The sequence below is a fragment of the Streptomyces sp. NPDC015127 genome, from assembly GCF_043080095.1.
Lineage (GTDB): Bacteria > Actinomycetota > Actinomycetes > Streptomycetales > Streptomycetaceae > Streptomyces.
Window position 1 is genome coordinate 173015 of the sequence record NZ_JBIBVE010000010.1, and the last position, 115343, is coordinate 288357.

General features: G+C 71.2%; 87 protein-coding genes and 1 pseudogene (1 of these 88 cut by a window edge). 53 read left to right on the forward strand and 35 right to left on the reverse strand.

What is annotated here, in order from left to right; genetic code table 11:
• The 6 genes from ACF08N_RS21000 to ACF08N_RS21025 form a co-directional block, all read right to left on the reverse strand.
• A protein-coding gene (locus ACF08N_RS21000) for an SRPBCC family protein (protein WP_392326144.1) crosses the window boundary here: on the reverse strand, positions 1 to 276 show its 5' portion. The gene continues 204 nt to the left of window position 1, outside the view; 276 of the gene's 480 nt are visible here — the first part of the coding sequence; its start codon is at positions 274 to 276; the stop codon falls past the left edge of the window.
• Between the two features lies 1 nt (position 277).
• The gene (locus tag ACF08N_RS21005; protein WP_392326145.1) at positions 278 to 535 is read right to left on the reverse strand and encodes an acyl carrier protein; all 258 of its coding nucleotides are present in this window, start codon (positions 533 to 535) and stop codon (positions 278 to 280) included.
• Positions 536 to 546: 11 nt separating this feature from the next.
• Positions 547 to 1794 (reverse strand): beta-ketoacyl synthase N-terminal-like domain-containing protein, encoded by a 1248-nt coding sequence (locus tag ACF08N_RS21010; RefSeq protein WP_392326146.1) that lies wholly within the window; start codon positions 1792 to 1794, stop codon positions 547 to 549.
• Complete coding sequence (locus ACF08N_RS21015) at positions 1791 to 3059, reverse strand: beta-ketoacyl-[acyl-carrier-protein] synthase family protein (RefSeq protein WP_392326147.1); 1269 nt, start codon at positions 3057 to 3059, stop codon at positions 1791 to 1793. The genes ACF08N_RS21010 and ACF08N_RS21015 overlap by 4 nt, the downstream gene beginning before the upstream one ends.
• Positions 3056 to 3496: a cupin domain-containing protein gene (locus tag ACF08N_RS21020; RefSeq protein WP_392326148.1), complete on the reverse strand. Its 441-nt coding sequence runs from the start codon at positions 3494 to 3496 to the stop codon at positions 3056 to 3058. Before ACF08N_RS21020 ends, ACF08N_RS21015 begins: the two co-directional genes overlap by 4 nt.
• A 77-nt stretch (positions 3497 to 3573) precedes the next feature.
• A complete protein-coding gene (locus ACF08N_RS21025) occupies positions 3574 to 4695 on the reverse strand; it encodes a SchA/CurD-like domain-containing protein (protein WP_392326149.1) in 1122 nt (373 codons plus the stop codon).
• A gap of 257 nt (positions 4696 to 4952) precedes the next feature.
• Here ACF08N_RS21025 and ACF08N_RS21030 point away from each other — a divergent pair, with 257 nt between their 5' ends.
• Together ACF08N_RS21030 and gdhA are read left to right on the forward strand one after the other, a co-directional pair.
• Positions 4953 to 6626, forward strand: coding sequence for an FAD-dependent oxidoreductase (locus ACF08N_RS21030; protein ID WP_392326150.1), 1674 nt, complete (start codon positions 4953 to 4955; stop codon positions 6624 to 6626).
• 387 nt (positions 6627 to 7013) lie between these two features.
• The gene (gdhA, locus tag ACF08N_RS21035; protein WP_392326151.1) at positions 7014 to 8369 is read left to right on the forward strand and encodes an NADP-specific glutamate dehydrogenase; all 1356 of its coding nucleotides are present in this window, start codon (positions 7014 to 7016) and stop codon (positions 8367 to 8369) included.
• Positions 8370 to 8454: 85 nt separating this feature from the next.
• Here the strand turns inward: gdhA and ACF08N_RS21040 are convergent, their stop codons facing one another.
• From ACF08N_RS21040 to ACF08N_RS21050, 3 genes are all read right to left on the reverse strand, one after another.
• Positions 8455 to 9282, reverse strand: coding sequence for an endo alpha-1,4 polygalactosaminidase (locus ACF08N_RS21040; RefSeq protein WP_392326152.1), 828 nt, complete (start codon positions 9280 to 9282; stop codon positions 8455 to 8457).
• Positions 9282 to 9962 (reverse strand): TetR/AcrR family transcriptional regulator, encoded by a 681-nt coding sequence (locus ACF08N_RS21045; RefSeq protein ID WP_392326153.1) that lies wholly within the window; start codon positions 9960 to 9962, stop codon positions 9282 to 9284. The genes ACF08N_RS21040 and ACF08N_RS21045 overlap by 1 nt, the downstream gene beginning before the upstream one ends.
• 430 nt (positions 9963 to 10392) lie before the next feature.
• Positions 10393 to 11427, reverse strand: coding sequence for a LacI family DNA-binding transcriptional regulator (locus tag ACF08N_RS21050; RefSeq protein ID WP_392326154.1), 1035 nt, complete (start codon positions 11425 to 11427; stop codon positions 10393 to 10395).
• Positions 11428 to 11780: 353 nt separating this feature from the next.
• Between ACF08N_RS21050 and ACF08N_RS21055 the strand changes: the two genes are divergently transcribed.
• The 20 genes and pseudogenes from ACF08N_RS21055 to ACF08N_RS21150 all read left to right on the forward strand — a co-directional run bounded on the left by ACF08N_RS21055 (position 11781) and on the right by ACF08N_RS21150 (position 39313).
• Positions 11781 to 13052, forward strand: coding sequence for an extracellular solute-binding protein (locus ACF08N_RS21055; protein ID WP_392326155.1), 1272 nt, complete (start codon positions 11781 to 11783; stop codon positions 13050 to 13052).
• 107 nt (positions 13053 to 13159) lie between these two features.
• Positions 13160 to 14158, forward strand: a complete 999-nt coding sequence (locus ACF08N_RS21060; protein WP_392326156.1) for a carbohydrate ABC transporter permease — start codon at positions 13160 to 13162, stop codon at positions 14156 to 14158.
• Between the two features lie 22 nt (positions 14159 to 14180).
• Complete coding sequence (locus tag ACF08N_RS21065) at positions 14181 to 15092, forward strand: sugar ABC transporter permease (protein WP_392326157.1); 912 nt, start codon at positions 14181 to 14183, stop codon at positions 15090 to 15092.
• 47 nt (positions 15093 to 15139) lie between these two features.
• Complete coding sequence (locus ACF08N_RS21070) at positions 15140 to 16789, forward strand: glycoside hydrolase family 13 protein (protein WP_392326158.1); 1650 nt, start codon at positions 15140 to 15142, stop codon at positions 16787 to 16789.
• Complete coding sequence (locus tag ACF08N_RS21075; RefSeq protein WP_392326159.1) at positions 16777 to 17847, forward strand: LacI family DNA-binding transcriptional regulator; 1071 nt, start codon at positions 16777 to 16779, stop codon at positions 17845 to 17847. The genes ACF08N_RS21070 and ACF08N_RS21075 overlap by 13 nt, the downstream gene beginning before the upstream one ends.
• Positions 17848 to 18259: 412 nt before the next feature.
• Positions 18260 to 19639: pseudogene (locus ACF08N_RS21080) on the forward strand (alpha-amylase family protein); the annotation flags it as partial.
• Positions 19640 to 19731: 92 nt separating this feature from the next.
• Positions 19732 to 25116, forward strand: coding sequence for a pullulanase-type alpha-1,6-glucosidase (pulA, locus tag ACF08N_RS21085; RefSeq protein WP_392326160.1), 5385 nt, complete (start codon positions 19732 to 19734; stop codon positions 25114 to 25116).
• Positions 25117 to 25190: 74 nt separating this feature from the next.
• Complete coding sequence (locus tag ACF08N_RS21090) at positions 25191 to 25589, forward strand: cell division protein SepF (RefSeq protein ID WP_392326161.1); 399 nt, start codon at positions 25191 to 25193, stop codon at positions 25587 to 25589.
• 57 nt (positions 25590 to 25646) lie between these two features.
• Entirely contained in the window at positions 25647 to 26816 is a 1170-nt protein-coding gene (locus ACF08N_RS21095) for an AAA family ATPase (protein WP_392326162.1), read from the forward strand.
• Positions 26813 to 27145 carry a nucleotide pyrophosphohydrolase gene (locus ACF08N_RS21100; RefSeq protein ID WP_392326163.1) on the forward strand — a complete coding sequence of 111 codons (333 nt, stop codon included), beginning with the start codon at positions 26813 to 26815 and terminating at the stop codon, positions 27143 to 27145. Before ACF08N_RS21095 ends, ACF08N_RS21100 begins: the two co-directional genes overlap by 4 nt.
• A gap of 283 nt (positions 27146 to 27428) precedes the next feature.
• Positions 27429 to 27950 (forward strand): DUF6099 family protein, encoded by a 522-nt coding sequence (locus ACF08N_RS21105; RefSeq protein WP_392326164.1) that lies wholly within the window; start codon positions 27429 to 27431, stop codon positions 27948 to 27950.
• A 171-nt stretch (positions 27951 to 28121) separates the two neighbouring features.
• Positions 28122 to 29045: an LLM class F420-dependent oxidoreductase gene (locus tag ACF08N_RS21110; RefSeq protein WP_392326165.1), complete on the forward strand. Its 924-nt coding sequence runs from the start codon at positions 28122 to 28124 to the stop codon at positions 29043 to 29045.
• Positions 29046 to 29059: 14 nt separating this feature from the next.
• The gene (gene mmuM / locus ACF08N_RS21115) at positions 29060 to 29965 is read left to right on the forward strand and encodes a homocysteine S-methyltransferase (protein WP_392326166.1); all 906 of its coding nucleotides are present in this window, start codon (positions 29060 to 29062) and stop codon (positions 29963 to 29965) included.
• Between the two features lie 87 nt (positions 29966 to 30052).
• A complete protein-coding gene (locus ACF08N_RS21120; protein WP_392326167.1) occupies positions 30053 to 31570 on the forward strand; it encodes a 3' terminal RNA ribose 2'-O-methyltransferase Hen1 in 1518 nt (505 codons plus the stop codon).
• Entirely contained in the window at positions 31567 to 34140 is a 2574-nt protein-coding gene (locus tag ACF08N_RS21125) for a polynucleotide kinase-phosphatase (RefSeq protein WP_392326168.1), read from the forward strand. The genes ACF08N_RS21120 and ACF08N_RS21125 overlap by 4 nt, the downstream gene beginning before the upstream one ends.
• A gap of 58 nt (positions 34141 to 34198) precedes the next feature.
• The gene (locus tag ACF08N_RS21130; RefSeq protein ID WP_392326169.1) at positions 34199 to 34741 is read left to right on the forward strand and encodes a hypothetical protein; all 543 of its coding nucleotides are present in this window, start codon (positions 34199 to 34201) and stop codon (positions 34739 to 34741) included.
• A 111-nt stretch (positions 34742 to 34852) separates the two neighbouring features.
• Complete coding sequence (locus tag ACF08N_RS21135; RefSeq protein ID WP_392326170.1) at positions 34853 to 35026, forward strand: hypothetical protein; 174 nt, start codon at positions 34853 to 34855, stop codon at positions 35024 to 35026.
• A 313-nt stretch (positions 35027 to 35339) separates the two neighbouring features.
• Complete coding sequence (locus ACF08N_RS21140; protein ID WP_392326171.1) at positions 35340 to 36572, forward strand: arginine deiminase; 1233 nt, start codon at positions 35340 to 35342, stop codon at positions 36570 to 36572.
• A gap of 61 nt (positions 36573 to 36633) precedes the next feature.
• Entirely contained in the window at positions 36634 to 37659 is a 1026-nt protein-coding gene (gene argF / locus ACF08N_RS21145) for an ornithine carbamoyltransferase (RefSeq protein WP_392326172.1), read from the forward strand.
• 202 nt (positions 37660 to 37861) lie between these two features.
• Positions 37862 to 39313 (forward strand): amino acid permease, encoded by a 1452-nt coding sequence (locus tag ACF08N_RS21150; RefSeq protein WP_392326173.1) that lies wholly within the window; start codon positions 37862 to 37864, stop codon positions 39311 to 39313.
• Between the two features lie 4 nt (positions 39314 to 39317).
• Here the strand turns inward: ACF08N_RS21150 and ACF08N_RS21155 are convergent, their stop codons facing one another.
• Positions 39318 to 39704, reverse strand: coding sequence for an ATP-binding protein (locus tag ACF08N_RS21155; RefSeq protein WP_392326270.1), 387 nt, complete (start codon positions 39702 to 39704; stop codon positions 39318 to 39320).
• 304 nt (positions 39705 to 40008) lie between these two features.
• On the opposite strand from ACF08N_RS21155, the gene ACF08N_RS21160 reads away from it, so the two are divergent.
• Both ACF08N_RS21160 and ACF08N_RS21165 read left to right on the forward strand, forming a co-directional pair.
• Positions 40009 to 40836: an enoyl-CoA hydratase family protein gene (locus tag ACF08N_RS21160; RefSeq protein WP_392326174.1), complete on the forward strand. Its 828-nt coding sequence runs from the start codon at positions 40009 to 40011 to the stop codon at positions 40834 to 40836.
• Positions 40837 to 41047: 211 nt separating this feature from the next.
• Positions 41048 to 43363: a bifunctional salicylyl-CoA 5-hydroxylase/oxidoreductase gene (locus ACF08N_RS21165; protein WP_392326175.1), complete on the forward strand. Its 2316-nt coding sequence runs from the start codon at positions 41048 to 41050 to the stop codon at positions 43361 to 43363.
• Here ACF08N_RS21165 and ACF08N_RS21170 read toward each other — a convergent pair whose 3' ends face one another.
• Positions 43364 to 44179 carry a PaaX family transcriptional regulator C-terminal domain-containing protein gene (locus ACF08N_RS21170; RefSeq protein ID WP_392326176.1) on the reverse strand — a complete coding sequence of 272 codons (816 nt, stop codon included), beginning with the start codon at positions 44177 to 44179 and terminating at the stop codon, positions 43364 to 43366.
• A 4-nt stretch (positions 44180 to 44183) separates the two neighbouring features.
• On the reverse strand, positions 44184 to 45800 hold the full coding sequence (locus ACF08N_RS21175; protein WP_392326177.1) for an AMP-binding protein: 1617 nt from the start codon (positions 45798 to 45800) through the stop codon (positions 44184 to 44186).
• Positions 45801 to 45933: 133 nt separating this feature from the next.
• On the opposite strand from ACF08N_RS21175, the gene ACF08N_RS21180 reads away from it, so the two are divergent.
• From ACF08N_RS21180 to ACF08N_RS21195, 4 genes are all read left to right on the forward strand, one after another.
• Complete coding sequence (locus tag ACF08N_RS21180; RefSeq protein ID WP_392326178.1) at positions 45934 to 47058, forward strand: acyl-CoA dehydrogenase family protein; 1125 nt, start codon at positions 45934 to 45936, stop codon at positions 47056 to 47058.
• Positions 47055 to 47453, forward strand: a complete 399-nt coding sequence (locus ACF08N_RS21185) for a RidA family protein (RefSeq protein ID WP_392326179.1) — start codon at positions 47055 to 47057, stop codon at positions 47451 to 47453. The genes ACF08N_RS21180 and ACF08N_RS21185 overlap by 4 nt, the downstream gene beginning before the upstream one ends.
• A gap of 88 nt (positions 47454 to 47541) precedes the next feature.
• Positions 47542 to 48387 (forward strand): alpha/beta fold hydrolase, encoded by an 846-nt coding sequence (locus ACF08N_RS21190; protein WP_392326180.1) that lies wholly within the window; start codon positions 47542 to 47544, stop codon positions 48385 to 48387.
• Between the two features lie 187 nt (positions 48388 to 48574).
• The gene (locus ACF08N_RS21195) at positions 48575 to 50053 is read left to right on the forward strand and encodes an MFS transporter (RefSeq protein ID WP_392326271.1); all 1479 of its coding nucleotides are present in this window, start codon (positions 48575 to 48577) and stop codon (positions 50051 to 50053) included.
• Between the two features lie 136 nt (positions 50054 to 50189).
• Here the strand turns inward: ACF08N_RS21195 and ACF08N_RS21200 are convergent, their stop codons facing one another.
• Positions 50190 to 50645 carry an SPW repeat protein gene (locus ACF08N_RS21200; protein ID WP_392326181.1) on the reverse strand — a complete coding sequence of 152 codons (456 nt, stop codon included), beginning with the start codon at positions 50643 to 50645 and terminating at the stop codon, positions 50190 to 50192.
• Between the two features lie 407 nt (positions 50646 to 51052).
• Here ACF08N_RS21200 and ACF08N_RS21205 point away from each other — a divergent pair, with 407 nt between their 5' ends.
• The 4 genes from ACF08N_RS21205 to ACF08N_RS21220 are packed head-to-tail and all read left to right on the forward strand — an operon-like array spanning position 51053 to position 55879.
• The gene (locus tag ACF08N_RS21205) at positions 51053 to 52042 is read left to right on the forward strand and encodes an ABC transporter permease (RefSeq protein ID WP_392326182.1); all 990 of its coding nucleotides are present in this window, start codon (positions 51053 to 51055) and stop codon (positions 52040 to 52042) included.
• On the forward strand, positions 52039 to 52968 hold the full coding sequence (locus ACF08N_RS21210; RefSeq protein ID WP_392326183.1) for a carbohydrate ABC transporter permease: 930 nt from the start codon (positions 52039 to 52041) through the stop codon (positions 52966 to 52968). Before ACF08N_RS21205 ends, ACF08N_RS21210 begins: the two co-directional genes overlap by 4 nt.
• 31 nt (positions 52969 to 52999) lie before the next feature.
• Positions 53000 to 54652, forward strand: coding sequence for a hypothetical protein (locus ACF08N_RS21215; RefSeq protein WP_392326184.1), 1653 nt, complete (start codon positions 53000 to 53002; stop codon positions 54650 to 54652).
• 33 nt (positions 54653 to 54685) lie between these two features.
• Entirely contained in the window at positions 54686 to 55879 is a 1194-nt protein-coding gene (locus ACF08N_RS21220) for a Gfo/Idh/MocA family protein (protein WP_392326185.1), read from the forward strand.
• A gap of 48 nt (positions 55880 to 55927) precedes the next feature.
• Here ACF08N_RS21220 and ACF08N_RS21225 read toward each other — a convergent pair whose 3' ends face one another.
• On the reverse strand, positions 55928 to 59920 hold the full coding sequence (locus tag ACF08N_RS21225; RefSeq protein ID WP_392326186.1) for a glycoside hydrolase family 2 TIM barrel-domain containing protein: 3993 nt from the start codon (positions 59918 to 59920) through the stop codon (positions 55928 to 55930).
• Between the two features lie 553 nt (positions 59921 to 60473).
• Here ACF08N_RS21225 and ACF08N_RS21230 point away from each other — a divergent pair.
• Entirely contained in the window at positions 60474 to 62711 is a 2238-nt protein-coding gene (locus tag ACF08N_RS21230) for an immunoglobulin-like domain-containing protein (protein ID WP_392326187.1), read from the forward strand.
• A 109-nt stretch (positions 62712 to 62820) separates the two neighbouring features.
• Here ACF08N_RS21230 and ACF08N_RS21235 read toward each other — a convergent pair whose 3' ends face one another.
• Positions 62821 to 64350: a helix-turn-helix domain-containing protein gene (locus ACF08N_RS21235; RefSeq protein WP_392326188.1), complete on the reverse strand. Its 1530-nt coding sequence runs from the start codon at positions 64348 to 64350 to the stop codon at positions 62821 to 62823.
• A gap of 649 nt (positions 64351 to 64999) precedes the next feature.
• On the opposite strand from ACF08N_RS21235, the gene acnA reads away from it, so the two are divergent.
• Complete coding sequence (gene acnA / locus ACF08N_RS21240) at positions 65000 to 67717, forward strand: aconitate hydratase AcnA (RefSeq protein ID WP_392326189.1); 2718 nt, start codon at positions 65000 to 65002, stop codon at positions 67715 to 67717.
• Positions 67718 to 67799: 82 nt separating this feature from the next.
• On the opposite strand, the gene ACF08N_RS21245 is transcribed toward acnA, so the two are convergent.
• Together ACF08N_RS21245 and ACF08N_RS21250 are read right to left on the reverse strand one after the other, a co-directional pair.
• Positions 67800 to 68738: an FG-GAP repeat domain-containing protein gene (locus ACF08N_RS21245; RefSeq protein WP_392326190.1), complete on the reverse strand. Its 939-nt coding sequence runs from the start codon at positions 68736 to 68738 to the stop codon at positions 67800 to 67802.
• A 142-nt stretch (positions 68739 to 68880) separates the two neighbouring features.
• Entirely contained in the window at positions 68881 to 72720 is a 3840-nt protein-coding gene (locus ACF08N_RS21250) for a GH92 family glycosyl hydrolase (protein ID WP_392326191.1), read from the reverse strand.
• A gap of 500 nt (positions 72721 to 73220) precedes the next feature.
• On the opposite strand from ACF08N_RS21250, the gene ngcE reads away from it, so the two are divergent.
• The 9 genes from ngcE (at position 73221) to ACF08N_RS21295 (ending at position 85485) form a co-directional block, all read left to right on the forward strand.
• Positions 73221 to 74660 carry an N-acetylglucosamine/diacetylchitobiose ABC transporter substrate-binding protein gene (gene ngcE, locus ACF08N_RS21255; protein ID WP_392326192.1) on the forward strand — a complete coding sequence of 480 codons (1440 nt, stop codon included), beginning with the start codon at positions 73221 to 73223 and terminating at the stop codon, positions 74658 to 74660.
• Positions 74661 to 74690: 30 nt separating this feature from the next.
• Positions 74691 to 75623 (forward strand): carbohydrate ABC transporter permease, encoded by a 933-nt coding sequence (locus ACF08N_RS21260; RefSeq protein WP_392326193.1) that lies wholly within the window; start codon positions 74691 to 74693, stop codon positions 75621 to 75623.
• A gap of 14 nt (positions 75624 to 75637) precedes the next feature.
• The gene (locus ACF08N_RS21265; protein ID WP_392326194.1) at positions 75638 to 76582 is read left to right on the forward strand and encodes a carbohydrate ABC transporter permease; all 945 of its coding nucleotides are present in this window, start codon (positions 75638 to 75640) and stop codon (positions 76580 to 76582) included.
• Between the two features lie 249 nt (positions 76583 to 76831).
• Positions 76832 to 78031 (forward strand): ROK family protein, encoded by a 1200-nt coding sequence (locus ACF08N_RS21270; protein WP_392326195.1) that lies wholly within the window; start codon positions 76832 to 76834, stop codon positions 78029 to 78031.
• A 121-nt stretch (positions 78032 to 78152) separates the two neighbouring features.
• Positions 78153 to 79265, forward strand: coding sequence for a substrate-binding domain-containing protein (locus ACF08N_RS21275; RefSeq protein ID WP_392326196.1), 1113 nt, complete (start codon positions 78153 to 78155; stop codon positions 79263 to 79265).
• A gap of 258 nt (positions 79266 to 79523) precedes the next feature.
• Positions 79524 to 80312 carry an ATP-binding cassette domain-containing protein gene (locus ACF08N_RS21280; RefSeq protein ID WP_392326197.1) on the forward strand — a complete coding sequence of 263 codons (789 nt, stop codon included), beginning with the start codon at positions 79524 to 79526 and terminating at the stop codon, positions 80310 to 80312.
• Positions 80309 to 81598, forward strand: coding sequence for a sugar ABC transporter permease (locus ACF08N_RS21285; protein ID WP_392326198.1), 1290 nt, complete (start codon positions 80309 to 80311; stop codon positions 81596 to 81598). The genes ACF08N_RS21280 and ACF08N_RS21285 overlap by 4 nt, the downstream gene beginning before the upstream one ends.
• 227 nt (positions 81599 to 81825) lie before the next feature.
• Positions 81826 to 83733 (forward strand): 1-deoxy-D-xylulose-5-phosphate synthase, encoded by a 1908-nt coding sequence (gene dxs / locus ACF08N_RS21290; RefSeq protein ID WP_392326272.1) that lies wholly within the window; start codon positions 81826 to 81828, stop codon positions 83731 to 83733.
• Between the two features lie 237 nt (positions 83734 to 83970).
• Positions 83971 to 85485, forward strand: coding sequence for an amino acid permease (locus ACF08N_RS21295; RefSeq protein WP_392326199.1), 1515 nt, complete (start codon positions 83971 to 83973; stop codon positions 85483 to 85485).
• A gap of 76 nt (positions 85486 to 85561) precedes the next feature.
• Here the strand turns inward: ACF08N_RS21295 and ACF08N_RS21300 are convergent, their stop codons facing one another.
• On the reverse strand, positions 85562 to 85936 hold the full coding sequence (locus ACF08N_RS21300) for an NTP pyrophosphohydrolase (RefSeq protein ID WP_392326200.1): 375 nt from the start codon (positions 85934 to 85936) through the stop codon (positions 85562 to 85564).
• A gap of 234 nt (positions 85937 to 86170) precedes the next feature.
• Here ACF08N_RS21300 and ACF08N_RS21305 point away from each other — a divergent pair, with 234 nt between their 5' ends.
• Positions 86171 to 87913, forward strand: a complete 1743-nt coding sequence (locus tag ACF08N_RS21305) for a hypothetical protein (protein ID WP_392326201.1) — start codon at positions 86171 to 86173, stop codon at positions 87911 to 87913.
• Positions 87914 to 88013: 100 nt separating this feature from the next.
• Here ACF08N_RS21305 and ACF08N_RS21310 read toward each other — a convergent pair whose 3' ends face one another.
• The 5 genes from ACF08N_RS21310 to ACF08N_RS21330 form a co-directional block, all read right to left on the reverse strand.
• Positions 88014 to 90143 carry a 3-hydroxyacyl-CoA dehydrogenase NAD-binding domain-containing protein gene (locus ACF08N_RS21310; RefSeq protein WP_392326202.1) on the reverse strand — a complete coding sequence of 710 codons (2130 nt, stop codon included), beginning with the start codon at positions 90141 to 90143 and terminating at the stop codon, positions 88014 to 88016.
• The gene (locus ACF08N_RS21315) at positions 90140 to 91366 is read right to left on the reverse strand and encodes a thiolase family protein (protein ID WP_392326203.1); all 1227 of its coding nucleotides are present in this window, start codon (positions 91364 to 91366) and stop codon (positions 90140 to 90142) included. Before ACF08N_RS21315 ends, ACF08N_RS21310 begins: the two co-directional genes overlap by 4 nt.
• Before the next feature lie 505 nt (positions 91367 to 91871).
• Positions 91872 to 93158 (reverse strand): HRDC domain-containing protein, encoded by a 1287-nt coding sequence (locus tag ACF08N_RS21320; RefSeq protein ID WP_392326204.1) that lies wholly within the window; start codon positions 93156 to 93158, stop codon positions 91872 to 91874.
• A gap of 79 nt (positions 93159 to 93237) precedes the next feature.
• Complete coding sequence (locus ACF08N_RS21325) at positions 93238 to 93900, reverse strand: response regulator transcription factor (protein WP_177151815.1); 663 nt, start codon at positions 93898 to 93900, stop codon at positions 93238 to 93240.
• A 265-nt stretch (positions 93901 to 94165) separates the two neighbouring features.
• A complete protein-coding gene (locus ACF08N_RS21330; RefSeq protein ID WP_392326205.1) occupies positions 94166 to 94837 on the reverse strand; it encodes a DUF3000 domain-containing protein in 672 nt (223 codons plus the stop codon).
• 188 nt (positions 94838 to 95025) lie between these two features.
• Between ACF08N_RS21330 and hemE the strand changes: the two genes are divergently transcribed.
• The gene (hemE, locus tag ACF08N_RS21335) at positions 95026 to 96033 is read left to right on the forward strand and encodes a uroporphyrinogen decarboxylase (protein WP_392326273.1); all 1008 of its coding nucleotides are present in this window, start codon (positions 95026 to 95028) and stop codon (positions 96031 to 96033) included.
• Positions 96034 to 96094: 61 nt separating this feature from the next.
• On the opposite strand, the gene ACF08N_RS21340 is transcribed toward hemE, so the two are convergent.
• The 3 genes from ACF08N_RS21340 to ACF08N_RS21350 all read right to left on the reverse strand — a co-directional run bounded on the left by ACF08N_RS21340 (position 96095) and on the right by ACF08N_RS21350 (position 99031).
• The gene (locus ACF08N_RS21340) at positions 96095 to 96526 is read right to left on the reverse strand and encodes a hypothetical protein (protein WP_392326206.1); all 432 of its coding nucleotides are present in this window, start codon (positions 96524 to 96526) and stop codon (positions 96095 to 96097) included.
• 101 nt (positions 96527 to 96627) lie between these two features.
• Positions 96628 to 98004: an FAD-dependent oxidoreductase gene (locus tag ACF08N_RS21345; RefSeq protein ID WP_392326207.1), complete on the reverse strand. Its 1377-nt coding sequence runs from the start codon at positions 98002 to 98004 to the stop codon at positions 96628 to 96630.
• Positions 98005 to 98014: 10 nt separating this feature from the next.
• Positions 98015 to 99031: a DUF4349 domain-containing protein gene (locus tag ACF08N_RS21350; protein WP_392326208.1), complete on the reverse strand. Its 1017-nt coding sequence runs from the start codon at positions 99029 to 99031 to the stop codon at positions 98015 to 98017.
• Positions 99032 to 99171: 140 nt separating this feature from the next.
• Here ACF08N_RS21350 and hemG point away from each other — a divergent pair, with 140 nt between their 5' ends.
• Together hemG and hemQ are read left to right on the forward strand one after the other, a co-directional pair.
• A complete protein-coding gene (hemG, locus tag ACF08N_RS21355; protein WP_392326209.1) occupies positions 99172 to 100599 on the forward strand; it encodes a protoporphyrinogen oxidase in 1428 nt (475 codons plus the stop codon).
• A 4-nt stretch (positions 100600 to 100603) separates the two neighbouring features.
• Positions 100604 to 101317 (forward strand): hydrogen peroxide-dependent heme synthase, encoded by a 714-nt coding sequence (gene hemQ, locus ACF08N_RS21360; RefSeq protein ID WP_392326210.1) that lies wholly within the window; start codon positions 100604 to 100606, stop codon positions 101315 to 101317.
• 215 nt (positions 101318 to 101532) lie between these two features.
• Here the strand turns inward: hemQ and ACF08N_RS21365 are convergent, their stop codons facing one another.
• The 6 genes from ACF08N_RS21365 to ACF08N_RS21390 all read right to left on the reverse strand — a co-directional run bounded on the left by ACF08N_RS21365 (position 101533) and on the right by ACF08N_RS21390 (position 108429).
• On the reverse strand, positions 101533 to 103149 hold the full coding sequence (locus ACF08N_RS21365; RefSeq protein ID WP_392326211.1) for an alpha/beta hydrolase: 1617 nt from the start codon (positions 103147 to 103149) through the stop codon (positions 101533 to 101535).
• A 113-nt stretch (positions 103150 to 103262) separates the two neighbouring features.
• Positions 103263 to 104081, reverse strand: coding sequence for a TIGR04222 domain-containing membrane protein (locus tag ACF08N_RS21370; protein WP_392326212.1), 819 nt, complete (start codon positions 104079 to 104081; stop codon positions 103263 to 103265).
• A gap of 73 nt (positions 104082 to 104154) precedes the next feature.
• Positions 104155 to 105129 (reverse strand): TIGR04222 domain-containing membrane protein, encoded by a 975-nt coding sequence (locus tag ACF08N_RS21375; RefSeq protein ID WP_392326213.1) that lies wholly within the window; start codon positions 105127 to 105129, stop codon positions 104155 to 104157.
• A 5-nt stretch (positions 105130 to 105134) separates the two neighbouring features.
• On the reverse strand, positions 105135 to 106619 hold the full coding sequence (locus ACF08N_RS21380; protein WP_392326214.1) for a DUF692 domain-containing protein: 1485 nt from the start codon (positions 106617 to 106619) through the stop codon (positions 105135 to 105137).
• Between the two features lie 117 nt (positions 106620 to 106736).
• Positions 106737 to 107510 carry a DUF4142 domain-containing protein gene (locus tag ACF08N_RS21385; RefSeq protein ID WP_392326215.1) on the reverse strand — a complete coding sequence of 258 codons (774 nt, stop codon included), beginning with the start codon at positions 107508 to 107510 and terminating at the stop codon, positions 106737 to 106739.
• Positions 107511 to 107661: 151 nt separating this feature from the next.
• Positions 107662 to 108429 carry a peptidyl-tRNA hydrolase gene (locus ACF08N_RS21390; protein ID WP_392326216.1) on the reverse strand — a complete coding sequence of 256 codons (768 nt, stop codon included), beginning with the start codon at positions 108427 to 108429 and terminating at the stop codon, positions 107662 to 107664.
• 46 nt (positions 108430 to 108475) lie between these two features.
• Between ACF08N_RS21390 and ACF08N_RS21395 the strand changes: the two genes are divergently transcribed.
• From ACF08N_RS21395 to ACF08N_RS21405, 3 genes are all read left to right on the forward strand, one after another.
• Positions 108476 to 109153 carry an AIM24 family protein gene (locus tag ACF08N_RS21395; RefSeq protein WP_392326217.1) on the forward strand — a complete coding sequence of 226 codons (678 nt, stop codon included), beginning with the start codon at positions 108476 to 108478 and terminating at the stop codon, positions 109151 to 109153.
• 122 nt (positions 109154 to 109275) lie between these two features.
• Positions 109276 to 109728 (forward strand): hypothetical protein, encoded by a 453-nt coding sequence (locus ACF08N_RS21400; RefSeq protein ID WP_392326218.1) that lies wholly within the window; start codon positions 109276 to 109278, stop codon positions 109726 to 109728.
• A gap of 217 nt (positions 109729 to 109945) precedes the next feature.
• Positions 109946 to 110149 carry a hypothetical protein gene (locus ACF08N_RS21405; protein WP_392326219.1) on the forward strand — a complete coding sequence of 68 codons (204 nt, stop codon included), beginning with the start codon at positions 109946 to 109948 and terminating at the stop codon, positions 110147 to 110149.
• Positions 110150 to 110164: 15 nt separating this feature from the next.
• Here ACF08N_RS21405 and ACF08N_RS21410 read toward each other — a convergent pair whose 3' ends face one another.
• Positions 110165 to 111088, reverse strand: coding sequence for a polysaccharide deacetylase family protein (locus tag ACF08N_RS21410; protein ID WP_392326274.1), 924 nt, complete (start codon positions 111086 to 111088; stop codon positions 110165 to 110167).
• Between the two features lie 142 nt (positions 111089 to 111230).
• On the opposite strand from ACF08N_RS21410, the gene ACF08N_RS21415 reads away from it, so the two are divergent.
• Together ACF08N_RS21415 and ACF08N_RS21420 are read left to right on the forward strand one after the other, a co-directional pair.
• Positions 111231 to 111746 carry a cupin domain-containing protein gene (locus ACF08N_RS21415; protein WP_392326220.1) on the forward strand — a complete coding sequence of 172 codons (516 nt, stop codon included), beginning with the start codon at positions 111231 to 111233 and terminating at the stop codon, positions 111744 to 111746.
• A 194-nt stretch (positions 111747 to 111940) separates the two neighbouring features.
• Positions 111941 to 113161, forward strand: a complete 1221-nt coding sequence (locus ACF08N_RS21420; RefSeq protein WP_392326221.1) for a S1 family peptidase — start codon at positions 111941 to 111943, stop codon at positions 113159 to 113161.
• A gap of 85 nt (positions 113162 to 113246) precedes the next feature.
• Here ACF08N_RS21420 and ACF08N_RS21425 read toward each other — a convergent pair whose 3' ends face one another.
• Positions 113247 to 113777: a MarR family winged helix-turn-helix transcriptional regulator gene (locus tag ACF08N_RS21425; protein WP_392326222.1), complete on the reverse strand. Its 531-nt coding sequence runs from the start codon at positions 113775 to 113777 to the stop codon at positions 113247 to 113249.
• A gap of 125 nt (positions 113778 to 113902) precedes the next feature.
• On the opposite strand from ACF08N_RS21425, the gene ACF08N_RS21430 reads away from it, so the two are divergent.
• The gene (locus ACF08N_RS21430; protein WP_392326223.1) at positions 113903 to 114316 is read left to right on the forward strand and encodes an organic hydroperoxide resistance protein; all 414 of its coding nucleotides are present in this window, start codon (positions 113903 to 113905) and stop codon (positions 114314 to 114316) included.
• Positions 114317 to 114338: 22 nt separating this feature from the next.
• On the opposite strand, the gene ACF08N_RS21435 is transcribed toward ACF08N_RS21430, so the two are convergent.
• Positions 114339 to 115247, reverse strand: a complete 909-nt coding sequence (locus ACF08N_RS21435) for a PPK2 family polyphosphate kinase (RefSeq protein WP_392326224.1) — start codon at positions 115245 to 115247, stop codon at positions 114339 to 114341.
• Positions 115248 to 115343: the final 96 nt, after the last annotated feature.

Sequence of the window (115343 nt, forward strand, 5' to 3'; positions counted from 1 at the left end):
CTTCATGTACTCGAACGGGCCGGTCTCCACGCGCTTGGCGCGCACCGTGAGAGCCGCCCGGTCCGCCTCCCGCTCCGAGACCCAGCTCCAGACCTTGCCGTTCTCGTCGGGGTACATGGTCAGCCGGAACACGGTCCGGTTGCCGTCCCGTTCGAGCACCTCCACGGAGGCGTACTCGGTGAACAGCTGTGGCCAGTGGTCCACGTCGTTGGTCACGTCCCAGACCAGGTCCAGGGGCGCGTCGATGATGATCTCGTTCTCGGTGTGCCCGGCCATTTCAGGCTCCTGCCATCAGAGAGTTGTTGACGAGGTCGAGGAATTCGCGCGGTGTCTTGCAGCGGTCCGCGTCGGCCGGGAGCGCCCGGCCGTACCGGTTCTCCAGCTCACCGACGATGCCCAGCAGGCCCAGCGAGTCGAGGCCGTACGCCTCGAACGGGACGTCCGGGCTGCCGGCCATCTCGCCCGGGTCCACGGATATGCCGGCGCCCTTCTTCATCAGTGCGGACAGCTCCTCGACGGTCAGTTGTGCGGTCATGCGGTCCTCCTTCACGAGAGGTTGTCGGCACCGCGCCGGAGCACGAGCGCCGCGTTGGAACCCATCAGCCCCCGGCTCAGCACCAGTGCCGTGCGCAGCTCGGCGGGCCGGGCCGCGCCCGTCACGAGCGCGATGTCGTGACAGACGTCGAACACGTGGGGGGTGGGCGGGACGAGGCCGTGCTCCAGCGAGAGCACCGCGGCGGCGACGTCGAGCACCGGCGCTCCGCAGTACGCCCGGCCGGTGCCCGTCTTGGGTGCCGTCACCGGCACCCGGGTGCCGTGCGGGCCGAGGGCGTCGGCGAGGGCCAGCGCCTCGGCACGGTCCGCCTCCGGCAGCCCCAGCGCGTCCGCGAAGACCACGTCGATCTCCTCGGGCGCGCAGCCGGCCTCGTCGAGCGCCCCGCGGATCGCCCGGGCGAGCCCCTCGCGGGACTCCTCCCACCGCGAGGCACCGGTGAACGTCGCCGCATGCCCGGCCACCACGGCCCGCACGGCGGCGCCGCGCGTGAGCGCGACCGACTCGTCCTCGACGACGAGCATGGCGCCGCCCTCGGCGGGCACGAACCCGCACGCGTGCGCCGTGAACGGGCGGTAGGCCCGCTCCGGGTCCTCCTCGGCGCTGAGCTCCCGGTAGCCGAGCTGGCAGACGACCGAGTACGGCGCGAGCGGCGCCTCGGCCGCGCCGACGACCACGGTGTCGGTACCGCGCCGTACGGCTCCGGCGGCGTGCGCCAGGGCGTCGAGCCCGCCGGCCTCGTCACTCGCGACGACACCGCACGGCCCCTTGAAACCGCCGCGGATGGAGATCTGGCCGGTGCTCGCCGCGTAGAACCAGGCGATGGACTGGTACGGGCCCACATACGTCGGGCCCTGGCCCCACAGCCGCTGCAGCTCGCGCTGGCCGAACTCGCCGCCGCCCGACCCGGCCGCCGTGACGACCCCGACAGAGAACGGCTCGTCGTGGTTCCCGGTGTTCAGCCGGGCGTCGGCCAGCGCCATGTCGGCGGCCGCCATCGCGAAGTGGGAGAACCGGTCCGTCTGGACCAGGAACCGCTCCTCGACCAGCGCCTGCGGGTCAAATCCCCGGACCTCGCCCGCGACGCGCAGCGGCAGATGGCCGCAGCCCTCGCGGGTGACCCGGTCGAGGGAGCTGATCCCCTCGCGCGTGGCCTTCCAGAAGGCGTCGGTGCCCACACCGCCCGGCGCGACCACACCGATGCCGCTGATGACGGCGCGACGGCTCTGACGAGGGCTCATGGTGTCCTCCCACCTGGCCGGGTGAGCACCACCGCGGACTGGAAGCCGCCGAACCCGCTGCCGACCGACAGCACGGTGCGCAGCTTCACCTCGCGTGCGGTGCGCGGCACGTAATCCAGGTCGCACTCGGGGTCGGGCGTCTCGTAGTTCGCCGTGGGCGGCACCGTCTGGTGGACGAGTGCGAGGACGCAGGCGACGACCTCGATCGCGCCGATCGCGCCCAGCGAGTGGCCCACCATGGATTTGATGGAGCTCATCGGCACCTTGTACGCGTGCTGCCCGAGCGACTTCTTGACCGCGGCGGTCTCGTGCCGGTCGTTCTGCTGCGTACCGGAACCGTGGGCGTTGACGTAGTCGACGTCCGACCCGTTCAGACGGGCGTGGTCCAGGGCGTGGTCGATCGCGCGCGCCATCTCCAGGCCCTCGCGGGTGAGACCGGTCATGTGATGGGCGTTGCCGAACGTGGCGTAGCCGCCGATCTCGCAGTAGACCCGGGCACCGCGGGCGCGGGCGTGCTCGAGCTCCTCCAGGACGAGCACCGCACCGCCCTCGCCCATCACGAATCCGTCCCGGTTGGCGTCGAAGGGGCGCGAGGCGTGCTCGGCGTCGTCGTTGTTCGGCGACGTCGCCTTGATCGCGTCGAAGCACGCCACGGTGATCGGGGAGATCGGCGAGTCCGACGCGCCGGCGACACAGATGTCGACCCGGCCGTCCTCGATGGCGTGGAACGCGTAACCCACCGCGTCCAGACCCGAGGTGCAGCCCGTGGACACCGTCTGCACCGGCCCGTGCGCGCCCGTCAGTTCGGCTATCTCCGAGGCGAGGGCGCTGGGCGAGAACGCCCGGTGCAGATGCGGCCCCGCCTCGCTGTGGTCGACGTCCCAGCGGCGGCCCGAGCTGCTGACCGACACATAGTCGTGCTCCAGTCGCGTCGTGCCGCCGACCGCGGTGCCCATGGACACCCCGATCCGCCAGGGATCCTCCCGTGCCATGTCCAGACCCGCGTCGGCGAGCGCCTCGCGGGCCGCGACCATGGCGAACTGCACGTACCGGTCGGCCCGTTGCACCTGCTGGGCGTCGAGGCCGTGCACCGCCGGGTCGAAGTCGACCTCGGCAGCGATACGGGACCTGAAGCCCGTCGGGTCGAACAGGGTGATGCCCCGCGTCGCGGTCCGGCCGTCCGCGAGCAGGCCCCAGAATGCCGGGGCGCCCACGCCTCCGGGTGCGACGATGCCGACGCCGGTCACCGCCACACGTCGGTTCACGAAACCGCTCCCGTGGGCTCGGAGGGCCGGTGCGCTCCGACGCCCTCCGCGGCAGGGGTCTCCTCGGTGTCGACGTGCCCGAGCTCCGGGCGCGGGGCGAGCGGCCCCAGGTGGAACACCATGCGGGCCTCGCCGCGGCCCACATTGCGGAACCGGTGGCGTACGTACGGGGGGATCATCAGGCCTTGGTCGGTCCGGATCGGGTGGGTCTCGCCGTCCAGATCGACCTCGAGATCGCCGGCCACCACGTACACGAACTCCTCCGAGTACGGGTGGTAGTGCTCACCGATGCGGTCTCCTGGCTCGACGATCGCGAGGCCCATGAAGCCGCTCGTCGCGCCCACCGCGGTGGGCGTGAGCATGGCGCGCAGGTCACCGCCGCGCCTGCGGTTGGGCTGGGTCTCGCCGAGGTCGACGATGCGGTGCTTTGTGCTCATGACTGTTTCCTCCACAGGGCCGGAAGGCGGGAGCCGCGGTGTGCGGCGCCCGGCTCCGCTCGGACGGTCGGCGCGGTTCAGGAAGCGCGGCGGTCGGTGATCAGACGCATGTCGGCGCTCTCCAGGAGGCGCGCCGCCACCTTTTCCTCGGTGGGCGGCCCGTCCACACCGAGAGCTTCGAGGTCGAGCAGGCGCGCCAGTACGGCGGCCTTGCGGGGTCCGTGCGCGCCGAGGGCGAGCAGCGGGTCGGTGTCGAGCGGAGCGCGCGCGTCCACGAGCCGTACGACGATGTCGTCGCGCTGGAAGACGGTGCTGCTGTCGATGACCCCCGCCGGCACGTCGGCGGCGGCCTCGTCCCGCTGTGCCAGGAGCTTGGCCAGCGCCATGCCGCATCCCTTCTTGGCCGGGAAGTACAGGCCGTGGCGCACGACGTCCTGGGGCCTGCCGCCGGTGGTGGCCAGGTGGTGGACGGCCGGGAGGGCCGCGCGGGTGAAGAACACGCGGGCCGACTTCGGGTCGTCGAGGTCGCGGTCCTGCTCCAGGTACGGGTTGATGGCCTCCTCGACCGCCCGTACCTCGGGCTGGCGGGCCACGTGGCGCAGCGCCGCCAGCAGGTCGCCCTGCACCTCCACGGTCCGCACGACGCGGTTGCCGTGCATGAACAGGGAGGTGCGGCGCAGCCGGGTCGTGTCGTCGACCTGGGCCTGGGGCGAGGTGTAGCCCGCGAGGATCTCGGCGACCTTGTGCTCGCTGCCCGGCCTGACCGTGAAGGTCAGGGCGTGCCGTACGACACCGTCACCGACGCGTGGCGCCGGCTGGACGCCCGCGCGGCGCTTGCCGGAGGCCGGCGTGCGCGCCCCGTCCGTCTCGCGCAGCACGCTGTAGCGGAAGGACCGTGTGTCGCGCACGCAGTCGTGGAGCGGCTGGACGGTGTCCAGGTGCTCCTCGCTGTTCACCCAGGCGAGGAAGGGCGGGGCGCTCTCCCACTCGCTGGTGATCAGCCACTGGGACGGGTTCTCTATGGACTGGCACAGCTGGTCGGAGATGTGGCCGGGGACGGACGCCACCTGGTGCCGCATGTGCTCGTAGGCGGCGAGGAACTGCTGCTGTGCGCCGTCGTAGAGATCGAGCATCAGTACCACGCGCAGCCGGGAGCCGTCGAAGGCCGACTGGGATATACGTTCGGACAGCGTCGTCATGGTCACGCCTCTCCTTGGACAGTGAGCCCGCCACACCGGCGTACGCCACCGGTCCTCGGAGATCCCGAGCGTGAGATCCGATGCGTACGGTCCGTCGATCGCCGTCAACGGCTGTGGCGGTCCGGTCTCGATCCTCGCCACGTACCACCGGTGGCGCGAGATGTGTGAACCAGGTGGGTGAAGCGGCGACCCGAAGCACCTTCCCGGGGGCATGGAAACGTCGTCCACTGTCCGGCGGCCGCAGCAGGAGCTGTTCGATGCAACAACACGCTGAAGTACGCGTCCCTGTCCTCGTCGTGGGCGGCTCCCTTGTGGGCCTGTCCATGTCACTCTTCCTCGGCCGGCTCGGCATCGAGCACATGCTCGTCGAGCGGCACGCGGGCACGTCGATGCACCCGCGCGGCCGTGGCAACAACGTGCGCACCATGGAGCTGTTCCGCACGGCCGGCGTCGAGGACCCCATCCGGGAGGCCGGCCGGATCCTCGCCGACAACCACGGCATCCTCCAGACGCCCTCCCTCACCGGGGGCGGCGGCGAATGGCTGATCAAGGAGGTGCAGCACAGCAGCGGCGCGGCCCGCTTCAGCCCGGCCCCCTGGTGCGTGTGCAGCCAGAACGACCTGGAACCGGTGCTGCTCGAACACGCCGTCAAGCACGGCGGCGACCTGCGGTACTCCACCGAGATGCGCTCCTTCGAACAGGACGACGCGGGAGTGACGGCGGTCGTCGAGGACCGGACGACGGGCCGGCTCGCCACCGTGCGCGCGGACTACCTCGTCGCCGCCGACGGGCCGCGCAGCCCGGTGCGGGAACGGCTCGGCATCGGCCGGTCCGGGCCGGGCGACCTGTTCCACAACGTGAGCATCACGTTCCGTTCGCGCGGTCTCGCGGCCGTCGTCGGCGACCGCCGCTTCATCGTCTGCTACCTCACCGACCCGGCGGCCGACGGTGCCCTGCTGCCCGTCGACAACGCCGAGAACTGGGTGTTCCACGCACCGTGGCAGCCCCAGGACGGCGAGACGCTCGACGACTTCACCGACGAGCGCTGCATCGCGCACATCCGCAGGGCCACCGGCGCCCTCGACCTGGACGTCGAGATCACCGGCAAGGCGCCCTGGCACGCCGCCGAACGGGTCGCCGAACGGTACGCCGACCGCCGCGTCTTCCTCGCCGGGGACTCGGCCCACGAGATGTCCCCGACAGGTGCGTTCGGCTCCAACACGGGTATCCAGGACGCCCACAACCTCGCCTGGAAGCTCGCCGCCGTCCTGAACGGCACCGCGGGCCCCGGCCTGCTGGAGACCTACGACGCCGAGCGCCGACCGGTCGCGGTGGCCACCAGCAAGCGGGCCTCCGCCCGCTCCGAGGAGCACAGCCACCCCGGCTACGCCCCCGAACCCGGCCCCGGCGGCGCTCCCGGCGGCGGCAAGCAGAGCGGGATGCTCACGGTCGCGCTCGGCTACCGCTACCGCAGCGGCGCCGTCCTGGGCGCCGACCCCGAACTGCCCGTCGTCGGCCGCCAACTGGCCCTCTCGGGCGAACCCGGCAGCCGCGCCCCGCACCTGTGGGTGCACCGCACCGGCGAGAGCCGCATGATCTCCACCCTCGACCTCTACGAGCGCTCCTTCGTGCTGCTGAGCGACGCCGGCCCCGGTGGCGGCGCCTGGCACGCGGCCGGCCTGCGCGTCGGCGCCCGGCTGCGCGTCCCCCTCGACGTGTACCGGATCGGCGAGGGCCCCGACGCCGACCTGGTGCCCGAGACCGGCGTCGACTGGCGGGCCGCGCACGGCACGACCGGCGAAGGGGCCCTCCTCGTACGGCCGGACGGCTTCGTCGCCTGGCGCTCGGCGGGCTCCGTTCCCGACCCCGAGGCCGTGCTGGCCGACGCGCTGGAGGCGTTGCTCCACCGTTCACCGGCGGGTCGCGGCTGAGCCCCGACGGCCTGATAGCGTCCGAGGGGAGGCTTGGGGGGCTGTCCGGCGGATCTTGGCCGGGGCCACGACGCCTGGCACGGCGCCTCGCTGCGTTGCCGGAGTGCCCTCATAGCGGAGCTATGAGGGCACTCCGGCGCCTGGCGATGCACCGCACCAGACGCCGCGTCCTGTCCGGCCCTGATCCGCCGGACAGCCCCCTCGCCGCCTCCCCTTTCCCGTGCCGGAGCCCGGCCGGAGGGGCCCCGGTGAGGAGCCGGGGGCGTCGTGCGGGGCCGCCCGTATGAACCCCCAGGGCCGAACGGCCGTACTCCTCGCCGGCAACGACACCGGACCACCGTCCCGGCCGGGCACCGACGGCGCCCGCCGGGCAGGAAGGGACACGCTGTGACAGCTTCACCCGCGAAGGACCGGCAGACCGCTCTCCGCACCGAACTGGAGCGCCGCAACCCGGGCGAGCCCGAGTTCCACCAGGCGGCCCGCGAGGTCCTGGAGAGCCTGGAAGCCGTGTTCGCCGCGCGTCCGGAGTACGCGGAGCCGGGTCTCGTCGAGCGGCTCTGCGAGCCCGAGCGGCAGATCATGTTCCGGGTGCCCTGGCAGGACGATCGCGGCGCGGTCCACGTGAACCGGGGATTCCGGGTGGAGTTCAACAGCGCGCTCGGCCCCTACAAGGGCGGCCTGCGCTTCCACCCCTCGGTGAACCTCGGTGTCGTGAAGTTCCTCGGCTTCGAGCAGATCTTCAAGAACGCGCTCACCGGACTCGGCATCGGCGGCGGCAAGGGCGGCAGCGACTTCGACCCCCGAGGCCGCTCGGACGCCGAAGTCATGCGCTTCTGCCAGTCGTTCATGACCGAGCTCCACCGCCACATCGGCGAACACACCGATGTGCCGGCCGGAGACATCGGTGTGGGCACCCGCGAGATCGGCTATCTCTTCGGCCAGTACCGGCGCCTGACCAACCGCTGGGAGGCGGGGGTGCTCACCGGCAAGGGACTGGGATGGGGCGGCTCCGCCTTCCGCACCCAGGCGACCGGCTACGGCAGCGTGCTGTTCGCCGCCGAGATGCTGAACCGGCGCGGCGAGGAGCTCGCGGGACTGACGGCCGTGGTCTCCGGCTCCGGAAATGTCGCCGTCCACACCATCGAGAAGCTGACGGACAGCGGTGCCCACCCCGTCACCTGCTCCGACTCCCAGGGCTGCCTGGTCGACGAGAAGGGCATCGACGTCGAACTCCTCAAGCAGGTCAAGGAAGTCGAGCGCGGACGCGTCAGCGACTACGCGGACCGCCGCGGGTCCTCCGCCCGCTATGTGCCGGGCGGCAGCGTGTGGGACGTGCCCGCCGACCTCGCGTTCCCCTCGGCCACGCAGAACGAACTGGAGGCGCGGCACGCCCTCACCCTCGTACGCAACGGAGTGCGGGCGGTCTCCGAGGGCGCCAACATGCCCTGCACGCCCGAGGCGGTGCGCATCCTCCAGGACGCGGGCGTCGCCTTCGGCCCCGGCAAGGCGGCCAACGCCGGCGGTGTCGCCGTCAGCGCGCTGGAGATGCGCCAGAACGCCTCCCGCGAGGCGTGGGAGCCCGCGCGCGTGGAGAAGGAACTCGGCCTGATCATGGGCGACATCCACCGTGTCTGCTACGAGACGTCCGAGCGCTACGGCGTGCCCGGCGACTACGTGGCCGGCGCCAACATCGCGGGCTTCGAGCGGGTCGCGGACGCGATGCTGGCCCAGGGTCTCGTCTGACCATCGCGGTTGCTCCGCCCACCGGCCGCCGATTCGTCGACGGCGCGCACGGGGGCGGAGCACCCGGCCGGGGCGGAGGCGGCGTTCAGCAGGTCCTGCGGACGTGGCCCGGCTCCCCGGCCGGGCGCACGTCGCGGTCGCGCAGGACGACGGACAGCCGCCCGCCCCTCGTGCGGCACGCGGTCGCGAAGTCCCCCTGCTCGTACTCCACGTCGAAGACGCGGCCGTCGTGGGCGCGGGCGAAGTCGGGGCACTCCTCGTAGCGCGCGCACTCCTCCACGACCGCGAAGTCGAAGCCGATGTCCTCGCGCGCGCCGAGCAGTCCGGCGGTGTTCTTCTGGGCGATCGCGAGCCCGCGCGCGTGCGCCCGGTCCGCCAGCAGCCGGGCGAAGTCACGGGCGTCGGCCTCGGTGAGCAGGCCGTCCGAGCGGGTGTACGAGTCGAGGTTGTCGGGCTCGACCGCGTCGAATCCGCGCCGCGCGCAGCCGTCGATCCACGGCCCGACGACACCGAGCAGCGAGCGGCGCTTGGCGGCCGACGAGATGTCGAGCAGCGGCTCGTCCCAGTCCTCGTCGACGACGGGCTCCCCGTCGCGCCCGCGCAGCAGAAGGTCCGGGTGGTTCTTCCGCCACCAGGCGACGGCGTCGCCGGGCTGTGTCTGGAAGGCGTTGACGTAGCAGATGTTGTACAGGCCGGGTACGGGCTCGGCGGCGCGGTCCCGGGAGACGGCCTCGACGTCGCCGGCCGGCGGATAGGCGCCGCCCAGCTGGTAGTCGAACACCGCGCCGGGCGGCGGGAGGCGCACGCTGTCGCCGCCTGGGCCGGGTGCGGGGTCCGTGGTCGTGGAGCACGCGCCGAGCAGCGTCAGCAGGACGGTGGCGGCGGCGACGCGCACCCGGGGGAGTGCGCGCATCAGCCCTCTGCTCCGGCGTCCCCGGCACGCTCGGCACCGGCCGGGACTGCCGGCTCGGCCACGAGCGCGAGCACCTCGGCCTCCGCGCGGGCGGCGGCCACTCCCGCCGCGACGAGTGTCGTGATCGCGGTCGCCCGCCCGTTGTCCTTCCAAGCACAGGCGTTGACGCTCTCAAGGAGCGACAGCGTCAGGGACTCCAGGGCCGCGCTGAGGGCGGGCGCCGGGACGTGGGAGTGGAACGAACCGGCCGCCTGGCCGCGCTCCAGGATCGCGTTCACCGTGGTGCGCGCGGGGGAGAGGACCTCGGTGACGCGCTCGACGCCGAGATCGCGCCGGGCAAGGGCGATCAGCATCCGGTAGCGGTCGCCGACCGGCCAGATGGTGAGCACGAAACGGGCGAGCGCGCGCTCGGCCGGCTCGTCCGGCGCGCCCGCTGCCGTGAACGCGCCGACAGCGGCCCGCAGGGCCTCCGCGGCCTCGTCGGCGAGCGCCTCCAGCAGGGCCGTTCGCCCAGGGAAGTGGCCGTAGACGGTGCGGCGCACGACACCGGCGGCCCGCGCGATCTCCTCCAGCGTGGTGTCGGGGCTGAAGGCCAGTTCGCTCCGTGCGACGGTGAGGATCCGGGCGCGGTTGGACCGCGCGTTGCGCCTCTGCGGCTCGCGGGCGGCGGGCTTCGTCACAGCAGTACCTCGTGGCCGGGGTCCCGCGGCGGCTCCCGCGGACGGATCTTCATGGTGGCACGGGGCGGCCGGCCACCCCAACGGCGCCGTACCGGACGCCGCGGCCGCCGGGCCGGCTGACGGAGAGCCGTGACGATCCTTCGGCAGCCGGAAGCGGCCGGGGGACGGACGGCGAGACGGGCCCCGCGCGCGGTGCCGGAGTCGACGCGGGCGACCGGCTCGTCGCCGTCGCGGCGACCGCCCGGGGCGGCATCACGCCCACCGCCGCCTGACGGTCGGCATGCCCGTCGCGGCCGGCCGTGCCGGGCAGCGGAGCGGTACTCGATGACGCGGGCCGCCGTCGGCCGGGCAGCGGAGCCGTGCCCGACGGCGCGGGCCGCCCCCTGGTCCGGCTCGGCCTCCGTGCCTGGCCGCACTCGGCCCGGCCCCGTCACTGGTCGGAGTTGGACCTCTTCGTTCCCGACGCGGTCGAGCCGCGGACCACCAGCTCCGGCATGAACACGAACTCGCTGTGGGGGGCCGGCGTGCCGCCCACCTCCTCCAGCAGCGCGCGCACCGCGGCCTGGCCCATGGCCTGCACGGGCTGGCGGATCGTGGTCAGCGGCGGGTCGGTGAACGCTATGAGCGGCGAGTCGTCGAAGCCGACCACCGAGATGTCCTTCGGCACGTGCAGCCCCTGCTGCCGCGCCGCGCGGATGGCGCCGAGCGCCATCATGTCGCTGGCGCAGACGATCGCCGTGCAGCCGCGGGCGATGAGCCCGGACGCGGCCGCCTGGCCGCCCTCCAGCGTGTAGAGCGAGTGCTGGATCAGCTCCTGCGACTCCTCGGGGGTCAGGCCCAGCCGTTCCTGCATCGCGGCCTGGAAGCCCTCTATCTTGCGCAGCACCGGCACGAACCGCCGGGGCCCGAGCGCGAGGCCGATCCGGGTGTGGCCGAGCGAGACCAGGTGGGTCACCGCCAGATGCATGGCGGCCCGGTCGTCGGGCGAGACGAAGGGGGCCTGCACCTTGGAGGAGAAGCCGTTGACCAGCACGTACGGCACGCCCTGGGCCCGGAGCCGGTCGTAGCGCTCCATGTCGGCGGTGGTGTCGGCGTGCAGGCCGGAGACGAAGATGATGCCGGAGACGCCCCGGTCGACCAGCATCTCGGTGAGCTCGTCCTCGGTGGAGCCGCCGGGCGTCTGGGTAGCGAGGACGGGGGTGTACCCCTGGCGGGTCAGCGCCTGGCCGATCACCTGCGCCAGCGCCGGGAAGATGGGGTTGTCCAGCTCGGGGGTTATCAGGCCGACCAGGCCGGCGCTGCGCTGGCGCAGCCGCACCGGCCGTTCGTAGCCGAGCACGTCGAGTGCGGCAAGGACGGACTCACGGGTGGCCGCGGCCACACCGGGCTTGCCGTTGAGCACGCGGCTGACTGTGGCTTCACTGACCCCCGCCTGGGCTGCGATGTCGGCGAGCCGCGCGGTCATGTCAGTGGACTGTACCGGGCGTACGGGGGATTGCCCACCACGCACGGGATTCGGTCGGTTCCGGTGCGATGACGGAAGCGTCCGGACAGGGCTCTGCAAAGCCTTGCGGGGTGCTTGCGGGCACCTTGCAGCACGGGGCACCCTGTGTCGGGGGACCTGTGTCAAGCGATCCGATGGCAACTCTCCGGACACACGAATGTAACGATCACCAGTCCTTGCAGAAATTTGCCGCAAGGTCTTTCCGATGCTTTTCAGCCCTGTTACGTTCCTGGACAACCCGGCGCCGCGAGGGAGCGGTCGGCGGGAGGCACGTCTTCGCCTCCGCCCTTCCGGGCACAGTTGAAGGAGTTCACATGCGGCGTGGCATAGCGGCCACCGCGCTGGTAGCGGCACTGGCCCTCTCGGCGACGGCGTGCGGTGGGGGCAGCGGCGAGAGCAAGGCAGACGGCCCGGTCACCATCACGTGGTGGGACACCTCGAACGCGACCAACGAGGCGCCCAACTACAAGGCCCTCATCAAGGAGTTCGAGGCGGCCAACAAGGACATCACGGTCAAGTACGTGAACGTCCCCTTCGACCAGGCCCAGAACAAGTTCCAGACCGCGGCCGGCAGCAAGGGCGCCCCCGACATCATCCGTGCCGACGTCGGCTGGACCGGTGCCTGGGCCAAGTCCCAGTTCCTCGCCCCGCTCGACGGCACCGAGGCCCTGAAGAACTCCGAGGACATCACGCCCGCCCTGCTGAAGCAGGCGCAGTACGAGGGCAAGACCTACGGCGCGCCGATCGTCACCGACACCCTCGCGCTCATGTGGAACAAGGACCTCCTGAAGAAGGCGGGCTTCGAGGCGGCGCCCACCACCTGGGACGAGCTGAAGAAGGTCTCCAAGGCGGTCGCCGACAAGACGGACGCCGACGGCTTCTGGCTGAACAAGGCCGGCTACTACCAGATGCCGTTCCTCTACGGCGAGGGCGTCGACCTGATCGACTCCGAGGGCAAGAAGATCACCGTCAACTCGGACAAGGCCGCCAAGGCCATCGAGACGAGCAAGAGCCTGCTCGCCTCCGATGGTGTCGCCAAGCTCGACGTCTCCGCCGACGCCTACGCCCACATGCAGGACGCCTTCACGACCGGCAAGGTCGCGATGATCGTCCAGGGCCCGTGGGAGCTCACCAACATCTACAAGGGTGCCGCGTTCAAGGACGCGAAGAACCTGGGCATCTCCACGGTCCCGGCCGGCTCGACCGGCACCGCGGGCGCCCCGATCGGCGGCCACAACCTGTCGCTCTACGCCGGTTCCGACGCCGCCCACCAGAAGGCCGCGCAGAAGTTCATCGGCTTCATGACCTCCGGTGAGACCCAGGCGAAGATCGCGCTGAAGAACAGCACCCTGCCGACCCGCACCTCCGCCTACACCGCCGAGGTCAAGGCGCTGCCCGGCTTCGCCGACATGCAGACCGTGCTCGCCGAGAGCGGCAAGGCCCGCGGCTCGGACCCGAGCTACAGCTCCCTGTACACCGACTTCGAGACCAACGTCACCAAGATCCTCCAGGACAAGGTGAGCGTGCAGAAGGGCCTGGACGACACCGCCGCGGCCTACAAGAAGCTGCTCCAGGACTACTCCTGAGCGAAGCGGCCGGCCCGCCCTCCTGACGGGGCGGGCCGGCCGCACAGCCGCGTCCCGACCGACTCCCGCAGTCAACTGCCGAGAAGAACGCCGAGAAGGTGCCGAAGATGACCGTCGCCGCTGAGGGCGCAACCGCCGCCGAGCGCGGGCGCGCCCCGCGCCCCGGGCGCTTTGCCCGCATGAAGCTGTCGTACGAGAAGAACTGGTACGCCTGGGCCATGGTGGCCCCGGTCGTCCTCGTGCTCGGCGTGCTGGTGCTGTATCCGCTCGTCCGCGGCATCTACCTGTCGATGACCGACGCCGACAGCACGAACATCGGCCGCACCATCGGCGTCAACAAGATCCCGGACTCCTTCTCCTGGGTCGGCCTGGACAACTACACGCAGATCCTTTCCGGCGCCGACGGCCAGTTCTGGCCGCACTTCGCCTGGACGATCGTGTGGACCGTCGTCTGCGTCGCCTTCCACTACGGCATCGGGCTCGGCCTCGCGCTGCTGCTCAACCGCAAGCTGCGCGGCCGCACCTTCTACCGGCTCGTCCTGATCCTGCCGTGGGCCGTGCCCACCTTCGTCACCGTCTTCTCCTGGCGGCTGATCCTCGCCGACGAGGGCGGCATCCTGAACACCGCACTCGGCTGGCTGCAGTTGCCGCAGCCCGGCTGGCTCAGCGACGTCGTCTGGCAGCGCGCGTCCGCCGTCATGGTCAACGTCTGGGTCGGCGTGCCCTTCATGATGGTCTCGCTCCTCGGCGGCCTCCAGTCCATCAACGGCGACCTCTACGAGGCGGCCGAGATGGACGGCGCGAGCGCCTGGCAGCGGTTCCGGCACGTCACACTGCCCGGTCTGCGCTCGGTCAGCTCCACCGTGATCCTGCTCGGCGTCATCTGGACCTTCAACCAGTTCGTCGTGATCTTCCTGCTCTTCGGCGCGACCGGTGCCCCCGAGGCACAGATCCTCGTCACCTGGGCGTACCGCCTCGGCTTCGGTCAGGACCCGCGCGACTACGCCGGCTCGGCCGCGTACGGCGTGATCATCCTGTCGATGCTCATCGTCTTCGCCTCCTTCTACCGGCGCTGGCTCGCGCGCAACGAGCAGTCCGCCGCCTGACGCCGACAAGGACACCACCGACATGAGCACCCTCACCGAACGTCCCGCCGCAGCCCCGTCGAAGCGCCCCGCCCGCCCTGCCGACCGGACGGACGGCCGCCGCCGCGGCGAGCGCAGCCGCGGCGCCTCGATCGCCATCCACGCCACCCTGATCGTGGCGAGCTTCATCGCCTTCTTCCCGGTCGGCTGGATCGCCTGGATCTCGCTCGGCCCGGACAAGACCGACTTCCTCCACCCCGACGAGATCGCCGGGAAGATCAGCTTCGAGAACTACTCGGCCGTGCTCGCCGACACCCAGTTCCTCACCTGGTTCGGCAACTCGATGATCGTGGCCCTCGGCACGTGCGTGCTCGGCGTGTTCATCGCCGCCAGCTCCGGATACGCCGTCTCCCGGATGCGCTTCCCCGGCTACCGCCAGCTGATGTGGACCTTCCTGGTCACCCAGATGTTCCCGGTCGCCATCCTGATGGTGCCGCTCTACAAGATCGTCGCCGACCTGGGCCTGCTGGACACCTACGGGGCCCTCATCCTCGTCTACTGCACCACGGCCGTTCCGTACTGCGCCTGGCTGCTCAAGGGATACTTCGACACCATCCCGCACGAGATCGACGAGGCGGGCCGCGTCGACGGACTCACCCCGTTCGGCACCTTCTACCGGCTGATCCTGCCGCTCGCCCGGCCCGGCCTCGCGGTGGCCGCCTTCTACACCTTCCTCACCGCATGGGGCGAGGTCGCCTACGCCTCCGTCTTCATGCTCAGCGAGGGCAAGTACACCCTGTCGATCGGCCTGACCACCTTCGTCAGCCAGTACGACACCCAGTGGGACCTGATGGCCGCCACCGCGGTCCTCATCGCCCTGCCCGCGTCGCTCGTCTTCTACCTCGTCCAGCGCCACCTGGTCACCGGCCTCACCGCCGGCGCGGCGAAGTCCTGACGCGCCCCCGACCTTTTCCCGTCCGCCATCTCTTACTCAGGGAAGACATGACCCAGCACCTCGCTGCCCCCGCGCACACCCTCGACAGCACCCGGCCGGGCTGGTGGCGCGACGCGGTGATCTACCAGGTCTATCCGCGCAGCTTCGCCGACGGGAACGGCGACGGCATGGGCGACCTCGACGGAGTGCGCAGCCGGCTGCCGTACCTGAAGGACCTCGGCGTCGACGCCGTCTGGCTCAGCCCCTTCTACGCCTCCCCGCAGGCCGACGCGGGCTACGACGTGGCCGACTACCGTGCCATCGACCCCATGTTCGGCTCGCTCCTCGACGCCGACGCGCTCATCCGCGACGCCCACGCGCTGGGCCTGCGCATCATCGTGGACCTCGTGCCCAACCACTCCTCCGACCAGCACGAGTGGTTCAAGCGCGCACTGCGCGAGGGCCCCGGGTCGCCGCTGCGGGCCCGGTACCACTTCCGCCCCGGCAAGGGGAAGAACGGCGAACTCCCGCCCAACGACTGGGAGTCCATCTTCGGCGGCCCCGCCTGGACGCGCACCGCGGACGGCGAGTGGTACCTCCACCTGTTCGCACCCGAGCAGCCCGACTTCAACTGGGAACACCCCGCCGTCGCCGACGAGTTCCGCTCCATCCTGCGCTTCTGGCTCGACATGGGCGTCGACGGATTCCGCGTCGACGTCGCCCACGGCCTGGTCAAGGCCGACGGCCTGCCGGACCTGGGCAGCCACGACCAGCTGAAGCTGCTCGGCAACGACGTCATGCCGTTCTTCGACCAGGACGGCGTGCACGCGATCTACCGCAGCTGGCGCAAGATCCTCGACGAGTACCCCGGCGAGCGGATCGCCGTCGCCGAGGCGTGGACGCCGACCGTGGAGCGCACCGCGAACTACGTGCGGCCCGACGAGCTGCACCAGGCGTTCAACTTCCAGTACCTCGGCACCCCGTGGGACGCGGACGAGCTGCGCGCCGTGATCGACCAGTCGCTCGCGGCCATGCGGCCCGTGGGCGCCCCCGCCACCTGGGTGCTGTCCAACCACGACGTCACCCGGCACGCCACCCGCTTCGCCAACCCGGCGGGTCTCGGCACCCAGATCCGCACGGCCGGCGACCGCGCACTGGGGCTGCGCAGGGCCCGCGCGGCCACGCTGCTCATGCTGGCGCTGCCCGGCTCCGCGTACATCTACCAGGGCGAGGAACTCGGCCTGCCCGACGTCACCGACCTGCCCGACGAAGTCCGCCAGGACCCGTCGTTCTTCCGCGCCGCCGGCCAGGACGGCTTCCGCGACGGCTGCCGCGTGCCGATCCCGTGGACCGCCGAGGGCTCCTCGTACGGCTTCGGCAGCGGCGGCAGCTGGCTCCCGCAGCCCGACAGCTGGGCCGCTCTCAGCGTCGAGACGCAGACCGGCGATCCCGACTCCACGCTGGAGCTGTACCGCAGCGCCCTCGCGGTGCGCCGCGCGCGGCCGGAGCTGGGCGCGGGCGACGCGGTGGAGTGGCTTGAGGCCCCCGACGGCGTGCTCGTCCTGCGCCGTGGCGGCTTCGTCTGCGTGGCCAACACCACCTCCGATCCCGTCACCCTGCCCGCCTACGGGCAGTTGCTGCTGGCCAGTTCGACGGTGAAGGCCACCGGCAGGACGGCCGAGATCCCCGCCGACACCACCGCCTGGTGGGCGGTGTGACGGTCCCTCCGCCTCGGGGCGACGCCACGCACGCCGTCCCGAGGCTCGCCGACCTCGCCCTCCAGGCCGGGGTCAGCGAAGCCACCGTCAGCCGGGTGCTCAACGGCAAGGCGGGTGTCGCGGCGACCACCAGGCACCGGGTCCTCGCCGCGCTCGACGTGCTCGGCTACGAGCGGCCCGTACGGCTCAAGCGGCGCAGCGCCGGTCTGGTCGGGCTCGTCATCCCCGAGCTGACCAACCCGATCTTCCCGGCGTTCGCCCAGGTCATCGAGCAGGTGCTGGCCGGGCACGGGTACACGCCCGTGCTGTGCACGCAGATGCCGGGCGGCGCCACCGAGGACGAGCTGGTGGAGCAGCTGGAGGAGCGCGGCGTCACGGGCATCGTGTTCCTGTCCGGGCTGCACGCCGACACCTCGGCCGATCCGTCGCGCTATGTGCGACTCGCCTCCCGGGGCGTGCCGTTCGTCCTCATCAACGGCTTCAACGAGCGGGTCGACGCGCACTTCGTCTCGCCCGACGACCGCTCGGCGGCGCGCATGGCCGTGCGCCATCTCGTGGAGCTGGGGCACGAACGCATCGGCCTCGCCGTCGGCCCCACCCGCTATGTGCCCTCCCGCCGCAAGGCCGAGGGGTTCACCGCGGCCCTCCACTCGCTGCTCGGCGTCCCCCACGAGGAGGCCCAGCACCTCATCCGGCGCACGCTGTTCTCGGTGGAGGGCGGCCAAGTGGCCGCCGGCGCGCTGCTCGACGCGGGCTGCACCGGCATCGTGTGCGGCAGCGACCTGATGGCGCTCGGCGCGATCCGCGCCGTACGCGGCCGCGGTCTGGACGTGCCGCACGACGTCTCGGTCGTCGGCTTCGACGACTCGCCGCTCATCGCGTTCACGGACCCGCCGCTCACGACGGTGCGTCAGCCCGTGCAGGCCATGGCGACGGCCGCGGTGGACGCGCTGATCGAGGAGATCGACGGAAATCCGGTGCAGCGCACGGAGTTCGTCTTCCAGCCCGAGCTTGTGGTCCGCGGTTCCACCGGGGCTCCTTCCGGCCGCGGCGCCTGACGGGACCGGTCCGGCCGGCCGGGCGCGTAAGGGCCCGGCACGGACCGGGACCCCCGGCCGGCGCGGACCCCGTGGAAGCCACCCACTCGGGGTGACCACCAACGGCCCCTGCCCCGGATCAACCACGGCCCCGTCAAGGGCCGGACCGGAGTCTGGTTGAACGTAACACCGCTGCAATGACTTGCGAAAGAGTTTGCGGACACGGAAAGGCCACGTTTTCCGGTTGTCATCAAGCCCGTCATGAACTCCTGTCCAGAGGGTTGACCGGGTCGTCGGGCGGGTCGTACGGTCTCGACCGCAACGAGTTTCAGACTTCTTGCACAAGAATTCTCAAAGGCCTTGCGGGCACGGCGCGTTGACCGTACGAGGCTGCACCCTCGAATCCGCACCTCCCTGAAGAGCAGGAGGAATCATGGCCCGCAGAACCGTGGCCGCTGCACTCGCCGTCCTGGCGGGAGCCGCTGCGGCCGTCACGGCCCCCGCCCCGGCCCAGGCCGCGCCGCCCGGCGACAAGGACGTCACCGCCGTGATGTTCGAGTGGACGTTCTCCTCGGTCGCCAAGGCCTGTACGGACCAGCTCGGTCCGGCAGGCTACGGCTTCGTCCAGGTCTCGCCGCCCCAGGAGCACATCCAGGGCCCGCAGTGGTGGACGTCGTACCAGCCCGTCAGCTACAGGATCGCCGGCCGCCTCGGCGACCGGACCGCCTTCAAGAACATGATCGACACCTGCCACGCCGCCGGCGTCAAGGTCGTCGCCGACACCGTCATCAACCACATGGCCGCGGGCTCCGGGACGGGCACCGGCGGCTCCGCGTACGGGAAGTACGACTACCCGGGTCTGTACTCCTGGTACGACCTGAACAACTGCACCTCGCAGATCAGCAACTACCAGGACCGCTGGAACGTGCAGGAGTGCGAGCTCGTCGGGCTCGCCGACCTGGACACCGGCGAGGAGTACGTCCGCACGAAGATCGCCGGCTACATGAACGACCTGCTGTCGCTCGGTGTCGACGGCTTCCGCATCGACGCCGCCAAGCACATGGCCGCCGGCGATCTCGCGGCCGTCAAGGCCAAGCTGACGAACCCGTCCGTGTACTGGAAGCAGGAGGCCATCCACGGCGCGGGCGAGGCCGTCTCGCCGAGCGAGTACCTCGGCAACGGCGACGTGCAGGAGTTCCGCTACGCACGCGACCTCAAGCGCGTCTTCCAGAACGAGAACCTCGCCTACCTGAAGAACTACGGCGAGGGCTGGGGCTACATGGAGTCCGCCAAGTCCGGTGTCTTCGTCGACAACCACGACACCGAGCGCGGCGGCGACACGCTCAACTACAAGAACGGCGCCGACTACACCCTGGCGAACGTCTTCATGCTGGCCTGGCCCTACGGGTCGCCCGACGTGCACTCCGGCTACGAGTGGTCGGACAAGGACGCCGGACCCCCCAACGGCGGGCACGTCAACGCCTGCTGGAGCGACGGCTGGAAGTGCCAGCACGCCTGGCGCGAGATCTCCTCCATGGTCGCCTTCCGCAACGTCTCCCGCGGGCAGTCCGTCACCAACTGGTGGGACAACGGCGGCGACCAGATCGCCTTCGGCCGCGGCTCCAAGGCGTACGTGGCCATCAACCACGAGACGTGGTCGCTCACCCGGACCTTCCAGACCTCGCTCCCGTCGGGCACCTACTGCGACGTCCAGAACAACCGGCCCGTCACGGTGAACGGCTCCGGCCAGTTCACCGCGACCCTCGGCCCCAACACCGCCGTCGCGCTGCACACCGGCGCACGCTCCTGCGGCTGAATCCCACCGCTCTCCCGCCGCCTCGCTCCTCCTCCCCGGAGCGGGGCGGCACTCCGCACCCGTTCACACCCTCATCCAGGAGATCCGCTGTGATACGCCCCCGTATCCGCCTGCGCCCGGGCGCGGCCGCCGTCGCCGCCGCGGCGACGGTCGCGGCGCTCGTCCCCGCCCTGCCGGCGGTGGCCGCGCCGAAGCCGCCCCCGCCGCCCTCGGACAGAGCCCTGGCCGCGCAGCCGGCCCGCCACGACCTGACCCGCGAGCAGTTCTACTTCGTCCTGCCGGACCGTTTCGCCAACGGCGACCCGGGCAACGACCGCGGCGGTCTGACCGGTTCGCGTCTCGCCACCGGCTACGACCCCACGGACAAGGGCTTCTACCAGGGCGGCGACCTCAAGGGGCTGACCGAGCGGCTCGACTACATCAAGGGGCTCGGCACCACGGCCATCTGGATGGCGCCGATCTTCAAGAACCAGCCGGTGCAGGGCGAGGGCAAGGACGCAAGCGCCGCCTACCACGGCTACTGGATCACCGACTTCACCCAGGTCGACCCCCATTTCGGCACCAACGCCGACCTGGAGCGGCTGATCGACAAGGCCCATGACAAGGGCATGAAGGTCTTCTTCGACGTCATCACCAACCACACCGCCGACGTCGTCGACTACCAGGAGAAGTCGTACGGCTATCTCTCCAAGGGAGCCTTCCCGTACCTGACGAAGGACGGCGAGCCGTTCGACGACAGCGACTATGCGGACGGGACACGCCGTTTCCCCGAGACCGACGAGGACTCCTTCCCCCGCACCCCCGTCGTGCCCGCCGCCAAGAAGGACCTCAAGGTCCCGGCCTGGCTCAACGACCCGGAGATGTACCACAACCGGGGCGACTCGACCTTCGCCGGCGAGTCCGCCGAGCACGGCGACTTCTCCGGTCTCGACGACCTGTGGACCGAGCGGCCCGAGGTCGTCGAGGGGATGGAGAAGATCTACCAGCGCTGGGTGCGCGACTTCGACATCGACGGCTTCCGCATCGACACCGTGAAGCACGTCAACATGGAGTTCTGGACCCAGTGGGCGACGGCGCTCGACGCGTACGCCGCCAAGCGGGGCCGGGACGACTTCTTCATGTTCGGCGAGGTCTACTCGGGCGACCCGGCGATCACCTCGCCGTACGTCACGCGGGGCCGCCTCGACGCCACCCTCGACTTCCCCTTCCAGGACGCGGCACGCAACTTCGCCTCCCAGGGCGGCTCCGCCGACAAGCTCGCGAACCTCTTCGCGCAGGACTACCGCTACACCACGGACAAGGCCAACGCCTACGAGTCCGTGTCCTTCCTCGGCAACCACGACATGGGCCGCTTCGGCACCTTCCTGCGGCAGGACAACCCGCGCGCCGACGACGCCGAGCTGCTCCGGCGCTACCGGCTCGCCAACGAGCTGATGTTCCTCAGCCGCGGCAACCCGGTGATCTACTACGGCGACGAGCAGGGCTACACCGGTGCGGGCGGCGACAAGGACGCGCGCCAGACGCTGTTCGCCTCGCGGACCGCGGACTACCTCGACGACGACCAGCTCGGCACGGGCCGCACCCACGCCGAGGACGCGTACGACACCTCCCACCCGCTGTACCGGTCGGTCGCCGCGCTGTCGAAGCTGACCACCGCCCACCCGGCGCTGCGGGACGGCGTGCAGCAGGAGCGCTACGCCGAGGGCTCCGTGTACGCCTTCTCCCGCACGGACGCCCAGGCGAAGACCGAGTACGTCGTGGCCCTGAACAACGCGAGCGCCGCGAAGACGGTGCGCATCCCGACGGGTTCGGCCGGCACGGACTTCACCGCGATCCACGGCGGCGACGCCACTGTGCGCAGCGGAGACGACCGGACCGTCGAGGTCACGGTCCCGGCGCTGTCGTCGCTCGTGCTCAAGGCGGCGAAGCCGCTCGGCGCACCGGACGGGAAGCCGTCCGTCGAGCTGAAGGCCCCCGAGGCCGGCGCCACCGGCACCGTCGGGATCTCCGCCGACACCAAGGGCGGGCAGCTCGACCGGGTCGTCTTCGCCGCGCAGGTGGGCAACGGCCCCTGGCAGGTCCTCGGGTCCGCCGACCACGCCCCGTACAAGGTCACCCAGCACATCACGGCCCCCGCCGGAACCGCCCTGCGCTACAAGGCCGTCGTCGTCGACTCCGAGGGCCGCACCGCGAGCGCGACGGCCGCCACGACCAGCGGCGCCCCCGCCGTCGAACAGCCCCCGACCGCGACCCAGCGGGACTACGCGATCGTCCACTACAAGCGCGCCGACGGAGACTACGCCGACTGGGGCCTGTACACGTGGGGCGACATCGCCGACGGCGAAGGCACCACCTGGCCCGCGGGCAAGCCCTTCACCGGCCGAGACGCGTACGGCGCCTTCGCCTACGTGAAGCTGAAGCCCGGCGCCTCCTCCGTCGGCTTCATCGCCGTGAACAAGGACGGCGTGAAGGACACCGACGCCGACCGCACCATCGACCTGTCCAGGACGGGTGAGGTGTGGATCGAGCAGGGCAGGACCGGCCTGTCCGACACCGCGCCCGAGGGCGCCTACCCGCCCCAGGACACGTCCAAGGCCGTCCTGCACTACCGGCGGGCCGACGGAGACCACGCGGGCTGGGGTCTGCACACCTGGACCGGAGCCGCGCAACCGACCGACTGGTCCAAGCCCCTGGAGCCCGTACGGACGGACGCGTACGGCGCCGTCTTCGAGGTGCCGCTCGCACCCGGCGCCACCTCGCTCAGCTACATCCTGCACAAGGGCGACCAGAAGGACCTGCCCTCCGACCAGTCGCTCGACCTCAAGGCCACCGGCCACGAGGTGTGGCTGCTGGCGGGCCAGGAGAAGTACCTGCTGCCGCAGCCCAAGGGCGGCGGCGCGGCCCTGGACCTCACCAAGGCGCACGCCGTCTGGATCGACGAGACCACCGTCGCCTGGAACGGCAGCGACGCCGCCGCGGCCGCCGTGCTCCTCTCCTCCCGCGACGGGTCGATCACCGTCCAGGACGGCACCCTCACCGGTGACCGGCAGGTCCTGCGGCTGAACAGCACGGAGCTGACCGGCGCGCAGAAGGAGAAGTTCCCGCACCTGAAGTCCTACCGCGCCTTCTCCGTCGACCCGCGCGACCGGGACCGCGTCCGCGAGGCGCTGAAGGGCCGGCTCGTCGCCGCCCAGTACGCGGCCAACGGCGCCGTCGTCGCAGCCACCGGCGTCCAGATCGCCGGCGTCCTCGACGACCTGTACGCGGCGAAGGCGACCCAGGCGTCGCTCGGGGCGACGTTCGACCGCAAGGGCGTGCCCACGCTGCGGCTGTGGGCGCCGACCGCGCAGCAGGTCTCGCTCGAACTCGACGGGAAGACCGTCGCGATGCACCGCGACGAGGCCGGCGTCTGGTCCGTCCGCGGAAAGCGGAGCTGGAAGGGCGACGCCTACCGCTACCAGGTCACGGTCTGGGCCCCCAGCGCCGGGAAGGTCGTCACCAACACGGTCACCGACCCCTACTCGCTCGCCCTGACGGCGGACTCCGAGAAGAGCATCGTCGTCGACCTCTCGGACCCGTCCCTGGCCCCGGCCGGCTGGTCCGCCCTGAAGAAGCCCGCCGCCGTGCCGCTGAAGGACGCCCAGATCCAGGAGTTGCACATCCGCGACTTCTCCGTCGCGGACCCGACGGCCGAGCACCGGGGTACGTACCTCGCCTTCGCCGACAAGGACAGCAAGGGCTCGCGGCACCTGCGCGCACTCGCCGGCGCCGGTACCTCCTACGTCCACCTGCTGCCCGCCTTCGACATCGGCACCATCCCCGAGAAGAAGGCCGACCAGCAGCAGCCCGAGTGCGACCTGAAGATCTATGCACCCGACTCGGAGGAGCAGCAGGCCTGCGTCGCGAAGGCCGCCGCGAAGGACGCATACAACTGGGGCTACGACCCCTTCCACTACACGGTCCCCGAGGGCTCGTACGCCACCGACCCGGACGGCACGAGGCGCACGGTCGAGTTCCGGCAGATGGTGAAGTCCCTCAACGAGGACGGTCTGCGCACCGTCATGGACGTCGTCTACAACCACACCGTCGCGAGCGGCCAGGCCGAGAGGTCCGTGCTCGACAGGATCGTGCCCGGCTACTACCAGCGGCTGCTCGCCGACGGCTCCGTGGCCACCTCCACCTGCTGCGCCAACACCGCGCCCGAGAACGCCATGATGGGCAAGCTCGTCGTGGACTCGATCGTGACGTGGGCCCGCGAATACAAGGTGGACGGCTTCCGTTTCGACCTGATGGGCCACCACCCGAAGGCCAACATCCTGTCGGTGCGCGAGGCACTCGACGAGCTGACCGTGGAGCGGGACGGCGTCGACGGGAAGAAGATCGTCCTGTACGGGGAGGGCTGGAACTTCGGCGAGATCGCCGACGACGCCCGCTTCGTCCAGGCCACCCAGAAGAACATGGCCGGCACCGGCATCGCGACCTTCTCCGACCGGGCGCGCGACGCCGTGCGCGGCGGCGGTCCGTTCGACGACGACCCGGGCGTGCAGGGCTTCGCCTCGGGCCTGTACACCGACCCCAACTCCTCGAAGGCCAACGGCACCGAGGCGGAGCAGAGGGCGCGGCTGCTGCACTACCAGGACCTGATCAAGGTCGGGCTGTCGGGCAACCTCGCCTCGTACTCCTTCACGGACACGCGCGGCCGCACGGTCAAGGGATCCGAGGTCGACTACAACGGTTCGCCGGCCGGTTACGCCGCGGCGCCCGGTGACGCGCTCGCCTACGCGGACGCCCACGACAACGAGACGCTGTACGACGCACTCGCCTTCAAGCTCCCCGCCGGCACGTCCGCGGCGGACAGGGCGCGCATGCAGGTGCTCGCGATGGCGACCTCGGCTCTGTCGCAGGGGCCCGCGCTCTCCCAGGCGGGCACCGACCTGCTGCGCTCCAAGTCGCTGGACCGCAACTCCTACGACAGCGGCGACTGGTTCAACGCGATCCACTGGGACTGCCGCGACGGCAACGGCTTCGGCCGCGGCCTGCCGCCCGCCGCCGACAACAAGGCCAAGTGGGGTTACGCGAAGCCGCTGCTGACAGGCGCGGCGCTCACGCCCGGCTGCGCGCAGATCGACGGCGCCTCGGCCGCCTACCGCGATCTGCTGCGGATCCGGACCACCGAGCCCGCCTTCGGCATGGCCACCGCCGAGGACGTCCAGTCCGCACTGTCCTTCCCGCTGTCCGGCACGGACGAGACCCCGGGCGTGATCACCATGCGGCTCGGCGACCTCGTCGTGGTGTTCAATGCCACGCCCGAGCGGCAGACCCAGCGGGTCGGGGGCCTGGCGGGCATGGCGTACGGGCTCCACCCGGTGCAGCGTTCCGGTGCGGACGGGGTGGTGAAGTCCGCGTCGTACGAGCCGACTTCGGGAACCTTCACGGTTCCGGCGCGTACGGTCGCGGTCTTCGAGCGCGGCTGACCGATCGCGATCCGCCCGCCCCTCACCCCGTGTCGCTGTTGGGCCGAACGGGTGAGGGGCGGGAGGATGGTCCCATGAGTAGGTACGAGAGGTACGACGTCACCGACGAGCAGTGGGAGGGCCTGGCGCAGGTGGTGCCGCTGCGCAGCCGCAACGAGTGGCCGTCGCGGGTGGACCACCGGACCGTCCCGCAGGACTACGCGGCCGCCGAGCACCGTCGTTTCGTCGTCCTGCGGGTGCAGGTCTTCGCCGACGCCCGCGAGGTCGCCGAGTACCTCGTCAACCGCACGCCCGTCCTGCTGGACCTGACTGCCGCCGACGCCGAAGTGGCCAAGCGGATCCTGGACTTCAGCAGCGGTGTCGTCTTCGGGCTCGGCAGCGGAATGCACCGGGTGGATCGCAACGTGTTCCTCCTGGCCCCCGTCGGCACCGAGGTGGAGGGAGTCGAGGCGGACGCCGTACCTCATTCGTAGGACGGCCGACGCGGCGGAACGGTTCGGCGGTGATCATGGTGCGTACCGTCCCGCTGCATGGACGCGAACACACTGGTCATCGGCCGGAAGACGCTGCCCGAAGAGGCGGGCGCAGCCCGGCCCGCGGTCACCGAACTACGGCTCTCCGCCTACCGGAGGCACCGGGGAACGGCGCTCGCCCTCGGCCCCATGACACTCCTCACGGGCGCCAGCGGCAGCGGCAAGTCGAGTGCGCTCGAGGCGTACGAGGCACTCGCGCTGCTCGGCGCCGGACACGACCTTCGCACCGCGTTCCCCGAGCCGGCCGCGTGCGTTCCCGAAGGGGCACGGACCGACCGCCAGGGACGCCGGGGCTTCCGGATCGGATGCACCGTGGACGGCCCCGCGGGACCGGTCCTCCTCGACCTCGCCGTCCAGGCCGTGCCGCGCCTGCGAATCGTCGGGGAACGGCTGACCAGCGGCGGACGGACCTTACTCGCCACGGCCCTGCGCGATCCCGGCCGCCCGGAGGTGGAGGCCGCCTGGCACACCTCCGGTGCGGCCGGCGTCACCCGGGGCCGGCTGCCCGGTGACCGGCTCGGCACCGCCCTGCTGCCGCTGCACGTCGCCGGAAGGACGCAGGCGCAGCTACGGGTGCTGGCGGCGGCCGAGCAGGTGGTCCTCGCGCTGAGGTCCGTCTTCGCCTGCGACCCGCGGCCGCACCGGATGCGTGAGCCGGTCGCCGCGGGGCCCGGCAGGCTGCGGCGCGGATGCGACAACCTGGCCGAGGTTCTGCACCGTACGCGCAGCGAATGCGGCAAGCGGCACGCCCGGCTCGCCGCGGCGGCGCGCGTCGGCTGCGCGGGGGAGGTGACGGACCTGTGCGTGGAGGAGCTGGGGAACGGCACGGTGCGGGCGCTGCTCGCGCGCGGCGGCTCCGGCGCGGGCACGCCCCTCGGGCGGCTGGGGGAGGGCGAGTTGAGGTACCTGGCCCTGGCCCTGGTGCTGCTCACCGGTCCGGGGGTGCTGTCCGTGGACCAGGTGGCCGAGGTGCCGGCGGCGTATCAGTCGCTCACGGTGCTCGCGGACGGATTCGACCGCTGCCTGGATCCCGCGCAGGCGCGTGAACTGGTCGCCCTCGCGGCCGAGATGTGCGCGAGGGGGCATATCCGGCTGGTCGGGGCCGTGTCCGATCCGTCGTGCGCGCGGGGGGCCGAGGGGGTGTCGGTGGTAGACCTGGTGCCGTGACGAGAGACGACGGGCTGGACGTGGCGGGACTGCAGCGCAGGCTGGCGGAGTTCGCGGCGGCACGCGACTGGCAGCCGTACCACACGCCGAAGAACCTGGCGGTGGCGCTGAGCGTCGAGGCCGCCGAACTGGTCGAGATCTTCCAGTGGCTGACGCCCGACGAGTCGGCGCGGGTGATGGAGTCGCCCGACACGGCGGACCGGGTGCGCGACGAGGTCGCGGACGTGCTCGCCTATCTGCTCCAGTTCTGCGAGGTGCTCGGGATCGACGTGCTGCGGGCCTTGTCCGAGAAGATCGACCGCAACGAGCGGCGTTTCCCGGCGGAGTAGCGGCGTCGGGGCGCGCCGCCGGGGCGCCGGGGGTGCCGGGGCTCGCGGCGGTGGGGCGCTGGGGGCCGGTGGCGGAGGCGCCGCCGGGGCGCGGTGGACGGAGGGGTGGAAGGGGTGGCCGGGCTGCTTCGACAGCCCTTCGTCACTCTTTGGAGTTGTCGAGTTATCCACAACTGCCTTGGTGTCCACAGATTTCCGAATTCCCCTGGCTTTTCTGGTCGAAGACCTTCACTCTGGGTAATGAACTGAGTGGGCGGACAGTCGTACGAACGGGGGCGCGTTCATGGAAGCGTTACGACTCATCGAGATCAGTGGCCACGCACTGGCGCGGAGCCGGTCCGTGCCGGAGATCGTGGCCGAGGCGTGGCAGATCCAGGCCCTGGCCCAGGCGATCGGCAGCCGGCTCGCCGCGAGCGGGCCCGCCGAGCTGAGAGGCGAGGCCCGGGGGCTCGGCGAGATCGGCGGGCGGGGGTGCGGGGTGCTCGACCACCCGATGGTGCGCAGCGGCGGCGTGCGAGCCGCGCAGCTGACCGAAGTGGCTGATCCCGAGGCGGCGTTGACCGGGCTCAACACCCTGCTCGGCGAGGTCGGCATCGCTCTCGTCGGCGTCGCCTGCGCCACGGACGACGAGGGGCTCTACTGGCAGTGCATCGAGACGATAGACGCCGCGGACGAGTCGAGCGATCGGGTGCGCGGCATGCTGCGCCGCCTCGCCGAGCACGAGCGCCCGCCCGAAGCGGTCCGCGGCCGCGCGGGCCCGGCGGGATCCGTCGCGGAGATGGATCCGGCGGCCGGTGCGCCGTGACATGGACTCCACGGGCCGTCCCGTGCGCGGGCCGGCCACGGGCCCGGCGAGGCCCGTCACGTGCAAGGTCGGCGCGGTGTTCCGGTGCAACCGGCCGGCGCACGTACGACCGAACCCCTCATCCGCCCGGCGCACCGGATTCCACCGCGGCGACAGGTGCAGGATGGATGCATGGATCTTCGAATCTTCACCGAGCCCCAGCAAGGGGCGAGCTACGAGACCCTGCTGAGCGTCGCCAAAGCCGCCGAGGAGCTCGGCTTCGACGCCTTCTTCCGATCCGACCACTACCTGCGCATGGGCTCGGCCGACGGACTGCCCGGTCCGACCGATGCCTGGATCACGCTGGCCGGTCTGGCCCGCGAGACCAAACGGATCCGCCTCGGGACCCTGATGACGGCCGGCACCTTCCGGCTCCCGGGCGTGCTCGCCATCCAGGTTGCCCAGGTCGACCAGATGTCGGGCGGCCGCGTCGAACTGGGGCTGGGCGCGGGCTGGTTCGAGGAGGAGCACCGGGCGTACGGCATCCCCTTCCCCAAGGAGAAGTTCGCCCGCCTCGAGGAGCAACTGGAGATCATCACCGGCCTGTGGGCCACCGAGGTCGGCGCGACCTACTCCTACGAGGGCACCCACTACCAGCTGAAGGATTCGCCGGCCCTGCCCAAGCCCGCCCAGGACAGAGTCCCCGTGCTGATCGGCGGCCACGGAGCCACCCGCACCCCCCGACTGGCCGCGCGGTACGCGGACGAGTTCAATCTGCCCTTCGCCTCGCTCGAGGACACCGAGCGCCAGTTCGGCCGCGTCCGTGCCGCCGCCGAGCAGGCCAGCCGCTCCCCGGACGATCTGGTCTACTCGAACGCACTGGTGGTGTGCGTCGGCAAGGACGACGCCGAGGTGGCCCGCCGCGCGGCGGCGATCGGCCGTGAGGTCGACGAGCTCAAGGCGAACGGGCTGGCCGGCTCCCCGGCCGAGGTCGTCGACAAGATCGGCCGCTACGCGGCGACCGGCTCGTCGCGCATCTACCTCCAGGTGCTGGACCTGGACGATCTCGAACACCTGGAGCTCATCTCCTCCCAGGTCCGGTCCCAGCTGAGCTGATCCCGGGAGCCACCGTGAGACCCACCCGCACACTCGCCGAAGCCCTCGCCCGGGACGTTCTCGTCCTCGACGGCGGCCTGTCCAACCAGCTGGAGGCGCAGGGCTGCGACCTCTCCGACGCCCTGTGGTCGGCACGGCTGCTCGCCGACGATCCGCAGCAGATCGAGGCGGCACACGCGGCGTACGCGCGGGCGGGCGCGCAGGTGCTCATCACGTCGAGCTACCAGGCCACGTTCGAGGGTTTCGCGCGCAGGGGCATCGGGGTCGACGAGGCCGCCCGCATGCTCGGCCGCAGCGTCGGGCTGGCGCGCGGCGCGGCCGACGCGGTGCCCCACGAGGTGTGGGTCGCCGCCTCGGTCGGCCCGTACGGCGCCATGCTCGCCGACGGCAGCGAGTACCGGGGCCGGTACGGGCTGACCATGCGGGATCTGGAGCGTTTCCACCGCCCGCGCATCGAGGCCCTCGTCGCGGCGGGGCCCGACGTACTGGCACTGGAGACCGTTCCGGACGCCGACGAGGCGCGGGCGCTGCTGCGCGCGAGCGAGGGATGCGGTGTGCCCGTGTGGCTTTCGTACACCGTCGCGGGCGGGCGGACCCGGGCCGGCCAGGACCTGGCGGAGGCGTTCGCCCTGGCCGCCGGTCGGGACGACGTGCTCGCGGTGGGCGTGAACTGCTGCGACCCGCGCGAGGTGGCCGCGGCGGTCGGGACCGCCGCGGCGGTGACCGGCAAGCCCGTCGTCGCGTACCCCAACAGCGGGGAGGGCTGGGACGCCGCCGAGCGGCGGTGGCAGGGCGGCAGTGCGTACGACCCGGCGGAGGCACGCATCTGGCGTGCCCGCGGAGCCCGAATCGTCGGCGGCTGCTGCCGCGTGGGACCGGAGGAGATCGGTGCCCTCGCGCGCCTGCTGCGCACGGGCTGATCCCAGCGGCGCGGCGACCGTGTTCTGGGTCCCGGTTGTGACAAAACCCGCTGGTCAAGGCAGACGAACCGGACGATACTCAAACGCGTGTTCCTGACGATCAGTACGACCGGTACCCCCGAACGGCCCGCGACCGACCTCGGCTTTCTGCTGCACAAGCACCCCGACAAGGCGCAGACGTTCTCCACCTCGCACGGCACGGCGCACGTCTTCTACCCCGAGGCGTCCGCGGAGCGGTGCACGGCCGCACTGCTGCTGGAGGTGGATCCGGTGGCGCTCGTGCGGCGCGGCAAGGGCAAGGGCCGCGGCGGCGCGCCCGACGCCGCGCTCGCGCAGTACGTCAACGACCGTCCCTACGCGGCGTCGTCGCTGCTGGCCGTGGCGCTGAGCACGGTGTTCAAGAGCGCCCTGCGCGGTGTGTGCGCGGCGCTGCCCGGACGGGCCGAGGCCCCGCTGCCGCTGCGTATCGAGGTGCCCGCCGTCGCCGCACGCGGCGGCGCCGAACTGGTCCGGAAGCTCTTCGGCCCGCTCGGCTGGACCGCGGTCGAGGCCGAACCGATCGCCCTGGACGAGCAGTTCCCCGAATGGGGCGCGTCGCGCTACGTGCGGCTGGTGCTCGAAGGGGAGCTGCGGCTCGCCGACGCGCTGCGCCAGCTGTATGTCCTGCTCCCCGTCCTGGACGACGCCAAGCACTACTGGGTCGCGCCCGACGAGGTCGACAAACTGCTGCGCGCGGGCGAGGGCTGGCTGGCCGAACACCCCGAGCAGAAGCTCATCACCAGCCGCTACCTGTCCCGGCGCTGGGGACTGACCCGGCAGGCCATGGAGCGCCTGGAGCTGGTGCGCCTCGCCGAGGCCGACGACCTGCGCGTCGAGGACGTGGACAACGCCGTCGACGAGACCACGGACACCGAGGAGCGCCCCGTGCCGCTCGCCGAGCAGCGCAGGGACGCCATCCTCGAAGCACTGCGCGCCGCCGGTGCGAGCCGCGTGCTCGATCTGGGCTGCGGACAGGGCCAGTTGCTCCAGGCGCTGCTCAAGGACGTCCGGTTCACCGAGATCGTCGGTGTCGACGTATCGGTGCGTGCCCTGACCATCGCCGGGCGCCGGCTCAAGCTGGACCGTCTCGGGGAGCGGCAGGCTGCCCGCGTCCAGCTGATCCAGGGCTCGCTCACGTACACCGACAAGCGGCTCACGGGCTACGACGCCGCCGTGCTCAGCGAGGTCGTCGAACACCTCGACCTGCCGCGGCTGCCCGCTCTCGAGTACGCGGTGTTCGGCTCCGCGCGCCCCCGCACCGTGCTCGTGACGACGCCCAACGTCGAGTACAACGTGCGCTGGGAGACGCTGCCCGCCGGCCACGTGCGCCACGGCGACCACCGGTTCGAGTGGACCCGCGAGGAGTTCCGGACCTGGGCCGAGGCGGTCGCCGGACGCCACGGCTACGCGGTGCGGTTCGTGCCGGTCGGGCCCGACGACCCCGAGGTGGGACCGCCGACCCAGATGGCGGTGTTCGAGATGACGTCCACCGGCACGACCGACACCACTGACACGACCGACACGACCGACACCGACACGACCGCGAAGCAGGCGACCGCCGCATGACCAGCACCACGGAAACCACCACCGGCGCCACCGCTCCCGGCCGCCGCCTCCCGGTGACGGACCTGTCCCTCGTGGTCCTCGTCGGCGCCACCGGGTCGGGCAAGTCCACCTTCGCGCGCAAGCACTTCAAGCCCACGGAGGTCGTCTCCTCGGACTTCTGCCGCGGCCTCGTCGCCGACGACGAGAACGACCAGAGCGCCAGCGGCGACGCGTTCGACGTCCTGCACTACATCGCCGGCAAGCGGCTCGCGGCCGGACGGCTGACCGTCGTCGACGCCACCAACGTGCAGACCGAGAGCCGCCGGCAGCTCGTCCGCCTCGCGCGCGAGCACGACGTGCTGCCCATCGCGATCGTCCTCGACCTCCCCGAGGACGTCTGCGCCGCGCGCAACGCGACCCGCCCCGACCGCGCCGGCATGCCCCGCCATGTCATCGCCCGCCACCGCCGCGAACTGCGCCGCTCGCTGCGCGGGCTGGAACGCGAGGGCTTCCGCAAGGTCCACGTCCTGCGCAGCCAGGAGGAGGTCGACAGCGCGGAGATCGTCCTGGAGCGCCGCTACAACGACCTGCGCCACCTCACCGGCCCGTTCGACATCATCGGTGACATCCACGGCTGCAGCTCCGAGCTGGAGACCCTGCTCGCCAAGCTCGGCTACGAGGACGGCGTCCACCCCGAGGGCCGTACCGCCGTCTTCGTCGGTGACCTCGTGGACCGCGGCCCCGACAGCCCCGGTGTGCTGCGCCGCGTCATGGGCATGGTCGCCGCGGGCAACGCGCTGTGCGTCCCGGGCAACCACGAGAACAAGCTGGGCCGCTACCTCAAGGGCCGCAACGTCCAGCACACGCACGGCCTCGCCGAGACCATCGAGCAGCTGGAGAAGGAGGACGCCGGGGACCCGGCCTTCCGCGAGCGGGTACGGGAGTTCATCGACGGCCTCGTCAGCCACTACGTGCTCGACGAGGGCAGGCTCGTCGTCTGCCACGCCGGCCTGCCCGAGAAGTACCACGGCCGCACCTCCGGCCGGGTCCGCTCCCACGCGCTGTACGGCGACACGACGGGCGAGACCGACGAGTTCGGGCTGCCCGTCCGCTACCCGTGGGCCGAGGACTACCGGGGCCGGGCCGCCGTCGTCTACGGACACACGCCCGTGCCCAACACCTCGTGGATCAACAACACGATCTGCCTGGACACCGGCGCCGTCTTCGGCGGCAGGATGACCGCGCTGCGCTGGCCGGAGCGCGAACTGGTCGACGTGCCCGCCGAGAAGGTCTGGTACGAGCCGGTCAGGCCGCTGCTGACCGAGGCGCCCGGCGGCCGCGAGGGGCGCCCGCTGGACCTCGCCGACGTGGCGGGCCGCCGGGTCGTCGAGACGCGGCACATGGCGCGCATCGGCGTCCGCGAGGAGAACGCGGCCGCGGCGCTGGAGGTCATGAGCCGCTTCGCCGTCGACCCCCGGCTGCTCGCCTACCTGCCGCCGACGATGGCCCCCACCGCGACGTCGCGGGTAGAGGGGTACCTGGAGCACCCGGCCGAGGCGTTCGCGCAGTACCGGGCCGACGGCATCGACAGGGTCGTGTGCGAGGAGAAGCACATGGGGTCGCGGGCCGTCGCGCTCGTGTGCCGCGACGCGGAGGCGGCCCGGGAGCGGTTCGGCGTGGAGGGCCCCACGGGCGCTCTGCACACCCGCACCGGGCGGCCGTTCTTCGACGACGAGGCGGTCACCGAGGAGATCCTCCAGCGGCTGCGCACGGCCGTCACCGCGGCCGGTCTGTGGGACGAGCTGGACACCGACTGGCTGCTGCTGGACGGCGAACTGATGCCCTGGTCGCTGAAGGCGTCCGGCCTGCTGCGCTCCCAGTACGCGGCGGTCGGCGCCGCATCCGGTGCCGTGCTGCCCGAGGCCGGCGCGGCGCTCGAGGCCGCCGTCGCGCGGGGCGTCCCCGTCGAGGGCCTGCTCACCCAGCAGCGCGAACGGGCCGCTGACGCAGCCGCGTTCACGGACGCCTACCGCCGTTACTGCTGGACGACCGACGGACTCGACGGTGTGCGGCTCGCGCCGTTCCAGATCCTCGCCTCCCGGGGCCGTTCGCTCGCCGCGGTACCGCACGACGCTCAGCTCGCCTGGCTCGACCGGCTCGTGGAGCACGACCCGACCGGGCTGTTGCAGGTCACACGGCGGCTGGTCGTCGACACCGGCGACGACGAATCCGTGCGCGCGGGTGTGGACTGGTGGCTGGAGATGACGGGCCGCGGCGGCGAGGGCATGGTCGTCAAGCCGCTGCAGGCGCTCGCCATGGACGACAAGGGCCGGCTGGTGCAGCCGGGCATCAAGGTCCGCGGCCGCGAGTACCTGCGCATCATCTACGGTCCGGAGTACACCCGTCCGCACAATCTGGAGCGGCTGCGCCAGCGGTTCCTGAACCACAAGCGCTCGCTCGCCCTCCGCGAGTACGCGCTCGGGCTCGAGGCCCTCGACCGGCTCGCCGACGGGGAACCGCTGTGGCGGGTGCACGAGGCCGTTTTCGCGGTGCTGGCGCTGGAGTCGGAGCCGGTCGACCCCCGGCTGTGACCCGGTCCGGCGGCTGCGGGGAGGCACTGTCAGTGCCTCCCCGCAGCTCGACCGTGAGGTGTTCGTCCGCCCGGAGTGCCCGCCCGCGCCCGACCCCTACCGGCCCCACCGCCGGATCCGGGCCTTCGACGGCGCGGCGTACAACACCGGTGCGCGCTTCGAGCGGGTCGTCTCCCGCTTCGGCGGCAGGATCCACGGCGAGAGCGTCACCTTCCTGCTCCACGACGCCGGCGAGTCGTACGCCCTGCGGGTCGACCTGCGCTACCAGGGGCCGATGGCACCGGTCGACGTCCGTGGCGTCATGTGGGACGAGGCGAAGGGCCGTGTGGGCCCCGGGGCCTACGACGCCGTGCCGCGCGTCGCGTGGTCCGAGGGCATCCGGGCGATGGCCGCGGTGTACGGCGAGCGGGACGTCGAGGGCTGGGGCGCCGACCGCCGGGACGAGCTGCCCGCGGACTCCTCGGCGGCGTACCAGGTCTTTCTCACGGAGTGCGCGGCCCACGCCGCGACGACCCCGGCCCCGTCGGAGTCCGCGCCCCCAGTGCCACTGCGCCGGACTCGCGCCTGCTGTCCCACGGCGCGGTGCTGTGCTCGGCCGTGACCACCGCCTCCGGCTCAGACGCGCGGGGCACGGCGTCGGCCGCCGTGGGACGCCGTCGGGAGCACCGAGCGCGAGGAGTACCGCGAGCGCGTCACGCACTCGAGCCTGTCGGTGGGCGGCTACGTCTACACGCCGAGCCCGACCTGGCAGACGATGCTGGCCCTGGTGTCGCAGCGGATACCGGAGCTGCCGGACCACGCCACCGCCCAGGTCGCGACCGAGGCGCTGCATGTGGCGCTCGCCTGCAATGTCCGGCAGGAGGCGCTGCGCCCGCTGATGCCCTGACCACAGGTGCCCTGACGACAGATGCTGTGATGGCAGAAGCCCTGACGACAGATGCTGTGATGGCAGAAGCCCTGACGACAGCTGCTGTGATGGCAGAAGCCCTGACAACAGCTGCTGTGACGGCAGAAGCCCTGACGACAGCTGCCGTGACGGCAGAGCCCCCGACGACACCTGCCGTGACGGCTGAGGGCCCGACGACAGAGGCCCTGCCGGCAGGACGTCCTGACGGCAGATGCCCCGGCGTCACCGGCCGGACGCCACAAGGTCGGCCGTTCGCCGGGTGAACGGGCCTCCGCGCGGCGAGGATGGAGACATGGGATTCCATGTCGACTCCGAGACCGGGCGACTGCGCCAGGTCATCCTCCACCGGCCCGATCTGGAGCTGAAGCGGCTCACGCCGAGCAACAAGGACGCGTTGCTCTTCGACGACGTGCTGTGGGTCCGCCGTGCCCGTCAGGAGCACGACGGCTTCGCGGACGTCCTGCGTGACCGAGGGGTGGAGGTGCATCTCTTCGGCGATCTGCTGCGCGAGGCGCTGGAGATCCCCGAGGCCAGGAAGCTGGTGCTGGACCGCGTCTTCGACGAGAAGGAGTACGGGCCGCTCGCCACCGACCACCTGCGGGTCGCCTTCGACGAGTTGCCCACGCCCGACCTCGTCGAGGCGCTGGTCGGAGGGATGACCAAGCGGGAGTTCCTGGCGGGTCACTCCGAGCCGACGTCCGTCCGCTTCCATGTGATGGACCTGGACGACTTCCTGCTCCAGCCGCTGCCCAACCACCTCTTCACCCGGGACACTTCGGCCTGGATATACGACGGTGTCTCCATCAACGCGATGCGCTGGCCCGCCCGTCAGCGGGAAACCGTGCACTTCGAGGCGATCTACAAGCACCATCCGCACTTCGTGGGCGCGGATGCCGCGCCGTTCCACCACTGGTCGGAGGGGCAGGACGACTACCCGTCCACCATCGAGGGCGGCGACGTGCTGGTGATCGGAAACGACGCGGTGCTGATCGGGATGAGCGAGCGCACCACACCGCAGGCCGTGGAGATGCTGGCGCGCGGGCTGTTCGCCGCCGGTTCCGCCCGGACCATCGTGGCCCTGGACATGCCCAAGCGCCGGGCGTTCATGCACCTGGACACCGTGATGACGATGGTCGACGGGGACACGTTCACGCAGTACGCGGGGCTCGGGATGCTCCGCTCGTACACCATCGAGCCGGCCGACGGCTTCGGTGCGCTCAAGGTCAGCGACCATCCGCCGGAGCGCATGCACGACGCGATCGCGGCGGCGCTCGGACTGAAGGACATACGGGTGCTGACCCCGACCCAGGACGTGCACTCGGCCGAACGCGAGCAGTGGGACGACGGCTGCAACGTGCTCGCCGTCGAACCGGGTGTCGTCGTGGCCTACGAGCGCAACGTCACCACCAACACCCACCTGCGCAAACAGGGCATCGAAGTGATCGAGATCCCCGGCAGCGAACTGGGCCGGGGCCGGGGAGGCCCGCGCTGCATGAGCTGCCCGGTGGAGCGAGAGTCTGTATAGCGATGCATCTCGTCGTATAGACTTCCATAGTCACCGCATTCGCGACCCAGGAGCAGCCGTCATGGCGATACATCTCGAAGGCCGCCACTTCCTCAAGGAGCTGGACTTCACGGCCGAGGAGTTCCGTGGCCTGATCGGCCTGGCGGCCGACCTCAAGGCGGCCAAGCGGGCCGGCACCGAGTTCCAGCGGCTGCGCGGCAGGAACATCGCGCTGATCTTCGAGAAGTCGTCGACCCGTACGCGCTGCGCCTTCGAGGTCGCCGCCGCCGACCAGGGCGCGTCCACGACCTACATCGACCCGGCCGGCTCCCACATCGGCACCAAGGAGTCCGCCAAGGACACCGCCCGCGTACTGGGCCGGATGTTCGACGCGATCGAGTTCCGCGGTGACGCGCAGGACACCGTCGAGCAGCTCGCCGCGCACGCCGGCGTGCCCGTCTACAACGGGCTCACCGACGACTGGCACCCCACCCAGATGCTCGCCGACGTGCTGACCATGACCGAGCACACCGACAAGCCGTTGGAGGAGATCTCCTTCGCGTACCTCGGTGACGCCCGCTTCAACATGGGCAACTCGTACCTCGTCACCGGTGCCCTGCTGGGTATGGACGTGCGCATCGTCGCGCCCCGGGCGTACTGGCCGGCCGAGGAGATCGTCGCCGCGGCCCGCCGGACGGCCGAGGGGAGCGGCGCGCGGATCACGCTCACCGAGGACATCGCCGAGGGCGTGCGCGGCGCGGACTTCGTCGCCACCGACGTCTGGGTCTCGATGGGCGAGTCCAAGGAGGTCTGGGACGAGCGGATCAAGGCGCTCGCCCCGTACGCGGTGACCATGGACGTGCTGCGCGCGACGGGCAACACGGACGTGAAGTTCCTGCACTGCCTGCCGGCCTTCCATGACCTCGGCACCGCGGTCGCGCGCGAGATCCACGAGCGCCACGGCCTCACGGAGCTGGAGGTGACCGACGAGGTCTTCGAGTCGGCCCACTCCGTCGTCTTCGACGAGGCGGAGAACCGTATGCACACGATCAAGGCGGTCATGGTGGCCACACTCGCAGCCGCTGAACGGCCATTGAGCAGCCATTGAATAGCCATGCGCCCGATTGGGTGATCATGCGCAGGGGTGGCTAATATGCCGCCATTGGTGGGGTCCGGGCTCGCACGCCCGGGCCCCACTTCCTTGTGCGTGACGTGCACGATCTGCACGCCCGCACGAACCGCCTGCCCATCGCACGACCCGCGCGACGCCTGCCCACCCCGCACGACGGCGCGCAGAGAAGAACGGCCCCATGCGTATCAAAAGCCCAACCCAGCTCGTCGCCGACGCCGGCGCGGACCTCGAGGGCCACGGCCTCAGACGCACCATGGGGCTCTTCCAGCTCGTGTGTTTCGGCGTCGGCGCGATCGTCGGCACCGGCATCTTCGTCGGCCTGTCCGACTCGGTGGCCGAAGCGGGCCCCGCGGTCGTGGTCTCGTTCGTGCTCGCCGCGATCACCTGCATCTTCACGGCGTTCTCCTTCGCCGAGCTGGGCAGCGCGATCCCGGTCTCCGGCAGCTCGTACTCCTTCGCCTACGCCACCCTCGGCGAGCGGACCGCCTTCCTCGTCGGCTGGTGCCTGCTGCTCGAGTACGGCGTCTCCGCGTCCGCCGTCGCCGTCGGCTGGGGCCAGTACCTGAACGAGCTGCTGAACAGCCTCACGGGCCTGTCCCTGCCCGCGGCGCTGTCCAGCCCGCCGGGCGACGGCGGCATCGTCAACGTCCCGGCCGTGGTCGTGATGGTCCTCGCCGCGCTGCTCCTGGTACGCGGCATCCGGGAGAGCGCCCGGGCCACGGCGCTGATGGCGGTCGTGAAGATCGCGGTTCTCGTGCTGTTCTGCGCGATCGCCTTCACCGCGTACACGTCGGACAACCTCTCGCCCTTCTCGCCGCACCATGTCGCGGGCATCACCTCCGGAGCGTCGCTGGCGTTCTTCTCGTACATCGGTTTCGACGCGATCACCACGGCGGGCGAGGAGGTCAGGAACCCGAGGCGCAACATCCCCCTCGCGATCATGATCTGCATCGGCATCGTCACGCTGCTCTACTGCGGCGTCGCGCTCGCCGCCATCGGCGCGATGTCGGCCGGCGACGTCGCCGACAAGCCCGCCGCGCTCTCGCTGATCGTGAACGGCGTCACCGGCTCCGCCCTCGGCGGCGGGATCGTCGCCTTCGGCGCGGTCGTCGCCATCGCGTCCGTCGTGCTCGCCGTGATGTACGGCCAGACCCGCATCCTGCTGTCCATGTCCCGCGACGGACTCATCCCGGGCGTGTTCGAGCGTGTCTCCCCGAAGACGTCGACCCCCGTCGCCAACACCTGGATCGTCGCCGCGACCTTCGCCGTTCCGGCGGCCGTCGTCCCGCTCGACGTCGTGATGAACCTGACCACGATCGGCACCCTCGCGATCATGGTCGCCGTCAACGTCGCGGTGATCGCGCTGCGCCGCCGCTACCCGGGGACCGAGACGAGGTTCCGGGTGCCGCTCTATCCCCTGACCCCGGTGCTCGGCATCGTGTGCTGCCTCTACCTCATCTGGGGCACCGGCTGGCCGACCTGGGTGCAGTTCGCGGTCTTCCTGCTGGTGGGCGCGGTCGTCTACGCCCTCTACGGCCGGCGGCACTCGCGGCTGGCCGCCGGCCCGCGGGCGGATGCCGGGGGGCCGGAGAACCGGAACGAGCCGGTGAGTGCCACGTCGGCGCAGTAGGCCGTCAGCACCTGGCGGGCAGCGTGAACCAGACCGCCTTGCCCCGCTCCGTCGGGCGGTGCCCGCAGTCCGAGCTGAGCGCCCGGACGAGCAGCAGCCCGCGACCGTGCTCCTGCCAGGGGTCGGGCGCATGAGCCGGCGCCGCGGGTGAGAGTTCACCGGGCGGCGCCGGATCGGCGTCGTGCACCTCCACATGACACCCCGTGGGCAGCAGCTCGATCACCAGCTCTATGGGCACACCGCAAGGTGTGTGCTCCACCGCATTGGCTACCAGTTCCGCCGTGAGCAGCTCGGCCGTGTCGCTGTCCGCGGACGCCTCGATGTCCGCCAGCGCGGCGCGGATCATGGCCCGCGCCATGGGCACGGCCACCGTGGTGTGCGGCAGCCCGATACGCCAGGAGGCGCAGTGGGCGGCGGGCTCGGCGGCCGTGGCGTCGTCGTCGGCTTCGTCGGCTTCGTCGGCTTCGGGCAAGGCGGATGTCCGTTCGGTTGCGTTGGTCCGTTCACCCTACGAACGGCCGGGGGCCGGAGGCGGGCCGCGGGGGGCTGCCGCCGTGAGCTGTGCCAGAACCGGGACGAGACCTCAGCACTGTCACAACCCGGGTATCGCGCACTCGTGACGGCAGTCACAGATGAGTGATAGCTTCGAGGGGCAGGCAGCAGGCCGACCGCCCGCCGAAGGAGGCCCCCACTCCATGAGCCCCTTTTCCGGTTCCGCGACGCGCACCGAGCGCTGGCGCCATCTGCGACTGACGCGCAAGGACGGCGTGGCGAGCGTCACGCTCGACCGGCCCGACAAGCTCAACGCCCTCACCTTCGGCGCCTACGCCGACCTGCGCGATCTGCTCGCCGAGCTCTCCCGGGAGCGGTCGGTGCGGGCGCTCGTGCTCGGCGGGGAGGGCCGCGGCTTCTGCTCGGGCGGCGACGTCGACGAGATCATCGGCGCGACCCTGTCGATGGACACCGCGCAGCTCCTGGACTTCAACCGGATGACGGGCCAGGTCGTCCGCGCGATCCGCGAGTGCCCCTTCCCGGTGATCGCCGCGGTCCACGGCGTCGCCGCGGGGGCGGGCGCGGTGCTGGCGCTGGCCGCCGACTTCCGGATCGCCGACGCGTCGGCGAAGTTCGCCTTCCTCTTCACGAAGGTGGGGTTGTCCGGCGGCGACATGGGCGCGGCGTACCTGCTGCCGCGGGTCGTCGGGCTGGGCCACGCGACGCGGCTCCTCATGCTCGGCGAGCCGGTGCGCGCGCTGGAGGCCGAACGAATCGGCCTCCTCAGCGAGCTGGTCGACGAGGGCCAGGCGGACACGCGCGCCGCCGAGCTGGCCCGGCACCTCGCGGACGGCCCGGCCCTGGCGTACGCCCAGACCAAGGCCCTGCTCACCGCGGAACTGGACATGCCGCTGGCGGCGGCGGTCGAGATGGACGCGGCCACGCAGGCGCTCCTGATGAACGGCGAGGACTACGCGGAATTCCACGCCGCCTTCACGGAGAAGCGCCCGCCCAAGTGGCAGGGCCGCTGACATGCCGACCACCCCCGCCCCCGGGTCGCCGGTCCCGCCCCGCACTCAGGCGCCCGTTCCGGCCCCCACCGGAGTGTCGGACCCGGCGGCCGCCGACCCGCCCGTTCCGGGCAACGCCGACGCCGGCCCGTCCGGCCCGGCCCGGGCTCAGGCGCCCGGCCCGGCTCCCGCCGACCCGCCCCCCACCAGGCCAGCAGGGCCCGCCGATACCGTGGCCCCCGTTCCGGCCCCCACCGGGCCCGGTCGCGCGCCCCGGCCCCTGCGCGTCGCCGTCATCGGGGGTGGGCCCGGGGGGCTGTACGCCGCCGCGTTGCTCAAGCGGCTCGATCCGGGGCGCGACATCACCGTCTTCGAGCGCAACGCCCCCGACGACACCTTCGGCTTCGGCGTCGTCCTGTCCGACGAGACCCTGGGCGGCATCGAGCACGCCGACCCCGTCGTCTACAGCGCCCTCCAGGACGAGTTCGTCCGGTGGGACGACATCGACATCGTCCACCGCGGACGCACCCTCACCTCCGGCGGTCACGGCTTCGCCGCACTCGGCCGGCGCCGCCTGCTGGAGATCCTGCACGAGCGCTGCGCGTCCCTCGGCGTACGCCTCCGCTTCCGCACACCCGCGCCGCCCGCCGCCGCACTCGCCGCGGAGCACGACCTCGTCATCGCCGCCGACGGTGTCCACAGTGCGACCCGCGAGACCCACGCCCACGCCTTCGGGCCACGCGTCACCACCCACCGCTGCCGCTACATCTGGCTCGCCGCCGACTTCGCCTTCCCCTCCTTCCGGTTCGAGGTCGCCGAGACCGAGTACGGCGTCATGCAGCTGCACGGCTACCCGTTCTCCGCCGACGCCTCCACCGTCATCGTCGAGATGCGCGAGGAGGTCTGGCGCGCCGCGGGATTCGACGAGCTCGACGAGCAGGAGTCCGCCGCACGCTGCGCCAAGATCTTCACCGAGGCGCTCGACGGCCGCCCGCTGCGCGGCAACTCCTCCGCCTGGACCGCCTTCCGCACCGTCGTCAACGACCGCTGGTCGCACGGCAACACCGTGCTCCTCGGCGACGCCGCCCACACCGCGCACTTCTCCATCGGCTCGGGCACCAAGCTCGCCGTCGAGGACGCCCTCGCCCTCGCCGCCTGCGTCGAGGAGCAGCCCGACCTGCCCGCCGCCCTCGCCGCGTACGAGACCGAGCGTCGGCCCGTGGTCGAGTCCACGCAGCGGGCCGCTGCCGCGAGCCTGCGCTGGTTCGAGGAGCTCGCGACCTATCTCGACCAGCCGCCCCGGCAGTTCGCCTTCAACCTGCTCACCCGCAGCCGCCGTGTCACCCACGACAACCTGCGGCTGCGCGACCCCGCCTTCACCGATGCCGTCGAGCGGGACTTCGGCTGCCCGCCGGGCACACCGCCCATGTTCACCCCCTTCCGCCTGCGCGGACTGACGCTGCGCAACCGGGTCGTCGTCTCGCCCATGGACCTGTACGTCGCCGAGGACGGGCTCCCCGGCGACTTCCACCTCGTCCACCTCGGCGCCCGTGCCCTCGGCGGCGCCGGCCTGGTGATGACCGAGATGGTGTGCGTGAGCCCCGAGGGCCGGATCACCCCGGGCTGCACCGGTCTCTACACCCCCGAACAGGCCGCCGCCTGGCGCCGTGTCACCGACTTCGTCCACCACCGGGCTCCGGGCACGGCGATCGGCGTGCAGCTCGGCCACTCCGGCCGCAAGGGCTCCACGAAGCTCATGTGGGAAGGCATCGACCAGCCCCTGGACGAGGGCAACTGGCCGGTGTCCGCCGCCTCCTCGATCCCGTACCGGCAGGGCGTCAACCAGGTCCCGCACGCGCTCGACCGCGCCGGACTGGCCGAGATCCGCGCCCAGTTCGCCGCGGCCGCCCGGCGCGCCGCCCGCAGTGGCTTCGACCTCCTCGAACTGCACTGCGCGCACGGTTACCTGCTCTCGGGTTTCCTCTCCCCGCTGACCAACCGGCGCACGGACGCCTACGGCGGCTCCCTGGAGAACCGGCTCCGCTTCCCCCTCGAAGTCTTCGACGCCATGCGGGAGATCTGGCCGGAGGAACGGCCCATGACCGTCCGCGTCTCCGCCACCGACTGGGCGGACGGCGGCACGTCGGCCGAGGACTCGGTGGCCGTCGCCCGCGCGTTCGCCGCCCACGGCGCCGACGCCATCGACGTCTCCACCGGCCAGGTCGTGCCCGACGAACGCCCCGAGTACGGCCGCTCCTACCAGACCCCGTACGCGGACCGCATCCGCAACGAGGCCGGGGTGCCGGTCATCGCCGTGGGCGCCATCTCGTCCTGGGACGACGTCAACTCGATCCTGCTCGCGGGCCGGGCCGACCTCTGCGCCCTGGCCAGGCCGCACCTCTACGACCCCCACTGGACCCTGCACGCGGCGGCCGACCAGGACTACCAGGGCGACGCGGCCCCGTGGCCGCTGCCGTACCGCGCGGGCAGCCGCAAGCCCCCGACGGGCCGCACCGACGCGCCCAAGCCCCGGCTCACGCTCAGCTGATCAGGCGGTGTTGCCCAGCACGAACGCCGCGCCGGCGTCCCGCAGCCGCGCGTGCAGCCGGGCGAACACCTCGGCCGAGCGCCCGCCCGGCCAGCCCTGGGGCAGCAGCTCGGCGGGCAGGCCCGGGTCCGCGTACGGCAGCCGGCGCCAGGAGTCCAGGGCCGGCAGGTAGTCCCGGTAGGCGTCCTCGGCCGGGGTGTCGTCCCGCGCCTCCCACGAGCGCAGCACCGGCTCGTGCAGATCGAGGAACTCCTCGTGCTGCTTGGCGATCGCCGCCAGGTCCCACCAGCGGGAGACGGCCTCCGCCGTGGGGGTGAAACCGAGGTGTTCGCCGCGGAACAGGTCCACGTACGCGTCGAGCTGGAGACGGCGCAGGGTGTGCTGCGTCTCGTCGAACAGGCGGGCCGGTGCGATCCACACCCCCGGTGCCGCCGCCCCGAAGCCCAGCCGGACCAGCCGGGAGCGCAGCAGATGGCGCTTGTGGCGTTCGGCCTCGGGCACCGAGAACACGGCGATGACCCAGCCGTCGGCGAGGTCCGCCGACGTGCCGGCGTAGATCCGCCGGTCGCCGTCGTCGAGGAGCTGGCGGGCGTCGGCGGACAGCGCGTAACCGGCCGCGCCGTCGGCGGTGCGCTCGGGCACCAGCAGGCCGCGGCGCTTGAGCCGGGACACCGAGGAGCGCACCGACGGCGCGTCCACGCCGAGGACGCCCAGCAGCCGGATGAGCTCGGCCACGGCGAGGGAACCCGTGTGCTCGCGCCCGTAGGCGCCGTACAGGGTGACGATCAGGGAGCGGGGGGTGTGCTGCTCGGCCACGCGATCACTCTAGAGCGCGCAGCCGGAAGCGCTGCAGCTTGCCGGTCGGTGTACGGGGCAGGGCATCGAGGAAGACGATCTCGCGCGGGCACTTGAACGGCGCGAGGCGCTGCTTGACCGACGCGGTCAGTTCCCCGGTCATGGCGTCGCCGCGTGCCGCGCCCTCGCGCAGCACCACGTAGGCGACCACGATCTGGCCGCGCAGCTCGTCCGGGCGCCCGACGACCGCCGCCTCGGCCACGTCCGGGTGGTGCAGCAGGGCGTCCTCCACCTCGGGTCCCGCGATGTTGTACCCGGCCGAGATGATCATGTCGTCGGCGCGGGCGACGTAGCGGAACCAGCCGTCCGGCTCGCGCACATAGGTGTCGCCCGTGATGTTCCAGCCGCCGCGCACGTACTCGGTCTGCCGCGGGTCGGACAGATAGCGGCAGCCGACCGGGCCGCGCACGGCCAGCAGCCCCGGCTCGCCGTCGGGCAGCGGTGCGCCGTGCGCGTCCACCACCCGGGCCTGCCACCCCGGTACGGGGATCCCCGTGGTGCCCGGCCGGATCGCGTCGTCGGCTGCGGAGATGAAGATGTGCAGCAGCTCGGTGGCGCCGATGCCGTTGATCAGGCGCACACCGGTCCGCTCGTGCCACGACTGCCAGGTGGCCGCGGGCAGGTTCTCACCGGCCGACACGCAGCGCCGCAGCGAGCCGACGTCGTGCCCGTCGAGGTGGTCCAGCATCACGCGGTAGGCGGTGGGTGCCGTGAACAGGACCGACACCCGGTGCTCCGCGATCGCCGGCAGCAGCTGCTGGGGGCCGGCCTGTTCCAGCAGCAGCGCGCATGCCCCGGCCCGCATCGGGAAGACCACGAGTCCGCCGAGGCCGAAGGTGAACCCCAGCGGGGGACTGCCGGCGAACAGGTCGTCCGCACGGGGCCGCAGCACATGGGCCGAGAAGGTGTCGGCGATCGCGAGGACGTCCCGGTGGAAGTGCATGCAGCCCTTGGGGCGGCCGGTGGTGCCGGAGGTGAAGGCGATCAGCGCCACGTCGTCGGCCGCCGTCGCGACCGCCTCGTACGGCTCCGGGGCCCGCGCCGCGGCCAGCCGCAGCAGGTCGTCGGGCGCGTCGCCGCCGTAGGCGGTGATCCGCAGTCCCGGCACCTCGGCCTTGACCAGGTCGTCGACCGACCGGATGTCGCACAGGGCGTGACCGGCACCGGCGATCTCGCACACCGTGGCCAGTTCCTTCGCCCGCTGCTGGGCCAGCACGGTGACGGCGACCGCGCCCGCCTTGAGGACGGCGAGCCAGCAGGCCGCCAGGTACGGGGTGGTCGGCCCCCGCAGCAGGACCCGGTTGCCGGGGACCACGCCCAGGTCGGAGGTGAGGACGTGGGCAATGCGGTCGACCTGTTCGCGCAGCTCGCCGTACGTCCAGACCTCGCCCTCGCCGGTACGGAAGACGGGCCGGTCCGAGCCGTGGCGCCCGATCGTGCCGTCCAGGAGCTCCGCGGCGCAGTTCAGGCGCGGCGGGTACCGGAGGGAGGGCAGGTCGAAGAGGATGTCCGGCCACTCGCCGCTGGGCGGCAGATGGTCGCGCGCAAAGGTGTCCAGGTGGGCCGAGGGTGTCAGCTCCATGGTTCGCCCCTCTTCTGGTGGTGGGGTCGCGAAACGAGCGTATCGTGATGGTGACGACAGTCAACGGTGCGCGATACTGTGCTTTTCGCCGGGGCGACACCCTGGACCTCCGGCCGTCGGAAGTGGGGAGCGAATGCCCGTATTCTCACTTGATCCGGTACAGACCGCCTGGTGTGCCGAACTGCGCGCCCTGGCCCTGGCCCGCTTGCGCCCGCTCGCCGAGAAGGGCGAACCGGGGCACGTCAACCGCCCCTTGGTGGCCGCCCTCGGCGAACTCGGCCTGCTGGAACGCCTCTTCACGGCGGGCGCCCTCGAACTGTGCCTGCTGCGCGAGTCCTTGGCGTACGCCTGCACGGAGGCCGAGACGGCCCTCGCGCTCCAGGGCCTCGGCACCTTTCCGCTCGTCCAGGCGGGTACCGAGGCGCAGCGCAGGCGCTGGCTCCCCGAGGTCGTCGCCGGACGGGTGGTCGCGGCCTTCGCGCTGAGCGAGCCCGACGCCGGTTCGGACGCCGCCGCGCTCGCCCTGAAGGCGGTCCCGGACGGCCGCGGCTGGCGCCTGAGCGGCGAGAAGCGCTGGATCTCCAACGCCCCCGAGGCCGACTTCTACTCCGTCTTCGCGCGGACCACCGAAGGCGCGGGCGCCCGCGGCGTCACCGCGTTCCTCGTCCCCGCCGACCGTCCCGGACTGAGCGGCACGCCGCTCGACATGCTCTCCCCGCACCCGATCGGCGCCCTGACCTTCGACGACGTCCCGGTGACCGCCGACGACCTGCTCGGCGAGCCGGACCGCGGCTTCCGCGTCGCGATGAACACGCTCAATCTCTTCCGGCCCAGTGTCGGCGCGTTCGCCGTGGGCATGGCGCGCGCCGCCCTGGACGCGACCCTCACGCACACCGCGCACCGCAGGGCCTTCGGCGGCACGCTCGGGGCCCTCCAGTCGGTCGCCCACACGGTCGCCGAGATGGCCACCCGCACCGAGGCCGCCCGCCTGATGGTGTACGCGGCGGCCTGCGCGTACGACGAGGGCGCGGCCGACGTGCCGGCGAAGTCCGCCATGGCCAAGCTGCTCGCGACCGAGACCGCCCAGTACGTCGTCGACTCGGCCGTCCAGCTGCACGGCGCCCGCGCCCTCCAGCGCGGCCACCTGCTCGAACACCTCTACCGAGAGGTCCGCGCACCCCGTATCTACGAGGGCGCGACCGAGGTCCAGCGCACGATCGTCGCCAAGGAGCTGTACGCCGAGGAGGCCACCCGATGAGCCTGCAACGGCACAACCCGGCCGAGCTGTCGCCCCCCACCGGTTTCTCCCACGCCGTCACCGCGTCCGGTACGCGGCTGGTGTTCCTGGCCGGGCAGACGGCCCTGGACACCGACGGCAAGGTCGTGGGGACCACGCTGCCCGAGCAGTTCGAGACGGCCCTGACCAACCTGCTCGCCGCGCTCGCCGCGGCCGGCGGCACCCCGCACGACCTCGCCCGCGTCACCGTCTACGCCACCGACGTGGCCGACTACCGCGCCCACGCCGTCGAACTGGGCCGCATCTGGCGGCGGCTGGCGGGCCGCGACTATCCGGCGATGGCCGTGATCGGCGTGGTGAGGCTGTGGGACGACGCGTGCCTGGTCGAGGTGGACGGGACGGCCGTACTGCCCTGACCCCGGTGCCCGCGCTCTCTGGTCTCGGCCGCACGTCTGGAATAACATCGTTATCCGCCACGGGAGACACCCGTCGAGGGGAGACGCGATGCCCGAGATCGAACTCGGTGCCGGGACGATCCACTACGAGGACACCGGCGGCAGCGGCCCCGTCGTCCTCCTTCTGCACGGGCTCGTGCACGACGCGACCGTCTGGCGCAAGGTCGTCGCCGACCTGCGGCGCGACCACCGGTGCATCGCCCCGACCCTCCCGTACGGCGCGCACCGCATCCCGATGCGCCGCGACGTCCCGCTCACCCCCGACACCGTCAACGCGCTCGTCGTCGAGCTCATGGAGCGACTGGACCTGCGCGACGTCACGCTCGTCGAGAGCGACTGCGGACGGGCGCAGACCGTCGCCGCGCGGCACCCCGAGCGCCTCGCCCGGCTGGTCCTGATCTCCTGCGAGGCGTTCGACAACTACCCGCCCGGCGCGGCCGGAAAGATGATCTCGCTCGTCTGCAAGGTGCCCGGCGGCATCGCGCTGATGGCCAGGGTGCTGGGGCTCACGGCGCTGCGGAGGCTGCCGATCGGCATCGGCGCGCTGGTGAAGCATCCGGTCCCGGACGAGATCGTGGACGGGTGGCTGCGGCCGCTGCGCGCCGACAAGGCCATCAGGGAGGACTTCCGCCGCTACAACGCGGGCGTGCGCCGCACCGAATTGCTCGAAGCGGCCGGGGAACTGCCGTCCTTCGACCGGCCGGCGCTGGTGGTCTGGGCGGCCGACGACCGCATGATGCCCCGTGAGCACGGCCGTCGGCTGGCCGAACTACTGCCGCGCGGACGTCTGTTGGAGATCGAGGACAGCCGCACGCTGGTCGCTGAGGACCAGCCGGAGAAACTGACCGCCGCCCTGCGGTCCTTCGTCGGGGAGGCGGCCGGCGACCGCCCATGATCGAGTGGTGACCCCCATGGGCCGGGCTTAACGTCGGAACAGTGGACGGAACCGTCTTCAAACCTGCCGAACGGGTGACATCCGTACAGGATTCCCCACCACAGAGGCACGATGCGCCATGACGTCTCCCCGGCCGACACCAGCCCTGTCGGACACCACTCCCGACAAGGGCGGTGGCGGAAACGGGATGGCGCTCCTCGTCATCGCCTCATGCCAGCTGATGGTGGTCCTCGACATCACCATCGTGAACATCGCCCTGCCCCAGATCCAGAGGTCACTGGAGTTCTCCACCACCACCCTGTCGTGGGTGGTCAACGCCTACACGCTGACCTTCGGCGGACTGCTGCTGCTGGGCGGGCGCGCCGGTGACATCCTCGGCCGGCGGCGGGTCTTCGTCTTCGGCATCCTGCTGTTCGTCGTCGCCTCGTTGCTCGGCGGACTCGCGCAGAACGGCGGCCAGTTGCTCGCCGCCCGCGCCCTCCAGGGCGTGGGCGGCGCGATCGCCTCTCCGACCTCGCTGGCGCTGATCAGCACCACCTTCAGAGAAGGCCCGGAACGCAACCGGGCGTTCGGAGTCTTCGCGGCCGTCTCGGCCGGCGGCGGCGCCATCGGCCTGCTGGCCGGCGGCATGCTCGTCGAATGGCTCGACTGGCGCTGGGTGCTGTTCGTCAACGTGCCGATCGGCCTGCTGATCGTGCTCGCCACGCCGCGCTGGATCAAGGAGTCCGAGCGGCACCCCGGACACTTCGACCTGCTCGGTGCGCTGACGTCCACGCTCGGCATGACGGCGCTGGTCTACGGATTCATCCGCGCGGCGCAGGAGGGGTGGCGCGACGGGTTCACGCTGGCGTCCTTCGGGGCGGCCGTGGTGATGCTCGCCGCGTTCATCGCCGTCGAGCGGCGCTCGAAGCAGCCGATCACGCCGCTGCACATGTTCGCCGACCGCAACCGCGCGGGCACGTACGGCATCATGCTGTGCCTCGCGGCGGCGATCTTCGGGATGTTCTTCTTCCTCACCCTCTTCGTCCAGAACGTGCTGGGCTTCGGCCCGTTGCAGGCCGGGCTCGCCTTCCTGCCCGTCAGTGCCGTGATAGCGGTGGGCGCGGGACTGGCTTCGCAACTGCTGCCGAGATACGGCCCGAAGCCGTTCATGGTGACCGGTGCGCTCCTGGCGGCGATCGGGCTCGCGTGGCTGACGCTGACCGACGTCCACTCGACGTACGCGGGCAGCATCCTGGGCCCGATGCTCGTCTTCAGCCTCGGGATGGGCATGCAGTTCGTCTCGCTGACCCTGATGGCGCTGTCCAGGGTGCCGGTGCACGAGTCCGGCGCGGCCTCCGGCCTGCTGAACGCCACGCAGCAGGTGGGCGGTTCCCTCGGACTGTCCATCCTGGTCACCGTGTTCGGCACGGCCACCACCAACGAGGCCGAGGACCAGATCCCGCGCTTCATGGGCCAGGCGACACCGGCGGAACGGCTGCGGTTCGAGCGCACCGGTCAGCTGCCGGCCCCGTGGAGCGACGAGATCCTGACCTCCGGCGTGTCCGCCGCGTTCGTCGTGGCCGCGGTCTTCACCGCCGTCGCCGCGGTGATCGCGCTGATCGCCGTCCAGGTCCGACCCGACGACCTGGAACGCCTCAAGGGCGGTGTGACGCCCGGGCCCTGAGCCCCTGGGCGTGTCCCGCGGACCAGGCCCCTGGGCGTGTCCCGCGGACCAGGACCGGACACGCGGGCACGGACCCGTGCGAAGGCCCCGGCACTGATGCGTGCCGGGGCCTTCGATCCAGGCGGTTGCGACAGGCTCAGCTCATCGCAGAGGGACCTACGCCGCGTCCGCGTCCGCGCTCGCCCAGAGCACCGGCTGCCATGGCCAGGGCGCAGAGCAGGGCGACAACGCCGACGATCACGTTGTTGACGACGGTCCGCGTGGTGTCGACGTTTCCGGCGACGACCCACGGAGCGATGATCGTGAAGAGGCCGATGGCGCATCCTGCCCACGCCATGGCGTGGGTGCGCTCGTACGCCGATCCCAGGCCGCCCATACAGGCCGCATAGGCGATACCGAGGATCAGGTTGGTCACCGCGAGGGCGGTGAGGCCGCTGAATCCGGCGATCCATGGCGAAGCCGCCAGGTAGACGCCGGTCAGCACTGCGAGGGCTTCGACGGCCTGGGCCGCGGGATTGGTCGTTGCCCGCTCGAAGCGGGAACGCATCTCGGCCAGGTCCGGGTGGTGTGTGATGTCTGAACGGGTGGTCATGGTGGGCCGCCTCCTGTGCGCAGCCTTATGTGTCCTTTATGTCCCATGGAACCCCTGTAGGACCCCGAGGTCAATGGGCAATTTTCCACCGTTATCGCCATGGCAACCTGCGGTACGGGCCCACCGGCTGACCGGCGACGATGCGCGGCGCGCTCCAGCGACACCCTCCCTGGGCTGATTGAACTTGCAAGATGTGAAGAGAATTCAATCATCTCTTGTCATGGGTGCCGTGGCTGTTGCAAGATTCCAGACACCTCGTGGCCGCTGAACCCGGCGCCGGGGGAACCCCTCGGCAGCCTTGCGTCCAGGAGCCGCTCCCCGGCGGCTCCGCAGGGCTGCTCCCGCCGCCCTCGACGCCGGAGGTGAATGTGTCGGCCGCCGCGTCCGCTTCCTCGCCCCGCCCGGTCATGTCCCACCCCTCAGCCCCGCCCGGAGGCGGACCGAACACTCCGCAGTCGTCGGAGAAGAAGGTCCCCCGGCAGTCCGTACGGCGCCGGACGCTGCGCGAGCGGCTCCGCCGCGACCGCACCCTGCTGCTGCTCTGTGTGCCCGGAATCCTGTACTTCGCGGTCTTCTTCTACCTGCCGCTCGCGGGCAACTCGATCGCCTTCCAGGACTACCAGCCCTACCTCGGCTTCAAGGAGAGTCCGTTCGTCGGCTGGGCCAACTTCACCGCCCTGCTCGAACAGCCGGAGTTCTGGTCGGCGGTGTGGAACACGCTGGAGATCAGCGCCGTCCAGCTGCTGCTCTACTTCCCCGCGCCGATCGCCCTCGCGCTCTTCCTCAACTCGCTGATCGGCAACAGGACCCGGCGGCTGATGCAGACCGTGGTCTACCTGCCGCACTTCCTGTCCTGGGTCGTGGTCGTCGGCATGTTCCAGCAGGTCTTCGGCGGCGCCGGCACCGTCAGCAGCCTCCTGAACGACAACGGTGTCCCGGTCGGCAACATCATGAACAACCCCGACACGTTCATCCTGTTGGTGACCTCCCAGGCCATCTGGAAGGACGCCGGCTGGGGCGCGATCATCTTCCTCGCCGCCATGGCCTCCATCGACAACTCGCTGTACGAATCGGCCGCCATGGACGGCGCGGGGTGGCTGCGCCGCATGTGGCACATCACGCTGCCCGGCATCAGACCTGTCATGATCATGCTATTGATCCTGCGCCTGGGCGACATCCTGTCGGTCGGCTTCGAGCAGATCCTGCTCCAGCGTGACGCGGTGGGCACCGACGCGGCCGAAGTCCTCGACACCTACGTCTACTTCCACGGGGTCGTCGACGGGGACTGGGGCATGTCCACCGCCGCCGGCCTGATGAAGGGCGTCATCGGCTTCGTCCTGATCGTCCTCGCCAACAAGGTCGCCCACCGTCTCGGCGAGCAGGGGGTCTACCGATGAGCTCACCCTCGATATCCGCGCTCCTGCGCCGACGCCGCCGGTCCGCCGGGCGTCCGGTCTGGATGGAGCAGCCGAGCCGGGCGGGGCAGGCGCTCAAGTTCCTGCTCATCGTCGCGATGATCGTCGCCGTCGGCTACCCCTTCCTGCTCGCCGTCGGTACGAGTCTCGCCACCAAGGCCGAACTCGCCGCCAACGGCGGCTACGTCCTCTTCCCCGAGCGCCCCACCCTGGAGGCGTACCGGGTGGTCCTGTCCGGCGGCGTCATCACACGTGCCGCCCTGGTGAGCGTGGGCGTGACCGTCGTCGGCACGGCGCTGAGCCTGCTGTGCACGATCTGCCTCGCCTACGGCCTGTCCCGGCCCGGCACCGTCGCGGGCAAGCCGCTGCTGCTGATCGTGGTGGGCACGTTCCTCTTCACTCCGGGGATCATCCCCAACTACCTGGTGGTACAGGAGCTGGGCCTGCTCGACACCTACGGGGCGATGGTCGTCCCGATCATGCTCAACGCCTTCAACATCATCGTGGTCAGGGCGTTCTTCCAGGGCATCCCCGACGAACTGCACGAGGCCGCCCGCCTCGACGGCGCCGGTGAACTGACCATCCTGTGCCGGATCGTGCTGCCGCTGTCGAAGGCGGTGACCGCGGTGGTCGGCATGTTCTACGCCGTCACGTACTGGAACAGCTTCTTCAACGCGATGCTCTACATCAACGACCCGGACAAGCTGCCCCTCCAGGTCGTCCTGCGCTCGTACGTCCTCCAGGGCGACACCTTCAACGCCAAGGCGATGGGCGTGAGCGTGCTGCCCGCCACCACCGCCCTGTCGATGGCCGTGCTGATCCTCGCCGTGCTGCCGATCATCGCCGTCTACCCCTTCCTCCAGAAGTACTTCGTCAAGGGCGTTCTCACCGGCGCCATCAAGGCCTGACCCCCGCTACCGCTCCGCCCGAAGGAGAGTCATGTCCTCTTCAGCCCTCAACCGCCGCGGCTTCCTCGGCGCCGCCGGCGCCGCAGGCGTCACCGTCGCCGGAGCCGGCGTCCTCACCGCCTGCGGGTCCGGCGGAGCCGCATCCGGCGGCGGCGCGGAGGCATCGGCCAAGCTCACGCTGCCGGCGTACGTGCCGGCCAAGGTCCCGGCACCGGACCTCGCGGGCAACGCCCAGGGTCTGGACCCGGCGTACCTGCGCTACCCCAAGGACCTGGTGCGCAGCGTCGCGAAGCAGCCCGGCGACGGCGAACCGGTCACCTGCCTGACCGAGACCTTCACCACCGCGGCCCCGGCCATGAACCGCAACGCGTACTGGCAGGAGCTGAACAGGCGCCTCGGCTCCGAGCTGCGCATGACGATCGTCAACGGCCTCGGCGCCGACGACGTCTACCGCGCGAAGTTCAACGCCACCATCGCCGGCGGCGAGCTCCCGGACCTCATGTGGTTCCCGCCGAACCAGGGCCTGAAGAACGTCCCGGCACTGCTGGAGGCCAAGTTCCACGACCTGACGCCCCACCTGTCGGGCGACGCCGTCAAGAAGTACCCGAACCTGGCGAACATCCCCGACTTCGCCTGGCGCACCGCCGTGTTCAACGGCAAGATCTGGGGACTCGCCGTCCCCTACGGCCGCCACGGACAGGTCTATGTGGCCAACGAGGACTTCTGGAAGCCGGTCGGCGGGGTGCGTTTCGACAGCGCCCAGGACTTCTTCGACAAGGCGAAGGAACTCCTCGACACCAAGCGGAAGAAGTACGTCCTTGAGCCGGCGTACGTCAACCACATCGCCCAGTTCGCCATGTGGCACGGCGCACCCAACAAGTGGCGCATGGACGGCGGCAAGCTGACCCACCTGTTCGAGACGGACGAGTACTTCGCCGGCATCGAGTTCGCCCTCAGGTGCCAGGAGGCCCAGCTCTTCTGGCCCGACCCCAACCTGCCCACCACGCTGGAGAAGATGGAGGGCGGCTTCCTGGGCCTGCACGTCCAGTCCTTCCCCGGCTTCCTCAACGACAGCAACATGTACGACTGGCCCGCCAAGGTCGTCGTCCCCTTCGCCGCCGAGCCGGGCATGCGGCCCAGCTACTCCTACGGCTACGGATCCGTGGGCTTCACCGCCATCAACAAGCAGGTGAGCAAGGCCCGTATCGAGACGCTGCTGCAGATCATGGACTACCTCAGCGCCCCGTTCGGCAGCGAGGAGCGGCTGTTCCTGGACAACGGCCTGGAGGGCACCCACCACACCCGCTCCAAGGACGGCGACGTGGTGCTGGGCACCAAGGGCAACGCCGAGGTGCTCACCACCCGGCAGGCGATCAACTTCTTCGGCAACGCCCCGCAGACGCTCTACCTGCCCGGAAAGCCCGAGGTCACCCGCTCCATCCACGCCACCGAGATCGAGCTGATGAAGATCGGCCGGACCGACCCGGCCAACGGGTTCTTCTCCAACACCTTCGCCAACAAGGGCGCCTCCTCGTCCGACGACCTGTACACGGCCGTCAAGGACATCGTGGCCGGCCGCAAGCCGCTGTCCTCGTACAAGAAGGAGATCCTGCCCAAGTGGCGGCGGGACGCGGGCGACGCCATGCGCCGCGAGTACGAGAAGGCCATCGCCGCGAGCAAGTGACGCCCGGCTCCGAACAGAACAGGACACCCGCACGTGGAAGACCTGCGCATCGGAGTCGTCGGACTCGGACTGCGACGCAATCTGGCCACCGCCGCCCACCGCCCCGGCAGGGGCTCGGTCGTGGCGGCGGTCGCCGAGACCGACCCCGCGATCCGGGCCGTGGTGCCCGGACTGTACGAAGGGGCGGTCGCCGTCGGCGATCACCGGCGACTGCTGGACGACGACCGCCTGGACGCCGTCGTCGTCGCCACCCCCGACGACACCCACGAGGCCATCGCCTGCGACGCGCTCAAGGCGGGCAAGGCCACCTACGTCGAGAAGCCGCTCGGCATCACCGTCGAGCAGTGCGACACCATCCTGCGCACCGCCCGTGACACCGGCACCCGCCTGTACGTCGGCCACAACATGCGGCACATGGGCGTCGTCCGGCTGATGCGCGACATCATCGCCCGTGGCGACATCGGCGAGCCGAAGACCGTCTGGGTACGGCACTTCGTCTCGTACGGCGGTGACTACTACTTCAAGGACTGGCACGCCGACCGGCGGCGCACCACCGGACTGCTGCTGCAGAAGGCCGCCCACGACATCGACGTGGTGCACTGGCTGGCCGGCGGCCACACCAGCCGCGTCAACGCGCTGGGGGACCTGATGATCTACGGCGGTCTGCCCCGCCGGGAGCCGGACACCCCCCGGCCGGAGGGCTGGCTGCGGGAGTTCGACTGGCCGCCGACCCGGCGCAGGGACCTGCACCACGTGGTGGACGTGGAGGACGTCTCGGTGATGAACATGCGGCTGGACAACGGTGTGATCGCCGCCTACCAGCAGTGCCACTTCAGTCCGGACTACTTTCGCAACTACACGGTCATCGGCACCGAGGGCCGGCTGGAGAACTTCGGCGACCGCCCGGGCGACGAGGTACGGGTGTGGAACACCGGACCGTCGGGCTACCGCGCCGACGCCGACGCGGTCCACCGGGTCCCCGACGCGCAGGGCTCGCACGGCGGGGCCGACGGCCGGATCGTCGAGGAGTTCTGCCGCTTCGTCCGTGAGGGCGGCATCACGGACACCTCACCGGTCGCGGCCCGCATGAGCGTGGCCGCGGGCGTGATGGCGACCCGTTCGCTGCGGGAGGGAGGCGTCCCCTACGACGTGCCCCCGCTCGACCCGGCCCTGGTGGCCTACTTCGCGAACGGCCAGCCGGGCGCCGGGACCGGTCCCGTGCGGTGACGCCCACCCGCGGCCACCGGCACCCCGGTGGCCGCGGGCGACGCGTGACTAGGCGGTCGCCGTCGGCCGGCGCGAGAGAGCCGTCGCGTCGTCGTCGGCGGCCAGCGGGCGCAGCCGGTAGGTGTACGCGTAGTCCCTGCCGGCGAACAGCTTGTACTCGTCGTGCGTGTGCGCCCCCCAGCTGTCGTCGCCCCCCACACCCATCTGCCGGTGGTTCAGCCGCAGCACGACCTCGTCCCGCGGGGTGAGCTGATAGTCGTGCCGGGCGCCGACCGACAGGTCCTCCGGGGTGAAGTGCGAGGCGTTGACCTCCAGCAGCGGCTCGCCGCAGACGAGCAGTCCCTTGCCGCTGCCGTCCGTCAGCGCCACCCACCGCACGTCCGTCTTGTTGCCGTTCTCCTGCGGGCGGATGTAGGGGGTCCACTGGTCGGCGACGGTGCCGGAGTACACGCCCACATCGGTGCCGCTGTTGCGGTCCCAGTGGTTCTCCTCGGGGCCGCGGCCGTAGTAGCGCAGGTGCTCCAGACGCCCTGGCAGGAAGAGCATCGTGCCGACCTCCGGGATGTACGGCAGACCCGCCGCGCCCGGGTGCAGGGTGTTGCCGACCTTGATCTCGCCGTTGCCGAAGACCGTGTAGGTGGTGGTGTACGTGGACTCCGTCGAGGTCGGCAGCGTGCCACGGACGGTGATTTCCACGGCCCGGTCGCGCAGACCGCGCACCTGGACGCCCGTCACCTTCCGGTCGCTGCCCGCGTAGCGCCAGGTGCTGTTCCGGCGGGGCTGGCCGTTGCCGACGTCGTTGTCGGTCGGGGCACGCCAGAAGTTCGGGGCCGGGCCCGAGGTGATCAGCCGGTCACCGCGCCACTCGTACGAGGTGATGACACCGCTGCCCTTGTCGACGGTGACGGAGAAGTCCTCGCCGGTCACCGTCACGGAGCCGTCGCCGTCGTCGTGGCGCAGCGCCGGCACGGAGTCCAGCGGCCGGGGCGCCACGGCCGGGCTGCCGGCGCCGACGGCGAGCTGCTGCCTGGCCACCTCGAATCCGGACTTCGCCCACTTCGTGGGCTCCTTGGTGGTGAAGGACAGCTGGAGGAAGTACTCGGCGCCCGGCGCGGTATCGTCCGGCAGCGTGAAGGGGACGGTGATCTCCTTGCCGGTCAGCGGGGCGATGTCGAGCTGCGCGCGGGTCAGTTTTCCGTGCTGCACCGCCTCGCCGTCGGCGACCAGGGCCCAGCTTCCGTTGAACTCACGGAGGTTCGTGAACAGGTACTCGTTGGTGACGGTGACCCTCCCCCGGAGGGGGGACCCCCACGAGGCCGCGTCACCGTCCGCGGCTGTCACATTGATCGCCTGGTGGATCCGCTTGATCTCCGCGGCCTTGCCGGTGTGCCCGCGGTCGGCGGTGACGATGCCGTCGGCGACGAAGTTGCCGTCGTTGGGGTTGTCGCCCCAGTCACCGCCGTAGGCGAAGAACGTCCGCTCGGAGGGCCGGCTCTCCGTGAAGCCGACGGTGGCGGCGTCGAACCAGAACCGCACGCCCTCGTCGCGGGGGCCGCGGGAGCGGGAGGCCAGCTCGGCCGCGGTCAGGGCGCGGGCGTACACGCGCGCCCGCCGGACGGTGCCGCTGAACTCCCGGGTCCAGTTCTCCGCGTCGGTGGCGAGGGAGAGCGGCGCGGTGGTGCTGCCGGGCCTCTGGGTGGTGGTCCTGGTGGCCTTGACCTCGCCGTCGACGTAGAGGGTGAGCGTGCCCGCCGCCGCGTCGAAGACGCCTGCGATGTGGTGCTCGGTGCCGGTCCAGTCCGGTGGCAGCGGCCAGCTCGCGGTGATCCACCGGCCGCCGGAGTGGATGAAGAACTCCAGGTCGGCGCCGGTCTGCTTCAGCGCGTACTGGGTGTCGCCCTTGGCGAGGACGGGCTGGTGGCGGCCGGTCACCTGCTGGGTGATCCAGGCTTCCAGCGTCAGCGAGCCGGTGATGTCGAGCCCGGAGTCGCGTGCGAAGACGGTGCCCCCGCTGACGCCCTTGGCGCGGTCGAAGGTGCCGCCGGGGGCGAGGATCTCGCCCTTGACCGCGCCGGGTCCGGTCTCGGTGAACAGCTTGCGCGTCGGCGTGGGCCAGCTGAGGGACTGGTCGGCGAAGTCCCAGATCCAGCCGCCCTGGAGCACGTCGTAGCGGCGTATGAGGTCCCAGTACTTCTTGATGTTGCCGTTCGAGTTGCCCATCGCGTGGGAGTACTCGATCAGGACGAACGGCCGCGTGTCGATGGTGTCCTTGGCGCGCTGCTCGACCTGCGCGGGCTTGGTGTACATCTCCGAGCGGATGTCGCTGATCCCGGGACGGTCGTCGCCCTCGTACTGGATGACCCGGGTGGGGTCGTAGGAGCGGATCCACCGGTGCATGGCGACGAAGGCGGAGCCGGTGCCCGCCTCGTTGCCGAGTGACCAGATGACGGCGGAGGCGTGGTTCTTGTCGCGGTGGACCATGTTCCTGGCGCGGGCCAGGCACGCCTCGGTCCAGTCGGCGTGGTTTCCCGGGTAGGTGTCGCGGATGCCGTGGGTCTCGAGGTTGGTCTCGTCCACCACGTACAGGCCGTACTCGTCGGTCAGTTCCAGCCAGAGCGGGTTGTTGGGGTAGTGCGAGGTGCGGACGCTGTTCAGGTTGAGCCGCTTGATGACCTCGATGTCCTTGACCATGTCCGCGCGGGTCAGCGACATGCCCCGGTCGGGGTGCATCTCGTGCCGGTTCGTGCCGCGCAGGGAGACGGGCTTTCCGTTGATGCGCATCAGCCCGTCCTTGAGGGCGAACTCGCGGAAGCCCACCCGGTGCGACAGCGTCTCGGTCACCTTGCCCGCCGGGTCGCGCAGCCGCAGCACGGCGGTGTAGAGGTTCGGGTGCTCGGCGGACCACAGCCTCGGCTCCGGCACGGCCTTGGCGGTCCGCACGGTCACGTCCTCCCCGGCGGGCGCGGAACCGAGGTCGGCGGGCTGCCGCAGCGGGCGGGACCAGACCGGGTGCCCGTCCGCGTCGTAGAGCTGGGTCTCGACGGTGTACGTCCCGGAGGCGCCCCCCTCGCCGTAGGCGCGCACGGAGGCGGTGACGGACAGCTCGGCGGCCGTGTAGCCGTCGCTGAGCGGGGTGTCGAGCCTGAAGTCCCGCAGGTGGACGGTGGGAGTGGAGAAGAGGTGGACCGAGCGGAAGATCCCGCTCAGCCGGATCATGTCCTGGTCCTCCATCCAGTCGCCGTCGGAGAAGCGGTAGACCTCCACCGCGATCTGGTTGCGGCCGGGCCTGAGATGGCGGGTGATGTCGTACTCGGCGGAGGTGAAGGAGTCCTCGCGGTAGCCCACCGGCTCGCCGTTGATCCACACGTAGTGTGCGGACTTCACGCCCTCGAAGTGCAGGAACACCTGCCGTCCCGCCCAGTTCCGGGGGACGGTGAAGGTGCGGCGGTACTGGCCGACGGGGTTGTGGCGGGTCGGTGCGAAGGGCGGCTGCGCCTCCTCGCCCCGGCCGTTGGCGCCCCACCAGGGGTACGTGATGTTGGTGTAGATCGGGACGTCGTAGCCGTGTAACTGCCAGCAGGACGGCACCGGGATGGTGTCCCAGGAGCGGTCGTCGAGGTCGGTGCGGTGGAAGTCGGGGTCGCGGTCGTCGGGGCGATCGGCGTAGGCGAACCTCCACGTCCCGTCGAGATCGAGCCGCCACGGTGAGCGGGTCCCGTCACCGGCCAGGGCCTGGTCGACGTCCGCGTACGGCATGAGCGTGGTGTGCGGCGGCTCGGAGCCGACGTCGAAGACCGCGATGTTGTTCGTCCACTCCGGGAAGCCGTTGGCCGGCGGTTCCCAGGCGGCGGGCGCGGCGTCGGCGTGTGCGGCGGCGTCGGAGGGCAGGGCGGCGGCGGGAAGGGCGGAGAGGGCGAGCGCGCCGAAGCCCGCGGCTCCGCCCTCCAGGAGTCGCCGGCGGCTGACGCCCTGGGGAAGGCGGGCAGGCTGAGCGGAGCGGCCCGTTCCGGCGCCGTTCTCCGTACGTCTGCTGGTCGTCATGTCGATACAGCTCCTTGCGCGGAAGTGGGCCGTTCATGACGTTCGATATTTCGTCACATGTTCGAAATGGTGGGCGTGACGGTAGTGACGCGAGGGGAAGCGTGTCAACGGTCGCGTCGGGGTCCGGCCCTTTCGCTGCACGGGTGTTGACGAAGGCTCGTCGAGCGCGTCATTCTTCGGCGAGCGAAATCCCGTACGCTGTCCGGTATTTCGAACCTGTACGTGTCGACGCACCCGTCAGAAGACGTTCGGCCGCCGCCGGTTCCTCATCGATGACCGAGGCCTAGGGGCTGTCCGGCGGATCAGGGTCGGATAGGACGCGGCGTCTGGTGCGGCGCATCGCAAGGCGCTGGAGTGCCCCGATAGCTCCGCTATCGGGGCATTTCGGCAACGCAGCGAGGTGCCGTGCCAGGCGTCGTGGCCCCGGCCAAGATCCGCCGGACAGCCCCTAGCGCCGACGCGTCGAGGAGACGGCCGGGCGCGCCCCGTTCGCGTCATCCTTCACCTGCCGGCGGCGTGGCTCCCGCCGCGCCCGGACAAGAGAGCGACGGCCATGCCTCATCCATCCCGTGCCACCCGCGGTCCCCTCCTGGTGGCCGCGCTGCTGACGTGCCTGCTCGCCGGAATGCTCGCGGCCCTGCCCGCACGGGCGTCGACCACGGACGGCCTCGTCGTCCACTACCCCCTGGAGCAGACCGGCGGCACGGTCGTCACCGACGCGTCCGGCCACGGCCGGGACGCGACCGCGACCAACGGGGCCACGTGGCTGGGGACCGAAGGTCTGCGCCTGGACGGCACCGACGACTACGTCGACCTGCCGGACAACCTGATGCGCGGCCTCACCTCGATCACCGTGTCGGTGCAGGTCCGGCTGGCCGCCGACCAGGCATCGCCGTACTTCGTCTGGGGTCTCGGCAACAGCGCGGGCGCCCACGGCAACGGCTATCTCTTCACCACCGCCAACGCCTACCGGACGTCGATCGCCACCGGCAACTGGTCGACGGAGCAGACGGTCTCCGCCGGGCGCGACCTCGTCCGCGACAAGTGGAAGACGCTGACCTACACGCTCGGCGACGGCACGGCGGTGCTCTACGAGGACGGTGTCGAGGTGGCCCGCAGGACCGGCGTGACGATCACTCCCGCGCAGATCGGTGACGGCACGACCACAGCCAACTACCTCGGCCGGTCCCTCTACAGCGGCGACCGCCACCTCAAGGCACAGGTGCGCGACTTCCGGCTCTACGACCGCGCGCTCGACGCGGCGGAGGTCTCGGGCCTCGCCGGGGTGTCCGACGCCGACCGGGTCGCACGGGACGTCGCGGCGCTGGGCCTCGGGGACACCTCGAAGGTCACCCAGGACCTGCGCCTCCCGTCCACCGGACCGAACGGATCCACGGTCATCTGGTCCTCCAGTGACGAGAACGTCGTGAGCCCGAGCGGAACCGTCACCCGCCCCGCGCCGGGCACCGGCCCCGCGACCGTCGTGCTCACCGCGACCGTCACCAGCGGAGAGGCCCGCGCACAGAAGCAGTTCACGGTCGTGGTGCCGGCGGAGCTCACCGCGCGCGAGAAGGTGACCGAGGCCGCCGATGCCCTGAGGGTCCGGGACGCCGACGACATCCGGGGCAACATCACTCTGCCGACCGGCGGCGCGCACGGGACGCGGATCTCGTGGAAGTCGACGGACAAGAAGGTCGTCACCGAGACCGGCGACGTGAGCCGCCCCGCCCACGGCGACGATCCGGTGGCGGTCAGGCTCACCGCGACCGTCCGCCTGGGCGACACGCAGGCCAAGCGGCGCTTCGACCTGACGGTGCGGCCGCTGCCGAAGCCCGCGCCGTACGAGGGCTACCTCTTCGGGTACTTCACCGGCGAGGGCACCGCCGACGGCGAGCAGATCTACTTCGCCGCCAGCAAGGGCAACGACCCCCTGCACTGGGACGAGCTGAACGGCGGCCGGCCCGTGCTCATCTCGACGCAGGGCGACAAGGGCGTGCGGGACCCGTTCGTCATCCGCTCTCCCGAGGGCGACCGGTTCTACCTCATCGCCACGGATCTGCGGATGCACGGGAGCGGGGACTGGGACGCCGCGCAGCGGACGGGCAGCAAGTACATCGAGGTGTGGGAGTCGACCGACCTCGTGCACTGGTCCGACCAGCGCCACGTGCGCGTCGCGCCCGACACCGCCGGCAACACCTGGGCACCGGAGGCCTATTACGACGAGTCGCTGGGCGCGTACGTCGTGTTCTGGGCATCGAAGCTGTACGACGAGGCCGACACCGGCCACAGCGGCAGCACCTACAACCGGATGATGTACGCCACCACGCGGGACTTCCACACGTTCACGCAGCCGCGGGTGTGGAAGGACCCGGGCTACTCGGTCATCGACTCGACGGTGATCAAGGAGGGGAACACCTACTACCGGTTCACCAAGGACGAGCGGAACAACACCTCGACCACCCCGTGCAGCAAGTTCGTCATCGAGGAGAAGGCCACCCGGCTCCTCGACCCGGACTGGGACTTCGTCGCGGAGTGCATCGGCAAGGGTGACGCCACCAGCCCCGGCATCGCCCGTGGAGAGGGTCCGACGGTCTTCAAGTCGAACACCGAGGACCGGTGGTACCTCTTCATCGACGAGTTCGGCGGCCGGGGCTACGTGCCCTTCGAGACCACGGACCTGGAATCCGGCAGGTGGACGATGTCCAAGGACTACGCCCTGCCGCAGAGTCCCCGGCACGGCACCGTGCTCCCGATCACCCGGTCCGAGCTGGACCGACTGCGCGGGAGGTGAGCGAGGCCGGCCGACCGGAGCCGCCACGCCCTGTCGGCGACAGGCGCGGCCGCCCCCTCCCGACCTGCGTGCCCAGCAGGTCGGGAGGAGGGGCGGCGGCACCTTCGGTTCAGATGTCCCGGAAGATCTCGATCTGCGCGCCCACCGTGTTCAGGCGCTCCGCCAGGTCCTCGTACCCGCGGTTGATGACGTACACGTTCCGCAGCACCGACGTGCCCTCGGCCGCCATCATCGCGAGGAGTACGACCACCGCGGGGCGCAGTGCCGGCGGGCACATCATCTCCGCCGCGCGCCAGCGGGTGGGGCCCTCGACCAGGACCCGGTGCGGGTCGAGCAACTGCAGTCGGCCGCCCAGGCGGTTGAGGTCCGTGAGATAGATCGCGCGGTTGTCGTAGACCCAGTCGTGGATCAGCGTCTGGCCCTGCGCCACGGCCGCGATCGCCGCGAAGAAGGGCACGTTGTCGATGTTCAGGCCGGGGAACGGCATCGGGTGGATCTTGTCGATCGGCGCCTCCAGTTTGGACGGCCGCACGGTCAGGTCCACCAGACGGGTGCGGCCGTTGTCCGCCGCGTACTCGCCGGAGCGGTCGTGGTCGAGGCCCATCTCCTCCAGGACCGCCAGCTCGATCTCGAGGAACTCGATGGGCACCCGGCGGACCGTCAGCTCCGACTCGGTCACCACGGCGGCGGCGATCAGGCTCATCGCCTCGACCGGGTCCTCGGAGGGGGAGTAGTCGACGTCCACGTCGATGTTCGGCACGCCGTGCACGGTCAGCGTCGTGGTGCCGACGCCCTCGACCCGGACGCCCAGCGCCTCCAGGAAGAAGCACAGGTCCTGGACCATGTAGTTGGAGGAGGCGTTGCGGATGACCGTCACGCCGTCGTGGCGCGCGGCGGCCAGCAGCGCGTTCTCGGTGACCGTGTCGCCGCGCTCGGTCAGGACGATCGGCCGGCCCGGCGAGGCCGAACGGTCCACCCGCGCGTGGTAGATGCCCTCGGTCGCCGTGATGTCCAGGCCGAAGCGGCGCAGGGCGATCATGTGGGGCTCGATGGTCCGCGTCCCGAGGTCGCAGCCACCGGCGTACGGGAGGCGGAAGTTGTCCATCCGGTGCAGCAGCGGGCCGAGGAACATGATGATCGAACGGGTGCGGCGAGCGGCGTCCGCGTCGATGGAGTCCATGTCGAGACCGGCCGGCGGCACGATCTCCAGGTCCATGCCGTCATTGATCCAACGCGTCCGCACACCGATCGAGTTGAGTACTTCGAGCAGACGGTAGACCTCTTCGATACGGGCCACGCGCCGCAGCACGGTGCGGCCCTTGTTGAGCAGCGACCCGCACAGCAGCGCCACACACGCGTTCTTGCTCGTCTTGACGTCGATGGAACCGGAGAGGCGGCGTCCGCCGACCACGCGCAGATGCATGGGGCCCGCGTATCCCAGGGAGACGATTTCACTGTCGAGCGCCTCGCCGATGCGGGCGATCATCTCAAGACTGATGTTCTGATTGCCGCGCTCGATCCGGTTGACGGCGCTCTGACTGGTGCCGAGCGCCTCGGCGAGCTGACTCTGTGTCCAGCCGCGATGCTGACGGGCGTCACGGATGAGCTTGCCGATGCGTACGAGGTAGTCGTCTGCCATGGCTGGAGGCTATCTCACATATGAGATGTGATCGCGGTGGGGTGGGCTGTTGGAGTGATATCGCCTCCTATAGGCGGCCGTTCGCCTGTCGGCGTGCCCGCGAGGGGAGTTCATCCTCTTGTGCCCGATATGCGGCAGAACATTCACCAGTGCTTGCGCTCTGTTCCGGAGTGACGATGAGTGACGACATCTGAAGGGTCGTCAGGTCCGAGGGGTCGAGCTCCGCCGTCCCGGTCTGGGGGCGCGTCCGGGTAGGCCATCAGGACCCGGACGCAGGCGAGGGTGGCGGCCTCGCCGGGTGGACGACCTCGGCGTTCCCGGTGAGCCGTGAGGATGCCGGGCGGTCGCTCGGACCGCCGATGCCGTCGTCTCGGCGAGGCCGAGCGGCCGGACGTCCCGGCAGGAGCGTGCCGCGCCGGCGGCCCCAGGGGTGTGACCTCCGTCCGACCGGGACGCCGCGGAGGTGTCCGGGCATGACCGCGGCGCGGTCATGTACTAGAGTTATCTCGACATCGAGATATCTGCCGAAGGCGTACCGCAAGCCGCCATTCGGTAAGGGTTACCTAACTAAGCCTTACCTTAGCGGATCGGCGAGGAACCGTGGCGGCAGCATTGAGGTAGTACGCGCACATTGATGAAGGAGACTGTCGTGTCGGCGAACAGCTTCGACGCCCGCAGCACGCTGCGCGTGGGCGACGAGTCGTACGAGATCTTCAGGCTGGACAAGGTCGAGGGCTCCGCGCGCCTCCCCTACAGCCTCAAGGTCCTCCTGGAGAACCTGCTCCGCACCGAGGACGGCGCGAACATCACCGCCGACCACATCAGGGCGCTCGGCGACTGGGACTCCCAGGCCCAGCCCAGCCAGGAGATCCAGTTCACGCCGGCCCGCGTGATCATGCAGGACTTCACCGGTGTTCCCTGTGTCGTCGACCTCGCCACCATGCGTGAGGCCGTCAAGGAGCTCGGCGGCGACCCGGCGAAGATCAACCCGCTGGCCCCGGCCGAGCTGGTCATCGACCACTCCGTCATCGCCGACAAGTTCGGTACCGCGGAAGCCTTCGGCCAGAACGTCGAGCTGGAGTACGGCCGCAACAAGGAGCGCTACCAGTTCCTGCGCTGGGGCCAGACCGCCTTCGACGAGTTCAAGGTCGTCCCGCCCGGTACCGGCATCGTTCACCAGGTGAACATCGAGCACCTGGCCCGCACGGTCATGGTCCGGAACGGCCAGGCCTACCCCGACACCCTCGTCGGCACCGACTCGCACACCACCATGGTCAACGGCCTCGGTGTGCTCGGCTGGGGCGTCGGCGGCATCGAGGCCGAGGCCGCGATGCTCGGCCAGCCGGTCTCCATGCTCATCCCGCGCGTCGTCGGCTTCAAGCTGACCGGTGAGCTCAAGCCCGGCACCACCGCCACCGACCTGGTCCTCACGATCACCGAGATGCTGCGCAAGCACGGCGTCGTCGGCAAGTTCGTCGAGTTCTACGGCGAGGGCGTCGCCGCCACGTCGCTGGCCAACCGCGCCACCATCGGCAACATGTCGCCGGAGTTCGGCTCCACCGCCGCGATCTTCCCGATCGACGGCGAGACCCTCAACTACCTCAAGCTGACCGGCCGCTCCGAGCAGCAGGTCGCGCTCGTCGAGGCGTACGCCAAGGAGCAGGGCCTCTGGCTCGACCCGGCCGCCGAGCCCGACTTCTCGGAGAAGCTCGAGCTGGACCTGTCCACGGTCGTGCCCTCGATCGCCGGCCCGAAGCGCCCGCAGGACCGCATCGTCCTCGCGAACGCCGCCGAGCAGTTCAAGCAGGACGTCCGCAACTACGTCGACAGCGTCGACGAGGCGGGCCAGGAGTCCTTCCCGGCCTCCGACGCCCCGGCCGTCGCCCCCAACGGCGCCCCGTCCAACCCGGTCACCGTCACCGCCCCCGACGGCTCGACATACACGCTCGACCACGGCGCCGTCACCGTCGCCGCGATCACCTCCTGCACCAACACGTCGAACCCGTACGTCATGGTCGCCGCCGCGCTGGTGGCCAAGAAGGCGGTCGAGAAGGGCCTGACCCGCAAGCCGTGGGTCAAGACGACCCTGGCGCCGGGTTCAAAGGTCGTCACCGACTACTTCGACAAGGCGGGTCTGACCCCCTACCTCGACAAGGTCGGCTTCAACCTGGTCGGTTACGGCTGCACCACCTGCATCGGCAACTCCGGCCCGCTGCCGGAGGAGGTCTCCAAGGCGGTCAACGACCACGACCTCGCGGTCACCTCGGTGCTCTCCGGCAACCGCAACTTCGAAGGCCGGATCAACCCCGACGTCAAGATGAACTACCTCGCCTCCCCGCCGCTGGTCGTCGCGTACGCCCTCGCCGGTTCGATGAAGGTGGACATCACCAAGGACGCGCTCGGCGTCGACACCGAGGGCAAGCCGGTCTACCTCCAGGACATCTGGCCGACCGAGGCCGAGGTCAACGACGTCGTCGCCAACGCCATCGGCGAGGACATGTTCAACAAGTCCTACTCCGACGTCTTCGCGGGCGACGCCCAGTGGCAGGCGCTGCCGATCCCGACCGGCAACACCTTCGAGTGGGACCCGCAGTCCACCTACGTGCGCAAGCCCCCGTACTTCGAGGGCATGACGATGGAGACCACCCCGGTCTCCGACATCGCCGGCGCGCGCGTGCTCGCCAAGCTCGGCGACTCGGTCACCACCGACCACATCTCCCCGGCCGGTGCCATCAAGGCCGACACCCCGGCCGGCAAGTACCTCACGGAGCACGGCGTCGAGCGCCGCGACTTCAACAGCTACGGCTCGCGCCGCGGCAACCACGAGGTCATGATCCGCGGTACGTTCGCCAACATCCGCCTGCGCAACCAGATCGCGCCGGGCACCGAGGGCGGCTACACGCGTGACTTCACGCAGGACGGCGGCCCGGTCTCCTTCATCTACGACGCCTCGCAGAACTACCAGGCCGCGGGCACTCCGCTGGTGATCCTGGCGGGCAAGGAGTACGGCTCGGGCTCGTCCCGCGACTGGGCCGCGAAGGGCACCGCGCTGCTGGGCGTCAAGGCCGTCGTCGCCGAGTCGTACGAGCGCATCCACCGCTCGAACCTCATCGGCATGGGCGTCCTGCCGCTGCAGTTCCCGGAGGGCGCCTCGGCCGAGTCCCTCGGCCTGACCGGTGAGGAGACCTTCTCCATCTCCGGCGTCACCGAGCTGAACAACGGCACCACGCCGCGCACGGTCAAGGTCACCACCGACACCGGTGTGGAGTTCGACGCGGTCGTCCGCATCGACACCCCCGGTGAGGCGGACTACTACCGCAACGGCGGCATCATGCAGTACGTGCTGCGCAACCTCATTCGTGGCTGAGCACAGCCGCGGCTGACGGACCGGTCGCAACGCAAGGGGCCGCACTCCCGGCAAGGGAGTGCGGCCCCGGTGCATGTCCGGATCAGAACAGCAGGCGGTAGGTGTTCCAGCCGCTGGTGCCGATCTTGACGCGCGGCTTGAACGGGGACGTCGCGCTGCCGGTGCCCTTGTACAGGTACAGCGCGCCCGTCGTGTCGCGTGCGATCAGGTCCGTCGTGCCGTCGAGGTCGATGTCACCGACCGAGACGAGCGCGTTGAACATGTTCCAGCCGGTGCCGATCTTGGTGCGCGCGGCGAAGGGGGCCGTCTGGCTGCCGGTGCCCTTGTACAGCCACAGCGTGCCCGAGCCGTCACGGGCCACGATGTCGGCCCTGCCGTCACCGGTCAGGTCGCCCTGGCCCGCGATCCTGTTGTAGATCTGCCAGCCGGTGCCGATCTTCTTGCGGGCCGTCACGCGGCCGTCGCCGTAGCCGAGGTAGAGCCACAGCGTGCCGGAGCCGTCCCGGGCGACGAGGTCGTCGGCAGCGGCGCCCGCGAGGTTGCCGGGCGAGAACACCTTGTTGTAGATGCCCCAGCCGGTGCCGACGGAGATCGGGTCCTCGCCCCATGCGGCGTAGTAGAAGCCGCCGGCGTTGTTGATCTCCCACACGCCGTCGGCGGAACCGTCGGCGTTGTGGTCCACCTGCGTGGCGTGCTTGATGATGTCCCAGCCGTAGCCGACGAGTTCACGGCTGTCGAGACCGCCGGAACCGTTCGGTGCGTATCCGTACATGTCGCCCGCGCTGTTGACGCCGTACAGCGCGTTGACCGGCGCGTCGGCGGCCGCGGCCTGCGTGCCGAAGGTGCCCGAGGCGGGCGTGCCGGCCTCGTTCTGGGCGGCCGCGGACGGCCCGGGGACGGGCTGGTCGGCGGCGGACGCGGCGGAGGCGCCCAGGCCGGTGATGAGCAGTGCCGCGGCGGTCGCCGCGGCAGCGAGGCGGGTGCGTGCCCGGCCGCGCTTGAGGCCAGAAAGGTCGGCCACGTAGTTCTCCAAACGAGAGATTCGACAGAAGTGGCTCGCCTCGCGAGGCGAGGCGAGCCACAGGATCACCTTAATCCTTCCATGGGACATTCACACATGAATTCGGTGGCGCGGTCCGCCAGTTCGACGGGCCCCGCCGCCGCTACCCGAGCAGTTCGGCCTCGGCGAGCGTCGCCTCGCCGTCCGTGACCAGCCGGTAGTGCGTGTACGCCCCCGGCTCGCCGATCGTGAACACCCGGGTCTGGCGGTCCCAGGCGAACGACTGGCCAGACCGTTTGTCCAGGTCCGTCCAGGACTGTCCGTCGGTCGAGCCTTGCAGGGCCCACGCCGTCGGCGCCTTGTCCTTCGCCGCCGACGTCAGCGTGTACTGCACCGCCCGCGCCTCGCCCGCCACCGGCAGGGCGGTCGACGTGAACGCCGCCGACGTGCGCGAGGAGTTGTCGAGGAGCGGGCCGCCGGCCGTGGTCACGTCGTGCCGCGGGGCGGGGACCTTGTCGTCCTGGGTGATCGAGACGGGGGCGGCGTTGCTGCCCGTGCCCCAGGCGGACGGCTTCGGGCCCATCGCGAACTCCAGCGTGCCGCCCTCGGCGACCACCTCGTGCGGCAGGGAGGTGGAGTCCCACTTCTTGCCGTTGACCTTCAGGCCCTGCACGTAGATGTTCGCGGCGCTGTTCTTCGGAGCCCTGACCACCAGCTCACGCCCGTTGTCGAGGTGCACGGTCGCCTTGGTGAACAGGGGAGAGCCGATGGTGTACTCCCCGCTGCCCATCACCAGCGGATAGAACCCGAGCGCGGAGAACAGGTACCAGGCCGACTGCTCGCCGTTGTCCTCGTCGCCGTGGTAGCCCTGCCCGATCTCGCTGCCGGTGTACAGGCGGGAGAGCACCTCACGCACCTTCTCCTGCGTCTTCCACGGCTGGGACGCCGCGTTGTACATGTAGGTGACGTGGTGGGCCACTTGGTTGGAGTGGCCGTACATGCCCATCCGCACGTCGCGCGCCTCGGTCATCTCGTGGATGACGGACCCGTACGACCCGACGAATTCCGGCGACGCCGTCTCCGGTGTGGCGAAGTACGTGTCGAGCTTCTTGCCGAGGCCGGCACGGCCGCCGTAGAGGTTCGCGAGGCCGCGCGAGTCCTGGGGTGCCGTGAAGGCATAGCCCCAGCCGTTGGTCTCCGTGTAGTCGTAGCCCCACACCCGCGGGTCGTACTGGCCCGAGGGGACCCGCCAGTCGCCCTTGAGGTTGCGGCCCTGGAAGAAGCCGGCCTCGGAGTCGAAGAGCGTGACGTAGTTGCGCGCGCGGTTCAGGAAGTACTCCGACTCCTCCAGGTAGCGCGCCTTCTTCGTCTTCTTGTACAGCGCCTTGCCCATCTCGGCGAGCCCGTAGTCGTTGAGGTAGCCCTCCAGCGACCAGGACAGGCCCTCATGGGTCTCGGTGGAGGCGTAGCCGAGGAACGGCGAGGTCTCCATGCCCTTGCGGCCCACGCCCGACGACGGCGGGACCGCGGTCGCGTTCTTCAGCGCCGCCTCGTACGCCGCCTCCGCGTCGAAGTCCACGCCCTTGACGTACGCGTCGGCGAAGGCCACGTCCGAGCTGGTGCCGGTCATCAGGTCCGCGTAGCCCGGGGAGGACCACCGGGAGATCCAGCCGCCGTCCTTGTACTGCTGTACGAAGCCGTCCACCAGCTCGCCGGCCTTCTTCGGGGTCAGGAAGGAGTACGCGGGCCAGGTCGTGCGGTAGGTGTCCCAGAAGCCGTTGTTGACGTACACCTTGCCGTCGACGATCTTCGCGCCGGTCCGGGTCGGGGTGTCGGGCCCGGGCATCGGCGAGAACGGGCTCGCGTACCGGTACTTGGGCCTCTGCCGGGTGCCGGTGTTCTCGAAGCCGGAGTTCGGGTACAGGTAGAGCCGGTACAGGCTGGAGTAGAGCGTGGTCAGCTGGTCGTGCGTGGCACCCTCGACCTCGACCCGGCCCAGCAGCTCGTCCCAGGCGTCCCGCGCCTTGCCGCGTACGCGCTCGAAGCCGGTCCCGGCCGGGATCTCGTCGGCGAGGTTCTTCTTCGCCTGGTCCACGCCGATCAGCGAGGTGGCGATGCGCAGGGTCACCGTGCGGTCGTCGCCCGCGTCGAAGCGGAGCCTGCCGGTGACGCCGTCGGCCGCGGAGTCCGTGACCGGCGCGTCGAAGACGCCGTACACGAACAGCCGCGTGGCCCCCGTGGACAGACCGCTCTTGACGTCGGAGAAACCGGTGAAGGACCGGTTCGCCGGATCGAGGGTGAGACCGCCCTGCTTCGTGACGTTGTCGAAGAGCACGCTCGCGTCGTCACCGGGATAGGTGAACCGCATCATCGCCGCGTGGTCGGTCGGCGCCATCTCGGCCTTGAGGCCGTTCTCGAACGTCACGCCGTAGTAGTGCGGGCGCGCCGTCTCGTTCTCGTGCCGGAAGGGCAGCGCCCGGCCCGTGCGCGAGGTGTCCGGGGTGCCCGCCGCGGCGGACGGCATCAGCTGGAAGGTCTGCCGGTCACCCATCCACGGGCTCGGCTCGTGGCTGGTGCTGAAGGCCTGCACGGTCGGCAGGTTGTCCGCGTTGTTGCCGCGCGCGTACTCGTACAGCCAGCTCTGGGAGCCCGCGTTGGTCACCGGCGTCCAGAAGTTGAAGCCGTGCGGGACCGCGGTGGCGGGGAAGGTGTTGCCGCGGGAGAAGGAGCCGCTGGAGTTGGTGCCGCGCGTCGTGGAGGCGTAGTCCGACAGGTGCTCCAGCCGCTTCTCGGGGGCCTTGGGCCTGATCGTGATGTCGTCGATCCAGCCCTGGAACTTCGCCGGTCCCTTGGGGGAGTCGTACGCCACCAGGACGCGGTCGACGGTCCTGCCGGCGGCGACCGTGCCGATGCCGGAGGCGACGGCGTTCCACTGGTTGACGTACAGCCGTTTGGCGGCGCCCTGGCCCTGCGGGGTCAGCAGCCCGCCGTGCGAGTCGACGGCCTTCAGCTCGCTCAGATAGGTGCCGTCGGTGAACGCGAGGTCCACGGCCACATTCGTGGCGGGATAGCCGAGGTCGGTCTCCGCCATCGCCGGGAAGACCTTGTACGACAGCTCGGTGTCGCGGCGCACGTCGACATCGACGTCGAAGACCTTGTTGTACGCGTAGGCGCGGCCGTCCGGCTTGTGGGTGCCCGCGTAGCGCAGCGCCCGCTTGCCGGTGAAGCCGGCACCGGCCTTGGCGGTGGGGGAGCCGCTGGGGCCGCGGTCGACCTGGGTGCGCATGTCGTCGGGGACGGGGGCGGACGTGTCGCCGTTGGAGAACTGGACGTCCGCGAGCTGGGTGATGCCGGACGCGCCGTTGTTCTTCGTGATCTCCAGGCGGTAGTGCGCGTACGCCGTCACCTCGGACGGCGCGCCGATGTCGTACGTCTTCGTCTCGAAGCGCTTCGCGAACGTCTCGCCCGCACGCGTGTCGAGGACGGTCCACGTCTTTCCGTCGGCCGAGCCCTTGAGCGTCCAGTCCCTGGGGTCGCGCTCGGCATAGTCGTTGGCGGAGGTGAGCGCGTAGGTCGCGACCTTGACCGGCTCGTCGGTGTCGAACTCGACCCAGGCGGTGGACTCGAAGGTGAGCCATTTGCTGCCCGGCAGGAGATCGACGAGATTCTCCTTCGTCTCCCCGGCGCCGGTGTTCTCGCCACTGGCGCGCAGTTCGGTCACCCTGTCGGTGACATTGCCCGGTATTCCACTCGAGAATCCGCCGTCGACACCCGACGACCGCTTCTTTCCGTCGGTACCGACTTCGACGGTATTACGCCAATCGGGCTGTTTTTCCTCCGCTTCGAAGGAGGAGGTGAATTCCCGGGCCGCGGCGGGGAATTGTCCGGGGTGCGCGGGAAGGGCGACGGCAGCGGAGGGAGCCGTCAACATGAGGAGTGAGGCGCTCACCGCGAGGGTGACCGCATGGGCTGGTCTCTGCCGAGGTCGGAGTCTGGGCTGCATCCCGGGTCGTTCCTCCAGGGGAAGGCGCGTTGGACAACGTTGTCAGGCGCGAGGCGCAGGATCCAGTAGGGCGGCAAGTGTCATGCGGTGTCAAGGGTGTTGGCGGCGCCGGCCAGTCGGAATAGGCTGTTCCGCGAAGATTGCAGCGGTCGTAAGGGTGCGCACGGGGCTTATGTATCCGTGAGGTCTCAACTCGGGAAAGACTGCCGTCCAACCTTGCATTCGATCTTGCTCACTTGGCGGGAAGTGGACTATACCTGTCGGCGTCCGTAGAGCAGTTACAGGGTGCGGGCAGGGGGGCGACCGGCGGCCGGGCCACGCGGACCGGCGGCCGTGAAAGGGGCCGTTCCCACTGCCGGCCGGTGCACGACCCGAGCTTCACTGGGTTTCCCTTCGGGAAAACACAGCAACTGACCGCGGTAACGGGGCCCTTCGCCTGAGGCGAGCAGTACGGGCGACCGGTACACCGCCTGAGTCCTGGAGAAGGCGAGGACTTGAGCATGGGATCCACCTCCGCCCACGAGAACAATGAGGGCCTCAGCCGCCGAAATCTGATCAAGCGGTCGGCCGCACTCGGTCTGATCGCCGTTCCGACGATGAGTTTCCTGTCCGCGTGCGCCAGCAGTGGCGGTGACGACCAGGAGAAGCAGAAGGGCGAGGTGACGAAGGACAACCCGTTCGGCGTCGCCAGGGGCGGCACCCTCGACGTCGTCATCTTCAAGGGCGGCTTCGGCGACCAGTACGCCATCGAGTGGGAGAAGCTCTACAAGGCCAAGTACGGGCCGAAGATCAGCCACCTGGGCACGCAGGAGATCACCGGCAAGCTCCAGCCGCGCTTCAACGCGGGCAACCCGCCGGACGTGGTCGACGACTCCGGTGCCCAGCAGATCAAGCTCGACGTGCTGCACAAGAACGGTCAGCTCGCCGATCTCACCGAACTTCTCGAGGCGCCGTCGGTCGACGACCCGAACAAGAAGGTCAAGGACGTCCTGATCCCGGGCACCGCCGACAAGGGCTTCATCGGCGGCAAGATGCACGCGCTCAACTACGTCTACACGGTCTGGGGCGTGTGGTACTCCGGCAAGCTCTTCAAGGAGAAGGGCTGGGAGGTCCCGAAGACGTGGGACGCCTTCCTGGCGATCATGCAGGAGGCCAAGAAGGACGGCATCGGCGGCCTCGCCCACCAGGGCAAGCACCCGTACTACATCAACGTCATGATCATGGACCTGATCGCCAAGACCGGCGGTCTGGAGGCCATGAAGGCGATCGACAACCTCGACCCCAAGGCATTCGTCGGCAGCGACGTGGCCAAGCAGTCCATCGAGGCGATCTACGAGATCGTCGACAAGGGCCTGCTCATGCCCGGCACCAACTCCCTGGACCACATCGAGTCGCAGACCGCGTGGAACGAGGGCAAGGCCGTCTTCATCCCCTCCGGCTCCTGGCTGGAGAACGAGCAGTTGAAGCAGACCCCGGCCGACTTCGACATGAAGTTCCTGCCGATGCCGCTGCTGCCGGACAGCAAGCTGCCCTTCGAGGCGATCCGGGCCGGCGCGGGTGAGCCGTACATCGTGCCGGAGAAAGCCAAGAACAGGGCCGGCGGCCTGGAGTTCCTGCGGATGATGCTGTCCAAGGAATGGTCGACGAAGTTCGCCCAGGTGGCCAATTCGCTGACGATCCTTCAGGACGGCGTCGACAAGAGCGTCACCCTGCGCCCCGGCACCAAGTCGGCCGTCGAGGCAGTCGAGGCCTGCCCGGTCGAGCAGCGTTTCGACTACTTCTACACCACCTGGTACAGCGAGATGGACGAGTCCATCCGCACCGCCTCCGCCGAGCTGATGGCCAAGCGCATCCAGCCGAACGAATGGCTCAAGCGGGCGCAGGCCGCGGTCGACAAGGCGGCCAAGGACCCGGCGAGCAAGAACAACAAGCGTCAGTAGCCGAGGCCGGGAAACCAGGGACAGGGTGCCATGCAACAGGGAAAGTACCGGTTCGTCACCGGATTTCTGATCGTTCCGGTCGTGCTGTACGCGGTCTTCATGATCTGGCCGTATCTGCAGACCTTCGGATACTCCTTCACGAACTGGCAGGGCCAGTCGCAGGAGATGAGCTTCGTCGGATTCGACAACTACACCGCGCTGTTCTCCGACGAGGTGTTCCTGAAGGCCCTGTGGCACAACATCCTGCTCCTGATCTTCCTGCCGATCGCGACCATCCTGCTCGCCCTCTTCTTCGCCTACATGGTGAACGTGGGCGGGCGGGGTGGCTCCGGCGGAATCCGCGGGGTGAAGGGCTCGGGGCTCTACAAGATCCTGTTCTTCGTCCCGCACGTGCTCTCGATCGCCATCCTCGCCGTCCTATGGCGGGCGATCTACCGCGGTGACGTCGCCGGTCTGATCAACGGCGTGTTCATCAAGCTGGGTCTGTCCGACCCCGCGCACCCGATCGAATGGCTCAACGAGCCCGATCTCGTGCTGTGGTGCGTGGCCTTCGTGCTCCTGTGGTGGGGCGTCGGCTTCTACCTCGTGCTCTTCTCCGCCGCGATGCAGTCGGTGCCGAAGGAGATCTACGAGGCCGCGCTGCTGGACGGCGCCAGCCGGACGCAGTCCTTCTTCCGGGTCACGCTGCCCCTGCTGTGGGACACGGTGCAGACGGCCTGGGTGTACCTGGCGATCCTCGCCATGGACTGCTTCGCCCTCATCTCCGTGATGACACCGGGCAACAGCTACGGCGGCGGCCCCGACCACAACAGCGAGGTCATGGCGACCTATCTGATGCGCAACTTCCTCTCCTTCGGGAAGAGCGGTTACGCCTGTGCCATGGGCGTCGTGATCCTGGTCCTCACGCTGATCCTGTCCCTCGTCACGCTGCGGGCCAGCCGCCGCGAGCGCATCGAATACTGAGCGGGGAACACGCCATGTCGAACACCCGGTTGATCCCCGGCGTCGAGAAGGACGCCGTACCCGCCCCGCGCGCCACGAACAACGGTGCGGGCGGCCGCGCCGGATCCGGCGGCGGCGACGGCGAGGGCAGGGTCCTCAACGTCTTCTCCCACGGCTTCCTCGTCCTGTGGGCCGTGATGATCGTGCTGCCGCTCTTCTGGCTGCTGATCGGCTCCTTCAAGACCGACACGGAGATCGGCGCCAGCGCCTGGTCGTGGCCGTCGAACTGGAACTTCGACGCCTTCGGCCGCGCCTGGGAGAAGGGCATCGGCGACTACTTCGCCAACACCCTGATCGTGCTCGCCTTCTCCATCCCGCTGACGATGCTGCTCGGCGCGATGGCGGCGTACGTGCTCGCCCGCTACGAGTTCCCGGGCAACCGCTTCTTCTACTACTTCTTCGTCGCCGGCGCGATGTTCCCGGTCTACCTGGGCCTCGTGCCGCTGTACTTCCTCGTCGACATGCTCGGCATGCTCAATACGTACCAGGGTCTGATCCTGGTCTACATCGCCTACTCGCTGCCGTTCACCGTCTTCTTCATGCACGCGTTCTTCCGGACGCTGCCCACGGCCATCCACGAGGCCGCGGTCATCGACGGCGCCTCCCACACCCGGATCTTCTTCCAGGTCATGGTGCCGATGGCGAAGCCCGGCCTGCTCAGCGTCGGCATCTTCAACGTGCTGGGCCAGTGGAACCAGTACATCCTGCCCATGACCCTGATGCAGCAGCAGAGCGGCTTCGACAAGGACCGCTCGGTGCTCACCCAGGGCCTGGTGCTGCTGAACCAGCAGCAGGGCTACGAGGGCGACCTGCCGGTGATCTTCGCGGGCATGACGATCGCCATGCTGCCGGTGATCGTCGTCTACCTGTCCTTCCAGCGGCAGGTCCAGTCCGGTCTCACCGCGGGCACGCTCAAGTAACGAAACCGGACAGACCGCCCATCGCGGCACCCGTCGGGGCCCCGTTCGACACCGCGTCGAACGGGGCTCCGGCGTTGGCGCGCCCGGTGCGGACGGTGGTGACGCCCTTGCTCAAGGTCTTGACGCGAAAGGCCCCCGAGAGTTGAGCTTAGGGTTCACAAGTTGGAGAGACGTCGGGGTTCCCTTTCGCGGTGCCCCGGCCGGGGGCGGTCGTCGTACCGCCCGCCGGGGGCAGGAGTGGATGAGTCAATGGAGACTCCGGGATCGCAGACGTCACTGCACCGGGCCAACCTCGAGCGGGTCGTGCGCGCGGTGCGCATGGCCGGCTCGCTCACGCAGGCGGAGATCGCCAGGAGCACCGGCCTCTCCGCGGCCACGGTCTCCAACATCGTCCGTGAGCTCAAGGACGGCGGCACGGTCGAGGTGACGCCCACCTCCGCAGGCGGCAGGCGCGCCCGGAGCGTCTCCCTCAGCGGTGATGCGGGCATCGTGATCGGTGTCGACTTCGGCCACACCCACCTGCGGGTCGCCGTCGGCAACCTCGCTCACCAGGTGCTGGCGGAGGAGGCCGAGCCGCTGGACGTGGACGCGTCGTCGGCCGAGGGGTTCGACCGGGCCGAGGCCCTGGTCAACCGGCTGGTGGAGGCGACGGGCATCGGTCCCGGAAAGATCATCGGCGTCGGGCTCGGCGTGCCCGGCCCCATCGACGTGGAGTCCGGCACGCTCGGCTCCACCGCCATCCTGCCGGGCTGGACCGGCATCAACCCGAGCGACGAGCTGTCCGGGCGCCTGGGCGTCCCGGTGTACGTCGACAACGACGCCAACCTCGGCGCCCTCGGCGAGCTGGTGTGGGGCGGCGGACGCGGGGTCAAGGACCTCGCGTACATCAAGGTGGCCAGCGGTGTCGGCGCCGGGCTGGTGATAGACGGCCAGATCTACCGCGGGCCCGGCGGCACCGCGGGCGAGATCGGGCACATCACGCTGGACGAGTCGGGCCCCGTGTGCCGCTGCGGCAACCGGGGCTGCCTGGAGACCTTCGCCGCCGCCCGGTACGTGCTGCCGCTGCTGAGGCCCAGCCACGGCGACGGGCTGACCATGGAGAAGGTCGTCCGCCTCGCCCGTGACGGGGACCCCGGCTGCCGGCGTGTGGTGGCCGACGTGGGCCGCCACATCGGCAGTGGCGTGGCCAACCTGTGCAACCTGCTCAACCCCAGTCGGGTGGTGCTGGGCGGCGATCTGGCGGAGGCTGGAGAGCTGGTACTCGGACCCATCCGCGAGTCCGTCTCCCGGTATGCGATCCCCAGTGCGGCGCGGCAGCTGTCGGTGGCGCCGGGAGCGCTCGGCGGAAGAGCCGAGGTCCTGGGCGCCCTCGCCCTCGTGCTCAGTGAAATGGGTGATTCGACCCTTCTGGAGAGCGCGTTGCCGACCCGGGCGCCTGCCTTCACTTAGATAACGGATGGCACCGTTGTCATCTCGTTAAGGATTTACTCCTTGACGCTGACGGCGGGGCCGAGTTGACTTCCAGCCACCTCGGCCGCAGCGACGCGGCCTCGTCAGGGAGGTTTACATCGTGAACGCACATCTGCGTCGTGCCGCCGTAGCTGCCGCTGCCACCGCAATGGCCGTCTCGCTCGCCGCCTGTGGCCAGGCCGGGGAGTCGGGCGACGCCGCCGAAGAGACGGCCGCCCAGAAGGGCGACGACATCACGATCGGCCTGCTCCTTCCGGAGAACCAGACCGCTCGCTACGAGAAGTTCGACAAGCCGCTCATCGAGAAGAAGATCAGCGAGCTCACGGACGGCAAGGCCAAGGTCGTCTACGCCAACGCCAAGCAGGACGCCACGCTGCAGACGCAGCAGGTCGACACCATGATCACCAACAAGGTCGACGCCCTGATCGTGGACGCGGTCGACTCGAAGGCCATCGCGGGCAGCGTCAAGAAGGCCAAGGACGCCGGCATCCCGGTCGTCGCCTTCGACCGCCTCGCGGAGGGCCCGATCGACGCCTACACCTCCTTCGACAACGAAGAGGTCGGCCACGTCCAGGGCAAGGCCCTGCTGGAGGCCCTCGGCGACAAGGCCAAGGACGGCCAGATCGTGATGATGAACGGCGCCATCACGGACCCGAACGCGGCGCTGTTCAAGAAGGGCGCCCACGCCGAGCTCGACGGCAAGGTGACCATCGGCAAGGAGTACGACACCAAGGAGTGGAAGCCGGAGAACGCCAACTCCAACATGGAGGCCGCGATCTCTGCCCTCGGCAAGGACAAGATCATCGGTGTCTACTCCGCGAACGACGGCATGGCGGGCGGCATCATCACCGCCCTCAAGGCCGGCGGCTTCACCAAGCTCCCGCCGGTCACCGGCCAGGACGCCGAGCTCGCCGGTGTGCAGCGCATCGTCGCGGGCGAGCAGTTCATGAGCGTCTACAAGCCGTACGCGCCGGAGGCCGCGGCCGCCGCCGAGATGGCCGTGGCGCTCGCCAAGGGCGAGAAGCTCGACTCGATCGCCAAGGAGAAGGTCGACAGCCCCACCAACAAGGCCATCCCGTCGGTCCTCGTCCCGGTCGTCTCGCTGACGAAGGACAACATCAAGGACACGGTGATCAAGGACGGCGTCTACACCGTCCAGGAGATCTGCACCCCGAAGTTCAAGGCCGCGTGTGACCAGCTCGGCCTGAAGTAGGGCCTCACTTCCGGACCGGGCCGAGCCCGGCACGGTCCGGAAGACAGGCCCTGGGCCGCTCGCCGGAGCACCGGTCCCCGGCGCTCCGGCCTCTGTCCGGGACGGTCCCGTCCCGCGGAACCTTCCGGTGTCTCCTCCCGCCATCCAGCCCCCGCTGCGGGAGGGGCACCGGTCGGAACACTCGCATATCTGCTCTGCTCAGCCTCCGCGCCGCCTACCCCGCGGCGCGGCATCCCCGCCGGTCAGGCGGCGAAGGAGATGGTTCACGTGTCCGCTACGCCCGTGTTGGCGTTGCGCGGGGTCTCCAAGCGGTTCGGTGCCGTCCAGGCGCTCACCGACGTAGAGCTTGAGGTCCACGCCGGTGAGGTGGTCGCCCTGGTCGGCGACAACGGCGCCGGAAAGTCCACGCTGGTCAAGACGATCGCCGGCGTGCATCCCATCGATGAAGGCACCATCGAATGGCAGGGCAGGGGCGTGTCGATCAACCGCCCCCACGACGCCCAGAACCTCGGCATCGCGACGGTCTACCAGGACCTCGCGCTGTGCGACAACATCGACGTCGTCGGCAACCTCTACCTCGGCCGCGAGCTCCGCAAGCGCGGTGTGCTCGACGAGGTCGAGATGGAGCGACGCGCTCTCGAACTGCTGAAGACGCTGTCGATCCGCATCCCCAGCGTCCGTATCCCGATCGCCTCGCTGTCCGGCGGCCAGCGCCAGACCGTGGCCATCGCGCGGTCGATGCTCGGCGAGCCCCAGCTGGTCATCCTCGACGAGCCCACCGCCGCCCTGGGCGTCGAGCAGACCGCTCAGGTGCTCGACCTCGTCGAGCGGCTGCGGGAGCGCGGCCACGCCGTGATCCTGATCAGCCACAACATGGCCGACGTCAAGGCCGTCGCCGACAAGGTCGCCGTGCTCCGGCTGGGCCGGAACAATGGCGTCTTCGAGGTCAAGTCGACCTCGCAGGAAGAGATCATCTCCGCCATCACCGGTGCCACGGACAACGCCGTGACCCGCCGTGCGGCGCGCAACGCGGAGGTTCAGAAGTGAGCACCGAGAAGACCTCCACCCCCGTCGAGGCGCCGGTCGTCAACCCGGACGCCGCGCACGACGCGGTCACCGCGGTCGACCCCCGGCTGCTGGTGCGCGAGCAGGGCATCAAGGGCTACGTCTCCGAGTTCAAGCGGAAGATGCACGCCGGTGACCTGGGCTCGATCCCGGTCGTCCTCGGCCTGGTGATCATCGCGATCATCTTCCAGAGCCTGAACTCCGCCTTCCTCTCGGCGGAGAACCTCAACAACATCGCCGTCACCATGGTCGGCACCGGCATGATGGCCGTCGGCATCATCTTCGTGCTGCTGCTCGGCGAGATCGACCTGTCGGTCGGCTCGGTCAGCGGTGTCGCGGGCGCCATCGTCGCCGTCATGAGCGTCACCCACGGGATGAACGAGTGGCTCGCCGTCCTCGTCGCCCTCGCCGGGGGCGCGGCCATCGGCGCACTGCACGGCTTCTTCTTCGCCAGGATCGGCGCCCCCGCGTTCGCCGTCACGCTGGCCGGCCTGCTGTTCTGGCTCGGCTTCATGCTCCAGCTCCTCGGCGACGCCGGAACGATCAACCTGGACTCCGACGGCGTCGTCGGGAAGCTGACCACGTACTACTTCTCGGACATCGCGGCCGCCTACGGCCTCGCCGCCGTGGCCGTGGCCGTCTTCTTCGTCACGTCCTTCTTCGACAACCGCCGCCGGGAGGCGGCGGGCGTCCCGTCCCGGCCGCTGTCCGACATCGTGCTGCGCACGGTGCTGCTCGCCGTCGTCGCCTTCGCGGCCGCGGCCATGTTCAACCAGTACAAGGGCCTGCCCCTCGCACTGGTGCTGTTCCTCGCGGTCCTCGTGATCACGGACTTCGTGCTCCGCCGTACGGCCTACGGTCGCAAGATCTTCGCGCTGGGCGGCAGCGTCGAGGCTTCCCGCCGTGCCGGTATCAACGTCACCGCGGTGCGGATCTCCGTCTTCGCGCTGGCCGGGTTCTTCGCGGCGGTCGGCGGTCTGTTCTGGGCCTCCAAGATCGCGGCGGCCAACCAGAGCGCCGGTACCGGTGACCTGCTGATGAACGTCATCGCGGCGGCCGTCATCGGCGGCACCAGCCTCTTCGGCGGCCGCGGCCGCACCTGGAACGCCCTGCTGGGCGTCATGGTGATCGTCTCCATCCAGTACGGCCTGGCCCTGGAGGGCATCGCGACACCCGTGGTCTACATGATCACCGGCGGTGTGCTGCTCGCCACGGTCGTGATCGACTCGATCACCCGCAAGACGCAGAAGACCGCTGGTCGCGCCTGACCCGGCGCCCAGTGCCCGGCACCGCGCGGCGGTGCCGGGCACTGCTGCGTGCGGCCGGCGGCGTGACCGACAACGCACGGCCTCGCGTCGAAGATCGGGTTCGGAACATTAGACTCGGGCAATCGGCAGGGCTCGATCAGCTCGAACGCAGCTCGAAGCAAGGAGGCAGAGTGACGCAGCCGCGCGAAGCGCGTCCCACACGAGCGGTGGTGGGCGACGGGTGGGATCTGCTTTCCCGTATCAAGGGACCGCGCGACCTGGACCGGCTCGGCCCTGAGCAGCTGGAGAAGCTGGCCGCGGAGATCCGGACCTTCCTGGTGGACGCCGTCTCCAAGACCGGCGGGCACCTCGGTCCCAACCTGGGCGTGGTCGAGCTCACCATCGCTCTGCACAGGGTTTTTGACTCCCCGAAGGACAAGGTCCTGTGGGACACCGGTCACCAGAGCTATGTGCACAAGCTGCTGACCGGGCGCCAGGACTTCTCGAAACTGAAGATGAAGGGCGGCCTGTCCGGCTACCCGTCGCAGGCGGAGTCCGAGCACGACGTCATCGAGAACTCGCACGCCTCCACCGTCCTCGGCTGGGCCGACGGTCTCGCCAAGGCCAACCAGGTCCTGAAGAAGGACGACCACGTCGTGGCCGTCATCGGCGACGGCGCGCTCACCGGCGGCATGGCCTGGGAGGCGCTCAACAACATCGCCGCGGCCAAGGACCGCCCGCTCGTCATCGTCGTCAACGACAACGAGCGCTCCTACGCCCCCACCATCGGCGGCCTCGCCAACCACCTGGCAACCCTGCGCACCACCGACGGCTACGAGCGCTTCCTCGCCCGCGGCAAGGACATCCTGGAGCGCACCCCGGTCGTCGGGAAGCCGCTCTACGAGACGCTGCACGGTGCGAAGAAGGGCCTGAAGGACTTCATCGCCCCGCAGGGCATGTTCGAGGACCTCGGCCTGAAGTACGTCGGCCCGATCGACGGCCACGACATCGAGGCGCTGGAGTCCGCCCTCGCCCGCGCCAAGCGCTTCGGCGGCCCCGTCATCGTGCACTGCCTCACCGAGAAGGGCCGCGGCTACCAGCCCGCCCTGGCGGACGAGGCCGACCGCTTCCACGCCGTCGGCAAGATCCACCCCGACACCGGTCTGCCCATCTCCAGCTCGGGCCTCGACTGGACCTCGGTCTTCGGCGAGGAGATGGTCAAGCTCGGCAGGGAGCGCGAGGACATCGTCGCCATCACGGCCGCGATGCTGCAGCCGGTGGGGCTGGACAAGTTCGCCAGGGCCTTCCCCGAGCGCGTCTACGACGTCGGCATCGCCGAGCAGCACGGCGCCGTGTCGGCGGCGGGCCTCGCCACCGGCGGTCTGCACCCCGTCTTCGCCGTCTACGCGACGTTCCTCAACCGCGCCTTCGACCAGGTCCTCATGGACGTCGCCCTGCACAAGTGCGGTGTGACGTTCGTCCTCGACCGGGCCGGCGTCACCGGCACCGACGGCGCCTCCCACAACGGCATGTGGGACATGTCGATCCTTCAGGTCGTGCCCGGCCTGCGGATCGCCGCCCCGCGCGACGCCGACCAGGTCCGCGCCCAGCTGCGCGAGGCCGTCGAGGTCGACGACGCCCCGACCGTGGTCCGCTTCTCCAAGGGCGCCGTCGGCCCCGCCGTGCAGGCCGTCGGCACCGTCGGCGGCATGGACGTCCTGCGGTACGCCGACAGCGAGCGGCCTGACGTGCTGCTGGTCTCCGTCGGCGCGCTGGCCCCCATGTGCCTGGAGATCGCCGATCTGCTGGACGCCCAGGGCATCTCCACCACCGTCGTCGACCCCCGCTGGGTCAAGCCCGTCGACGAGGCGCTCGCCCCGCTCGCCGACCGGCACCGCGTGGTGGTCACCGTCGAGGACAACAGCCGCGTCGGCGGCGTCGGCTCCGCGGTCTCCCAGGCCCTGCGCGACGCGGGCGTCGACGTACCGCTGCGCGACTTCGGCATTCCGCCGCGCTTCCTCGACCATGCCTCCCGCAAGGAGGTCCTCGCGGAGATCGGGCTGACCGCGCCGGACATCGCCCGCCAGGTCACCGGACTCGTCTCCCGGCTGGACGGCCGCATCGACAGCGAGGCGGTCGAGCCCGCCCGCGACTGACACGCTCGGCGCACCGGCCGGGCGTTTCCGGACGCCCGGTCACCGCGCCCCGCGCACGCGCCAGGTGTGTGGACATATGGGACCGATCGTGTGCAGAACATGCCGATCTTGGGCCGGAAGGTCACCCTGTAAGGGTGGTCCCTCCGGCCCATTCGGTTGAACTCCGTCCGTTACGGCTCTCCGTGGACCACCCACCGTCCCGATCATGGCGGGGACGACAAGCGTGGAGGTGCAGCGGTGAGCACAGAGACAGACCCCGCGGGCAGTAACAGCGGTGTCTTCCGTACGAAGACGGTCGAGCAGTCGATCAGGGACACGGAGGAGCCGGAGCACGCACTCAAGAAATCCCTCTCCGCCATGGACCTCACGGTCTTCGGGGTGGGTGTCATCATCGGCACCGGCATCTTCGTCCTCACGGGCAAGGTCGCCAAGGAGACGGCGGGCCCGGCGACAGCGCTCGCCTTCGTCGCCGCGGGCGTCGTCTGCGCCCTGGCGGCCCTGTGCTACGCCGAGTTCGCCTCCACCGTCCCGGTGGCCGGCTCGGCGTACACCTTCTCGTACGCCTCGCTCGGCGAACTGCCCGCCTGGATCATCGGCTGGGACCTGGTGCTCGAGTTCGCGCTCGGCACCGCCGTCGTCGCCGTCGGCTGGTCCGGCTACGTCCGTTCGCTGATGGACAACGTGGACTGGCATCTGCCCGCTGCGCTGCAAGGCCCCGACGTGCCCGGTGGCACCTTCGACCTGCTGGCGTTCCTGCTGATCCTGGTACTGACCGCGATCCTCGTGGTGGGCATGAAGCTGTCGGCCCGGATCACCGCGATCGTCGTCGCCATCAAGGTCACCGTCGTCCTGATCGTCATCGTCGCGGGCCTGTTCTTCGTCAAGGCCGCCAACTACGAGCCGTTCATCCCCGATGCGCAGGGCCAGATCTCGGGATCCGGCTGGGACGCGCCCCTGGTCCAGCTGATCTTCGGCTACGCGCCCACGAACTTCGGCGTGATGGGCATCTTCACGGCCGCCTCCATCGTGTTCTTCGCCTTCATCGGCTTCGACGTGGTGGCGACCGCCGCCGAGGAGACCCGGCTTCCGCAGCGCGACATGCCCCGCGGCATCCTCGGCTCGCTGTTCATCTGCACCGTGCTCTACGTCGCCGTGTCCCTCGTGGTCACCGGTATGCAGCACTACAGCGAACTGTCGGTCAGCGCCCCGCTCGCCGACGCCTTCAAGTCGGTCGGCCATCCGTTCTACGGCGGTGTCATCAGCTTCGGCGCGGCCGTCGGCCTCACCACCGTGTGCATGATCCTGCTGCTCGGCCAGACCCGGGTGTTCTTCGCGATGAGCCGCGACGGCCTGCTGCCCCGGTTCTTCTCCGTGACCCACCCGCGCTTCCGCACCCCGTATCGCCCGACGATCCTGCTCGGCGTGGTCATCGCCGTCGTCGCCGGCTTCACCAGCATCAACGAGCTGGCCACGCTGGTGAACATCGGCACGCTCTTCGCCTTCGTCGTCGTCGCGCTCGGCGTGATGATCCTGCGCCGTACGCGCCCGGACCTGCCGCGCGCCTTCCGCACGCCGCTGGTCCCGCTCGTCCCGATCCTGTCCGTGGCCGCCTCGGTCTGGCTCATGCTCAACCTGCCGGCCGAGACGTGGTTCCGCTTCGCGGTCTGGATGGCCATCGGCATCGTCGTGTACGCCGTGTACGGGCGCAGGAACAGCCGTCTCGGCCGTCTCGGCAAGGACGCCACGTTCTGACGGCTCCGCAGCTCCCCGGCCCCGTACGCCCCCTGGGGGGTACGGGGCCGGAGAACGTCCCGGGTGGACGCCGGTCCTAGGGGGTGCGGCGCACCGAGCGGGGGCCGGCGCAGGCCGCTCCGGTGGCCGACACGCGCTCCCTGAGGCCCCGGTCGGCCGTGACCACCACGCAGGGCCGGCCGGCGGCGGCCGCCCCTGCCGCCAGTTCGGCGATCAGGTCGTCGCCGCTGCCGGCCGCGGACTCGACCCGGACCCCCGGCACCGACGCGACGCCCCGCGCGGCCCCCTCGACGACCAGGACGACCTCGACCGGCCCCGTCACGGCCCACTGCCCGCCGGGTGCCGCCAGCGCGTCGCGCAGCCGCAGCGCGGCGGCGCGCCGGTCCCGCCACCACATGTCCGGAACCGATCCGACGACATTGGCGCCGTCCACGACGAGAAGGGTCTCCATCGCCTCAGCCTCGCACGGCCACGCTGCCCGAGGGGGCGTCAGCCGCCCTGGGGCGAGGACCGCTTGGCCGCGGGGGTGCCCGGGGTTGCCGGGGCGGCACGGGGGCCTCGGCGAGGCCGGCCGGCCGCGCAGGGTCTCCGCGACGAGCGCGCGCTGCGTGACCGTGAGCGTCCCGGAGACGGTTTCCCGCTCGACGGAAGGGGGACACGCGGACGTGTGTAATGTGACCGTCCGGTGAACGACAAGGTGGGGAGTGAGCAGGTGGGGCGGGCCACGAGAGAAGAGCGCCGGCCGGCGGGCCGGGGGCGGCGCAAGACCGCGCCGCGTCATGACTCCGCCGGTGACGGCGTCCAGGAGGCTGCCGACGGCCGGGGCGGTGACCTCCATGTCGTCGCCCATCCCGCCGACGCCCTGTCCCTCACCGGGGCCGACGTCGGCCGCGCCCTCGCCGGACGCCCGCTGACCGTGGTCTGCCTCGCACCCGGCGACGACGCGGAGCGCACCGTACTGCTCGACGCGCTGGGCGCCGGCGGCGGCTGGAGCCGCAACGCCGAACGGTTGCCGGACGGCACGCCCCTGGACATCCACACCCTCTCCACGGCCTCCCGCGTCGAGGTCTGCTTCGCCGAGGCGGCCCGCCTGCTCGCGCCCGGCGCCGGGCAGGAAGGCGCCCGCCTCGCCGCCGCGCTGCTGGACCGGTTCCCGGCGGCGGTGCTCCGCACCACCGACCCCGATCCCGAGCACACCGGCTGGGACGGGGAGAAGGCCGCGTACGCCGATCACCCCGAGCACACAGCCGTCGCGGAGGCCGTCCTCGAAGCCGTACGGCTGCGGTCCGGCCGGCCCGGTACCGCCGGGCTCGTGGTCGAGTGCTTCCGCGCCGCCGCACCGTGCGACAAGCCGGAGGAGCCCCGCCCCCCGGTGAACCGGTACCCGGGCGGCCGTCTGCGGCTCACCCGCGGCACCGACGGGCGGCTCACCGCCTACGCCGCCGTGGGCGGCGGCTTCGTGCGCTGGACCGAGGAGACGCCCGGCGGCCCCGGCTGGACCGCATGGCGCTCGCCCGACACACCGTCCCTGCTCCCGGTCCTCTCCGTCGCGCAGAGCCCCGAGGGCTGGGTCCACCTCGTCTCGCTGCGCCGCACACCGGATCCGGACGGGGGAGCCCTCGTCGAGGTCATGCACGCGGTGCAGTACCAGAGCGGCCGGCCCGTCGGCCCGTGGCGGTCCCTCGGCAACCCCAACGGCACTCACCCGGTGAGGGGTCGTGAGGTCGGCGTCCCGGCCGTCGTCGTGGACCGCGACGGCTGCCCGCACATCTTCGCCCGCAACTTCGGACGGGGCGTCAGCTCCCGCTCGCAGGCCAGGAACGGTTCCTGGGGCGGGTGGACCGACCGGCAGGGCACGGGGGTGACCGACGGTCTCGCCGCCGTGCTCGACGACCAGGGCGGGCCCGAGCTCTTCGCCCCGGCCGCCCAGGGCGTGCTGCGCTGGCACCGCGCGCCCGAGGGAGGCGGTCTGGTCCGCGCCCCGCAACCCCTGCCGCTGCTCCTGGCGCCCGGATCGGCCCTCGCGGCCCAGCCGACCGGCGACGGCCACGTCACGGTGTACGGCCCGGACTCCCGTGACGGAGCGCTGTGGGCGCTGCGGACGGACGGCGCCCGGACACGGATCGGCGGCGCCGGGTCGGCGGGAGCCGCGCTCGCACGGGCCCCGGTCGAGGGACACGACTGCACGGTGCTGGTCCAGCGCGCGGCCGAGGGCGACACGGCGATCGCCGCGTACCCGACGGAACACGAACCGGCGGACCTGTGCTGGGAGCGTACGGGCGGACAGGGGGTCGGCGAACCGGCAGCAGCCGTCGACGCGTACGGCAGGCTGGTCGTCGCGTCGCTGGACCCGGACGGCCGCCTGCGGGTGGCGCGGCAGGACACCACGGCGTCGGGTCTGCTGCTCGGCGGGTGGGCGACCGTCTGACACGAGCGGGTCCCGGCGGATGCCGCCTCCCTGCGACAGCCACGGACACACGAAACGGGCCGTACGGAATCGATCCGTACGGCCCGTTCGTCCGACAGTGTTACGCGGGGACGCTGGCCATGCCCTGCGCCAGGAACCGCTTGCCGTTCACGCGCTCCGACACACCCTCACGGTCCAGGTACGGCGTGATGCCGCCCAGGTGGAAGGGCCAGCCGGCGCCCGTGATCAGGCACAGGTCGATGTCCTGCGCCTCGGCCACGACGCCCTCGTCCAGCATCAGGCCGATCTCCTGCGCCACCGCGTCCAGGACACGGGCGCGCACCTGCTCCTCCGTCAGGACGACATCGCCCTGCTTGAGCAGCGCCGCGACCTCGGGGTCCAGCTCCGGCTTCCCGGAGTCGTACACGTAGAAGCCGCGCTTGCCCGCCTCGACGACCGCCTTGAGGTTCGGGGAGACCTTGAAGCGGTCCGGGAATGCCCGGTTGAGGGTCTCGGACACGTGAAGTCCGATGGCCGGGCCGACGAGCTCCAGGAGGACCAGCGGGGACATCGGCAGACCGAGGGGCTCGACGGCCTTCTCGGCGACGGCGACCGGGGTGCCCTCGTCGATGACGTTCTGGATCTCGCCCATGAAGCGGGTCAGGATGCGGTTCACGACGAACGCCGGGGCGTCCTTGGTGAGGACCGCGGTCTTCTTCAGCTTCTTCGCGACGCCGAACGCGGTGGCCAGCGACGCGTCGTCCGTCTGCTCGCCGCGGACGATCTCCAGCAGCGGCAGGACCGCGACCGGGTTGAAGAAGTGGAAGCCGACCACACGCTCCGGGTGCTTGAGCTTGGAGGCCATCTCGCTGACCGACAGCGACGAGGTGTTGGTGGCGAGGATCGCGTGCGCCGGGGCGACCGCCTCGACCTCGGCGAACACCGTCTGCTTGACGCTCATCTCCTCGAACACGGCTTCGATGACGAAGTCCGCGTCCGCGAAGCCCTCGGCCTTGTCGAGCACACCGGTCACCAGGGCCTTGAGGCGGTTGGCCTTGTCCTGGTTGATGCGGCCCTTGCCGAGCAGCTTGTCGATCTCGGCGTGGACGTAGCCCACACCCTTGTCGACGCGCTCCTGGTCGATGTCGGTCAGCACGACCGGCACCTCAAGGCGGCGCAGGAACAGCAGCGCCAGCTGAGAGGCCATCAGGCCGGCGCCGACGACGCCGACCTTGGTGACCGGGCGGGCAAGCGACTTGTCCGGGGCGCCGGCCGGGCGCTTGGCGCGCTTCTGCACCAGGTTGAAGGCGTAGATGCCGGAGCGCAGTTCGCCGCCCATGATGAGGTCGGCCAGGGCCGTGTCCTCGGCGTCGAAGCCCTTCTGCAGGTCGCCGTCCTTGGCCGCCTCGATGATGTCCAGGGCGCGGTACGCGGCCGGGGCCGCACCGTGCACCTTGGAGTCGGCGATGAACCGGCCGCGTGCGACGGCCGCGTCCCAGCCCTCGCCGCGGTCGATGTCGGCGCGCTCGACCGCGATCTCACCGGTGAGGACCTTGGCGGTCCACAGCAGCGACTGCTCCAGGAAGTCCGCGCCCTCGAAGATCGCGTCGGCGATGCCGAGCTCGAAGACCTGCTTGCCCTTGAGCTGCTTGTTCTGGTTGAGCGAGTTCTCGATGACGACCGAGACCGCGCGGTCGGCGCCGATCAGGTTCGGCAGGATCGTGCAGCCGCCCCAGCCCGGGACGAGACCGAGGAAGACCTCGGGCAGCGAGAACGCCGGGATCGCCTGGGAGACGGTGCGGTAGGTGCAGTGCAGACCGACCTCGACACCGCCGCCCATGGCCGCGCCGTTGTAGTACGCGAAGGTCGGGACCGCGAGGCCCGCGAGGCGCTTGAAGACGTCGTGGCCGCCCTTGCCGATGGCGAGCGCGTCCTCGTGGCGCTTGAGCAGCTCGACGCCCTTGAGGTCGGCGCCGACGGCGAAGATGAACGGCTTGCCGGTGATGCCGACACCGACGACCGTGCCCTCGGCCGCCTCCTTCTCGACCTGGTCGACGGCGGTGTTGAGGTTCGCCAGCGACTGGGGGCCGAAGGTGGTCGGCTTGGTGTGGTCCAGGCCGTTGTCCAGCGTGATGAGCGCGAAGCGCCCGGCGCCGCCCGGCAGGTCGAGGTGGCGTACGTGCGCCTGGGTGACGACCTCGTCCGGGAACAGCTCGGCCGCACCCTTCAAAAGCTCAGCGGTAGTACTCACTTGCTGCCTCCGGCGTCCTTGTGGTGCGGGTTCTCCCAGATGACCGTGGCGCCCATGCCGAAGCCGACGCACATCGTGGTGAGGCCGTAACGGACCTCCGGCTGCTCCTCGAACTGCCGCGCGAGCTGCGTCATCAGACGCACGCCGGAGGAGGCCAGCGGGTGACCGAAGGCGATGGCGCCGCCGTACTGGTTGACGCGCGCGTCGTCGTCGGCGATGCCGTAGTGGTCCAGGAAGGCCAGGACCTGGACGGCGAACGCCTCGTTGATCTCGAAGAGGTTGATGTCCTCGATCGCGAGGCCCGCCTTGGCGAGGGCCTTCTCGGTCGCCGGGATCGGGCCGTAGCCCATGACCTCCGGCTCGACGCCCGCGAAGGCGTACGAGACGAGGCGCATCTTGACCGGGAGGTTGTTCTCGCGGGCGAAGTCCTCGGAGGCGATGATCGACGCGGTGGCGCCGTCGTTGAGGCCCGCGGCGTTGCCGGCGGTGACGCGGCCGTGGACGCGGAACGGCGTCTTCAGACCGGCCAGGCTCTCCAGGGTCGTCCCCGGGCGCATCGGCTCGTCGGCGGTGACCAGGCCCCAGCCGGTCTCGCCGGCCTCCGGGTTGGTGCGGCGCACGGAGACCGGCACGAGGTCCTGCTGGATCTTGCCGTCGGCGTACGCCTTGGCGGCCTTCTCCTGCGAGAGCACGGCGTACTCGTCGGCGCGCTGCTTGGTGATGTGCGGGTAGCGGTCGTGCAGGTTCTCCGCGGTCATGCCCATGAAGAGGGCCGACTCGTCGACGAGCTTCTCGCTGACGAAGCGGGGGTTCGGGTCGACGCCCTCGCCCATGGGGTGACGGCCCATGTGCTCGACACCGCCGGCGATGACGGCGTCGTAGGCGCCGAAGGCGATGGAGCCGGCGACGCTCGTGACGGCGGTGAGGGCACCGGCGCACATGCGGTCGATGGAGTAGCCCGGCACGGACTGCGGCAGCCCGGCGAGGATGCCCGCGGTGCGGCCGAGGGTCAGGCCCTGGTCACCGATCTGTGTGGTCGCGGCGATGGCGACCTCGTCGATCTTCTTCGGGTCGAGCGCCGGGTTGCGCCGCAGCAGCTCCCGGATGGCCTTGACGACGAGATCGTCGGCGCGGGTCTCGTGGTAGATGCCCTTCGGGCCCGCCTTGCCGAACGGGGTGCGGACGCCGTCGACGAAGACGACGTCCCTGACGGTACGAGGCACGATGGCTCTCCTCCAGGGTGCGGGGTGGCACTGCTGCGGGCACACGGCTAAGCGTGCGCTTGCTGCAGTCATGCTACTTGCGGGTAACCAGGCTGCACAGTCCCCCGGGGCCGGGGCGGTGAAGGTCACACTCAGCGACCGCCGATCGGAGGGCCACGCAACCCGATGGGCCCAGGTCGGCGGCCGTGCTGTGGCGGCGGGCGTGCCGCCTTCCGACGCAGGTCCGGCAGGGGCATGAGCTCCCGGACCGAGCGCACAGAACGGATTCAACGTCAGTCCCGCCCATCGGAACCTCCTGACGCCGAGACCGTTGGAGAGCCTGTTCCTGCTCGCGCCGATCTTCCCGCCCGACGGCACGTCGACCCCGCCCAGCACGCTGCCGCAGACCTCAAGATCGACGGCAAGACCCAGGGCGCCTTCGAGACGAACACGAACGGCGACATCAGCCCCGCCTCGTAGAAACGGCGGAGCCCCCGGCCGACGAACGGACGGGGGCTCCCTCGCGTCAGGCGGACGCCGCGGCCAGCGCCACCAGCAGCACCGGCCCCACCAGCTCGATCTGCCAGGCCCGCGCCCCGTAGCCGGCGAGCGCGCTCGCCACCGACTCGGCCGTCACCTCGAAGGGCGGTTCCCAGCAGACCCTGCGCACCGTGTCCGGCGTGATCAGGTTCTCCTGGGGCACGTTCAGTTCCTCGGCCAGCGCCGACACCGCCGCGCGCGCCGCGGACAGCCGTGCCGCGGCCGCCGGGTCCTTGTCGGCCCAGGCGCGGGGCGGCGGCGGACCCGTCACCGGCTGGCCGGGCTGCGGGAGCTCGGAGTCGGGCAGCGCCTTCGCCCGGTCGACGGCCGCCTGCCACTGCTCCAGCTGACGCCGTCCCATCCGGTGCCCGAAACCGGGCAGGGCCGTCAGGGCGTGCACGTTCGCCGGCAGCGCGAGGGCCGCCTCCACGATCGCCGCGTCGCCGAGCACCTTGCCGGGCGACACGTCACGCCGCTGCGCGACCTTGTCGCGGGCCGTCCACAGCTCCCGTACGGCCGCCATCTGGCGGCGCCGGCGCACCTTGTGCATGCCCGAGGTGCGCCGCCAGGGGTCCTTCCGCGGGGGCGCGGGCGGGGCCGAGGCGATCGCGGCGAACTCCTGGACCGCCCACTCCAGCTTCCCCTGGCGCTCCAGCTCCTTCTCCAGCGCGTCGCGCAGGTCGACCAGCAGCTCCACGTCCAGGGCGGCGTACCGCAGCCATGGCTCGGGCAGCGGACGGGTGGACCAGTCGACCGCGGAGTGGCCCTTCTCCAGCGCGTAGCCGAGGACACCCTCGACGATCGCGCCGAGGCCGACGCGCGGGAAGCCCGCGAGGCGGCCGGCCAGCTCGGTGTCGAACAGCCGCGTCGGCACCATGCCTATTTCGCGCAGGCAGGGCAGGTCCTGGGTGGCGGCGTGCAGGATCCACTCGGCGTCCGCGAGGGCCTCGCCGAGTCCGGACAGGTCGGGGCAGCCCACAGGGTCGACGAGCGCGGTGCCGGCGCCTTCGCGGCGCAGCTGCACGAGGTAGGCGCGCTGGCCGTAGCGGTAGCCGGAGGCACGCTCCGCGTCGACGGCCACGGGGCCGGTGCCCGCGGCGAAGGCCGCGATCACCTCGGCGAGCGCGTCCTCGTCGGCGACCACCGGCGGGATGCCGTCGCGGGGCTCCAGCAGGGGGATCGGCAGCCCGTCGGAGGGTACGCCGTCGTCCGGAGGAGCGCCCCCGGTGGTTCGCAGTGATGTCTGCGCTGCGGTCTCTTGGGCGTCGGTCACGTGTCAAGGGTATCTGTGAACGGAACGCGCCCGTCGACGGAACGTTCCGTCGACGGGCGCCGAAGATGTGTCAAGCGTGTCAGTGGATGATGCCGGTCCGCAGGGCCACCGCCACCATCCCGGCCCTGTCTCCGGTGCCCAGCTTGCGCGCGATACGGGCGAGGTGGCTCTTGACGGTCAGTGCGGACAGGCCCATCGAGACGCCGATCGCCTTGTTCGACTGGCCCTCCGCCACCAGACGAAGCACCTCGACCTCGCGGCCGGACAGCTCGCGGTAGCCGCCCGGGTGGCTCGGGGCACCCGGGGGGCGGCGGTGCATACGGCCGGCCGCGGAGCCGATGGGGGCGGCGCCGGGTCGGGCGGGGTGTCCGATGTTGGTGCGGGTGCCGGTGACGACGTAGCCCTTGACACCCCCGGCGAGGGCGTTGCGCACGGCGCCGATGTCGTCGGCGGCGGACAGTGCGAGGCCGTTCGGCCAGCCCGCGGCACGCGTCTCGGAGAGGAGGGTCAGCCCGGAACCGTCGGGCAGGTGGACGTCGGCAACGCAGATGTCGCGCGGATTGCCGACGCGGGGACGGGCCTCCGCGATGGACGACGCCTCGATCACGTCACGTACCCCGAGTGCCCACAGGTGGCGGGTGACGGTGGAACGGACGCGCGGGTCGGCTACGACGACCATGGCCGTCGGCTTGTTCGGGCGGTAGGCGACCAGGCTTGCGGGCTGCTCGAGAAGAACGGACACCAGGCCTCCTGGAAAGGTGCGGGACGGAGCCGGCTCGGGGATGAAGCCGGGGCGAACCGTGCAGTTAGGTCATTGACCTCTTCGGCAGCAAACCCGCCCGCCTTTAGAGAATGATCACGATTTGGTGAGTAATAATCGGGGCAATTCGGACAGGCGATCGATCATCCTACGAGCAAGCTGCGCGGGGTGTGCCCGCCCGCGCAAGAGCGGGGCGAGTCGTGGCACGGCCATGCGCCAGTGTCCCGGGGCGCGGGCGGCCGGCCGCTCAGGGCTGCTGCGGTCCGCGCCGCTGCGGAAGGCTCACCACGCCCGTCACGCCGTCCGCGGCACCGGCCGGCGACGGGGGCAGCCCGGCGACCTGGCAGAGCAGATCGCACCAGGCAGCGAGGTGTGCGGCGGTGTCCGGGACACCTCCGGTGCCCTCCCGCGGGGTCCATGAAGCACGGATCTCGATCTGGGTCGCGGGCCGGCGGTCGGCGAGTCCACCGAAATAGTGAGACCCCGCGCGGGTGACGGTGCCGCTCGGCTCGCCGTACGCCAGCCCGCGCGCCTCCAGTGCGCCCGTCAGCCAGGACCAGCAGACCTCCGGCAGCAGCGGGTCGGCGGCCATCTCCGGTTCCAGCTCCGCCCGGACCAGCGTGACCAGGCGGAACGTGCCGTGCCAGGCCTCGTGGCCCGCGGGGTCGTGGAGCAGGACGAGCCGGCCGTCCGCGAGATCGTCCTCGCCTTCGACGACCGCGGCCTCCAGGGCGTACGCGTGAGGGGCGAGTTTCTGCGGCGGCCGGGTCGGATCGATCTCGATCTCCGTTCGCACCCGGGCGGACCGCAAGGCGTCGACCGCCTGGCGGAACGCGTGCGGCACCCCGCCCTGCTCCGTGCTTTCCGGCGCGTCGACGCCGTTGGAATGATCGGAAAAATGTCCCTGAGCCGCAGCCATGCGGGGAAGAGTAGGCGGAACGAGGCCGTCGCGCAGGGAGGGACACCCGGCCCGGGGCGGCCTCTTCTGCCGCACGTGCGAAGATTCTGCACGTGAGCGCCAACGACCTTCCCCTCGCCCGAGGCTCCGCCCGAGCGGGGGACACCCCATCCCGGGCCCAGCAGACGAAGACGTACGACTCAGCGTTCCTGAGGGCGTGCCGGCGTGAACCCGTACCGCACACGCCGGTCTGGTTCATGCGGCAGGCCGGGCGCTCGCTTCCCGAGTACCTGAAGGTGCGCGAGGGCATCCCGATGCTCGAGTCGTGCATGCGGCCCGACCTCGTCACCGAGATCACGCTGCAGCCGGTGCGGCGGCACAAGGTCGACGCGGCGATCTTCTTCAGCGACATCGTGGTGCCGCTGAAGGCCATCGGCGTCGACCTCGACATCAAGCCCGGTGTCGGCCCGGTCGTCGCCGAGCCGATCCGCACGCGCGCGGATCTGGCACGCCTGCGGGACCTGACGCCGGACGACGTCCCCTACGTCACCGAGGCGATGGGCATGCTCACCGAGGAGCTCGGCGCCACCCCGCTGATCGGCTTCGCGGGCGCGCCGTTCACCCTCGCGAGCTACCTGGTGGAGGGCGGGCCCTCCCGCAACCACGAGAACACCAAGGCCCTGATGTACGGCGACCCGCAGCTGTGGGCCGACCTGCTGGACCGGCTCGCCGACATCACCTCCGCCTTCCTGAAGGTCCAGATCGAGGCCGGTGCCTCCGCCGTCCAGCTCTTCGACTCCTGGGTGGGCGCCCTGGCCCCCGCGGACTACCGCCGGTCCGTGATGCCGGCGTCGGCGAAGGTCTTCGGCTCCGTCGCGTCGTACGGCGTCCCGCGCATCCACTTCGGCGTGGGCACCGGCGAACTGCTGGGGCTGATGGGCGAGGCGGGCGCGGACGTGGTCGGCGTCGACTGGCGCGTCCCCCTCGACGAGGCCGCTCGCCGTGTGGGCCCGGGCAAGGCGCTCCAGGGCAACCTGGACCCGGCCGTGCTGTTCTCCTCCCCGGAGGCGGTGCGCGCGAAGACCCGCGAGGTGCTGGAGGCGGCGGCGGGCCTGGAGGGTCACGTCTTCAACCTCGGGCACGGGGTGCTGCCGACGACGAACCCGGACGCGCTGACGCGGCTGGTGGCGGACGTCCACGAGTCGACCGCGCGCTGACCGCGCGCGGTCACACCACTCGCCGCGAGGCCCTTCGGCGTCGCGGCGAGCGGTTCCTTTCTCAGGCCTCGCAGTTGACGACGGTGCCGGTGCCGGAGCCCACCTGGCAGTAGTCCGAGCCGTCGCCTCCGTTGACGACGCCGTTGTTCACGTTGACCTGCAGGTAGTCGCTCCCGGCGTTGCCCCGGATCCTGCCGGTGGACGTCACCTCGCCGCCCACGGTGACGTAGTCGTACCCGGCGTTGCCCTCGACGACGCCGCTGACCGTGTTCGTGATCGTGATGCGGTCGTTGCCGCCGAGGCCGTTGACCGAGTGCCCCTCAGGGACCGATGCGCAGCGGATCAAGTCGCTGCCGGGTGTGCCGTCCACGTTCTGGCTGGTGACGGTCCTGCCGTTGACCGTGCACGTCACGGCGTGGGCGGGGGTGCTCAGGGCGAGCGGTGCTATGACGAGTGAGGCGGCGCAGAGCGCACGCACTGTGTGTCGGATCATGCCATCGAGTTAACCCATGGTAAGAGAATGGTCGCAATTCGTCACTCTCGGTTGATGAGGCCGTTCGGCCGCCACGAGGGCGGATGCCCGCCGCCGAGCGGCTACCCTTCCGCCCGCACCGCCGCCGTCGCCTTGCGCGCCGCCACCAGGACCGGGTCCCACACCGGGGAGAACGGCGGCGCGTACCCCAGGTCCAGCGCCGTCATCTGCTCCACCGTCATCCCCGCCGTCAGCGCCACCGCCGCGATGTCCACGCGCTTCGCCGCGCCCTCGCGGCCCACGATCTGGACGCCCAGCAGCCGACCCGTGCGGCGTTCCGCGAGCATCTTGACCGTCATCGGGGCCGCACCGGGGTAGTAGCCCGCGCGGCTCGTCGACTCGATCGTCGACGTCACGTACTGCAGACCCACCTCCCGCGCGTCCTTCTCCCGCAGGCCGGTGCGGGCGATCTCCAGCTCGCACACCTTGCTCACCGCGGTGCCCACCACGCCGGGGAACGTGCCGTAGCCGCCGCCCGCGTTCGCGCCGATGACCTGGCCCTGCTTGTTCGCGTGGGTGCCGAGCGGGACATGGCGTTCCCGGCCCGAGACCAGGTCGAGCACCTCGACGCAGTCCCCGCCCGCCCAGATGTTCTCGTGGCCCCGCACTCGCATCGACAGGTCCGTGAGCAGACCGCCGTACCGGCCGAGCGGCAGACCCGCGGCACGGGCCAATGCCGTCTCCGGCTCGACGCCTATGCCGAGGACCACCACGTCCGCCGGGTACTCCGCGTCGTCGGTCGCCACCGCACGGACCCGGCCGTCCTCACCGGCGAGGATCTTGGTGACGGCCGAACCCGTCACCGTCGTGATGCCCAGCCCGTCCATCGCCTCGTGCACCAAGGCGCCCATGTCGGGATCCAGCGTGGCCATGGGCTGCCGGCCGCGGGTCACCACGGTCACTTCGTAGCCGCGCTTGAGCAGCGCCTCCGCCATCTCCACGCCGATGTACCCGGCCCCCACGACGACCGCGCGCCGGCCTTCCGTACGCCTCAGGGTGTCCAGGAGCGTCTGGCCGTCGTCGAGCGTCTGCACCCCGTGCACGCCGGCCGCGTCCATGCCGGGCAGCGGGGGCCGCACCGGTCGGGCACCGGTCGCGATCACCAGCTTGTCGTAGCCCGTCCACGCCTCCTCGCCCGTCTCCAGGTCCCGGGCGCGCACCCGGCCGGCCCCCGTGTCGATCTCCGTCACCTCGGTGCGCATGCGCAGATCGATCGCGCGGGAGCGGTGCTCCTCGGGCGAGCGGGCGATCAGTTCGTCCCGCTCGGGCACGTCGCCGCTCACCCAGTACGGGATGCCGCACGCCGAGAACGAGCTGAAGTGCCCGCGCTCGAACGCCACGATCTCCAGCTCGTCCGGGCCCTTCGTCCTGCGGGCCTGCGATGCGGCGGACATGCCCGCCGCATCGCCCCCCACGACCACCAGTCGCTCCGTCGTCATGGGGAACACGCTACGGCGCAGGGGCCGTTCGGTCCTCCGTCCCGGCAGGGGATGTCACCTCCGCGCCCGGCGCCGAAGGGCGCGTCCGTGGCCGGAGCCGGGGCCGCACCAGCCACCGCCACACCGCGTACAGCAGGCCCAGCAGCGCCGCGAACGGTGCCACCGCGCCGATCGCCACCGTGATCCACCGCAGGGTCGCCACCAGCGCGTCCCAGCCGCCGCCGAGCGCGTCCAGGAAACCGGGGTCCTCGTCCTCCTTCGTGTCCACGCTCTCCGCCTCGGTCAGCGTCAGCGTGATCGTCGCCAGCGTCGTCCGGTCCTTCAGCGACGCCTGCCGCGCCAGCAGCGACTCCAGCTCCGCCTGACGGCTGCTCAGCTGCCCCTCCAGCGTGACGACGTCGGACAGCTGCGTCGCCCGCTCCATCAGCTCCCGCACCCGCGCCACACTCGCCCGCTGCGTCGCGATCCGGCTCTCCACGTCCACCACCTGGTCGGTGACGTCCTTGGCGTCGGCCTTGCGGGAGAGCAGCTTTCCGGCCCCGGCGAGCTCCGCGAGGACCGGCCCGTACCGCTCCTGCGGTACGCGCAGGACGACATGCGAGGTGACATGGGTGTCGTCGATGCGTTCGGTGGTCTCGTTCTCGACCCGGCCGCCGGCCTTCTCGACCACCGCGCGGGCGTTCGCGAGCGCCTTGACCGCGTCCTTCACCTCCACGCCCAGCTCGGCGGTGCGGATTATGTGTGCCGTCGGCAGCGCCGACGGAGCGGAGGCGCCCTCGCGCGACCCGCCGTCGGCCGGCTTCCCGCCGGACTCGTCGGCCGCGTAGCCGGATCCGGCGGCCCCCTTGCCGCCGTCCCGCAGGGCGGGCTTGGAGTCGGCCTGTGCCGTGTCGCCGGACGACGAGTCGCCGGCACCGCAGCCGGCGAGGCCGAGTGACGCGGTGAGCAGAAGGACCGCGACGGTGCGTCGTGCACCCAGTCGTGCAGCCAGTCGTGCGGCTGGTCGTGCGGCCGGTCGTGCGTCCATGAGACCCCCCAGGGCAGAAACGGTGAGCGATTGCCGGTTCGACGCCCGGCCGCCGTGGCCGGTTGCCCGATTCCGGTCCCGAAGCGGTCACGGTCGGGACTCGTTACGGGGGTTGGCACGGCGTTTGAGAGAGTTGCCCCATGAACGTGGACACAGCTGGGCGTCATGTCGCCGTCATCGGGGGCGGCATTGCCGGTCTGGCCGCCGCCCACCGGCTGGTCACCGCCGGCGTGCGCGTCACCCTCGTCGAGGCCACCGACCGCCTCGGCGGCAAGCTCCAAGGCGGCGACATCGCGGGCGTCCCGGTGGACCTCGGCGCCGAGTCGATGCTCGCGCGCCGCAGCGAGGGCACCGACCTGGCCCGTGCGGTCGGCCTCGGGGACCGGCTCCAGCCGCCCGCCGTCGCGACCTCCGCTGTGTGGACCCGCGGCGCCCTGCGCCCCATGCCCAAGGGCCACGTCATGGGCGTGCCCGGCACCCAGGAGGCGCTGGCCGGGCTGATCTCGCCCGAGGGAATCGACCGCATCGGGCGCGAGAAGGACCTGCCGCCCGTCGAGATCGGTGACGACGTCGCCGTCGGCGCATACGTCGCCGAGCGCATCGGCCGCGAGGTCGTCGACCGGCTCGTCGAACCCCTGCTCGGCGGCGTTTACGCGGGCGACGCCTACCGCATCTCGATGCGCGCCGCGGTCCCCGGCCTCTTCGACGCCCTGCACCGCAATGCCACGCTGCTCGACGGCGTACGCGAGGTCCAGGCCAAGGGCGCCGCGCAGCAGGGCGCCGGCCCCGTCTTCATGGGCCTCGACGGCGGCATGGGCACGCTGCCCGCCGCCGTCGCCGCGTCCGTACGCGCACTCGGCGGCGACATCCGCACCTCCACCGCCGTCCTCGGCCTGACCCGCACCGGCTCCGGCTGGCACATCCGGACCGACCGCGAGCCGCTGACCGCCGACGCCGTCGTCCTCGCCACCCCCGCCTGGTCCGCCTCCGCGCTGCTCGCCGCCGAGTCCCCGGCGGCAGCGGCCGGACTCGGCCGCGTCGAGTACGCCTCCATGGCCCTGGTCACCCTCGCCTTCCGGCGCGCCGACCTCGGCTCGACACCGCCCGGCAGCGGCTTCCTCGTCCCGCCCGTGGACGGCCGGGCGATCAAGGCGTCCACCTTCTCCTCTAACAAGTGGCGCTGGGTGGCCGAGGGCGCGGGCGACCTGTTCGTGCTGCGCACCTCCGTCGGCCGCTACGGGGAGGAGCAGGCACTGGAACGCGAGGACCACGAGCTGGTCGACGTGTCCCTGACCGACCTCGCCGAGGCGATCGGCCTCGACGCCCGGCCCGTGGCGGCCGAGGTCACCCGCTGGACCGGCGGCCTGCCCCAGTACCCGGTCGGGCACCTCGCCCGGGTCGCCCGCATCCGCGACGAGGTCGCGAAGCTTCCCGGCCTGCGGGTCTGCGGAGCGGTGTACGACGGCGTCGGCATCCCGGCCTGCATCGGCAGCGGACAGCGCGCGGCGGACGAGATTCTCGCCACGCCGACCCTGGCGCAGGGCACTGATCCGGACGCGGGACAATAGCCGTATGAGTGCGCCCGAAAAGATCCCGAACGCAGGCAAGAAGGCCAAGGACCTCAACGAGGTCATCCGGTACACGCTGTGGTCCGTCTTCAAGCTGCGCGAAGCACTGCCCGAGAACCGCGCCGGCTACGCCGACGAGGTCCAGGAGCTGATCGACCAGCTCGCCGCCAAGGACGTCACCGTGCGCGGCACCTACGACGTCTCCGGGCTGCGCGCCGACGCCGACGTCATGATCTGGTGGCACGCGGAGACCTCGGACGAGCTCCAGGACGCGTACAACCGCTTCCGGCGCACCCGTCTCGGCCGCGCACTCGAGCCGGTCTGGTCCAACATGGCGCTGCACCGCCCCGCCGAGTTCAACAAGTCGCACATCCCGGCCTTCCTGGCCGACGAGACGCCCCGCAACTACGTCTCCGTGTACCCCTTCGTGCGCTCCTACGACTGGTACCTGCTCCCCGACGAGGACCGCCGCCGGATGCTCGCCGACCACGGCAAGATGGCCCGCGGCTACCCGGACGTGCGCGCCAACACGGTCGCGTCGTTCTCGCTCGGCGACTACGAGTGGATTCTCGCCTTCGAGGCGGACGAGCTGTACCGGATCGTCGACCTGATGCGCCACCTGCGCGCGTCCGAGGCGCGGATGCACGTGCGCGAGGAGGTCCCGTTCTACACGGGCCGCCGCAAGAGCGTGGCGGATCTGGTGGCGGGGCTCGCGTAGTCCGCACCGTCTTGACGGCGAGGTTTCCCCGCGTCCCACGCGGAAACCCAGCCGTCCACGACCGGGCCCCCGGGCCCGGTCGCCCCGGCCGGGTTCGTGGTCAGCCACGCGCCCGGCCTGCCCCGGCCGGGCCCGTGGAAACCGGCCACCGGCAGGACCGTCAACGGCCCCTGCCCTGGTCAGCCACGGACCCGGCTTCACGATGGCCCGGAAGATCAGACGGCGTGCGGCAGCTTTCGCTGCTCCGCGTGCCGGTCCAGCGACACCGGGTCCGGCTCCGGGTGCGGCGCGCACGATGCGCGCCGCACCGGTGTCTCCCCGCGCAGCAGGTAGTCCTCCAGGTACGCGTTGACGCACGCGTTGGGCCCGCCGCCGATGCCGTGCGTGCCCGCGTCCTCCTCCGTGATCAGCACCGAGCCCCGCAGTCGCCGCTGCAGCTCCCGCGCGCCCTTGTACGGCGTCGCCGCGTCCCGCTCCGCCGCCAGGATCAGCGTCGTGGGCAGCTCACCCAGCCTCGTGCCCACGTCGAGCGGCCGCTGCCGCGGCGCCGGCCAGAACGCGCACGGCAGATTCATCCACGCGTTGTCCCACGTCTCGAACGGTGCGATCCGCGCGAGCCGCGTGTTGTCGCGGTCCCAGGTCTCCCAGTCCTCGGGCCACGGTGCGTCGTTGCACTCCACCGCCGTGTAGACGGCGTTGGCGTTCTCCGCCCCCTTCTCGGTGCCCGGCCGCGGGGCCGCCTGGGCGATCAGCGGCTTCGGGTCGCCCTTCAGGTACGCCGACAGCGCCTGCGCGCGCACCGGCCAGTAGTCGTCGTTGTAGGCCACGCCGAGCAGCGCCGCGTGCAGCTGCCCCGGGCCGACCTTGCCGCCCGCCGGCCTCAACGCCACTGCGGCGCGCACCCGTTCGTAACTACGGGCGACCTCCTGCGGCGTGGCGCCCAGCTTGTACGTGGCGTCGTGCTTCGCCACCCAGGCGCGGAAGTCGGCCCAGCGGCCCTCGAACGCCAGTGACTGGCCGAGGTTGTTGCGGTACCAGATCCTGCTCGGGGAGGGGTTGACCACCGAGTCGAACACCATGCGGCGCACATGGTCCGGGAACAGCGTGGCGTACAGCGCGCCGAAGTAGGTGCCGTACGACGCGCCCATGAACGTCAGCTTCCTCTCGCCGAGCGCCGCGCGCAGCACGTCGAGGTCGCGGGCGTTGTTGAGCGACGTGTAATGGCGCAGCGCCGCACCGGCCTTGCGCGCGCACCCCCGCGCGTACGCCTTCGCCTGCGCGATCCGCTCCTGCTTGTACGCGGGGGAGGGGTGCGTCGGTGCCTGCGTCGGCGCCCGCACGAAGTCGGCCGGGTCCTGGCAGGACAACGGCGCGGAGCGGTCCACGCCCCGGGGCGCGTAGCCGACGATGTCGTACGCCTGCGCGATCCTCCTCCACTCGGGCAGCTCGGCCGCCATCGGGAACGACATGCTGGACGCGCCGGGGCCGCCGGGGTTGTAGACGAGGGCGCCCTGCCGCTCGGCCGGGGCGCCGCTCGCCCGGACGCGGCTGACGGTCAGGCCGATCTGACGGCCCGACGGCTCCGCGTAGTCCAGCGGGACCTCGACCGTGCCGCAGACGACCGGCTCCGGCAGACCCTCTTCCTTCGGGCAGGCGCCGAAGGCGATGCCGGCGGCCGCGGCGCGTTCGGCTGCCAGCGCGGTGCCGCGGGCCTCCGCGGACGCGTGGATGGTGTCGATCCGGGGGTCGGCGCCGGCTGGAGGGACGGTGAGTGCCGTGAGGACCAAGGAACCGAGGCACGCCACGGCTCCGAACTTCGCAACTGCTCTCATCGCGTTCCCTTCGTGCACGTGCGGCGGCCCGATGGCCGCGGGAACGAATTCTTGAGCAGTTGACGGGACAAAGCACCCATGTGGGCGTCGCGTGTCGGCCCCGATGGCCAGAATCAGCGGATCCGGTCGGCCGCCCGGCCGTTCGCCCGGCCGCCCGCGAACGCCGCCCGCAGCTGCGGATCGTCGAGCGCGCCGACCCCGTGGACGGCGACCATGGTGAGCCGAGCGCGTTCGCCGGCGCCGGAGGCGGCGTGCTCCCGTTCGACGAGCGAGCAGAGCAGCCGGATGCCGGCCGGAGAGGCCCAGCCGGTGTACGCGTGGACCTCGAAACGGGCCAGGGCCAGACAGCCCAGCGTCATGACGAGCGGCAGTGCGAACCACGCAAGGACCGGGCCGGGCCGCTGCCCCTGAGAGAGCGTCAGCACTGCCCCGGCCGCCAGCATCACGGTCAGGACGCTCGAACCGCGCACGGCGCGGATCGCGGAGACCACGGGCGCCCTGGCCGTGTCCGGCACGGCGAGGCCCACGCGGACGAGACGGTCGGCGACGGCCCGTACGGCGTCGGCGGCGGACACGGCCGTCCGTACCGCCGCCGTGCGCGCCTGGCCCGACGGGCCGATCGCGCCGATGACCGAACGCTCCAGGTCGCTCTCGCCGTCCGGGGCCACGACCGTGGCCCAGCCCGTGTGCGCCAGCAGCAGCCGCCGCTCGCGGTGCATCGACACGAGCGTCAGCTCGGTGACCCGCTGCGGGCCGCCGGCCAGGAACGCGGCCTCCGGGAGCGTGAGCTCGTACGACGCGCACACGTCGCTGCGGGCCTCCTCGGCTGCCTCGTCCAGGTGCCGGGGCGCGTCGGCCGCGGCCAGGCAGAGCCGCAGGCAGCTGACCGCCGCGACGGCCCAGGCCAGGAGGACGAGGATGAGCCAGAGCATGGGCGAGTTCTACGCGAGCGGTGCGCGTCGCGCCACAGGCTGTTCGCCATGTGGACGTACGCCGGGTCGCGTGTCAGCTGCTGCTGGACGATCCGCAGCTGGAACCGGAGGAACTTCCGCAGCTGGAGCCGGACGAGCTGCCGCAGCTCGACCCGCCGCCGGATCCGCCGCTGCCGGACCCGCAGCCCGAACCGGAGCCCGAACTCGCGCACCAGACGGCTTCGGAGCAGGCGGGGGAGTCGGCACCGCCGCCGTACGCGTACGTGCTGTGCGACACGGTGGAGCGCGAGCCGCGGCCGAGCCGGGCGGCCCCGGTCAGCTGGGCGCGCAGCTCCGGGTCGGGCAGCGCGCGCACCCCGCGGAGCGCGACGAACGCGACGACTCCCGGGGCGGCGTGGGCGTGGGCCGCGCTGTAGGACCGCAGGGCGCGGCGGCCGTGGGGGGCGACCCGCCGGCCCGCGCGGTTGGCCTGGTTGAAGCCGATCACCATGCCGGGGATCAGGGCGGGCAGCGCCATCAGGACGAACGGCAGACCGACCGGCTGGTGGCCGGAGCCCATGAACTGCACGACGGTCGCGACGAGCGAGAGGGGCAGGCCGACGAGGCACACGATGCCCTGGGCAAGCCCCCAGGCCGCGAGTCCGCTGTGCTGCCGGGGAGGCGTCATGAGGCCGCGGGCCGCGAGGGCGTGGCCGATCTCCTGCACCGCGGGGCTGCGCATGACCTCCTGCCGCAGGACGGGGAGCGCGCCGCTGGGCGCGGCGGCCAGAGCCCGGAACACCTCGCGCTCCACGGGGTCGTGCGCGACCTGGCGCAGTGCGGTGACCACGCCGGGGCCGCCGATGACGACCCTGCCGTCCGTGTGCAGCGCGGCGAGTGCGGCATCGGCGACGCGGGCCGGGCCGCCGGCGAGGAACGCCGCCTCGTAGGCGTCATGGACGCGGGGGGCGCCGTGCGAGGCGCCGCGCAGGGCGGCGGACACCTTGACGATCAGCAGCGCGGAGGAGACGCCGACGGCGAGATACAGGGCGAGGGCGATGAGGACCATGGGGCTCACCTTCCGATTCCGGCGAGGGCGGCGCGGGCGGCGCTTACGAAGCGCGTGGCCCGCCGCGGGGGCTCGGGCGCGGCGCGCTCCTGCCACCACAGCGTGAGCCGGCGCCGGACGGCGGCGTCCTCGGGCCGGCCGGTGGCGAGGAGGTGCCCGGCGAAGTCGAGCGCGTCGCGCCGGTAACCGGCGTGCATGGGGCGGTTCTTGGCGTACGCGAGGAACGCGGGGCGGTAGGCGTCGCCGAGGATCTCGGGCAGCTCGGGCGCGACCTTCCCGACGACGTCGGCCCGCTTGGCCACAAGTGCCCTGCTCTGCACGCGCAGCCGCCGCGGGTCGAACCCCTCGGGCGCGGGTGTCCCCGCGACGAGAGCGGACACGAGGGCGGCCTGCCCGATCCCCACCCGCTCCCGCGCATCGGCGTTGCCGCTGCGCGTGGGCCGCTCGGCCGGGTTGTCCGCCCGTGGGGCGACCGGGCTCACGGGGGTGGTGCGCCGACCGGGAACATCCTCCCGCGCGGCGGTGGCGCCACCGGGCGCGGGCAGCTCGGCCGCGGTAGGGGTGGGCGTGGTCCGGTGGCCGGTGCGGGCTTCCGCTGCCGTGGTCAGGCGCGACGCGGCGCCCGCCCGCGCGGCGGTGGCGCCGGGCGCGGCGTGCGGCCGTGGGTGCGGGGGCAGGTGGAGCGTGGTGCGGATCTTGGAGAGTTCCGACGACAGTGTCTCCGGCGGCGGGAAGTCGTCGTCCCGTTCCAGCAGCACCCCCGGCGGGCACACCCGTGCGCGGAGGTCCGCGAGGACGTCCAGGACCGGTTGCGTCACCGGGTGCGCGTGGGTGTCGTGCCAGACGCCGTCCCGTTCGACGCCGCCCGCCACGTGGACGTACGCGATCGCCTCCACCGGAAGCGCGTCCAGTGCCGCCGACGGGTCCTCGCCCCGGTTCACACGGTTCGTGTGCAGGTTCGCCACGTCGATCAGGAGCTGTACGCCCGTCCGTTCCACCAGCTCCGCCAGGAACTGGCCCTCCGTGAGCTCCTCGTCCGGCCACGAGATCAGCGCCGCGATGTTCTCCAGCGCCAGCGGCACCGGCAGCGAGTCCTGTGCGACGCGTACGTTCTCGCACAGCACGGACAGCGCGTCCCACGTGCGCGGCACCGGCAGCAGGTGGCCCGCCTCCAGCACCGGGGACGCCGTGAGCGCGCCCCCGGCCCGTACGAACGCGATGTGCTCGGTCACCAGCGGCGCGTCCAGCGCCTCGGCCCGCTCCGCCAGGTCCGCGAGGCGGCGCGCCGACGGGCGGTCCGCGCCGCCGAGGCCGAGCGAGACGCCGTGCGGGACGATCCGCGTCCCGCGCTCCCGCAGCCGGGTCAGCGACTCCGGCAGGTGCCCCGGGCAGACGTTCTCGGCCACCACCTCGACCCAGTCGACGCCGGGCAGGCGCTCCACCGTCTCCGCGATCTCCGGCCGCCAGCCGATTCCTACGCCGAGTTCCATGATGTCCCCCTCCTCTGCCCGACATGCGATGTGCAGAGGTCATGGCCCCGTCAGGCGCGGGTGAATCCGCAGGAGGGGACGTTCAGAGCTTCATTTGAGGTTCCCGCCGGGGCTGCGTCACCCGGCCGGCGGGACCTCGGGACGGTCCGTGTTCACCGTGCCCGGAGGCCCCGGCGACGGCCGGGAGGTGAAGGACTGGTCCCCGGTGGGCTGGGCCGGCTGCGGCGCCGGCGGCAGGTTCCCGTCCGGCGGCGGAGGGCCGGACGGGCTGGCCGTCGCCACGCCCGCCGCCTCGTTCGCGATCGCGTCGAAGTCGACCATCCCGGTCGCCTCCAGCATGGTGATGTGGTCCAGCACGGTCACGTTCGCGTCGCTCGCGAGCTGACGTATCAGCGCGTTCCGGGTGGTGTGCCTGACCTGGGCGACCAGTGAGAAGACCTTGCCGTGCGCGTTGCGCAGCAGGTTGGCGAACTTGCGCTCGTACTCCTGGCCGCTCGCCGCGGACAGCTCCCGCAGCCAGCCCTGCTGCTGCTCCGTGGGCTGGTTGGGCAGCTCGACACCCAGCTTCGCCGCCACGTCCCGCGCCCGCCGGTCCAGGTCGGTGTGGCCGACGACGAGGTGGTCGCCCGCGTCCTTGATCGCCAAGCTCGGCGCCCGTTCGATGGCCTGCTGGCCCGCGGGCAGCTCCCACAGGCCGGCCAGCCGCACCTTCACCAGAAAGTCGCGGTCGGTCGCCGAGAGGGGGCCCCACTGTGTGGCCACGGTCGAGGCGTTGAGGTTCGCCTGCCCCGTACCGGAGCGGTCGGCGTAGGACCAGACGGGAAACGCCAGCGCGCCGACCGTGACGACGAGAGCCGCGATGATGAGTGCTGTCCCGTTCATGCGCCGCAACAATGTGCCTCCAGAACCGATGCCTGACACGGCAGCCGAAACCGCCCACCAACTGACTGGCGGGTCAGTCCGCCGGCTGTCCCGCCGGTCGAACCTAGCGGGTCAACCTACTTGGCGGTACCGGGGAATACGCACCCGGGGCCCGCCGTGTTCAGCCGCGCAGCGACGGATGATCGGCGACCACCGTGCACGAGCCCGGAGCGATCTCCGTGAAGCCCGCGTCGCGCACCACCGGCAGTCCGCTCTCGGTGAGTGCGCGCCAGTGTGCCGGATCGGCGGTGCGCACCGACAGGCGGTGCCCGGCCGTCCGCCATGCCTTCCGGTCCGTCTCCGACAGCTCCCACCAGGCCAGTTGGGCGCCGTGGCCCGCCTGGGCCATCGCCTTGCCCGCCGACATGTCCAGCTCGGGGCTCAGCCACAGCACCGGTGTCTCGGGGGCGGGGGGCGCGGGCGGCTCCGGGTCGTCGAGATCGGTGCCGGACACCTGGAGCTTGGCGAGTTCCTTCGGCCAGCCGTCGAGCGGTACGGGCGGGAAGACCCGTACCTCCGCCCGCTCGCCGGTCACCGTGATGCCCGGCAGCGCACAGGCCCGGCGCCACTCGGCGCCACGCGCCCTGCGGACCACCTTGCGGATACGGGCGTCCTGCCAGTCCCGCATCGCCCGGGCCCACTCGCCCTCGCCCGTGGACCGCTCGTCGTCGAGGATCTCCAGGACGGCACGCGCCGCGGTCTCAAGGGCGTCGGTACGGGCGGGCGGTTCGGCCTTCTCGATCCGTACGACCAGCGGCAGGACGAACTGCGGTGCCGCGTCGCGCAGGCGGTTCTCGTGCCGGAAGGGACTGTCCGCGGGCGGGGCGGCCTCGGTGCCGTTGTTCTCACTGCTCACCCGATCAGTGTGCCAGCCGCCACGCCGGGGCATTTGGGGCAGTTGGCGGAACGAGTGCCTCCGGGCGACGATGCCTGCCATGAAGAGCGATCTGTTCAGCAGCGAGAACATGGCGCAGCAGGCGACGGTGCCGGGGATGACCCTGCAGAACGCCAAGGCGGTCAAGTACGCGGTCAACGGCGAGATGCACGCGCGCCAGGGCTCGATGGTCGCCTTCCGCGGCAATCTCCAGTTCGAGCGCAAGAGCCAGGGCATCGGCGGCATGCTCAAGCGCGCCGTCACGGGCGAGGGCCTGCCGTTGATGGCCGTGCGCGGCCAGGGCGAGGCGTGGTTCGCGCACGAGGCGGCCAACTGCTTCATCGTCGACATCGAGCAGGGCGACGCGCTCACCGTCAACGGCCGCAACGTGCTGTGCTTCGACGCGACCCTGTCGTACGACATAAAGACGGTGAAGGGCGCCGGCATGACGGGCGGCGGCCTCTTCAACAGCGTCTTCACCGGCTACGGGAAGCTCGCGGTCATCTGCGAGGGCACCCCGATCGTGATCCCCGTCAGCCACCAGCAGCCGGTGTACGTGGACACCGACGCGGTCGTCGGCTGGAGCGCCCATCTGAACACCTCGCTGCACCGCTCGCAGTCCATCGGATCGATGATCCGCGGGGGTTCGGGCGAGGCGGTCCAGATGAAGCTGGACGGCGAGGGTTTCGTGATCGTCAGGCCCAGCGAGGCCACTCCGCAGAAGGCGGCGCAGAGCTGAGGCTGGAAGGAGTCGGCCGCCGTTACGGCCTCGGCGGACCGTGAGTCCTGCGGGAGGTCGACCTCGACGTCCCCCGCACCCTGGTCCGCATCGAAGGCACCATCGGCAGCGGCAGGTCGACGTTGCTGCGGCTGCTCGCCGGCATCGACGCACCGGCCGAGGGCCGGATCACCGGCCGGCCGCGCACGGCGTACGTGCCCGTACCGTTCCCGGCGGCACTGCCGTTCAGCGCCCACGGATATCTGGTGCATCTCGCCCGGATCCACGGGCTCGGCCGGCGGGTGGCCGCCGCTGCCGTGGTCGAGTGGCTGGAGCGCTTTGGGGCGGCGGGCCACGCCCGCACGCCGCTCGGCGCCGTGGCCACCGGGATCGTCGTCCTGATCAGTGACGCGCGGAACGCCGACCACCGGGTCGTGATCCCCCTGCTGCCCGCCGTGGCGGCCGGGCTGCTCGCCTGCGCGGTGAGCGTCCTGGTCTTGGCGCCGCGGTGGGAGCGCTGTGCACCCGGCCCCTGCTGCACGCGCGCGGCTGGTCGCTCCTGGCCACCGCGACGGCGGTCCTGCCGGCCCTGGTGACCACCGGCTCACCGGCGCAGTACGCGGTGAGCGGTCTGGTCGCCGGTTCACGGACCGGGACCGTGCGGCTGCCGGTGGCCGCCCTGCTCGCGGCGGCGCTGATCGCGGCCGCCGCGGTCGCGGTCGCGGTTGTCTGCCTGCTGTGCTCCCGGCGGGGCACGGCGGCCTGGGAAACAGGGGCGGCACCGGTCCAGGAGCCGGAGCTACAGTCGGATGTATGGACGAGCACGAGCCGTACTGCGAGACCCCGGCCGACTCCGGCACCGCCGCCGCGCCGGCCACGGACGCCGCACCCGGCGAGCCGTTCGCCGAGTGCGTGCTGTGCCGCGAGCCGACCGAGTACCCGGCGTCCGTCAAGGGCGCCCCGCTGTGCCCTGTCTGCGAGTGGCGGGAGGCGGAGCGGACCGCCTGCTCGGGCTGATCGAGCCGGGCGGGCTCACGAGGCGCGCATCAGGTCCGAGACCTTCACGAAGCGGTACCCGCGGCGGCGCAGCTCCGGGACGATCCGGCGCACCGCCTCCTCGGTGACCGGGGCCGCGCTGCGCGTGCAGTGCATGACCACCAGGGATCCGGGTCGTACGCCCGCGAGGACCTGCTCGGCGACGGCGTCCGCGTCGGTCGCGAAGGCGTCGCCGCTGACGACGTCCCACTGCACCGCGGTGACCTGGGCGGGTGCGATCGCGCGCAGCGCGCCGTCGTCGTAGCAGCCGCCGGGGAAGCGGAAGTACGGCACCACATTGCGCGCCCCGGCTTTCTCGAACGCCGTGAAGGCGCGTTCCACGTCCGCCCGCATGTCCTGCGGGGCGACGACCGGGAGCCCGTAGCAGCCGGACGTGAAGGCGTGGTGGCTGTAGGAGTGGTTGGCGATCTCGAAGAGCGGATCCGTGCCGATGGCCTTCGCCTGCGCCGGGTACTCCTCGGCCCAGCGGCCGGTCATGAAGACGGTGGAGGGAACCTTCAGCGCGCGCAGCGCCGCGATGAGGCCGGGGTTGTCGAAGTGCTCCCCGCGTGCGGCGCGGGGGCCCTGATCGGCGGTCATGTCGGCGTCGAAGGTGAGCGCGACCGTTCTGGGCGCGGTGGCGGCCGGGGCCGCGGCCCGCCGGAAGACGGGGGTCAGCCCGTGCGGGCCGGGGGCGAGCGTCGGTGCTCTGCGTCGCTGCTCGGCTCCCTGTCCGCGGGGATTGCCCGGCTGCGGCGACGCGGGGGCCGGACCGGCCGCGGTGGGCGAGGAGGACGGCTTGAGCGCGGCGGGGGCGGGGTCGGCGCCGTCCGTACCGCACCCGACAAGTACGGCTCCCAATGCGGCGACAGCCGCAAATCTTCGTACAGGAGTGGTCACTGACGGAAAATATACGATCATCATGCGGATGATCCGTCAGGGACGCTCCTGCATCAGGGTTGCCTTTCAGGGCAGAGCGTTCCGCCCTCTCCGTTGCACCGTGCAATGATGCCCTCCGGTTTTCCTGGTCCGCCGTACGGATCTCGCGTTCAGGAGGAACGGCATGACGCTGCCCCCCACGGCCGGGGTGCTCGCCACTCTGGAGGACCTGCTCGCCGTGCCGGAGGGCCGGGGCGGAGCCGTGTGGCGACTGGACCCGGCCGCGCGCCAGCTGGACGCGAACGTCATCCGCGTCCTGCCCGGCGACCGCGTCGAACGCCATGTCGAGCCCGACCTGGACGTCCTGCTGTGCGTGCTCACCGGAAGCGGCGAGCTCACCGTCGGCGGCGAGGTCCAGCGTGTGGGACCCGGCTGCGTGGCCTGGCTGCCGCACGGCGCCGAGCGCGCCATCGCCGCCGGCCCGGACGGGCTCGTGTACGTCACGGCCCACCGCCGCAGACCCGGCCTCTCCATCAAGTCCGCGTCCCCCGCCGCCCCGGCCCGCGCGGCCGCCGAGGGCGGAGAGGCCGCCTGTCTGCTCCACCGGATCTGCCCCGGCTGCGACCGTCCCGCCGACGACACCGGCGCACGGTACTGCAGCCGCTGCGGCACCGAACTGCCCGGCACCGCTGCTTTCTGACTCACTGTCACTCGCTCGGGATCCCGCCATCGGGGCGATCCCGGTGAGCACAACACCCGCCTCCTGCGTATCAAGGGTCGGACGCGTCCCCCGGTTCCCGTCGGCAACCGGATTCCGTACCCCCCGCAGGAGGCAGCGAGTTGAGTCACAGGCGAATACCCAAGCGAAAGGCCGTGCTTGCAGGAGCCGGGGCGGTGGGCATCGCCGCGGCGGCCGTCCTGCTGCCCCAGGCCAACGCGTCGCAGTCGGATTCCGGCGCCGACGCGGCCCCCAGGGCGATGAGCGCCGCCACCGCCCAGGACCTGCTGTCACGGCTCGGGCCCGAGCTGGGCGACGCGTACGCGGGCGCGTACTACGACGCGGGCAAGCAGCAGCTCGTCGTCAATGTCGCCGATGCCGGCGACGAGGCGATCGGCCGGGTCAACGAGGCCGGGGCCGTGGCCAGAAGCGTCGAGAACAGCATGGGCGAACTGAAATCCGCGGCGGACACACTGGCCGAGAAGGCCACCCTCCCCGGCACGGCATGGGCCGTCGATCCGAGGACCAACCAGATCCTGGTCACCGCCGACCGCACCGTGCTCGGCGCCCGCTGGGACAGGCTGGAGTCGGCCGTCGGGTCGCTGGGCTCCGGCACGGCCCGTATCCAGAAGTCCGCGGGCGAGTTCAGGACCTTCCTGGAAGGCGGCGACGCCGTCTTCGGCGGCGGGGCGCGCTGTTCGCTCGGCTTCAACGTGACCACGCAGGACGGCGCGCCCGGCTTCCTCACCGCGGGCCACTGCGGTGTGGCCGCCGACCAGTGGTCCGAGGACGCGAACGGCGCCCCGATCGGTACGGTCCAGGCCGCGACGTTCCCAGGCGACGGCGACTTCGCCCTGGTCACGTACGACGATCCGGCGACACAGGCGCCGAGCCGGGTCGACCTCGGGAACGGCCAGACGCTGGACATCGTGGGCGTGGACGACGCGGCGGTCGGTCAGCAGGTGTTCCGCATGGGCAGCACCACCGGTCTGGCCGACGGCCGGGTCACGGGTCTGAACGCGACCGTGAACTACCCCGAGGGCACGGTCACCGGGCTGATCCAGACCGACGTCTGCGCGGAGCCGGGCGACAGCGGTGGCGCGCTGTTCACCCGCGAGGGGATCGCGATCGGCCTGACGTCGGGCGGCAGCGGAGACTGCACCTCGGGCGGTGAGACGTTCTTCCAGCCCGTGACGACCGCGCTGGCCGCGGTGGGCGCGCAGATCGGCGCGGGCGCCGGCGGCGGCAACGGCGGCGAGGGCGACGCAGGCGCCGGTCAGCAGGACGAGGCGGGTCGGCAGGACGGCGCCGGCAGTGGCGGCGCGGCGAACGGCACCGGCGCAGGTGATGCCGCCGGCGAGGCCGACGGCAGCGGCTTCGCCCGGCAGCGCGGCTGACCCGCGTCCGTGCGACGGGGGAGGCGGCGGGGCCCGGGGCGCCAGAAGGTCCCGGGCCCCGCCGCCCTGTGCCGCTCGCCGCGGCTCACTCGTCGTCCGGCCCGCCCGCCGCGCAGTCGGCGGCGCCCCCACTGCTGCCCGCCGTGTCCAGCGTCGCGGTCAGCGCGTCCAGCTCCGCGCGCAGGGCGCGGATGCGGTCGAGGGAGAGGCCGGTGGCCTGCGCGATCCTGCGCGGCACGCCCAGTGCCTTCTCGCGCACGGCCTCGCCCGCCGCAGTCGGCCGGGCGGTCACCGAGCGCTCGTCCGCCGCGCTGCGCCTGCGCTCCACGTATCCCGCCGACTCAAGGCGTTTGAGCAGCGGGGAGAGCGTGCCCGAGTCGAGGCGCAGATGCTCCCCGATCTGCTTGACCGGCAGCTCCCCGTGCTCCCAGAGCACCAGCATCACCAGGTACTGGGGGTAGGTGAGGCCCAGGTCCTTGAGGGCCGAGCGGTAGACCCCGTTGAACGCGCGCGACGCGGCGTGCAGCGAGAAGCAGATCTGGCGGTCGAGGCGCAGGAAGTCCTCGTCCGCCACATCCCGCAGTGTCTTCTCCGTGCGTCCGTCGCGTCCGTCCATGCGTCCAGACTACCAAGCTGCGTCCGATTAAGTTGTGCACAACTTAATCGTGTGCTTTTATTTGTGGGGCCGGTTCGCCACGGCGGACCACCACACCGCATCACCGGACGAAGAGGGATGAACTCATGGACGCGCTCTACACCGCTGTCGCCACCGCCAACGGCCGCGAAGGCCGCGCCGTCAGCTCGGACGGCCGGATCGACCTCCCGCTCGCGTTCCCCGCGGCCCTCGGCGGCAACGGGCAGGGCACCAACCCGGAGCAGCTGTTCGCCGCCGGCTACGCCGCCTGCTTCGCCAGCGCGATGGGCGCCATCGGCCGCCAGGAGAAGATCGACGTCAAGGACGCGTCCGTGACGGCCGAGGTCTCCATCGGCAAGGACACCGACGGCGGCTTCGGACTCTCCGTGGTCATGCGCGTGGAGCTCCCCGACCACCTCCAGGGCGAGGCCGGCCGCGAGCTGCTGGAGAAGACCCACGCGTACTGCCCGTACTCCAAGGCGACCCGCGGGAACCTGCCGGTCGAGCTCGTCATCGAGTAGTCACCGGGCCGCCGGCGCGCGGTCACGCCCCGCCGAGCAGCCACTCGCGGCACTGCGCCGCGTCGAAGCCGCCCGGCGGGAAACGCGGGTCCATCGCCTCCAGGTGTTCCAGCAGCAGTCGGCTGACCGCCCAGTTGCGGTACCACTTGTGGTCGGACGGCACGACGAACCAGGGCGCCGCCTGCGTCGAGCACCGTTCCAGGGCGATCTCGTACGCCTCCTGGTAGGCGGGCCACAGCCGCCGTTCCTCGATGTCGGCCGGGTCGAACTTCCAGTGCTTGTCGGGGTTGTCGATCCGTGCGAGCAGGCGGCGGCGCTGCTCCTCGAAGCCGATGTGCAGGAAGACCTTGACCAGAGTGACGCCGTCCTCGGCGAGCGTGCTCTCGAAGTGGTTGATCTCCTGGTAGCGGCGGACGAGCCGCTCGCGGGGGACGAGTTCGCGTACGCGGGCGATCAGCACGTCCTCGTAGTGCGAGCGATCGAAGATGCCGATCTCGCCGGGGTGCGGCAGCGCCCGTTCGACACGCCACAGGAAGGTCTGGCCGAGCTCCTCCTGGGTCGGCGCCTTGAACGCCTTGATACGGCAGCCGGCCGGGTTGAACACGCCCACGACGTGTTTCAGCGTGCCGCCCTTGCCGCTGGTGTCCATGCCCTGGAGCACCAGCAGCAGGCGGCGGCGGTCGCCCGCCGTGGCCGCCGCGTACAGCCGTTCCTGGAGATCGGCGAGGCGCGGGACCATCCGGGCGGTCGCCGTCAGGCCGGCCGGTTTGTCGGGCGGGCCGGCCGGGGTGGCGGACGGGTCGTGGCGGGACAGGTCGACACGGGCGCCCGGTGGGACCCGCAGCAGCTCACCGAGCACGACCGGCTGCTGCGGCTCGTCGGCGGTGCTGCCCGCTTTCCCCCGCCGCTTCTTCGCGTCGTCCTCGGCCACCGCGTGCCCCTTCCCGTCCGTGCGCCTCCCCATGATCGTGCGACGCGCCGGTCCCGCCCGCGAGCGCTGCATGCGCATGTGCGCGAGCGGCAGCCT

Bases quoted from the DNA above. Each gene is read 5' to 3' on its own strand.
- ACF08N_RS21005 (WP_392326145.1), bottom strand. From the start codon at position 535: ATGACCGCACAACTGACCGTCGAGGAGCTGTCCGCACTGATGAAGAAG.
- ACF08N_RS21010 (WP_392326146.1), bottom strand. From the start codon at position 1,794: ATGAGCCCTCGTCAGAGCCGTCGCGCCGTCATCAGCGGCATCGGTGTG.
- ACF08N_RS21020 (WP_392326148.1), bottom strand. From the start codon at position 3,496: ATGAGCACAAAGCACCGCATCGTCGACCTCGGCGAGACCCAGCCCAAC.
- ACF08N_RS21025 (WP_392326149.1), bottom strand. From the start codon at position 4,695: ATGACGACGCTGTCCGAACGTATATCCCAGTCGGCCTTCGACGGCTCC.
- ACF08N_RS21030 (WP_392326150.1), top strand. From the start codon at position 4,953: ATGCAACAACACGCTGAAGTACGCGTCCCTGTCCTCGTCGTGGGCGGC.
- ACF08N_RS21040 (WP_392326152.1), bottom strand. From the start codon at position 9,282: ATGCGCGCACTCCCCCGGGTGCGCGTCGCCGCCGCCACCGTCCTGCTG.
- ACF08N_RS21050 (WP_392326154.1), bottom strand. From the start codon at position 11,427: ATGACCGCGCGGCTCGCCGACATCGCAGCCCAGGCGGGGGTCAGTGAA.
- ACF08N_RS21055 (WP_392326155.1), top strand. From the start codon at position 11,781: ATGCGGCGTGGCATAGCGGCCACCGCGCTGGTAGCGGCACTGGCCCTC.
- ACF08N_RS21060 (WP_392326156.1), top strand. From the start codon at position 13,160: ATGACCGTCGCCGCTGAGGGCGCAACCGCCGCCGAGCGCGGGCGCGCC.
- ACF08N_RS21065 (WP_392326157.1), top strand. From the start codon at position 14,181: ATGAGCACCCTCACCGAACGTCCCGCCGCAGCCCCGTCGAAGCGCCCC.
- ACF08N_RS21070 (WP_392326158.1), top strand. From the start codon at position 15,140: ATGACCCAGCACCTCGCTGCCCCCGCGCACACCCTCGACAGCACCCGG.
- ACF08N_RS21090 (WP_392326161.1), top strand. From the start codon at position 25,191: ATGAGTAGGTACGAGAGGTACGACGTCACCGACGAGCAGTGGGAGGGC.
- ACF08N_RS21095 (WP_392326162.1), top strand. From the start codon at position 25,647: ATGGACGCGAACACACTGGTCATCGGCCGGAAGACGCTGCCCGAAGAG.
- ACF08N_RS21105 (WP_392326164.1), top strand. From the start codon at position 27,429: ATGGAAGCGTTACGACTCATCGAGATCAGTGGCCACGCACTGGCGCGG.
- ACF08N_RS21110 (WP_392326165.1), top strand. From the start codon at position 28,122: ATGGATCTTCGAATCTTCACCGAGCCCCAGCAAGGGGCGAGCTACGAG.
- ACF08N_RS21125 (WP_392326168.1), top strand. From the start codon at position 31,567: ATGACCAGCACCACGGAAACCACCACCGGCGCCACCGCTCCCGGCCGC.
- ACF08N_RS21140 (WP_392326171.1), top strand. From the start codon at position 35,340: ATGGGATTCCATGTCGACTCCGAGACCGGGCGACTGCGCCAGGTCATC.
- argF (WP_392326172.1), top strand. From the start codon at position 36,634: ATGGCGATACATCTCGAAGGCCGCCACTTCCTCAAGGAGCTGGACTTC.
- ACF08N_RS21150 (WP_392326173.1), top strand. From the start codon at position 37,862: ATGCGTATCAAAAGCCCAACCCAGCTCGTCGCCGACGCCGGCGCGGAC.
- ACF08N_RS21160 (WP_392326174.1), top strand. From the start codon at position 40,009: ATGAGCCCCTTTTCCGGTTCCGCGACGCGCACCGAGCGCTGGCGCCAT.
- ACF08N_RS21175 (WP_392326177.1), bottom strand. From the start codon at position 45,800: ATGGAGCTGACACCCTCGGCCCACCTGGACACCTTTGCGCGCGACCAT.
- ACF08N_RS21180 (WP_392326178.1), top strand. From the start codon at position 45,934: ATGCCCGTATTCTCACTTGATCCGGTACAGACCGCCTGGTGTGCCGAA.
- ACF08N_RS21185 (WP_392326179.1), top strand. From the start codon at position 47,055: ATGAGCCTGCAACGGCACAACCCGGCCGAGCTGTCGCCCCCCACCGGT.
- ACF08N_RS21190 (WP_392326180.1), top strand. From the start codon at position 47,542: ATGCCCGAGATCGAACTCGGTGCCGGGACGATCCACTACGAGGACACC.
- ACF08N_RS21195 (WP_392326271.1), top strand. From the start codon at position 48,575: ATGGCGCTCCTCGTCATCGCCTCATGCCAGCTGATGGTGGTCCTCGAC.
- ACF08N_RS21200 (WP_392326181.1), bottom strand. From the start codon at position 50,645: ATGACCACCCGTTCAGACATCACACACCACCCGGACCTGGCCGAGATG.
- ACF08N_RS21205 (WP_392326182.1), top strand. From the start codon at position 51,053: ATGTCCCACCCCTCAGCCCCGCCCGGAGGCGGACCGAACACTCCGCAG.
- ACF08N_RS21210 (WP_392326183.1), top strand. From the start codon at position 52,039: ATGAGCTCACCCTCGATATCCGCGCTCCTGCGCCGACGCCGCCGGTCC.
- ACF08N_RS21215 (WP_392326184.1), top strand. From the start codon at position 53,000: ATGTCCTCTTCAGCCCTCAACCGCCGCGGCTTCCTCGGCGCCGCCGGC.
- ACF08N_RS21225 (WP_392326186.1), bottom strand. From the start codon at position 59,920: ATGACGACCAGCAGACGTACGGAGAACGGCGCCGGAACGGGCCGCTCC.
- ACF08N_RS21230 (WP_392326187.1), top strand. From the start codon at position 60,474: ATGCCTCATCCATCCCGTGCCACCCGCGGTCCCCTCCTGGTGGCCGCG.
- ACF08N_RS21235 (WP_392326188.1), bottom strand. From the start codon at position 64,350: ATGGCAGACGACTACCTCGTACGCATCGGCAAGCTCATCCGTGACGCC.
- ACF08N_RS21250 (WP_392326191.1), bottom strand. From the start codon at position 72,720: ATGCAGCCCAGACTCCGACCTCGGCAGAGACCAGCCCATGCGGTCACC.
- ngcE (WP_392326192.1), top strand. From the start codon at position 73,221: ATGGGATCCACCTCCGCCCACGAGAACAATGAGGGCCTCAGCCGCCGA.
- ACF08N_RS21260 (WP_392326193.1), top strand. From the start codon at position 74,691: ATGCAACAGGGAAAGTACCGGTTCGTCACCGGATTTCTGATCGTTCCG.
- ACF08N_RS21265 (WP_392326194.1), top strand. From the start codon at position 75,638: ATGTCGAACACCCGGTTGATCCCCGGCGTCGAGAAGGACGCCGTACCC.
- ACF08N_RS21270 (WP_392326195.1), top strand. From the start codon at position 76,832: ATGGAGACTCCGGGATCGCAGACGTCACTGCACCGGGCCAACCTCGAG.
- ACF08N_RS21280 (WP_392326197.1), top strand. From the start codon at position 79,524: ATGGTTCACGTGTCCGCTACGCCCGTGTTGGCGTTGCGCGGGGTCTCC.
- ACF08N_RS21300 (WP_392326200.1), bottom strand. From the start codon at position 85,936: ATGGAGACCCTTCTCGTCGTGGACGGCGCCAATGTCGTCGGATCGGTT.
- ACF08N_RS21330 (WP_392326205.1), bottom strand. From the start codon at position 94,837: ATGGCTGCGGCTCAGGGACATTTTTCCGATCATTCCAACGGCGTCGAC.
- ACF08N_RS21340 (WP_392326206.1), bottom strand. From the start codon at position 96,526: ATGATCCGACACACAGTGCGTGCGCTCTGCGCCGCCTCACTCGTCATA.
- ACF08N_RS21345 (WP_392326207.1), bottom strand. From the start codon at position 98,004: ATGACGACGGAGCGACTGGTGGTCGTGGGGGGCGATGCGGCGGGCATG.
- ACF08N_RS21350 (WP_392326208.1), bottom strand. From the start codon at position 99,031: ATGGACGCACGACCGGCCGCACGACCAGCCGCACGACTGGCTGCACGA.
- hemG (WP_392326209.1), top strand. From the start codon at position 99,172: ATGAACGTGGACACAGCTGGGCGTCATGTCGCCGTCATCGGGGGCGGC.
- hemQ (WP_392326210.1), top strand. From the start codon at position 100,604: ATGAGTGCGCCCGAAAAGATCCCGAACGCAGGCAAGAAGGCCAAGGAC.
- ACF08N_RS21365 (WP_392326211.1), bottom strand. From the start codon at position 103,149: ATGAGAGCAGTTGCGAAGTTCGGAGCCGTGGCGTGCCTCGGTTCCTTG.
- ACF08N_RS21370 (WP_392326212.1), bottom strand. From the start codon at position 104,081: ATGCTCTGGCTCATCCTCGTCCTCCTGGCCTGGGCCGTCGCGGCGGTC.
- ACF08N_RS21375 (WP_392326213.1), bottom strand. From the start codon at position 105,129: ATGGTCCTCATCGCCCTCGCCCTGTATCTCGCCGTCGGCGTCTCCTCC.
- ACF08N_RS21380 (WP_392326214.1), bottom strand. From the start codon at position 106,619: ATGGAACTCGGCGTAGGAATCGGCTGGCGGCCGGAGATCGCGGAGACG.
- ACF08N_RS21390 (WP_392326216.1), bottom strand. From the start codon at position 108,429: ATGCCCCGGCGTGGCGGCTGGCACACTGATCGGGTGAGCAGTGAGAAC.
- ACF08N_RS21395 (WP_392326217.1), top strand. From the start codon at position 108,476: ATGAAGAGCGATCTGTTCAGCAGCGAGAACATGGCGCAGCAGGCGACG.
- ACF08N_RS21405 (WP_392326219.1), top strand. From the start codon at position 109,946: ATGGACGAGCACGAGCCGTACTGCGAGACCCCGGCCGACTCCGGCACC.
- ACF08N_RS21410 (WP_392326274.1), bottom strand. From the start codon at position 111,088: ATGATCGTATATTTTCCGTCAGTGACCACTCCTGTACGAAGATTTGCG.
- ACF08N_RS21415 (WP_392326220.1), top strand. From the start codon at position 111,231: ATGACGCTGCCCCCCACGGCCGGGGTGCTCGCCACTCTGGAGGACCTG.
- ACF08N_RS21425 (WP_392326222.1), bottom strand. From the start codon at position 113,777: ATGGACGGACGCGACGGACGCACGGAGAAGACACTGCGGGATGTGGCG.
- ACF08N_RS21430 (WP_392326223.1), top strand. From the start codon at position 113,903: ATGGACGCGCTCTACACCGCTGTCGCCACCGCCAACGGCCGCGAAGGC.